116 protein-coding genes and 1 tRNA gene (1 of these 117 only partly in view) are annotated in these 108,795 nt (G+C 66.7%); 66 read left to right on the forward strand and 51 right to left on the reverse strand.

Annotated features, from left to right (window positions below):
* Positions 1-198: 198 nt before the first annotated feature.
* Both Q4G14_RS00005 and Q4G14_RS00010 read right to left on the reverse strand, forming a co-directional pair.
* Positions 199-834, reverse strand: a complete 636-nt coding sequence (locus tag Q4G14_RS00005; protein ID WP_303359895.1) for an MOSC domain-containing protein — start codon at positions 832-834, stop codon at positions 199-201.
* Between the two features lie 65 nt (positions 835-899).
* Entirely contained in the window at positions 900-2,372 is a 1,473-nt protein-coding gene (locus Q4G14_RS00010; protein WP_303359663.1) for an NAD-dependent succinate-semialdehyde dehydrogenase, read from the reverse strand.
* 174 nt (positions 2,373-2,546) lie between these two features.
* Between Q4G14_RS00010 and Q4G14_RS00015 the strand changes: the two genes are divergently transcribed.
* Positions 2,547-3,209 (forward strand): DUF1236 domain-containing protein, encoded by a 663-nt coding sequence (locus tag Q4G14_RS00015; RefSeq protein ID WP_303359664.1) that lies wholly within the window; start codon positions 2,547-2,549, stop codon positions 3,207-3,209.
* A 108-nt stretch (positions 3,210-3,317) separates the two neighbouring features.
* Here Q4G14_RS00015 and Q4G14_RS00020 read toward each other — a convergent pair whose 3' ends face one another.
* Both Q4G14_RS00020 and Q4G14_RS00025 read right to left on the reverse strand, forming a co-directional pair.
* Positions 3,318-4,301, reverse strand: coding sequence for a P1 family peptidase (locus Q4G14_RS00020; RefSeq protein ID WP_303359665.1), 984 nt, complete (start codon positions 4,299-4,301; stop codon positions 3,318-3,320).
* A gap of 67 nt (positions 4,302-4,368) precedes the next feature.
* Entirely contained in the window at positions 4,369-6,024 is a 1,656-nt protein-coding gene (locus tag Q4G14_RS00025; RefSeq protein ID WP_303359666.1) for a thiamine pyrophosphate-binding protein, read from the reverse strand.
* A gap of 46 nt (positions 6,025-6,070) precedes the next feature.
* Between Q4G14_RS00025 and Q4G14_RS00030 the strand changes: the two genes are divergently transcribed.
* From Q4G14_RS00030 to Q4G14_RS00045, 4 genes are all read left to right on the forward strand, one after another.
* Positions 6,071-6,847, forward strand: a complete 777-nt coding sequence (locus Q4G14_RS00030) for a MaoC family dehydratase N-terminal domain-containing protein (protein WP_303359667.1) — start codon at positions 6,071-6,073, stop codon at positions 6,845-6,847.
* Between the two features lie 60 nt (positions 6,848-6,907).
* Entirely contained in the window at positions 6,908-7,384 is a 477-nt protein-coding gene (smpB, locus tag Q4G14_RS00035) for an SsrA-binding protein SmpB (protein WP_303359668.1), read from the forward strand.
* Between the two features lie 154 nt (positions 7,385-7,538).
* On the forward strand, positions 7,539-9,227 hold the full coding sequence (locus Q4G14_RS00040) for a DUF3616 domain-containing protein (protein ID WP_303359669.1): 1,689 nt from the start codon (positions 7,539-7,541) through the stop codon (positions 9,225-9,227).
* Positions 9,228-9,280: 53 nt separating this feature from the next.
* Positions 9,281-9,517: a DUF1289 domain-containing protein gene (locus Q4G14_RS00045; protein ID WP_303359670.1), complete on the forward strand. Its 237-nt coding sequence runs from the start codon at positions 9,281-9,283 to the stop codon at positions 9,515-9,517.
* An 84-nt stretch (positions 9,518-9,601) separates the two neighbouring features.
* Here Q4G14_RS00045 and Q4G14_RS00050 read toward each other — a convergent pair whose 3' ends face one another.
* From Q4G14_RS00050 to ccmI, 5 genes are all read right to left on the reverse strand, one after another.
* Positions 9,602-9,937 (reverse strand): MerR family transcriptional regulator, encoded by a 336-nt coding sequence (locus Q4G14_RS00050; protein ID WP_303359671.1) that lies wholly within the window; start codon positions 9,935-9,937, stop codon positions 9,602-9,604.
* Position 9,938: 1 nt separating this feature from the next.
* The gene (locus Q4G14_RS00055; protein ID WP_303359896.1) at positions 9,939-10,874 is read right to left on the reverse strand and encodes a DnaJ C-terminal domain-containing protein; all 936 of its coding nucleotides are present in this window, start codon (positions 10,872-10,874) and stop codon (positions 9,939-9,941) included.
* A 62-nt stretch (positions 10,875-10,936) separates the two neighbouring features.
* Complete coding sequence (locus Q4G14_RS00060) at positions 10,937-11,995, reverse strand: aldo/keto reductase (RefSeq protein ID WP_303359672.1); 1,059 nt, start codon at positions 11,993-11,995, stop codon at positions 10,937-10,939.
* A gap of 116 nt (positions 11,996-12,111) precedes the next feature.
* The gene (ruvX, locus tag Q4G14_RS00065; RefSeq protein WP_303359673.1) at positions 12,112-12,579 is read right to left on the reverse strand and encodes a Holliday junction resolvase RuvX; all 468 of its coding nucleotides are present in this window, start codon (positions 12,577-12,579) and stop codon (positions 12,112-12,114) included.
* Positions 12,576-14,120: a c-type cytochrome biogenesis protein CcmI gene (ccmI, locus tag Q4G14_RS00070; protein WP_303359674.1), complete on the reverse strand. Its 1,545-nt coding sequence runs from the start codon at positions 14,118-14,120 to the stop codon at positions 12,576-12,578. The genes ruvX and ccmI overlap by 4 nt, the downstream gene beginning before the upstream one ends.
* A 176-nt stretch (positions 14,121-14,296) precedes the next feature.
* On the opposite strand from ccmI, the gene Q4G14_RS00075 reads away from it, so the two are divergent.
* From Q4G14_RS00075 to Q4G14_RS00130, 12 genes are all read left to right on the forward strand, one after another.
* On the forward strand, positions 14,297-15,553 hold the full coding sequence (locus tag Q4G14_RS00075; protein ID WP_303359675.1) for a sarcosine oxidase subunit beta family protein: 1,257 nt from the start codon (positions 14,297-14,299) through the stop codon (positions 15,551-15,553).
* Between the two features lie 93 nt (positions 15,554-15,646).
* Complete coding sequence (locus Q4G14_RS00080; protein WP_303359676.1) at positions 15,647-15,877, forward strand: hypothetical protein; 231 nt, start codon at positions 15,647-15,649, stop codon at positions 15,875-15,877.
* A 71-nt stretch (positions 15,878-15,948) separates the two neighbouring features.
* Positions 15,949-16,281 (forward strand): hypothetical protein, encoded by a 333-nt coding sequence (locus Q4G14_RS00085; protein WP_303359677.1) that lies wholly within the window; start codon positions 15,949-15,951, stop codon positions 16,279-16,281.
* The gene (locus tag Q4G14_RS00090; protein ID WP_303359678.1) at positions 16,275-16,598 is read left to right on the forward strand and encodes a sarcosine oxidase subunit delta; all 324 of its coding nucleotides are present in this window, start codon (positions 16,275-16,277) and stop codon (positions 16,596-16,598) included. Before Q4G14_RS00085 ends, Q4G14_RS00090 begins: the two co-directional genes overlap by 7 nt.
* Positions 16,595-19,534 (forward strand): sarcosine oxidase subunit alpha family protein, encoded by a 2,940-nt coding sequence (locus tag Q4G14_RS00095; RefSeq protein ID WP_303359679.1) that lies wholly within the window; start codon positions 16,595-16,597, stop codon positions 19,532-19,534. The genes Q4G14_RS00090 and Q4G14_RS00095 overlap by 4 nt, the downstream gene beginning before the upstream one ends.
* Entirely contained in the window at positions 19,527-20,048 is a 522-nt protein-coding gene (locus Q4G14_RS00100; protein ID WP_303359680.1) for a sarcosine oxidase subunit gamma, read from the forward strand. Before Q4G14_RS00095 ends, Q4G14_RS00100 begins: the two co-directional genes overlap by 8 nt.
* A gap of 159 nt (positions 20,049-20,207) precedes the next feature.
* Positions 20,208-21,221 carry an ABC transporter permease gene (locus Q4G14_RS00105; RefSeq protein WP_303359897.1) on the forward strand — a complete coding sequence of 338 codons (1,014 nt, stop codon included), beginning with the start codon at positions 20,208-20,210 and terminating at the stop codon, positions 21,219-21,221.
* Entirely contained in the window at positions 21,218-21,988 is a 771-nt protein-coding gene (locus Q4G14_RS00110) for an ABC transporter ATP-binding protein (RefSeq protein ID WP_303359681.1), read from the forward strand. Before Q4G14_RS00105 ends, Q4G14_RS00110 begins: the two co-directional genes overlap by 4 nt.
* Positions 21,989-21,998: 10 nt before the next feature.
* A complete protein-coding gene (locus tag Q4G14_RS00115; RefSeq protein ID WP_303359682.1) occupies positions 21,999-23,243 on the forward strand; it encodes an MlaD family protein in 1,245 nt (414 codons plus the stop codon).
* A 13-nt stretch (positions 23,244-23,256) separates the two neighbouring features.
* On the forward strand, positions 23,257-23,880 hold the full coding sequence (locus Q4G14_RS00120; protein ID WP_303359683.1) for an ABC-type transport auxiliary lipoprotein family protein: 624 nt from the start codon (positions 23,257-23,259) through the stop codon (positions 23,878-23,880).
* A gap of 179 nt (positions 23,881-24,059) precedes the next feature.
* Positions 24,060-24,515, forward strand: a complete 456-nt coding sequence (locus Q4G14_RS00125; protein ID WP_303359684.1) for a RidA family protein — start codon at positions 24,060-24,062, stop codon at positions 24,513-24,515.
* Positions 24,515-25,267 carry a glycerophosphodiester phosphodiesterase family protein gene (locus Q4G14_RS00130; protein ID WP_303359685.1) on the forward strand — a complete coding sequence of 251 codons (753 nt, stop codon included), beginning with the start codon at positions 24,515-24,517 and terminating at the stop codon, positions 25,265-25,267. Before Q4G14_RS00125 ends, Q4G14_RS00130 begins: the two co-directional genes overlap by 1 nt.
* On the opposite strand, the gene mnmD is transcribed toward Q4G14_RS00130, so the two are convergent.
* Positions 25,255-25,944: a tRNA (5-methylaminomethyl-2-thiouridine)(34)-methyltransferase MnmD gene (gene mnmD, locus Q4G14_RS00135; protein ID WP_303359686.1), complete on the reverse strand. Its 690-nt coding sequence runs from the start codon at positions 25,942-25,944 to the stop codon at positions 25,255-25,257. The two genes, Q4G14_RS00130 and mnmD, sit on opposite strands and share 13 nt — an antisense overlap.
* Before the next feature lie 28 nt (positions 25,945-25,972).
* Here mnmD and Q4G14_RS00140 point away from each other — a divergent pair, with 28 nt between their 5' ends.
* The gene (locus Q4G14_RS00140) at positions 25,973-27,004 is read left to right on the forward strand and encodes an FAD-binding oxidoreductase (RefSeq protein WP_303359687.1); all 1,032 of its coding nucleotides are present in this window, start codon (positions 25,973-25,975) and stop codon (positions 27,002-27,004) included.
* Here the strand turns inward: Q4G14_RS00140 and Q4G14_RS00145 are convergent.
* The gene (locus Q4G14_RS00145) at positions 26,974-27,489 is read right to left on the reverse strand and encodes an NnrU family protein (protein ID WP_303359688.1); all 516 of its coding nucleotides are present in this window, start codon (positions 27,487-27,489) and stop codon (positions 26,974-26,976) included. The two genes, Q4G14_RS00140 and Q4G14_RS00145, sit on opposite strands and share 31 nt — an antisense overlap.
* Before the next feature lie 68 nt (positions 27,490-27,557).
* Here Q4G14_RS00145 and Q4G14_RS00150 point away from each other — a divergent pair, with 68 nt between their 5' ends.
* Both Q4G14_RS00150 and Q4G14_RS00155 read left to right on the forward strand, forming a co-directional pair.
* Complete coding sequence (locus tag Q4G14_RS00150) at positions 27,558-28,121, forward strand: DUF4202 domain-containing protein (RefSeq protein WP_303359689.1); 564 nt, start codon at positions 27,558-27,560, stop codon at positions 28,119-28,121.
* Positions 28,121-28,807, forward strand: coding sequence for a sirohydrochlorin chelatase (locus Q4G14_RS00155; protein ID WP_303359690.1), 687 nt, complete (start codon positions 28,121-28,123; stop codon positions 28,805-28,807). Before Q4G14_RS00150 ends, Q4G14_RS00155 begins: the two co-directional genes overlap by 1 nt.
* Here Q4G14_RS00155 and Q4G14_RS00160 read toward each other — a convergent pair.
* Together Q4G14_RS00160 and Q4G14_RS00165 are read right to left on the reverse strand one after the other, a co-directional pair.
* Positions 28,789-29,499: a GNAT family N-acetyltransferase gene (locus tag Q4G14_RS00160; RefSeq protein WP_303359691.1), complete on the reverse strand. Its 711-nt coding sequence runs from the start codon at positions 29,497-29,499 to the stop codon at positions 28,789-28,791. The genes Q4G14_RS00155 and Q4G14_RS00160 overlap by 19 nt on opposite strands.
* Complete coding sequence (locus tag Q4G14_RS00165; RefSeq protein ID WP_303359692.1) at positions 29,499-30,242, reverse strand: molybdopterin-binding protein; 744 nt, start codon at positions 30,240-30,242, stop codon at positions 29,499-29,501. Before Q4G14_RS00165 ends, Q4G14_RS00160 begins: the two co-directional genes overlap by 1 nt.
* A 99-nt stretch (positions 30,243-30,341) precedes the next feature.
* On the opposite strand from Q4G14_RS00165, the gene map reads away from it, so the two are divergent.
* Entirely contained in the window at positions 30,342-31,136 is a 795-nt protein-coding gene (gene map, locus Q4G14_RS00170; RefSeq protein WP_303359693.1) for a type I methionyl aminopeptidase, read from the forward strand.
* Here the strand turns inward: map and Q4G14_RS00175 are convergent.
* Complete coding sequence (locus Q4G14_RS00175) at positions 31,133-32,263, reverse strand: GNAT family N-acetyltransferase (RefSeq protein WP_303359694.1); 1,131 nt, start codon at positions 32,261-32,263, stop codon at positions 31,133-31,135. The two genes, map and Q4G14_RS00175, sit on opposite strands and share 4 nt — an antisense overlap.
* 423 nt (positions 32,264-32,686) lie before the next feature.
* On the opposite strand from Q4G14_RS00175, the gene Q4G14_RS00180 reads away from it, so the two are divergent.
* The 4 genes from Q4G14_RS00180 (at position 32,687) to der (ending at position 37,048) form a co-directional block, all read left to right on the forward strand.
* Positions 32,687-33,283, forward strand: coding sequence for a superoxide dismutase (locus Q4G14_RS00180; protein ID WP_303359695.1), 597 nt, complete (start codon positions 32,687-32,689; stop codon positions 33,281-33,283).
* A gap of 231 nt (positions 33,284-33,514) precedes the next feature.
* Positions 33,515-34,195: a tetratricopeptide repeat protein gene (locus Q4G14_RS00185; protein ID WP_303359696.1), complete on the forward strand. Its 681-nt coding sequence runs from the start codon at positions 33,515-33,517 to the stop codon at positions 34,193-34,195.
* A 34-nt stretch (positions 34,196-34,229) separates the two neighbouring features.
* Complete coding sequence (locus tag Q4G14_RS00190; protein WP_303359697.1) at positions 34,230-35,567, forward strand: PQQ-like beta-propeller repeat protein; 1,338 nt, start codon at positions 34,230-34,232, stop codon at positions 35,565-35,567.
* Positions 35,564-37,048, forward strand: a complete 1,485-nt coding sequence (der, locus tag Q4G14_RS00195) for a ribosome biogenesis GTPase Der (protein WP_303359698.1) — start codon at positions 35,564-35,566, stop codon at positions 37,046-37,048. Before Q4G14_RS00190 ends, der begins: the two co-directional genes overlap by 4 nt.
* Before the next feature lie 96 nt (positions 37,049-37,144).
* On the opposite strand, the gene Q4G14_RS00200 is transcribed toward der, so the two are convergent.
* The 4 genes from Q4G14_RS00200 to Q4G14_RS00215 all read right to left on the reverse strand — a co-directional run bounded on the left by Q4G14_RS00200 (position 37,145) and on the right by Q4G14_RS00215 (position 40,270).
* A complete protein-coding gene (locus tag Q4G14_RS00200; protein WP_303359699.1) occupies positions 37,145-38,023 on the reverse strand; it encodes a hypothetical protein in 879 nt (292 codons plus the stop codon).
* A gap of 130 nt (positions 38,024-38,153) precedes the next feature.
* A complete protein-coding gene (gene serS, locus Q4G14_RS00205; protein ID WP_303359700.1) occupies positions 38,154-39,446 on the reverse strand; it encodes a serine--tRNA ligase in 1,293 nt (430 codons plus the stop codon).
* A gap of 102 nt (positions 39,447-39,548) precedes the next feature.
* Positions 39,549-39,869, reverse strand: coding sequence for a helix-turn-helix transcriptional regulator (locus Q4G14_RS00210; protein WP_303359701.1), 321 nt, complete (start codon positions 39,867-39,869; stop codon positions 39,549-39,551).
* On the reverse strand, positions 39,866-40,270 hold the full coding sequence (locus Q4G14_RS00215; protein WP_303359702.1) for a SoxS protein: 405 nt from the start codon (positions 40,268-40,270) through the stop codon (positions 39,866-39,868). The genes Q4G14_RS00210 and Q4G14_RS00215 overlap by 4 nt, the downstream gene beginning before the upstream one ends.
* Positions 40,271-40,376: 106 nt before the next feature.
* Here Q4G14_RS00215 and meaB point away from each other — a divergent pair, with 106 nt between their 5' ends.
* The 4 genes from meaB (at position 40,377) to Q4G14_RS00235 (ending at position 42,528) form a co-directional block, all read left to right on the forward strand.
* Positions 40,377-41,354, forward strand: coding sequence for a methylmalonyl Co-A mutase-associated GTPase MeaB (gene meaB, locus Q4G14_RS00220; protein ID WP_303359703.1), 978 nt, complete (start codon positions 40,377-40,379; stop codon positions 41,352-41,354).
* Positions 41,354-41,812 (forward strand): nucleoside deaminase, encoded by a 459-nt coding sequence (locus Q4G14_RS00225; RefSeq protein WP_303359898.1) that lies wholly within the window; start codon positions 41,354-41,356, stop codon positions 41,810-41,812. The genes meaB and Q4G14_RS00225 overlap by 1 nt, the downstream gene beginning before the upstream one ends.
* Positions 41,813-41,814: 2 nt before the next feature.
* Positions 41,815-42,444, forward strand: a complete 630-nt coding sequence (locus Q4G14_RS00230) for an HAD-IA family hydrolase (RefSeq protein ID WP_303359704.1) — start codon at positions 41,815-41,817, stop codon at positions 42,442-42,444.
* Between the two features lie 10 nt (positions 42,445-42,454).
* Positions 42,455-42,528, forward strand: a tRNA-Gly gene (locus tag Q4G14_RS00235).
* 132 nt (positions 42,529-42,660) lie between these two features.
* On the opposite strand, the gene Q4G14_RS00240 is transcribed toward Q4G14_RS00235, so the two are convergent.
* A complete protein-coding gene (locus tag Q4G14_RS00240) occupies positions 42,661-44,049 on the reverse strand; it encodes a VPLPA-CTERM sorting domain-containing protein (RefSeq protein ID WP_303359705.1) in 1,389 nt (462 codons plus the stop codon).
* 251 nt (positions 44,050-44,300) lie between these two features.
* On the opposite strand from Q4G14_RS00240, the gene Q4G14_RS00245 reads away from it, so the two are divergent.
* Together Q4G14_RS00245 and truA are read left to right on the forward strand one after the other, a co-directional pair.
* Complete coding sequence (locus Q4G14_RS00245; protein ID WP_303359706.1) at positions 44,301-45,272, forward strand: 5-bromo-4-chloroindolyl phosphate hydrolysis family protein; 972 nt, start codon at positions 44,301-44,303, stop codon at positions 45,270-45,272.
* 1 nt (position 45,273) lies between these two features.
* Positions 45,274-46,050: a tRNA pseudouridine(38-40) synthase TruA gene (gene truA, locus Q4G14_RS00250; RefSeq protein ID WP_303359707.1), complete on the forward strand. Its 777-nt coding sequence runs from the start codon at positions 45,274-45,276 to the stop codon at positions 46,048-46,050.
* 43 nt (positions 46,051-46,093) lie between these two features.
* On the opposite strand, the gene Q4G14_RS00255 is transcribed toward truA, so the two are convergent.
* Positions 46,094-46,726, reverse strand: coding sequence for a sugar transferase (locus Q4G14_RS00255; RefSeq protein WP_303359708.1), 633 nt, complete (start codon positions 46,724-46,726; stop codon positions 46,094-46,096).
* Positions 46,727-46,995: 269 nt separating this feature from the next.
* Between Q4G14_RS00255 and Q4G14_RS00260 the strand changes: the two genes are divergently transcribed.
* The 9 genes from Q4G14_RS00260 to Q4G14_RS00300 all read left to right on the forward strand — a co-directional run bounded on the left by Q4G14_RS00260 (position 46,996) and on the right by Q4G14_RS00300 (position 54,917).
* The gene (locus Q4G14_RS00260; protein ID WP_303359709.1) at positions 46,996-47,451 is read left to right on the forward strand and encodes a universal stress protein; all 456 of its coding nucleotides are present in this window, start codon (positions 46,996-46,998) and stop codon (positions 47,449-47,451) included.
* Between the two features lie 56 nt (positions 47,452-47,507).
* Complete coding sequence (locus Q4G14_RS00265) at positions 47,508-48,077, forward strand: NifU family protein (RefSeq protein WP_303359710.1); 570 nt, start codon at positions 47,508-47,510, stop codon at positions 48,075-48,077.
* Positions 48,070-48,720 carry a tRNA (adenosine(37)-N6)-threonylcarbamoyltransferase complex dimerization subunit type 1 TsaB gene (gene tsaB, locus Q4G14_RS00270; RefSeq protein WP_303359711.1) on the forward strand — a complete coding sequence of 217 codons (651 nt, stop codon included), beginning with the start codon at positions 48,070-48,072 and terminating at the stop codon, positions 48,718-48,720. The genes Q4G14_RS00265 and tsaB overlap by 8 nt, the downstream gene beginning before the upstream one ends.
* Entirely contained in the window at positions 48,717-49,133 is a 417-nt protein-coding gene (locus Q4G14_RS00275; RefSeq protein ID WP_303359712.1) for a GNAT family N-acetyltransferase, read from the forward strand. Before tsaB ends, Q4G14_RS00275 begins: the two co-directional genes overlap by 4 nt.
* A gap of 131 nt (positions 49,134-49,264) precedes the next feature.
* The gene (locus tag Q4G14_RS00280; RefSeq protein ID WP_303359713.1) at positions 49,265-50,260 is read left to right on the forward strand and encodes a BMP family protein; all 996 of its coding nucleotides are present in this window, start codon (positions 49,265-49,267) and stop codon (positions 50,258-50,260) included.
* 3 nt (positions 50,261-50,263) lie between these two features.
* Positions 50,264-51,865 carry an ABC transporter ATP-binding protein gene (locus Q4G14_RS00285; protein WP_303359714.1) on the forward strand — a complete coding sequence of 534 codons (1,602 nt, stop codon included), beginning with the start codon at positions 50,264-50,266 and terminating at the stop codon, positions 51,863-51,865.
* A 115-nt stretch (positions 51,866-51,980) separates the two neighbouring features.
* Complete coding sequence (locus Q4G14_RS00290; protein WP_303359715.1) at positions 51,981-53,078, forward strand: ABC transporter permease; 1,098 nt, start codon at positions 51,981-51,983, stop codon at positions 53,076-53,078.
* Complete coding sequence (locus Q4G14_RS00295) at positions 53,078-54,130, forward strand: ABC transporter permease (RefSeq protein ID WP_303359716.1); 1,053 nt, start codon at positions 53,078-53,080, stop codon at positions 54,128-54,130. Before Q4G14_RS00290 ends, Q4G14_RS00295 begins: the two co-directional genes overlap by 1 nt.
* Positions 54,114-54,917, forward strand: coding sequence for a purine-nucleoside phosphorylase (locus Q4G14_RS00300; RefSeq protein ID WP_303359717.1), 804 nt, complete (start codon positions 54,114-54,116; stop codon positions 54,915-54,917). The genes Q4G14_RS00295 and Q4G14_RS00300 overlap by 17 nt, the downstream gene beginning before the upstream one ends.
* Before the next feature lie 181 nt (positions 54,918-55,098).
* Here Q4G14_RS00300 and mnmH read toward each other — a convergent pair whose 3' ends face one another.
* On the reverse strand, positions 55,099-56,136 hold the full coding sequence (mnmH, locus tag Q4G14_RS00305) for a tRNA 2-selenouridine(34) synthase MnmH (protein ID WP_303359899.1): 1,038 nt from the start codon (positions 56,134-56,136) through the stop codon (positions 55,099-55,101).
* A gap of 16 nt (positions 56,137-56,152) precedes the next feature.
* Complete coding sequence (locus tag Q4G14_RS00310; protein WP_303359718.1) at positions 56,153-56,716, reverse strand: L,D-transpeptidase; 564 nt, start codon at positions 56,714-56,716, stop codon at positions 56,153-56,155.
* A 432-nt stretch (positions 56,717-57,148) separates the two neighbouring features.
* Between Q4G14_RS00310 and Q4G14_RS00315 the strand changes: the two genes are divergently transcribed.
* The gene (locus Q4G14_RS00315) at positions 57,149-59,401 is read left to right on the forward strand and encodes a cation-translocating P-type ATPase (protein WP_303359719.1); all 2,253 of its coding nucleotides are present in this window, start codon (positions 57,149-57,151) and stop codon (positions 59,399-59,401) included.
* Positions 59,398-60,066 (forward strand): GDSL-type esterase/lipase family protein, encoded by a 669-nt coding sequence (locus Q4G14_RS00320; protein ID WP_303359720.1) that lies wholly within the window; start codon positions 59,398-59,400, stop codon positions 60,064-60,066. The genes Q4G14_RS00315 and Q4G14_RS00320 overlap by 4 nt, the downstream gene beginning before the upstream one ends.
* A 72-nt stretch (positions 60,067-60,138) precedes the next feature.
* Here the strand turns inward: Q4G14_RS00320 and Q4G14_RS00325 are convergent, their stop codons facing one another.
* The 6 genes from Q4G14_RS00325 to Q4G14_RS00350 all read right to left on the reverse strand — a co-directional run bounded on the left by Q4G14_RS00325 (position 60,139) and on the right by Q4G14_RS00350 (position 64,350).
* Positions 60,139-60,561: a copper chaperone PCu(A)C gene (locus tag Q4G14_RS00325; protein WP_303359721.1), complete on the reverse strand. Its 423-nt coding sequence runs from the start codon at positions 60,559-60,561 to the stop codon at positions 60,139-60,141.
* Positions 60,562-60,598: 37 nt separating this feature from the next.
* A complete protein-coding gene (locus Q4G14_RS00330) occupies positions 60,599-60,940 on the reverse strand; it encodes a hypothetical protein (protein ID WP_303359722.1) in 342 nt (113 codons plus the stop codon).
* Positions 60,941-61,047: 107 nt separating this feature from the next.
* A complete protein-coding gene (rpmB, locus tag Q4G14_RS00335; protein WP_303359723.1) occupies positions 61,048-61,332 on the reverse strand; it encodes a 50S ribosomal protein L28 in 285 nt (94 codons plus the stop codon).
* Between the two features lie 157 nt (positions 61,333-61,489).
* On the reverse strand, positions 61,490-62,536 hold the full coding sequence (locus tag Q4G14_RS00340) for a bifunctional transcriptional activator/DNA repair enzyme AdaA (RefSeq protein WP_303359724.1): 1,047 nt from the start codon (positions 62,534-62,536) through the stop codon (positions 61,490-61,492).
* Between the two features lie 81 nt (positions 62,537-62,617).
* On the reverse strand, positions 62,618-63,169 hold the full coding sequence (locus Q4G14_RS00345) for a murein L,D-transpeptidase family protein (RefSeq protein ID WP_303359725.1): 552 nt from the start codon (positions 63,167-63,169) through the stop codon (positions 62,618-62,620).
* Complete coding sequence (locus Q4G14_RS00350; protein ID WP_303359726.1) at positions 63,166-64,350, reverse strand: MalY/PatB family protein; 1,185 nt, start codon at positions 64,348-64,350, stop codon at positions 63,166-63,168. Before Q4G14_RS00350 ends, Q4G14_RS00345 begins: the two co-directional genes overlap by 4 nt.
* Positions 64,351-64,426: 76 nt before the next feature.
* Here Q4G14_RS00350 and def (Q4G14_RS00355) point away from each other — a divergent pair, with 76 nt between their 5' ends.
* The 7 genes from def (Q4G14_RS00355) (at position 64,427) to Q4G14_RS00385 (ending at position 70,642) form a co-directional block, all read left to right on the forward strand.
* On the forward strand, positions 64,427-64,948 hold the full coding sequence (gene def, locus Q4G14_RS00355; protein WP_303359727.1) for a peptide deformylase: 522 nt from the start codon (positions 64,427-64,429) through the stop codon (positions 64,946-64,948).
* On the forward strand, positions 64,929-65,420 hold the full coding sequence (gene def / locus Q4G14_RS00360; RefSeq protein ID WP_303359728.1) for a peptide deformylase: 492 nt from the start codon (positions 64,929-64,931) through the stop codon (positions 65,418-65,420). The genes def (Q4G14_RS00355) and def (Q4G14_RS00360) overlap by 20 nt, the downstream gene beginning before the upstream one ends.
* The gene (gene def / locus Q4G14_RS00365) at positions 65,417-65,917 is read left to right on the forward strand and encodes a peptide deformylase (RefSeq protein WP_303359729.1); all 501 of its coding nucleotides are present in this window, start codon (positions 65,417-65,419) and stop codon (positions 65,915-65,917) included. The genes def (Q4G14_RS00360) and def (Q4G14_RS00365) overlap by 4 nt, the downstream gene beginning before the upstream one ends.
* A gap of 133 nt (positions 65,918-66,050) precedes the next feature.
* Complete coding sequence (locus Q4G14_RS00370) at positions 66,051-67,712, forward strand: alpha/beta-hydrolase family protein (protein ID WP_303359730.1); 1,662 nt, start codon at positions 66,051-66,053, stop codon at positions 67,710-67,712.
* Positions 67,694-68,551 carry a dienelactone hydrolase family protein gene (locus tag Q4G14_RS00375; RefSeq protein ID WP_303359731.1) on the forward strand — a complete coding sequence of 286 codons (858 nt, stop codon included), beginning with the start codon at positions 67,694-67,696 and terminating at the stop codon, positions 68,549-68,551. Before Q4G14_RS00370 ends, Q4G14_RS00375 begins: the two co-directional genes overlap by 19 nt.
* 30 nt (positions 68,552-68,581) lie before the next feature.
* The gene (fmt, locus tag Q4G14_RS00380) at positions 68,582-69,478 is read left to right on the forward strand and encodes a methionyl-tRNA formyltransferase (protein ID WP_303359732.1); all 897 of its coding nucleotides are present in this window, start codon (positions 68,582-68,584) and stop codon (positions 69,476-69,478) included.
* A 255-nt stretch (positions 69,479-69,733) separates the two neighbouring features.
* Positions 69,734-70,642 (forward strand): arginase family protein, encoded by a 909-nt coding sequence (locus Q4G14_RS00385; protein WP_303359733.1) that lies wholly within the window; start codon positions 69,734-69,736, stop codon positions 70,640-70,642.
* A gap of 47 nt (positions 70,643-70,689) precedes the next feature.
* Here Q4G14_RS00385 and secA read toward each other — a convergent pair whose 3' ends face one another.
* Positions 70,690-73,386, reverse strand: coding sequence for a preprotein translocase subunit SecA (gene secA / locus Q4G14_RS00390; RefSeq protein WP_303359734.1), 2,697 nt, complete (start codon positions 73,384-73,386; stop codon positions 70,690-70,692).
* Positions 73,387-73,585: 199 nt separating this feature from the next.
* Between secA and Q4G14_RS00395 the strand changes: the two genes are divergently transcribed.
* The 4 genes from Q4G14_RS00395 (at position 73,586) to Q4G14_RS00410 (ending at position 76,500) form a co-directional block, all read left to right on the forward strand.
* On the forward strand, positions 73,586-74,440 hold the full coding sequence (locus Q4G14_RS00395) for a peptidylprolyl isomerase (RefSeq protein ID WP_303359735.1): 855 nt from the start codon (positions 73,586-73,588) through the stop codon (positions 74,438-74,440).
* A gap of 15 nt (positions 74,441-74,455) precedes the next feature.
* Positions 74,456-75,856: a bifunctional glutamate N-acetyltransferase/amino-acid acetyltransferase ArgJ gene (gene argJ / locus Q4G14_RS00400; protein ID WP_303359736.1), complete on the forward strand. Its 1,401-nt coding sequence runs from the start codon at positions 74,456-74,458 to the stop codon at positions 75,854-75,856.
* A complete protein-coding gene (gene mutT, locus Q4G14_RS00405; protein ID WP_303359737.1) occupies positions 75,853-76,251 on the forward strand; it encodes an 8-oxo-dGTP diphosphatase MutT in 399 nt (132 codons plus the stop codon). Before argJ ends, mutT begins: the two co-directional genes overlap by 4 nt.
* 123 nt (positions 76,252-76,374) lie before the next feature.
* Entirely contained in the window at positions 76,375-76,500 is a 126-nt protein-coding gene (locus Q4G14_RS00410) for a hypothetical protein (protein WP_303359738.1), read from the forward strand.
* Positions 76,501-76,622: 122 nt separating this feature from the next.
* Here Q4G14_RS00410 and infB read toward each other — a convergent pair whose 3' ends face one another.
* The 6 genes from infB to pip all read right to left on the reverse strand — a co-directional run bounded on the left by infB (position 76,623) and on the right by pip (position 83,715).
* A complete protein-coding gene (gene infB / locus Q4G14_RS00415; RefSeq protein ID WP_303359739.1) occupies positions 76,623-79,259 on the reverse strand; it encodes a translation initiation factor IF-2 in 2,637 nt (878 codons plus the stop codon).
* Between the two features lie 6 nt (positions 79,260-79,265).
* Positions 79,266-79,883 (reverse strand): RNA-binding protein, encoded by a 618-nt coding sequence (locus tag Q4G14_RS00420; RefSeq protein ID WP_303359740.1) that lies wholly within the window; start codon positions 79,881-79,883, stop codon positions 79,266-79,268.
* 15 nt (positions 79,884-79,898) lie between these two features.
* Complete coding sequence (gene nusA / locus Q4G14_RS00425; protein WP_303359741.1) at positions 79,899-81,527, reverse strand: transcription termination factor NusA; 1,629 nt, start codon at positions 81,525-81,527, stop codon at positions 79,899-79,901.
* A gap of 6 nt (positions 81,528-81,533) precedes the next feature.
* A complete protein-coding gene (gene rimP / locus Q4G14_RS00430; RefSeq protein WP_303359742.1) occupies positions 81,534-82,139 on the reverse strand; it encodes a ribosome maturation factor RimP in 606 nt (201 codons plus the stop codon).
* Between the two features lie 133 nt (positions 82,140-82,272).
* Positions 82,273-82,725 carry a TspO/MBR family protein gene (locus tag Q4G14_RS00435; RefSeq protein WP_303359743.1) on the reverse strand — a complete coding sequence of 151 codons (453 nt, stop codon included), beginning with the start codon at positions 82,723-82,725 and terminating at the stop codon, positions 82,273-82,275.
* 24 nt (positions 82,726-82,749) lie between these two features.
* Entirely contained in the window at positions 82,750-83,715 is a 966-nt protein-coding gene (pip, locus tag Q4G14_RS00440; protein WP_303359744.1) for a prolyl aminopeptidase, read from the reverse strand.
* Between the two features lie 47 nt (positions 83,716-83,762).
* On the opposite strand from pip, the gene ubiG reads away from it, so the two are divergent.
* Positions 83,763-84,512, forward strand: a complete 750-nt coding sequence (ubiG, locus tag Q4G14_RS00445; protein ID WP_303359745.1) for a bifunctional 2-polyprenyl-6-hydroxyphenol methylase/3-demethylubiquinol 3-O-methyltransferase UbiG — start codon at positions 83,763-83,765, stop codon at positions 84,510-84,512.
* 12 nt (positions 84,513-84,524) lie between these two features.
* A complete protein-coding gene (locus Q4G14_RS00450; protein WP_303359746.1) occupies positions 84,525-85,217 on the forward strand; it encodes a TenA family protein in 693 nt (230 codons plus the stop codon).
* 14 nt (positions 85,218-85,231) lie between these two features.
* Here the strand turns inward: Q4G14_RS00450 and Q4G14_RS00455 are convergent, their stop codons facing one another.
* The 4 genes from Q4G14_RS00455 to Q4G14_RS00470 all read right to left on the reverse strand — a co-directional run bounded on the left by Q4G14_RS00455 (position 85,232) and on the right by Q4G14_RS00470 (position 87,832).
* Complete coding sequence (locus Q4G14_RS00455; protein WP_303359747.1) at positions 85,232-85,705, reverse strand: MarR family winged helix-turn-helix transcriptional regulator; 474 nt, start codon at positions 85,703-85,705, stop codon at positions 85,232-85,234.
* A gap of 17 nt (positions 85,706-85,722) precedes the next feature.
* Complete coding sequence (locus Q4G14_RS00460; RefSeq protein ID WP_303359748.1) at positions 85,723-86,586, reverse strand: carbon-nitrogen hydrolase family protein; 864 nt, start codon at positions 86,584-86,586, stop codon at positions 85,723-85,725.
* A gap of 94 nt (positions 86,587-86,680) precedes the next feature.
* Entirely contained in the window at positions 86,681-86,938 is a 258-nt protein-coding gene (grxC, locus tag Q4G14_RS00465; protein ID WP_303359749.1) for a glutaredoxin 3, read from the reverse strand.
* 138 nt (positions 86,939-87,076) lie between these two features.
* Positions 87,077-87,832 carry a ComF family protein gene (locus Q4G14_RS00470; protein WP_303359750.1) on the reverse strand — a complete coding sequence of 252 codons (756 nt, stop codon included), beginning with the start codon at positions 87,830-87,832 and terminating at the stop codon, positions 87,077-87,079.
* On the opposite strand from Q4G14_RS00470, the gene Q4G14_RS00475 reads away from it, so the two are divergent.
* The 4 genes from Q4G14_RS00475 to Q4G14_RS00490 all read left to right on the forward strand — a co-directional run bounded on the left by Q4G14_RS00475 (position 87,831) and on the right by Q4G14_RS00490 (position 91,313).
* Complete coding sequence (locus Q4G14_RS00475) at positions 87,831-88,670, forward strand: methyltransferase domain-containing protein (protein WP_303359751.1); 840 nt, start codon at positions 87,831-87,833, stop codon at positions 88,668-88,670. The two genes, Q4G14_RS00470 and Q4G14_RS00475, sit on opposite strands and share 2 nt — an antisense overlap.
* Entirely contained in the window at positions 88,667-89,695 is a 1,029-nt protein-coding gene (hemH, locus tag Q4G14_RS00480) for a ferrochelatase (RefSeq protein ID WP_303359752.1), read from the forward strand. Before Q4G14_RS00475 ends, hemH begins: the two co-directional genes overlap by 4 nt.
* A gap of 122 nt (positions 89,696-89,817) precedes the next feature.
* Positions 89,818-90,393 (forward strand): TetR/AcrR family transcriptional regulator, encoded by a 576-nt coding sequence (locus Q4G14_RS00485; RefSeq protein ID WP_303359753.1) that lies wholly within the window; start codon positions 89,818-89,820, stop codon positions 90,391-90,393.
* Positions 90,390-91,313, forward strand: coding sequence for a DMT family transporter (locus tag Q4G14_RS00490; RefSeq protein WP_303359754.1), 924 nt, complete (start codon positions 90,390-90,392; stop codon positions 91,311-91,313). Before Q4G14_RS00485 ends, Q4G14_RS00490 begins: the two co-directional genes overlap by 4 nt.
* A 51-nt stretch (positions 91,314-91,364) precedes the next feature.
* Here Q4G14_RS00490 and Q4G14_RS00495 read toward each other — a convergent pair whose 3' ends face one another.
* Positions 91,365-92,015 (reverse strand): L,D-transpeptidase, encoded by a 651-nt coding sequence (locus Q4G14_RS00495; protein ID WP_303359755.1) that lies wholly within the window; start codon positions 92,013-92,015, stop codon positions 91,365-91,367.
* A gap of 234 nt (positions 92,016-92,249) precedes the next feature.
* Between Q4G14_RS00495 and Q4G14_RS00500 the strand changes: the two genes are divergently transcribed.
* Complete coding sequence (locus Q4G14_RS00500; RefSeq protein WP_303359756.1) at positions 92,250-92,810, forward strand: CAP domain-containing protein; 561 nt, start codon at positions 92,250-92,252, stop codon at positions 92,808-92,810.
* Between the two features lie 93 nt (positions 92,811-92,903).
* Here the strand turns inward: Q4G14_RS00500 and Q4G14_RS00505 are convergent, their stop codons facing one another.
* The 6 genes from Q4G14_RS00505 to Q4G14_RS00530 all read right to left on the reverse strand — a co-directional run bounded on the left by Q4G14_RS00505 (position 92,904) and on the right by Q4G14_RS00530 (position 99,397).
* On the reverse strand, positions 92,904-93,443 hold the full coding sequence (locus tag Q4G14_RS00505) for a murein L,D-transpeptidase family protein (protein WP_303359757.1): 540 nt from the start codon (positions 93,441-93,443) through the stop codon (positions 92,904-92,906).
* Positions 93,444-93,507: 64 nt separating this feature from the next.
* Entirely contained in the window at positions 93,508-94,734 is a 1,227-nt protein-coding gene (locus tag Q4G14_RS00510) for a class I SAM-dependent RNA methyltransferase (protein WP_303359758.1), read from the reverse strand.
* Positions 94,731-96,575, reverse strand: coding sequence for an ABC transporter ATP-binding protein (locus Q4G14_RS00515; RefSeq protein WP_303359759.1), 1,845 nt, complete (start codon positions 96,573-96,575; stop codon positions 94,731-94,733). Before Q4G14_RS00515 ends, Q4G14_RS00510 begins: the two co-directional genes overlap by 4 nt.
* 79 nt (positions 96,576-96,654) lie before the next feature.
* On the reverse strand, positions 96,655-97,794 hold the full coding sequence (locus Q4G14_RS00520) for a CCA tRNA nucleotidyltransferase (RefSeq protein WP_303359760.1): 1,140 nt from the start codon (positions 97,792-97,794) through the stop codon (positions 96,655-96,657).
* Positions 97,791-98,384 (reverse strand): CoA pyrophosphatase, encoded by a 594-nt coding sequence (locus Q4G14_RS00525; RefSeq protein ID WP_303359761.1) that lies wholly within the window; start codon positions 98,382-98,384, stop codon positions 97,791-97,793. The genes Q4G14_RS00520 and Q4G14_RS00525 overlap by 4 nt, the downstream gene beginning before the upstream one ends.
* A complete protein-coding gene (locus Q4G14_RS00530; protein ID WP_303359762.1) occupies positions 98,381-99,397 on the reverse strand; it encodes an Hsp33 family molecular chaperone HslO in 1,017 nt (338 codons plus the stop codon). The genes Q4G14_RS00525 and Q4G14_RS00530 overlap by 4 nt, the downstream gene beginning before the upstream one ends.
* Before the next feature lie 222 nt (positions 99,398-99,619).
* On the opposite strand from Q4G14_RS00530, the gene Q4G14_RS00535 reads away from it, so the two are divergent.
* Positions 99,620-100,057 (forward strand): NUDIX hydrolase, encoded by a 438-nt coding sequence (locus tag Q4G14_RS00535; RefSeq protein ID WP_303359763.1) that lies wholly within the window; start codon positions 99,620-99,622, stop codon positions 100,055-100,057.
* 23 nt (positions 100,058-100,080) lie between these two features.
* Here the strand turns inward: Q4G14_RS00535 and Q4G14_RS00540 are convergent, their stop codons facing one another.
* Both Q4G14_RS00540 and acnA read right to left on the reverse strand, forming a co-directional pair.
* On the reverse strand, positions 100,081-100,794 hold the full coding sequence (locus tag Q4G14_RS00540; protein ID WP_303359764.1) for a copper homeostasis protein CutC: 714 nt from the start codon (positions 100,792-100,794) through the stop codon (positions 100,081-100,083).
* Between the two features lie 112 nt (positions 100,795-100,906).
* Entirely contained in the window at positions 100,907-103,678 is a 2,772-nt protein-coding gene (gene acnA / locus Q4G14_RS00545) for an aconitate hydratase AcnA (RefSeq protein ID WP_303359765.1), read from the reverse strand.
* 218 nt (positions 103,679-103,896) lie between these two features.
* Here acnA and Q4G14_RS00550 point away from each other — a divergent pair, with 218 nt between their 5' ends.
* Positions 103,897-104,889 (forward strand): thioredoxin family protein, encoded by a 993-nt coding sequence (locus tag Q4G14_RS00550; RefSeq protein WP_303359766.1) that lies wholly within the window; start codon positions 103,897-103,899, stop codon positions 104,887-104,889.
* 49 nt (positions 104,890-104,938) lie between these two features.
* Positions 104,939-105,517 carry a TIGR02281 family clan AA aspartic protease gene (locus Q4G14_RS00555; RefSeq protein WP_303359767.1) on the forward strand — a complete coding sequence of 193 codons (579 nt, stop codon included), beginning with the start codon at positions 104,939-104,941 and terminating at the stop codon, positions 105,515-105,517.
* On the opposite strand, the gene Q4G14_RS00560 is transcribed toward Q4G14_RS00555, so the two are convergent.
* The 3 genes from Q4G14_RS00560 to Q4G14_RS00570 are packed head-to-tail and all read right to left on the reverse strand — an operon-like array spanning position 105,514 to position 107,671.
* Positions 105,514-106,122: an inner membrane-spanning protein YciB gene (locus Q4G14_RS00560; RefSeq protein ID WP_303359768.1), complete on the reverse strand. Its 609-nt coding sequence runs from the start codon at positions 106,120-106,122 to the stop codon at positions 105,514-105,516. The genes Q4G14_RS00555 and Q4G14_RS00560 overlap by 4 nt on opposite strands.
* Before the next feature lie 15 nt (positions 106,123-106,137).
* Positions 106,138-107,037 carry an EamA family transporter gene (locus Q4G14_RS00565; RefSeq protein ID WP_303359769.1) on the reverse strand — a complete coding sequence of 300 codons (900 nt, stop codon included), beginning with the start codon at positions 107,035-107,037 and terminating at the stop codon, positions 106,138-106,140.
* Between the two features lie 10 nt (positions 107,038-107,047).
* Positions 107,048-107,671, reverse strand: a complete 624-nt coding sequence (locus Q4G14_RS00570; protein WP_303359770.1) for a MarC family protein — start codon at positions 107,669-107,671, stop codon at positions 107,048-107,050.
* Positions 107,672-107,920: 249 nt separating this feature from the next.
* Here Q4G14_RS00570 and Q4G14_RS00575 point away from each other — a divergent pair, with 249 nt between their 5' ends.
* The 3 genes in view from Q4G14_RS00575 to tatC are tightly spaced (at most 16 nt apart) and all read left to right on the forward strand, a layout consistent with a single transcriptional unit that may run on beyond the window.
* Complete coding sequence (locus Q4G14_RS00575) at positions 107,921-108,154, forward strand: twin-arginine translocase TatA/TatE family subunit (RefSeq protein ID WP_303359771.1); 234 nt, start codon at positions 107,921-107,923, stop codon at positions 108,152-108,154.
* A 16-nt stretch (positions 108,155-108,170) separates the two neighbouring features.
* Complete coding sequence (tatB, locus tag Q4G14_RS00580; protein WP_303359772.1) at positions 108,171-108,668, forward strand: Sec-independent protein translocase protein TatB; 498 nt, start codon at positions 108,171-108,173, stop codon at positions 108,666-108,668.
* A 1-nt stretch (position 108,669) separates the two neighbouring features.
* On the forward strand, positions 108,670-108,795 hold the start of the coding sequence (tatC, locus tag Q4G14_RS00585) for a twin-arginine translocase subunit TatC (protein ID WP_303359773.1). It continues 732 nt past the right edge of the window; the window shows 126 of its 858 coding nt (coding positions 1-126); the start codon lies at positions 108,670-108,672; its stop codon lies beyond the right edge, outside the window.

Consider the following 108,795-nt stretch of genomic DNA (forward strand, 5'->3'; position numbering starts at 1 on the left):
GAATCACGGACAGATGCCGCCCGTCTACCACTTAAGTTAGCGCGTATGGGGCAGACGCCCCTCCCGCATCTTTGGCGACGGCTCTCGGTCCCAACCCAAAGCCGCGCGCCAATCCACGCAGCACGGGCATCTTTGGTCCTTAAATATCCCCGCCGGAGGCACCCGCGCGTGCCGCAAACACCGTCCTCTCTGCCCCTCTCACCCGTCCAGTCGGGGGCGGTCATCCTCGATCTCATCCGGGCGCTCGGCCTTGCGTTGAAAGGCGGCGCGCCAGCCGGGGGCAAGGTGGTCCAGCGCGGCCAGCCGTGCAGCCTCGGCGCGGTCGGTGGCATGGCCAAGCCGCGCGCCGGTGACACGGCGGAGGGTGAACCCGTCATGCGGGCGGTCGATCAGGCGCAAAATATCGCCGGGGGCAACCTCGCCCGGCTCTAACACGCGGTAATACCAGCCGGTGCGCAGACTGGCCTGCACCCGCCGCGCCATGTCTGCGATGCCGGTATGGGCGGTCAGCTTCCAGCAGGGCTGGCGGCCCTGACTAATCTGCACCCGCGCGCGGCCCATGGCCAGAACGTCGCCGATGCACAGGTCATCTTCGGTCAGCCCGATGGTCGAGATATTCTCGCCAAAACCGCCCGCGACAAAGCGCGGGTTCGGCCCCAGTTCGGCCTGCCACAGCGGATAGTGATCGGCGGCATAGTGATGCACCGCCTTTTCCGGCCCGCCATGCATCCGCAGATCGGCCTGCTCATCCCCGGCAAACCCCGTCGGCCCCAGATGCAGCGGCCCCGCCACAGCCGCCTTGGCAATCCCCGAGGCAGGACGCCCCGCCCACATCACCCGCGCGCGGCCCGTAAAGATCGCGTCGATCCGGGCCGCACGCATGGCCAGACCGACAGACATCAGATCGACAGGCAGACGTATTTCAGTTCCAGATAATCGTCGATGCCGTGATGCGATCCTTCGCGGCCCAGACCGGATTGCTTGATACCGCCAAACGGAGCCACCTCGGTCGAGATGATGCCGGTGTTCACCCCGACGATGCCGTATTCCAGCGCCTCCTGCACGCGGGTGATGCGGCCCACGTCGCGGGCATAGAAATACGAGGCCAGACCAAAGATGGTGGCATTGGCCTTTTCGATGGCTTCTTCCTCGGTCTCGAACCGGAACAGCGGGGCCAGCGGACCAAAGGTTTCCTCGGTCGCGACCTTCATGGCGTCGGTGACGCCGGTGACGACCGTGGGATCAAAGAACAGCCCCTCGCGCCGCGATCCGCCGGTCAGCACCGCGCCGCCGCCGTCCAGCACATCCTGAATATGTTCCTCGACCTTGGCGACGGCATCCTGATTAATCAGAGGGCCGGTGGTGGTGCCCTCGGCCAGCCCGTCGCCGACCTTCAGCTTGTCCACCGCTTTGGCCAGCCGCTGCGCGAAATCGTCGTAAACCCCGGCCTGCACATAGATCCGGTTGGCGCAGACGCAGGTCTGCCCGTTGTTGCGGAACTTCGAGGCCATCGCCCCTTCGACGGCGGCATCCAGATCGGCATCGTCAAAGACGATGAAGGGCGCATTGCCGCCCAGTTCCATGCTGCATTTCAACACCTGATCGGCGGCCTGACGCAGCAGGATGCGCCCCACCTCGGTCGAGCCGGTAAAGGTCAGCTTGCGCACCAGCGGGTTTTCGCAGAACTCCTTGCCGATGTCGCTGCTGCGCGACGAGGTGACGACCGACAGGATGCCCGCAGGCAGACCGGCGCGCTCGCCCAGAACCGCCAGTGCCAAGGCCGACAGCGGCGTTTCCGCCGCAGGCCGCGCGACAAAGCCGCAGCCCACCGCCAGTGCCGGGCCGCATTTGCGGGTAATCATCGCATTGGGAAAGTTCCACGGCGTGATCGACCCGACCACCCCGATGGGCTGACGCAGCACGCTCAGCCGCTTGTCGGGCTGATGGCCGGGGATGGTTTCGCCGTAAACCCGCTTGGCTTCTTCGCCGAACCATTCGATGAAGGATGCGCCATAGGCGATCTCGCCCTTGGCCTCGGCCAGCGGCTTGCCCTGTTCGGCGGTCAGGATGGTGGCCAGATCGTCCTGATTGTCCATCATCAGATCGAACCATTTGCGCAATACCTGCGCGCGCTCCTTGGCTGTTTTCGCCTGCCAGCCCTTCATCGCCCGATGCGCGGCCTCGATGGCGCGGGCGGCATCCGCGCGCGACAGATCGGCGACCTCGGCGATCACATCGCCGCGCGCCGGGTTTCTGACGGGAAAGGTTGCGCCATCCGCCGCCGAAACCCACTCCCCCGCGACAAAAGCGCGCGTTTCCAGCAGCGACGGATCTTTCAAAAGCGATTTCAGGTCGGTGGTGTCTTGGGTCATGGCGGCTCCTTCCCGGATGTTGGCTCACATCATCACGCGGCCCGGCGGATGTCAAAGCCACAGGTTCCCGCCCATGCCGCAAATTTATTGTGATGGCAGGGGCGGAACGATCGACCGAGTTGCCGGGTTTGCTGCCCGATGGCCCGGACAGGGCCGAACAGAAAGGACAGCGTTATGCGTAAACTGTTTGTTGCTACCGCTTTCGCCGCCGCCATCGTTTCGGGCGCGGCCTTTGCCCAGACCACCGCCACGGCGGCCACCGACCTGAACCTGCGGTCCGGCCCCGGCAACTGGCACGAGGTGATCGGCGTCATCACCAGCGGAGATGAGGTCAGCGTGGCAGGCTGTATCGAATCCGCCAACTGGTGCCAGCTGACCTATAACGGCACCGAGGGTTGGGCCTATGGCGACTATCTGGCCGTGGGCGAAGGCGATACGATCCAGCCGCTGTATCCGAACCGCACGCAGATCGGCGTGACGGTGATCGAACCGCCCGCCGACACACAGCCGCAGAATACCGCTGTCGCGGGCGCGCTTGGGGCCTCGATGGGGGCGATCATCGCCGGTCCGTTCGGCGCTGTGGCCGGTGCCGCCCTGGGCGGCGCAACCGGCGCGACGGTGCCGCAGGAACCTGCGCCCGAAATCCACACCTATATCACCGAACACCCGGTCGATCCGGTGATGCTCGACGGCGAACTGGTCGTGGGCGCGGGTCTTCCCGAAACTGTGACCTTGTATGAGGTTCCGGGTTACGAAGATTACCGTTATGTGACGGTTAACGGTCAGACCGTGCTGGTCGGTCCTCAGGATCGCCGCATCGTCTATATCTATCGCTAAGCTGTTCCCTCTTGGCGATCTCTGGGGGCGGGGTCTTCGGACCTCGCCCTTTTTTACACAACGCCCCCGGCTTCCTGTTTGCCTAAATACGCACCTTGGGGCGCGGCGCTACAAATCCGCCCAGCAAGGTTGCAGATCGCCCGCCACCGCCCGTGCCGCATGAATCCCGCGCGCAATGGCCCGCGCCAGACAACAGGCGGCGGCATGGCCGATCTGGAACGGATCGCGCAGCGGGTCGGCCACGGGGCGCGCGCCGGTGGACAGCGCGAACACCAGATCCCCGTCCAGCGGCGTGTGTGAAGGCACCAGCGCCCGTGCCATCCCGTCATGCGCCGCCGTGGCCATGCGCTGCAACGCGGCCTTGTCCAGCGCGGCATCGGTGGCGACGATGGCGATGGTGGTGGCCTCGCCCTGCCGTTTCATCGGTTGCGGTTCGGCGGCGGCGGGGAAGCTGCCGGGCAGGCCAAGCCCGCCGAACTCGGCCCCTATTTCCCACGGGGCGGCCCAGAAATGGCGGCTGTCGCCCACGGTCGGCGATCCAAGCGCGTTGACCACCACCAGCGCCCCCACGGTCACGCCGCTGTCCAGCACGGCCGAGGCCGACCCCAGCCCGCCCTTCAGCCAGCCGGTCATCGCGCCGCTGCCTGCCCCGGCGGTGCCAATGGCGAAATCCGGCGCTGCTGCATCCAAAGCCGCGCGGCCAAGCGCCGGATAGGGGTTGTCGCGCCAGCCCTTGTCGCCGCCGTTCAGCAGGTCAAAGACGATGGCCCCCGGCACGATCGGCACCCGCGCCGCGCCAATGGCAAAGCCGCGCCCGGCGGCCAGCAGCCCGGCCATCACCCCGTCACAAGCCGCCAGCCCGAATGCTGATCCGCCCGCCAGCACCAGCGCATCGACCGCCGGAACCAGCTTGTCCGGGGCCAGCAGCTCGGTTTCCCGCGTGCCCGGCGCGCCGCCCATGATATGCACGGCGGCGGCAAAGGGCGCATCGGCGGTCAGCACCGTCACGCCGGATTTCAGCGCGGGGTCATGCGCATTGCCCACCCGCAGCCCGGCGACATCGGTTATCAGGTTGCGCGCGCCGGGTCTCATCGCGGCACCTGCGCCACGCCGCGCACCCCGGCTGTCGCGCACCTGCGCCGGTGACGGGCGTTGGCCATCACGATTGATCCTGCTGCGCGGCTGCCCTGATCTGGGTCAGGGTGGCGGCGGTGGTCAGGGCCTCGGGGTCCAGCCGCAACTCGATCACCGCCAGCGCGCCCGCCTGCCGCGCGCGATCAAAGGCGGCGGGGAAATCGCCGCCATCCGTCACCACCTCGCCATGGCCGCCATAGGCGCGGGCCAGCGCGGCATAATCGGGGTTGAACAGATCGGTGCCCGACACCCGCGCGGGATAGTGTTTTTCCTGATGCATCCTGATCGTGCCATAGCGCCCGTTATTCGCCACGATGACAATCGGCGTGGCGCCATACTGCCGGGCGGTGGACATCTCGTTCAGGGTCATCTGGAAACAGCCGTCGCCTGCCATGCATACGACAACCCGCCCCGGATGCTGCAAGCTGGCCGCCACCGCCGCCGGAAAGCCGTAACCCATCGACCCCGAAGTGGGCGCGATCTGCGTCCGCGCGCGCTTGAACCGGAAATAGCGATGCACAAAGGACGCATAGTTGCCCGCGCCATTGGTGATGATCGCGTCCTCGGGCAGATTGGCCGACAGCCAGCAGATCACCTGCTCCATCTTGACGGCACCGGGGGTTTCGCGCGGGGTCTGCCAATCTTCGTAATGCGCGCGCAGAGCGGCGGTCCAGTCGTCCCAGCGGCGCGGCGCGGCGGTGTCGGCCAGTGCGGCCAGTGCCGCGCGCGGGCAGGCGGCGATGCCGGGGTCGGCGCGCCACAGATGCCCGATCTCGTCCGGGTCGGGATAGACATGCACGATCCGCCGCCCCTGCGCGGCAGGGTGCATCAGCTCATACCCGGCGGTCAGCGTGTCGCCCAGACGTGACCCAAGCGCCAGAATGCAATCCACCTCGCGCAGCGCGGCACCAAGGCGGCCATTCATCCCCACGCCCAGATCACCGGCATAGTTGGGCAGGCGGTTGTCCATGTAATCCTGCCGCCGGAACGGCACCGCCACCGGCAGCCCCCAGTGTTCGGCAAAGCGCGCCAGATTGTCGGCATCGGTCTGCGTCCAGATCGTGCCGCCGGGCACCACCAGCGGACGTTCCGCCGCCGCCAGCGCATCGGTGATCGCCGTCACCTGCGCCGCCGACAGGCCCGCCACCGGACGCGGGGCCGGGGTAAGGTCGGGCGCATCGGTGCTGGCCGACAACATGTCTTCGGGCAGGGCCAGCACCACCGGGCCGGGGCGGCCCGACATGGCCAGATCAAAGGCGCGGGCGACATATTCGGGGATGCGGTCGGTCTGGTCGATCTGGGCCACCCATTTCGCCAGCCCGCCGAACATCTGCCGGTAATCGACCTCCTGGAACGCCTCGCGGTCGCGGTCAGAGCGGGCGATCTGGCCGATGAACAGGATCATCGGCGTGCTGTCCTGTTTCGCCACATGCACGCCTGCACTGGCATTCGTGGCCCCCGGCCCGCGGGTGACAAAGCAGACGCCGGGCCGCCCGGTCAGCTTGCCCGCCGCCTCGGCCATCATGGCGGCCCCGCCTTCGTGACGGCAGACCACGTTCTGGATGCCGCTGTCATGCAGCCCGTCCAGCACCGCCAGAAACGATTCGCCCGGCACGCTGAACACGCGGCCCACCCCCTGCGCCCTAAGCGCCTCGACCAGAACCTGCCCGCCGTGTCGCATGGATTCGCCCTTCCCTGTGTCTGTCTGCTGCACTAGCCTAGCGGCTATGAACCGGCCCGTCACCCTAAGCGATCAGATCGACCCCGCGCGCATGAGCGCACTGGCGACCACGCTGGGGCTGCGGTGGACAGCCGACAGCCCGCTGCCGCCCTTTGCGCATCAGATCTATTTCTGGGATGCCCGCCCGGCGGATCAACTGGGCCGCGACGGGCACCCGGCGGTGGGGCAGGGCGGGCTGATCCCCGACATGGGCCTGCCGCGCCGGATGTGGGCCGGGGGACGGCTGCATTTCGCCGCGCCGCTGTTTGCCGGGCAACCGGCGCAAAAGACCTCGACCGTCGAATCCACCGCCCGTAAAGAGGGCAGATCGGGGCCGCTGGCCTTTGTCACCCTGCGCCATGACATCAGCCAGAACGGGCGGCTCTGCGTCACCGAATGGCAGGATCTGGTTTACCGCCCCGAGGCACGGGCCAGCGCCGCAACCCGCTACCCCGATGCGCCCACCGATGCCGATGAACAGCAGGACCGCAGCTTTACCAGCACCGATCTGTTCCGCTATTCCGCGCTGACCATGAACGGCCACCGCATCCATTACGACGCCGATTACACCCGCGACACCGAAGGCTATGCCGGGCTGGTCGTCCACGGCCCGCTGCTGGCGCAGCATCTGATGCTGATGGCCGGGCCGGGGCTGGAGAGGTTTTCCTTTCGCGGTGTTTCGCCGCTGACCGCGGGCGAAGCAGCGCGCCTGTGCCGCCGGGGCGATGACCTGTGGGTGGCTGGCGGCGATGGCCGCCTGTGTATGCAGGCCACGCGCGGTTAGTTCGGCCAGCGGGCGCGCAGCCCTTTACACCCGGCCCGCGCGCACCTATCTGCAAGCGTCATGGCCAAGGAACCCGAAAACAAGAACTACAAGGTGATCGCCGAAAACCGGCGGGCACGATTCGATTACTTTATCGAATCCGATCTCGAGGTCGGCATCGTCCTGACTGGCTCCGAGGTGAAGTCCCTGCGCACCGGCCGGTCGAACATCGCCGAATCCTATGCCAGCGTGGAAAATGGCGAATTGTGGCTGATTAACGGCTATATCGCTGCGCTGCCCCATGCGGGCGTGTTCGGGCACGAAGAACGTCGCCGCCGCAAGCTGCTGGTCAGTCGCCGTGAACTGGCGCGGTTGTGGCAGGCCATCGGGCGCGAAGGCATGACGCTGGTGCCGCTGGTGATGTATTTCAACCATCGCGGACGGGTAAAGCTGAAAATCGGCATCGCCAAGGGTAAGAAGGTCGCAGACAAGCGCGAAACCAGCGCGAAACGCGACTGGGGCCGCCAGAAACAGCGGCTGCTGAAGCAAAACACCTGATCCGTCGCCGCTTTTTCATCGGTTTGTCATCAGAGGGGGAACCCGCCGCCCTCTGACGGGCGTTTGTCATCATAAAATGACATGTGGCGGAATAAGCACGGTCGCCACGCGTAAGTCTGACAACTTACGATGGTAACTGCTGAGGGCGGGGGTGATGGCAAAGAACAGGAAAAAGAAACTGTCCGATCTTGCAGACGAATTCGACACGCTGTCGGCGGCTGCGGGTTTCGAGACCGATGACGGTTTTGACGACAAGAACGACAAAGATGACAAGGCCGACAAGCAAAAGCCCCTTGGCACCGCCAAGGCCGTCGAGACCATGTTCCGCAACGCTGTGCGTTCGGAAATGGATATGATCGCCCTGGCGGCGACCAAGGCGAACATCATGATCTCGCTGAACGGGCTGATTATCTCGGCGCTGATGATCTCGGGTGCGTTCATCTTTGCCAATTCCGCCGCCTTTCTGCTGCCGGCAGGGGTCTTTATGGCGACGGCGGCCTGTTCGATCATCTTTGCCCTGCTGGCGGCATCGCCCGAACGGGTGCATTATCTGCGCGGGCTGGCTGATTGGGTCCGCGCCCTGCGCCGGGGCGAGGCAGGTTTGCGCGATCTGCGCACCTATATGGACCGGGCCAATCAGATGCACGAGGATCACGATCTGAACCTGCTGATCTACGAAGACCGCGTGCGCATGACGCCCGATGATTACTGGGACCGGATGCAGGCCCTGCTGCGTGACCGCGACGACATCTATCGCAAGATGAGCGATCAGCTGTATTGGCTGGGCCTGATGGCGGATCGCAAGTTCAAGATGCTGAACGTGTCCTATACCGTGTTCCGCTGGGGCCTGCTGATTTCCGTCATCGCCTTTGTCGGCATCAAATCCGCGTTCGGCCTGTTTCCCGGCCTGACCGGGCAGCCACAACTGCCGCAACTGCGCAACCTGGGGATTTCGGAATTCCGCGACATCTATGAACCCTCGGCGGTGCAACAGCTTCCCGATGGCCGCATCCTTGTCGTCGAGGACGAGGCATCCCGCGCGCTCAGCCTGATGAGCATCGGCACCGACGGCACGCTGGTCGAAGACCCGGCCGCCGATGTGCGCCTGACCCGCGCCTTTGGCCGCCGCCTGAACGATCTCGAAGGGCTGTCGGTCGATGACCACGGCTTCATCTATGCGATCACCTCGCATTCGGCGAATGCCGATGGGCAACGCCGCGCCGACCGCGAACAGATGCTGCGCTTTCGGATCGAGGGCAACCACGTCGGCCAGATCACCAGCTATACCCATATGCGCGACGCGCTGGACGGGGCGACCGAGCTGAAGGCCAGGGTGCAAGAGATGACCGGCGAGGAAATCGACTTCGCCGGTCTGAACATCGAGGGTCTGGCCTTCCACCGCCAGACCCAGAACCTGATGCTGGGCCTGCGCGAACCGCTGGTCGCGGGACGGTCGCTGATCGTCACCATCCGTAACCCGAACGAGGTGTTCGCCGGTATCGCCCCGCCGGCTTTCGGCGATCCCATCGTGCTGGACATGCAAGGCGGCGGCATCCGCGCGCTCAGCTTTGACCCGGTGATCGGGGCGTTTCTGATTGTGAATGAAATCCGCGACGAGGATGGCAAGAACCATTCGCAACTATGGTCATGGAGCGGCGATCCGGCGGATGAACCGGCGATGGTCGATCTGCCCGACATCATCAACCTGAACAACGTCGAATCCATTGACTCGATTACCATCAACGGCGAATCCCGCCTGCTGCTGATGAGCGATGAGGGCAATCAAAAGAAAGGCCGCCCGGCGAAATACATGATGCTGGATTACGCCCAGATCGGCCACTGACAACGGCGCGGCGCGGGCCTTGCAACCCGCGCCGCCGGCGCTATGGTCCGGCCATGGATGACCGCGCCCCCATTTGGACCCGTGACGAAGTGCAAAGCCCCTGCGTCAATATCTGCGTGATCCACCCGCAGGAAGGCATCTGCGTCGGCTGCTATCGCACCCTCGATGAAATCGCGGCATGGGGCGGCATGTCCGCCGATGCCCGCCGCGCCATCCTGACCGAACTGCCCGCCCGCAAACCGCTGTTGAAAAAACGCCGTGGCGGCCGCAACGGACGCCGCGATCCCTGACCCGGCGGTTCCCAGGCATCTTTGGTCAAAAAATATCCTCTGGGGGTCCGGGGGGCGAAGCGCCCCCGGCCTTTGGGCGCACCCTTAGCGCAGCCGCCGCAGCGTGCCGTGAATGCGCGTGCGCACCTCGTCCGGTTCCGCCGCCACCGCCTGCATCAGCGCGCGCATGTCGCCGCGCATGGTGTTCAGCTGGTCGATCAGCGACATCACCATATCCAGCGCATCTTCGGGCAGGTCATAGGTTTCGGCCAGATCGCTGACCAGTTGCAGCCGCGCCAGATCGGCTTCGCGATACATCCGCGCGCCGCTGTCGCTTTGCACCGGCTGCACCAGCCGCGCGCGGCAAAAGGCCACCAGCCGGGTTTCGGTCAGGTCGGTGACAGCGGCAATGACTTCGGATTCGGAATAGATGCGGGCCATCTTATGCCTCCTTCCTTGGGTCATAGGCGTGGGTCTTGCGCCAGTTTTCCATAAAGGCACGCAGATCGTCATCGACCTGCGGCGGCATCACCACCTTCAGTTCGACATGCTGATCGCCGCCATTCACGCCGCGCCCGCGCAGGCGCAGACGGCGCCCGGTGGATGCGCCGGGCGGGATCGTCAGGTTCACCGGCCCGTCGATGGTCGGCGCAGGCACCTTGCCGCCCAGAACCGCCTCGTCGATAGAGATGGGCAGGGTGATGAAGATGTCGTCACCCTCGCGGCGGAAGGTCGGATCGGGCAGCACGGTCAGCGTCAGATAGGCATCGCCCGCCCCACCCTGACCCATCCCGGCCCCGCCCTTGCCGCGCAGGCGGATGGTCTGGCCATCCTCGGCCCCCTTGGGGATCGTCACCTCAAGGTCAGAGCCATCGGGCAGGGTGATCCGGGTCTTGCCGCCCCGCGCGGCGGTCAGCAAGTCGATCTGCAACTGAAACCGCAGATCCTGCCCGCGCATATGGAACGCTTGCTGATCGAAACCACCGCCCGCACCCGCACCACCAAAACCGCCCGCACCCCGTGCCCGCGCCCCACGCCCGAACAGATCGTCGAACACGCCCGACAGGTCGGGGTCGCCGCTGAAACCATAGTCGCGGGCATAGGGATTGCCCGCCGCTTCGGCATGTTCGCGATAGGAACGGCGCTGCGGCCGTTCCTGCCCCTGTCCGTCGATCTCGCCCGCGTCAAAGCGGCGGCGCTGTTCGGGGTCTTTCAGCAGGTCATAGGCGGCGGCGGCTGCCTTGAACCGCTCGACCGCCTTGGGATCGGGGTTCAGGTCCGGGTGATCGGTCTTGGCGATCTTGCGATACGCCTTTTTGATCTCGGCATCGGTGGCCGATTTTGTCAGGCCAAGGGCCGCATAAGGATCGCCAGCCATCATTCCCCCATGTTCCCCGGTTTGTCGCGCACCTCAGACAGATAGGCCCCGCGCCGCCCCGGTCAATAGGGCATCGCGGTTGCCTTGTGAAACTGCGCGATGGCGTCCAGCGTGTCGGCATCGGGCACCCGGCCCAGCCCGGCGATCAGATGCGCAAGCTGCGCATCGGTGGTGGCCCCGATGATCGGCACCACCTTGAAGGGGCGCGTCAATTGCCAGTTGATCGCCAGATGCATCGGGTCCCAGCCGCGAGTGGCACAAAGCGCCAGCCAGTTGTCCACCGCCTGCGCCGCGCGATCCGTGCGCCGCCCGCCCAGATTGCCCTGCCCGCCGCTGGCCTTGTCCACGGCGGCGCGGCTGCCGGGCGGCAGGGTGCCGCCCTGATATTTCCCGGTCAGCAGCCCGGCGGCCAGCGGGGAATAGGACAGCAGCGTGACATCTTCGTTCACCGCCACTTCGGCCAGATCGGTGTCATAGGGGCGATACAGCACCGAATATTCGTTCTGGATCGCCGCCATGCGCGGTGCCTTGATCCCACCGGCCACGTCGATCCAGCGGGTCAGCCCCCATGCGCTTTCGTTCGACAGCCCCGCCGCGCGGATCTTGCCCGCCGCCTGCGCGGCCTTCAGCGCGCTCAGCACGTCCTGCATATGGGCGATGGTCGCCGCGCGGTCCTGTGTCGAGGGATCATAGCTCCAGTTCTGCCGAAAGGCATAGGAACCGCGCACCGGCCAGTGAAGCTGGTAAAGGTCGATCCGGTCCACCTGCAACCGTCGCAACGAGGCGTCGATGCAGGCCGTCACCGTGGCCCCGTCAAAGGGGGCGCCGTCGCGCACATTGGGGCTGGGGCCGCTGATCTTGGTGGCGATCTGCATCCGGTCGCCGGGCCGCCGCGCGGCGACCCATTCGCCGATGATTTCCTCGGACCGGCCCACGGTTTCAGGGCGGACGGGGTTCACCGGATACATCTCGGCGCAGTCGAAAAAGGTTATGCCCGCATCCATCGCCCGGTCCATCTGGGCAAAGGCATCCTCGGGCGGGGTCTGGTTGCCGAATGTCATCGTCCCCAGACAGATTTCGCTGACCCCGACATCGCTGCCGCCCAGATTGACCCGTTTCATGTATGACCTCTTGTTCATTTGCCGCGCAAGCTAAAGGCGAAGGCGGCGGGATGAAAGGGGGCAAGGGCGGGTGCGGGTTCTGCCGCCCTGCCGCGCCCGCCCGGCCCCGGCTTGCGTCAGGACAGATAGCGCAGCCGGTCCAGCGCGCCTTGCAGGATATATCCGGCGGCGACCTGATCTATCACCTCGGCCCGGCGCTTGCGCGATGTGTCGGCCTCTAGCAGCGCGCGTTCGGCGGCGACGGTGGACAGGCGTTCATCCCAGAAGGTGATCGGCAGATCGGTCAGCCGCGCCAGATTGCGGGCAAAGGCGCGGGTGGATTGCGCGCGCGGGCCTTCGCTGCCGTCCATATTGCGCGGCAGGCCCAGCACGATCCCGGCCAGCCCACGATCCGCCACGATTTTCAGCAGTTCCGCTGCATCTGCGGTGAATTTCGTGCGCCGGATCACCGACAGGGGCGAGGCCACCTGTCGCAGCCCGTCGCTGACCGCGACGCCGATGGTCTTGGTGCCAAGGTCCAGCCCGGCGATGGCGCCGGTGCGGGGCAGGGCTGCGGCGAAATCCTCGACCGTTTCGCAGATCATTCGGTGATCCCGGCGCTTTGGGCGGCGGCGTCGATCACGGCCAGTGATTCAGGATGGTCGGCAAAACGCTGCCGCGCCTCGGCCAGAATGTCGCGGGCGTGAGCTTCGTTGCCAACCACCATCAGAGCCGAGATCAGCCGCGCCCATTCATCCGCCGTGCCGCCCTGCGTGGCCAGCCGCGATTCCAGCCGCCGCACCATATCCAGCACCATCTGCTGGCGCTGTTCCGGCGTCATGTCGCCAGCGGCCTGAATATCTTCGGCGGTGGGGCCGGGGGCATCGCCTGCCATCGGCATCCCCATCATCACGCCGCCCGCCGGGGGCTGCGCGCTGGCGGCGGCCTCGATCTGCGTCAGGGCGTCGGGCTGGTCGGCATAGGCCGTGCGGGCGAGGTCGGCCATTTCCGCCGCCTTGTCATCCTGCCCGATCACCTTCAGCGACGAAATCAGCCGCGCCCATTCCTGCGCCGAGCCGCCCTGAGTGGTCAGCCGGGCCTCTAGCCCTTCGACCATGCCGGCGATCATCTGTTCGCGTTCCTCGGGCGTCATCAGCTGCGCATCGGCCATTTGCCCGGCGGTCGGGCCGGTCAGCCCCATGGCGGGGGGCTGATAGTTCGGCTCGCCCGCGACCCAGGCCAGATCCTCGATCGAGTCGCGGATCGGGGCGATCCATGGCGCGTCGGGCGGTCCCTGTTCCAGCAGCCCGGCCCAGATGCGGAAGGTCAGGTCGGGGCGGGCGTTCTGCGCATACAGGATGCCCTGCACATAGCGCGCCTGCGGATAATGCGGATCGGCGGCCAGCGCACGGTCGATCAGCGCCTCGGCCTCGGGCGAGACGATGCCGCCGGTCGCCTGCACCATCAGCGCGGCCAGTTGCGTCAGTTCACTGGCGCTGGCCTGATCGCCGCGCAGGGCGACCAGCCTTTCCTGTGCGTCGCGGGCGGCGGTGGTATTGCCCAGCCGGGCCTCGTTCTGGGCCAGCAGGATCAGCCCCTGCGGATCGTCCGGGTTGCGGGCCACGGCCTGACGAAGCTGTTCGATCAACCGGGCGAATTGCGGATCGGCCGGATCGACGGTTTCCGGCGGGGTGGGGGCGTTTGTCTCTAGCTCGGCCTGCGACGGGCGGTTGGCGCGCATCTGTTCGGCATCGGCCAGACGCGCCGACAGCGGCAGATCGCGCAGGCCCGGCACACCCTCGCGCCAGTAAAGCCCAAAGGCCCCGCCCGCCAGCACCAGCGCCACCAGCGCCGCCCCGGCCAGCGCGCCGCCCCGGCGCGGCCCCTTGGCGGCCTCAAGCGTCAGCCTGCGGTCGGCCTCCAGCACCTTGCGGCCGATTTCGGCGCGCAGCCGGTCGGCGTCGTCGGCGGCGATGATGCCGCGCGCCAGATCGCGATCCACCTCGCGCAATTGGTCGCGATACACCTGAAGATCATAGGCGGCGGGGGAATCGGGGATGGCCGCGTCGTCCCGCCGCCGGAACGGCAGCAGGATCGCCCCCACGACCAGAGCCGTCAGCGCCGCGCAGATGATCCAGAACAGCATCGTCTTCCCCTTGGTTTGCCGCCAACGGGTTAGCCCGTTTCCCCCCGGATCGAAAGCCGAAAGCGTCGCACAAGGTCGCGATGCACTGTCGCATCCTGCACGGCGATGCCGCATTCAGGCTTGTCGCTGCGGCGGGGCGCGGGCATGTTTGACGGCGATTCACCCAAGGGGATGCCATGACCAAATCGGGCCGTTATTCCGTCTTTGCCATCGCACGCGAGGCGATGCGCCTGCACACCGGCTGGAAACGCGCATGGGCCAGCCCTGAACCGAAATCCTCCTACAAGGTGATCGTCGTCGGTGCGGGGGGGCACGGTCTGGCCACAGCCTATTATCTGGGCAAGAACTTTGGCATCACCGATGTGGCGGTGCTGGAAAAGGGCTGGCTGGGTGGCGGCAATACCGGGCGGAACACCACGATCATCCGGTCGAATTACCTGCAAGACCCCTCGGCGGCGATCTTTGACAAGGCGCTGCAACTGTATGAGGGGCTGTCGCAGGATCTGAACTATAACGTCATGTTCAGCCCGCGCGGCCTGATTATGCTGGCGCAGTCGGAACATGAGGTGCGCGGATACAAGCGCACCGTCTATGCCAACAACCTGCAAGGCGTATCCACCGAGTGGATCGAGCCTGCGCGCCTGAAAAAACTGGTGCCGATCATCAATATCGACGGGCCGCGCTATCCTGTGCTGGGCGGCTTGTATCAGGAACGCGGCGGCACGGCGCGGCATGATGCCGTGGCCTGGGGCTATGCCCGCGCGTGCAGCGATATGGGGATGCACATCATCCAGAACTGCGAAGTGCAGGGGATCGAGACGGCGAACGGTCAGGTGACGGGGGTCAACACCTCGAAAGGGCGCATCGGCTGTGACAAGCTGGCGCTGGTGGTGGCCGGGCATTCGTCGCATCTGGCCGAAATGGCGGGTTTCCGCCTGCCGATCGAGAGCGTGGCGCTGCAAGCCCTGGTATCCGAACCGATCAAGCCCTGTATCGACGTGGTGGTGATGGCCAATCTTGTGCATGGCTATCTGTCGCAATCCGACAAGGGTGAACTGGTCATCGGCGGTGGCACCGACGGGTTCAACAACTTTACCCAACGCGGCAGCTGGCAGCATGTCGAGGAAACCGTGCGCGCCCTGATCGAGACCTTCCCCATCATTTCGCGCCTGAAAATGCTGCGGCAATGGGGGGGGATCGTGGATATGACCGGCGACCGCTCGCCCATCCTGTCCACCACGCCGGTGGGCGGCATCTTTGTGAACTGCGGCTGGGGCACCGGCGGGTTCAAGGCGATCCCCGGTTCCGGCTGGGCGATGGCGGAACTGGTGGCCAACGGCCAGCCCGGCCCGCTGGCGGCGGAATTCGGCCTGAACCGTTTCCGCGAGGGCCGGTTTGTCGATGAATCCGTGGCTGCGGGTGTGGCGCACTGACCGGGGCCGATTGATGAAGATCAGTTTTCAGGGAACCAATGCGGCAGCCTGCGGATTGTGCAACCACATTCCGAACGCGAGAAAGGTTTTCGCATGGCAGACCAACAGAACAACTCGGGCCTTTACTTCATCGTGGGCGCTGTCGTCGTCGCGGTTATCGCGATCATCTGGTTCATGTCCTCGGGCGGGGCACCCGCACCTACGGCCTCGACCGGCGACACCACGACTGTCACCGTCGAAACCCCTGCCGTCGAGGCGCCCGCGGCCGATGCTCCTGCCGTTACCATCGAGGAAGCCCCGGCCGAGCCGGCCCCGGCCAACTGATCTGACCCATGCTGCCGGCGGGGGATACCCTGCCGGCACCGCCCTGACCTTGCGATCCGTGCAGGTGCGCCATGCTGCGTGATGCTGTGCGCAAGATCGCCCTGTGCGACGAACCGGGCCATTCCGCCGGGCTGACCGGCGCGGCTGTTGTGGTCGGCGCAGATAGCCTGCCTTTGCAACACGATGCGCACCGTCGTCGCCGCGCCATGCCGCGCCTGCGCCGTGCTGCGATGCCTGATGCCGCCCCCCGGAATTGTGGCCGCGCCATGCCGGGCCATCTGCGGCTGTCCGGCCCATCCTTGTCTGATCCGTCTGATCCCGCCATCCGCCGCCCTTGGGCTGGCGTGACGCGGGATCATGCCGCCACCCTGCCGCCACAATCCAAGGAGCCTGAGGGATGCTGACCCTGACCTGTCCCTATTGCGGCGTCGCCGCCGAGGAAACCGAACTCGCCCCCGGTGGCGAGGCGCATCTGAAACGGATTGGCCCCGACGGCAGCGAGGACGATTTCGAAGCCTATCTGTTCGCCCGCAAGAACCCCAAGGGCGTGCATCTGGAACGCTGGCGTCACGCCTTTGGCTGCGGCAAGTGGTTTCTGGCCGCGCGCGACACCATGACCTTGCAGGTCTTTGGCACCTATGCGGCCCAGACCCCCGCGCCCACCGACGAGATCATCGCAGAAATCCGCAAACACCGCCCCGACTGGAGCTATCAGCCATGAGCGACGCCCCCAAAGAACACGGCCCGTTCCGTCTGGCCCAAGGCGGTCGCCTGATCGACCGCGCCTATTCCACGCCCTTCCGCTTTGACGGGCGGCATCTGCGCGGGCTGGCGGGCGATACGCTGGCGTCGGCGCTGCTGGCGTCAGGGATTTCGCTGCTGGGGCGGTCGTTCAAATATCACCGCCCGCGCGGGGTGATTTCCTCGGGGGCCGAGGAACCGAACGCGCTGTTCGGGCTGGGGCAGGGCGGGCGGTTCGAACCGAACCAGCGCGCCACCACCACGCCCCTGATGCCGGGGATGGTGCTGCGCAGCCAGAACGCCTGGCCCTCGCTGAATGTGGACATCGGCGCGGTGAACAACTGGCTGTATCGGTTCTTTCCCGCCGGGTTTTACTATAAGACCTTCATCCACCCCCGCGCGGCGTGGAAGCATCTGTTCGAACCCGTCATTCGCCAAAGCGCGGGTCTGGGCGCGGTGCCCGATCAGCCCGACCCGGACCGTTACGAACAGGCGTATGACTTTGCCGATGTGGTGGTGGTCGGCGGCGGTATCGCCGGGCTGAGCGCCGCGCGCGAGGCGGCGGATACCGGCGCGCGCGTCATCGTGCTGGAACAGACGCCGCATTGGGGCGGGCGCACGCCGACCGACCATGCGGGCGGGCAGGCGGCGGTCGATGCGCTGCTGGCCGATCTGCGCGGGCGCGACAATGTGGTGCTGCGGCGCAATAGCATGGCGACCGGGCTTTACGACCACGGCTATCTGATCGCGCGCGAGGCTTTGGCCGATCACGATCCGAACGCGGGCATCCCGCGTCAGCGGCTGTGGCGCATCCGCGCGGGCCGCATCGTGACCGCAACCGGCGCGCTGGAACGCCCGCTGTCCTTTGCCTGCAACGATGTGCCCGGCGTGATGCTGGCCAGTGCCGTGCGCGACTATATCGACCTTTATGCGGTTGCGCCGGGGCGGCGGATCGTGGTGGTCACGAATAACGACGACGCCTATCGCACCGCGCTGGCCGCGCTCGATGCCGGGATCGAGGTTCCGGCCATCATCGACGCCCGCGCCAAACCGGCGGGCGCGCTGATCGACGCCGCGCGCGAACGCGGCATCCGCATCCTGCCCGGCAGCGGTATCGCCAAGGTCAAGGGCGGCCGCGCCGTTTCCGGCGTCGAGGTCTGCGATTTCGTCGGGCAGGGCGAGGTGCGCGAAACCATCGCCTGCGATTGCGTCGCCATGTCGGGCGGCTGGTCCCCTGTGGTGCATCTGTGGTCGCATTGCGGCGGCAAGCTGACATGGGACGAACGGCGCGGCATGTTCCACCCCGACCCGAACCGCCCGCCGCTGGGTGCCGATGGTCAGGGCAATGTCACCGTGACCGGGGCGGCCAATGGCGATTTGACCTGCGCCGGCGATCTGGAACAGGCCGAAGGCGCGATGCAGCCGGTCTGGGTCATGCCCGCCGCCGCGTCTCGCAAGGCGCGGTTCAAGATGTGGCTGGATTTCCAGAACGATGTAAAGGTCAGCGACGTGGAACTGGCCGCGCAGGAAGGCTATGAAAGCGTCGAACATACCAAGCGTTACACCACGCTGGGCATGGCGACCGATCAGGGTAAGGTCAGCAATATCAACGGCTTGGCGATCCTGTCCAAGGCGCTGAACCAGCCGATCCCGCAGACCGGCACCACGACCTTTCGCCCGCCCTATACGCCGCTGACGCTGGCCACCATCGCCGCCGAGGCGCGGGGCGAGGCGTTTCAGCCGCTGCGCCGCACCGCGATGCACGACTGGCACCAGAGGCATGGGGTGCAATGGGAACCCGTCGGCCACTGGCGCCGCCCCTATTGCTATCCCCGCGCGGGCGAAGATGCCCATGCCGCCGTCTCGCGCGAGATTTTGGCGGTGCGCAATGGGGTTGGCACGCTGGATGCCTCGACCCTGGGCAAGATTCTGGTCAAGGGGCCGGATGCCGGGCGGCTGCTGGACATGCTTTATACCAACCTGATGTCCAGCCTGCCGGTGGGCAAATGCCGCTATGGCCTGATGTGCAGCGAAAACGGCTTTCTGATGGATGACGGTGTGGTGGCGCGGCTGTCGGATGACAGCTTCCTTGTGCATACCACCTCTGGCGGGGCCGACCGTATCCATGCGCATATGGAGGACTGGCTGCAATGCGAGTGGTGGGATTGGCAGGTCTATACCGCCAACCTGACCGAACAATTCGCGCAGATCGCCGTCGTCGGTCCCAAGGCGCGTATCCTGCTGGAACGGCTGGGCGGGATGGACCTGTCGCCGGAAACCTTGCCCTTCATGGGCTGGGCCGAGGGCGAACTGGGCGGCATCCCCGTGCGCATCTATCGCATCAGTTTCTCGGGCGAGCTGTCGTTTGAAATCGCCACCCCCGCGAACCGCGGGCTGGAGCTGTGGCAGGCGCTGCATCAGGCCGGGGCCGATCTGGGCGTGGTGCCCTATGGCACCGAGGCGATGCATGTCATGCGCGCCGAAAAGGGCTTTATCATGATCGGCGATGAAACCGACGGCACGGTGATCCCGCAGGATCTGGGCCTGAACTGGGCGATCAGCAAGAAAAAGGCCGACTATATCGGCAAGCGCGCGCAGATGCGCAGCCATATGACCGACCCGGACCGCTGGCAGCTTGTCGGGCTGGAAAGTGTGGACGGGCGGATGATCCCCGATGGCGCCTATGCCGTGGCCGAGGGCGTGAACGGCAATGGCCAGCGCAATACGCAGGGGCGCGTCACCTCGACCTATCAATCGCCGACGCTGGGGCGGCCGATTGCGATGGGGCTGGTGCTGCACGGGCCGCAGCGCATGGGCGAGGTGCTGGAATTCCCGGTGCCCGGCGGCGAGGCGATCAAGGCGCGGATCGTCGATCCGGTGTTCTATGACAAGGAAGGGACCAAGGCGAATGGCTGAGGCACTGGCACATATCGCCCGCGTGGACGGGCTGGGCATGGTGATGATCCGCGCCGATCTGGCCCGCGCCGGCGATGCAATCGCCGATGCGGCAGGGCTGGCGATCCCGGCGCAGGCGCGCTTCACCACCGATGGCAGCCGCTGGCTGGGCTGGATGTCGCCTGACGAGTTGCTGCTGATCGTGCCGGGTGCCGACCGGGCCGGGGCGGTGGCGGCGCTGGAACAGGCGCTGATGGGCGAACACGGGCTGGTGGCCGATGTGTCGGATATGCGCGTGGTCTTTGACCTGACCGGGCGCAAACCCGAACAGGTGCTGGCCAAGCTGGCCCCGGTCGATTTTGCCGCGCTGCCCGCCGATGGTCTGCGCCGCACCCGTGCCGCGCAGGTGGCGGCGGCGATGTGGCGGCAGGGCGAGGGCGGCTGGCGGCTGATCGGGATGCGCTCGGTCGCGGGCTATCTGGCCGAAATCCTGACCAATGCCGCCATGCCGGGCAGCGATCTGGACCCGCGCTGATCGACCCGCCCCGGCGGTGGCGGTAAGGCGGCGAAAGTGCTGGCAATCGGGGGCTTTGTCCGCCACAACAAGGCGATGACAGCGCCCGAACCACAACCGCAGACCGATGCGCTGGCCATGCAGGCCAGCGATGACGGGCTGCATCTGTCGGGCGCGCTGATGCTGCGCGATCTGCCGCGCCTGCCCGACCCGCCGCCCAAGGCGCTGCACCTGTCGGGCCTGACCCGGATCGACAGCGCGGGCGCATGGTATCTGGCCCGCGCCCGCCAGTCGGGTGCGCAGTTGCAGGGGCTGGGCGGCCAGCCCGCCGTCTTTCTGGACCGCATCGCCAAGGCCATCCCCGAACCCGACCCGCCCGCACCCGCCGCCCCCGGCTGGCGGCGGCTGCTGGAAAGCACCGGGCGGGCTGCGGTCGGGGCAGGGGCCTATCTGACGGAACTGGCCGAATATCTTGGCCGCTTTGCCGCCGCCCTGCTGCGCGGGCTGCGCCATCCCTCGCAATTCCGGCTGACCGCGCTGGTGTATCACTGTCAGGAAACCGGGATGCGGGCGATCCCCATCGTGGTGCTGATGGCCTTTCTGATCGGCGTCGTGCTGGGCTTTCAGGGGGCCAGCCAGTTGCGCCAGTTCGGGGCCGAGGTCTTTGTCGTCGATCTGATCGCCATTTCGATCCTGCGCGAACTGGGCATCCTGCTGACGGCGATCATCGTGGCGGGGCGCACGGCCTCGGCGCTGACGGCCTCTATCGGCTCGATGAAAATGCGCGAGGAAATCGACGCCATGCGCACGCTGGGTATGGACCCCGATCAGGTGCTGATCGTGCCGCGCGTGCTGGCGCTGATCCTGACGCTGCCGATCCTTGGGCTGATCGCCGATGTCGCCGGTCTGCTGGGCGGTGCGGTCATGTCATGGGTGGAACTGGGCGTGTCGCCGTCGATGTTCCGGGCGCGGCTGCTGGAAAACATCAGCGTGACCCATGTCATCGTCGGTCTGGTCAAGGCGCCGGTCTTTGCGCTGATTATCGGCATCATCGGCTGTCACGCCGGGATGGGCGTCGGCAAGGATACCGAATCGCTGGGGCGGATGACCTCATCCTCGGTGGTGGCGGCGATCTTTGCGGTGATCGTGGCCGATGCGCTGTTTTCGATCTTTTTCGCGCAGGTGGGCATATGACCGATAACGTCATTCAGGTCCGCGACCTGCGCACCCAGTTTGGCCGCAATGTCATCCATCAGGGCCTGAACCTCGACCTGCGCCGGGGCGAGATTCTGGGCGTGGTCGGCGGTTCGGGCACCGGCAAATCGGTGCTGCTGCGCACCATCGTCGGGCTGAAGCGGCCCGAGGGCGGCACCGTGCGCGTGCTGGGCATCGACCCGCACAACGCCCCTGCGGCGCAGCGCCGCGCCCTGGGCCAGCGGTGGGGGGTGATGTTTCAGGATGGCGCGCTGTTTTCCGCCCTGACCGTGCGCGAAAACGTGCAGGTGCCGATGGATGCGGTGCCGGGCCTGTCTGCGGCGGATCGCGATGCGCTGGCCGAACTCAAGGTCAGCATGGCGGGGCTGCCGTGGAATGCGAATGAGAAATACCCCTCGGATCTGTCAGGCGGGATGCGCAAGCGCGCCGGTCTGGCCCGCGCGCTGGCGCTGGACCCCGAGGTGGTGTTTCTGGATGAACCCACTGCCGGGCTGGACCCGATCGGGGCCGATGCTTTTGACCGGCTGATCGTATCGCTGCGCGACGCGCTGAACCTGTCGGTGTTTCTGGTCACGCATGATCTGGACACGCTGCATGTCTGTTGCGACCGGATCGCGGTTCTGGCGGAAAAGCAGGTGCTGGTCACGGGCACCATGGCGGATATGTTGCAGGTCGATCATCCTTGGGTGAAAGAATATTTCCACGGTCCCCGCGCCCGCGCGGCCATGGTGCGCGAAGACGGGTAGGAGAGGCGGGATGGAAACACGGGCGAATTACGCGCTGATCGGGGCCTTTATCCTTGCGGGTTTTCTGGGGCTGTTGGGGTTCCTGATGTGGTTCGCCAAGTTCGAGGTGGACCGCCAGTTCGATTATTACGACGTCTATTTCGCCGAGGTCACGGGCCTTGGCGTTGCCTCTCAGGTGCGGTTCGCCGGCCTGCCGGTGGGGCAGGTGGTCGATATGCGCCTGTCGCCGCAGGGCGATGGCCGCGTGCGCGTGCGGTTAGAGGTGCGGCAGGGCACGCCGGTGCGCAGCAATTCCACCGCCGCGCTGGAAATGCAGGGCGTGACCGGCGTGGCCAATATCGGCATCAGCGCGGGCAGCCCGGCGGCGGCCCTGCTGCGCGACGGGCCGGATGCGATCCCGGTCATCCCCGCCGCCCGGTCGGCCTTGCAGACTCTGGGCGAAGAAGCCCCCGAAATGGTCGCCCGCCTGAACGAGGTGACGCTGCAACTGACCCAGCTTTTGTCCGAGGAAAACCGCGGCAAGGTCGATGCGATCCTGTCCAATGTCGAACGCTCGACCGGGCATCTGGATCAGGCCATCGCCGACATCAGCTCTGCAACGCAGGTCGTGGCCGAGGTGGCCGACAGCCTGTCGGTGCTGGCCCCGCGTCTGGATACCCTGGGCGAGACGGCTGACGGCACCTTGCAGCGCGCGGACGAGGCTTTGGCCAAGTTCACCGAAACCGCCGGCAATCTGGATCAGACGCTGGCATCGGGCACCCGCGCGCTGGATACGGTTCAGGCTTATGTCGCCGGCGATCTGGGCGTGCTGACCACGCGGCTGACGCAATCGCTGGACAATCTGGACCCGGCGCTGGCCAGTGCCGCCCCCGCGCTGGACGCCGCCCGCAGCACGTTTCAGGGGGCCGACCGCATCGTGAACACCGACCTTGGCCCGGTCATCGGCGACCTGCGCGACACGCTGGCCAATCTGAACACCGCCATCGCGCAGGTGAATGCCGACCTGCCCGAATTTACCCGCCGCCTGTCCTCGGCGGCCGCATCGGCCGACAGCGCCTTCGCCAGCCTGCGCGGCACCATTGACGGCATCCGCGGCCCGGTGCAGAGCTTTGCACAGGACGGATTGCCGCAATTCGGACTGGCCGGGCGCGACATCCGTGCGCTGGCGCAAAGCATCGACCAGCTTGTGCGCTCGCTCAGCCGTAACCCGTCGCAGATCCTGTCGGGGCCGCGACAACCCGAATTCCGCCGCTGAGAAAGGTGCCCTGATGAAAGCCGTATTTGCCGCCCTGATCGCCGTTCTGACCATCCCCGGCTGCGGTGCGCTGTCCGCGCTGCAAGGCGAACCCGACCGCGACGTGTTCGACCTGCGCCCGCCGGTGGACGGAATGCGCCAGTGCAGCGCGCGCGGCCGCGCCGAACTGACGGTCGAGCCGCCGAAATCGGGCGGCGATCTGGACACCGAACGCATCATGATCCGGCCCAACCCGTTGCAGGTGCAATACCTGCCCGATGCGCGCTGGTCGGATACGGTGCCCACCATGGTGCAGACCCTGCTGGTGCGCACGCTGGGGTCTTATGACGTGTTCAGCCATGTGGGCCGCGCGCCCCTGGGCATGTCGGGCGATGTGGCGCTGCTGACCGAGATCAGCGATTTCAACGCCGTCACCGGCGAGGGCGGCACCCGCATCCTGATGCGCATCGACGCCCAGCTGGTCGAGGAAATGGGCGCGACCGTCATCGCCCGCCGCCAGTTCCGCGCCGATGTGCCCGCCACCAGCACCGCGACGGCACAACTGATCCCGGCCTTCGATGCCGCCAGCCAGCAGGTGCTGTCCGAGATCAGCACATGGGCGGTCGGCGCGGTCGGCAGGGGCGCGACCTGCCGCTGATGGCCATGGCCGCGCGCCAACACAACGCGCGGCCCTGACCGGGGCACCAGCCGCTTCCTGTTTGCCCAAATACGCACAGGACCGCGCCGACCCGCCCCCCCCCCCTCGCTGCCATGGCACACGTTGCGTTCCGGCGGGCCGCGCCCTAACCTGAGCGCGACCCAACGCACGAGGAACCCATGTCCATCACCGCCCGCCTGTCGGAACTGAACATCACCCTGCCTGCCGCGCCCGCGCCTGCGGCGAATTATGTGCCCTATGTGCAGTCGGGAAACCTGCTGTTCGTGTCGGGGCAGATCAGCGCCGGGGCCGACGGGCTGATCCTTGGCCGTCTGGGCGATACGATGGATGTGGCCGCCGGGGCGCAGGCCGCGCGAGCCTGCGGGCTGGCGCTGATCGCGCAGGCGCAGGCGGCGCTTGGTGATCTGGACCGCATCGTTCGGGTGGTGAAGCTGACCGGCTTTGTCAACTCGACCCCCGATTTCACCGACCAGCCCGAGGTGGTGAACGGCTGTTCCGATCTGATGGTCGAGGTGTTCGGCGACAAGGGCCGCCATGCCCGCGCGGCGGTCAGCGCCCCGGCCCTGCCGCGTGGTGTGGCGGTGGAAATCGAAGCGATCTTTCAGGTCGCCTGATGCCCGCCCCGCTGCCCACAGCCTTTCTGGATCGCCCCATCGCGCATCGCGGCCTGCACGGGCCGGGTGTGCCGGAAAACAGCCTTGCCGCCGCCCGTGCCGCCATCGCGGCGGGTTACGGGATTGAACTGGACATCCAGCCTTCGGCCAGCGGGCAGCCCCTGGTGTTTCACGATTACGATCTGGACCGGCTGACCGGGCAGCCGGGCTTTATCCGCGACCGCGATGGCGACGATCTGGCCGCGCTGCGCCTGACGGGCAGCGACGAACCCGTGCCGACGCTGCCCGCCTTTCTGGAACTGGTGGCGGGCCGCGTGCCCCTGCTGATCGAGATCAAGGATCAGGACATGCGCCTTGGCCCTGACATCGGGGCGCTGCATCAGGCCGTGGCGGCGGCTTTGGCGGGCTATGCCGGGCCGGTGGCGGTGATGTCGTTCAACCCGCATGTCGTCACGGGTTTTCACGCGCTGGCCCCGCAGATCGCCTGTGGCCTGACCACCTGCGGCTATACCGCCGGGGATTGGCCGATGATCGACGCCGCCCGCCGCGCGCATCTGGCCGCGATCGCCGATTTCGACGCCTCGGGCAGCGGCTTTGTGTCGCACGATCACAGCGATCTGGATAACCCCGCCGTCGCCGCGCTAAAGGCGCGCGGCGTGCCGGTGCTGTGCTGGACCATCCGCAGCAAGGCGCAGGAAACTGCTGCCCGCCGCATCGCCGATAATATCACCTTCGAAGGCTACGCCGCCTGATCCGGCCGCCCCAGCCGCCCCACGCTCATATGCCGCTTGCCCGCAAAGCCGGGGCGGCGTTCAACCGCAAAGCCGCCCGCGCTCAGCGCGCGGCGGACGTGGCCGGCGGCGGTATAGGTGGCGAATGTGCCGTCCGGCGCGGTGTGGCGGGCGACCTCGGCCATCAGGGCGTCGCCCCACATCTCGGGGTTTTTGGCGGGGGAAAAGCCGTCCAGAAACCACGCATCCGCCCGGCCATCCCATCCGGGCAGTCTGTCGCGGGCATCGCCGATGATGATCTGCGCCTGAACGCTGCCGACCTGAAACTGCCGCGCGGGCCAGCCCTGCCGCAGTTGCGCCGCCAGCGGGGCCAGTTGCGGAAAGGCCGCATGGGCGGTTTCCAGTTGCGCGGCATCCATCGGAAAGCCCTCAAAGCTGGTAAAGCGCACCGGCTGATCCGTCACCGCGGCCAGAGCCAGCAGGTTCAGCCCGGTGCCAAAGCCCAGTTCCGCCACATGAAAGCCGGGCCGCAGCCGCGCGGGCAGATCGTTGCCATCCAGAAACACATGCCGGGTTTCGGCCAGCCCGCCGGCAAGGCTGAAATACGGGTCATCAAAGCGGCGCGACACCGGCACGCCGCCCTCGCGCCAGTCCAGCGCCGGGTGGTTTGTGCCCATCGGATCGGTTACATCAGCCATCGGCGCAGCTAGGCGAAAGGGGGCCGCGATGGCAAGTGTCACCGTCATGGGCGCGGGCATTTTCGGGCTGGCCTGTGCGTGGGAACTGGTGCAGCGCGGCGCGCGGGTGCGGGTGCTGGATGCGCGCGGCGTCGGGGCAGGGGCATCGGGCGGGCAGGTGGGGGCGCTGTCGCCTCATGCGCCGGAAAACTGGAACGACAAGAAGCAGTTTCAGCTGGACAGCCTGCTGGCGGCGGATGCCTTTTGGTCGGGCGCGGCCGATGCGGGCGGGCGCGATCCGGGCTTTGCGCGGGTCGGGCGGGTGCAGCCTCTGACCGGCGATCCGGCGGCGTTGGCCCCGCGTCTTGCGGCGTCAGCAGACCGCTGGCCGCAGGCGATGCGGGTGCTGGATGCCGTGCCGCCGGGGGCCTTGGTGCCGCGCAGCGACAGCGGGCTGTGGCTGTGGGACGGCCTTTCCGGGCGCATCGCCCCGCGCGCGGCTGTGGCCTGTCTGGCGGCGGCAATCACTGCGCGCGGTGGCGTGATCGAGACCGGCGACACCCCCGGCAATATCGGCAACAACGGCCCGGTGATCTGGGCCACGGGCTGGGAATGGCTGCGTGACACCGGCACCGGCGTGGGGCAAAAGGGCCAGTCGGCGCTGTTGGCCCATGCCGCCCCCGACGCGCCGCAGGTCTATGCCGAGGGGCTGCATATCGTGCCCCACGCCGATGGCACCCTGGCCATCGGTTCCACCAGCGAGCGGGATTTCACCGACACCGCCCCCGACGAACAGGCGCTGGAGCTGGTAGCGCGGGCGCGGGTGATCTGCCCGGTGCTGGCCGATGCGCCGCTGATCGGCACCTGGGCGGGCATCCGGCCCCGCGCTGCCTCGCGCGCGCCCTTGCTGGGGGCGTGGCCGGGCCGGGCGGGGCATTTCGTCGCCAATGGCGGCTTCAAGATCGGCTTTGGCATGGCCCCCGGCGTGGCCCGCGTGATGGCCGATCTGCTGCTGGAGGGGCGCGATGCGATCCCCGAGGCATTCCGCTTTTACGGCGCGGGCGACACGCCGATCACATAGGGGTGCAGCACGAACAGCCCGGCCCAGATCGAGACCGCGATGGCGGCGCGCGCCGGGGTGAACCGCCATTGCGGCCGCCCCTGCCGCGCCATTCCGGCCAGCGCATAGGCCAGCAGCAGGCCAAAGAACAGCACATGCGCAAGGTCTCCGTTCGCGATCAGATGCGCGCCCGCCCAGATGGCAAAGCCGCGCATCAGCCCCGACAGGCCGGGCGCCAGTGCCGCCGCCAGCACCGCCAGCGGCATCGCCAGATTGACCAGCCAGCGGTGCCAGATCGCATGATCCCACAGCGGCACCACCGGCGCGCGCCCCGCCGCGACGATCAGCCAATACAGCAGCCCCAGCGACAGCAGGCTGTAGGCGATCACATAGCCGCGCCGCGACAGCGCCGCGATCAGCGCCCCGCGCAGGCCGGGCCGCGCCGGGATCACATGCGACCCCAGAAACGCTGCAAAGGCCAGAATGTATTCGCTCCATCCGCTCATCCGGGTTGAATACGGGTTGCGGGCGGCTTTGTCATTGCGGATCATTGCCGCAGCCAATGAGGATAAGCATGAGCCGACTAGAGACAGCCTTTGACGCCATCGACGCCGCCAACGCGGCCGATCCGAATCTGGATGACGGCCAGCCGGTGGAACTGCTGTATGGCCAGCGGATGACCGAACAGCAGCGCCACCTGTTCCCCGACGCGTCCGAGCCGTTGCAGATCGCCTGCCGGGGCCAGCATATCGAACGCTGGCTGCTGCCGCGCCGCGATTTTCCGATGGACCGGGCGGGCTATCTGCAATGGCGGCAGGAACAGGGTCGCCGTCATGCCGCGCGGGTGGCGGGGATCATGGCCGATGCGGGCTATGGCGCCGAGGATTGCGCGGCGGCGACCCGGATGCTGACCAAGCAGGGGATCAAGCGCGATCCGCAGGTGCAGGCGTTGGAAGACGTGGCCTGCTTTACCTTTATCCGCTGGTATCTGGGTGATTTCGCGCAAACTCAGCCCGACGACCGGATGCTGCGCATCGTGGAAAAGACCGCCCGCAAGATGTCGCCGCAGGCGCGGGCGCGGGCTTTGGACGAATTTCCCATGCCCGAGGCTTTCGCCGCCGCCTTTCGGGATGAGTGATGCGCGCGGTCATCGTGACCCATGGCCAGCCCGGCGACCCCGGCCCGCAGCAGCAGGCGGTCGAGGAACTGGCCGCAGCCATTCAGGCCCATGCGCCGGGGCTGGTCGTCGTGGGGGCGACGCTGGCGATGCCCGGCGCTTTGGCGGCGGCGGCGCGGCCGGGCTGTGTCGTCTATCCGATGTTCATGGCCGAGGGCTGGTTCACCACCCGCGAACTGCCGCGCCGTCTGGCCGGGATCGGGGCCGATGCGCGGGTGGTGCGCCCCTTTGGCCTGGAACCGGCGCTGCCCGCGCTGTGCATTGCCAAGGCCCGGCAGGCGGCGGCGGCGCAGGGATGGGCCGCGCAGGACAGCACCGTTCTGCTGTCGGCGCATGGGTCGCAGCGGGCGCGGGCGTCGGCCAATGGCGCGCGGGCCTTGGCCGCCACGATGGCACCGCATTTTGCCCGTATCGTGAATGGTTTTGTCGAGGAAGAACCCTATCTGGCCGATGCCGCGCGCGGGCTGAGCCGTGCCGTCAGCCTGCCGTTCTTTGCCACCCGTGCGGATCATGTGACCGATGATCTGCCGCAGGCGCTGGATCAGGCGGGCTTTGACGGCCCGCGCCTTGACCCCATCGGCCTTGCCCCCGAGGTGCCCGCCCTGATCGCCGCCAGCCTGCTGGCCGGTCAGTCCGCCTGCCAATAGGCATAGCCGCCCGCCGGCGCGAACCCAAGCCCGCGATACAGCGCCAGTGCCGCGCCGTTACCGGAACCCACGGCCAATGCGATGCGGCTTGCCCCCTGCTGCGTGCCCCAGATCGCCGCCTGCCGCATCATCCAGCCCGCCAGCCCCTTGCGGCGCAGGCCGGGCAGCACCTCGACCGCGTGGACCATGGCCACGCCGTCGCTGACTGCGGCAAAGGCGGCACCGGCGGCGCGATCCTCGGTCCGGCCAAGGATGGCGGTTTTCGGTTGCGGCGCGCGCTGCATGATCGCCCGCCGGGCCGGACCGATGCCGCCCGCCGACCAGATCTCGCGCTGGATGGCCATTGGCGGCCAGACCGTGAAGGTGGTGACAGAGGGGATCGCCAGCCCGGTCAGGGCGGCGACGGGGGCGGCAAGGATCAGGGTCGGCGTGTGGCGGCGCAGCCCCCGCGCCGCCAATGCCTGCGCCAAAGCCTGATCGTCGTCACCGACGCGGAATTGCGGCGGCTGATCCCAGCCTTGCTGCACCTGAATGGCGGCGGTGATGTCGTCGCCGGTCCAAGGCCCGGTTGCGCGGGCCGATCCCACGCGCCCGCCGCCGCCCATGCCCCGCCCGACGCTGAACCCGCCCGCGCGGGCATATTCCGCAGCGGGCCATGTGGCATCAAAGGCGGCGGCCAGCGCGGTGTCCATCAAAGCGCCAGCCGCTGCCGCAGCGCCGCCATTGCCTGATCGACGCGCGCGCCGTCCAGCCCGCGCACCACCAGATTGGTGCCCCAGCCGCGTTCGGCATCGTGATAGGGATAAGACCCCAGCGACAGATCGGGAAATTCAGCGGCAATCTGGCGCAGATCCTCGGCCACGTCCGATTCGCCGCGCCGCACCTCGACCGTGGCAGATTGCACCGGGCGACCGCCGGGCAGGCGCGGGATCAGCCAATCGACCATCGCGCGAAAGACCTGCGGCACCCCGGCCATCGAATGCGTGCCGCCGATGGAAAAGCCGGGCGCGGCGCTGACAGCATTGTCGATCAGCGTGGCACCCACCGGGATGCGGGCCATGCGCAGGCGGTTTTCGGTCAGGTCAAGCCCCATGCGGGCGCACCGCTCGGCCAGCAGGGCGCGGGCCTGCGGGTTGATTTCCAGCGTGGTGCCATGCGCGTCGGCCACGGCATCGGCGGTGATGTCGTCATGCGTCGGCCCGATGCCGCCGCTGGTGAACAGCAGATCCCATGCGCCGCCAAGGCTGCGGTCCAGCGCGCGGATGGCGGCGACGATGGCATCGTGATCGTCGGACACCACGCGGATTTCCCGCAGGTCAAAGCCGGTCGCGCACAGCACCTGCGCCAGATGATGGGCGTTCCCTTCGCGCGTGCGGCCCGACAGGATCTCGTCGCCGATGACCAGAATGGCGGCGGTTGGGTTATCGGACTGCATGGCGATCCTTTCGCTTGGATGCCTCATCTAGACCCGGCGGCGGGGCTGGAACAAGTGGCCTGTCGTCGCTATCTAGGCGGAATGAAAAAAGGCAGCGACATGGACGAGACCCGTATCACCCGCGAGGGTATCCGCATCCACACCCCCGATGATTTTGCCGGAATGCGCAAGGCAGGTGCCGTCGCCGCGCAGATTCTGGACGAGGTTGGCCCGATGGTTCAGCCCGGCGTCACCACCGGCGCGCTGGATGATTTCATCCGCGGGCGGGTGACGGAACTGGGCGCGACCAGCGCCACCATCGGCTATCGCGGCTATCAGCACGCCAGTTGCATCAGCGTGAACCATGTGGTCTGCCACGGCATCCCCGGCGACAAGGTGCTGTCGGACGGCGATATTCTGAACATCGACGTGACGGTGATCGTGGATGGCTGGTTTGGCGATACCAGCCGGATGTATGTGGCGGGCAAGCCCTCGGTCAAGGCGATGCGGCTGATTCAGGTCACATATGACTGCCTGATGAAAGGGATCGAGACCGTGCGCCCCGGCGCCACCTTTGGCGACATCGGCGCGGCGATCCAGAAACACGCCGAAAGTCACCGCATGTCGGTGGTGCGCGATTTCTGCGGCCACGGTCTGGGCCGGGTGTTCCACGCCCCGCCGAACGTGCTGCACTTTGGCCGCGCCGGCAAAGGCCCGGTGCTGGAGGAAGGCATGTTCTTCACCATCGAGCCGATGATTAACCTTGGCCGCCCGGAAACCAAGATTCTGGCCGATGACTGGACAGCGGTGACGCGCGACAAATCGCTGTCGGCGCAGTTCGAACATTCAATCGGGGTGACGGCGGACGGGGTGGAAATCTTTACCCCATCCGACAGGTTCTTTGACTTCGGCTAGGCCGGGTTGCCGCGCCGGAACGGGGTGAATTCCGCCATCAGGGTGATTTCCTGATCCATCGCGGCGCGTTCGCGGATCAGGTAATCGTCCAGCGCGCGGTAAAATCCGGGATCGGCGACCCAGTGCAGGCTGTGCGTCTGCGTCGGCACATAGCCGCGCGCCAGCTTGTGTTCGCCCTGCGCCCCGGCCTCGACGCGGGCCAGGCCATGTTCGATGGCCCAGTCGATCGCGCGGTGATAGCACAGTTCGAAATGCAGAAAGGGGTGGTCCTCGATGCAACCCCAATAGCGGCCAAAGATCGCATCCGGCCCGACAAAGTTCAGCGCCCCGGCAACAGGGATGCCGTCGCGTTCGGCCAGCACCAGCACGATGTCGTCGCGCATGGTGTCGTGGATCAGGTCAAAAAAGCGGCGCGTCAGATAGGGCCGGCCCCATTTGCGCCCGCCGGTGTCCTGATAAAAGGTCCAGAAGGCGTCCCAATGTTCGGGGCAGATCTCATCGCCCGTCAGGCTGCGGATGCTGCCGCCAAACGCCTGCGCGCGCTCGCGTTCCTTGCGGATCGCCTTGCGCTTGCGGCTGGACAGGTCGGCAAGGAAATCGCTGTAGGTTGCATAGCCCCGGTTCAGCCAGTGGAATTGCTGCGTGGCGCGGGGCAGGTATGCGCCGGGTTCGTCCGCCTCGGGTTTCGTGCAAAAGGTGACATGGACGCCAGATGCGCCGACATGTTCCGCCACCTGCGTCATGCCCTGCAACAATGCGGCACGGATCACCGGATCAGGAGCCAGCAGACGCGGGCCGGTGACGGGGGTAAAGGGCACCGCGCATTGCAGTTTCGGGTAATAATCGCCCCCGGCGCGTTCAAACGCCTCGGCCCAGCCATGGTCAAAGATATATTCGCCCTGACTGTGCGACTTGGCATAAAGCGGCGCCGCCCCGACGATCTGCCCGTCGCGCTCAATGGTGATATGCAGCGGCTGCCACCCCGTCCCCGCCCCGACCGAGCCGGATTGTTCCAGAGCCGCCAGAAAACGGTGCGAGGTGAACGGATTATCCCCCGCCAGCCGGTCCCAGACCTGTGCGGGGATGGCTGTAATGTCGGGATATGTGGTCAGGCTGAGTGCGCTCATGCCCGGCAAGATAGGGGCATCAGCGCAGATTGTAAGGGGGGTGGATGATCGCCGCCGCCGGTTTCGTTTGCACGGGAATCAGCCTCCGGCGGGGATATTTATCGGACCAAAGATGGCCCGGCACACACCCAGCCCCGGCGCATGTCCGGGGAGGGTGTGGCATCTTCGGTCACGGCCATCGGCGTCCCCGCCTGTTCCGTGATTCTTTTATAGCGGGCCGGGGGTTAAGATCAGGTAAAGCCGCGCCTCATCTTTGGTCCGATAAATATCCTCTGGGGGTCCGGGGGGCGAAGCGCCCCCGGCCTTTGGGCGGCACGCCAGTTTGTCCGCACCGGCGCGGAACCTGTCGCGCGCACTTGCGTTCGGTTGCAGCTTGGCCAATCATCCGGGCCGAAACGCAATCCTTTCAGAAAGGACAGGACCATGGCTTTTACCCTTCCCGATCTTCCCTACGCCCATGACGCGCTGGAAGCTGTCGGCATGTCGAAAGAAACGTTGGAATTTCACCACGACATCCACCACAAAGCCTATGTCGACAAGCTGAACGAACTGATCGCTGGCACCGAATGGGAAGGCAAGTCGCTGGAAGACATCGTGACCGGCACCTATAAAAAGGGCGAGGTCGCGCAAAGCGGGATCTTTAACAACGCCAGCCAGCACTGGAACCACACTCAGTTCTGGGAAATGATGGCCCCGGAATCCAGGATGCCGTCCGAGGTTGAAGCCGCACTGAAAGAATCGTTCGGTTCGGTCGAGGATTTCAAAAAGAAATTCACCGAAGCAGGTGTTGGACAATTCGGTTCCGGTTGGGCCTGGCTGGTCAAAAAGGCCGATGGCGGGCTGGAGATCACCAAGACCGAAAACGGCGTCAACCCGCTGTGCTTTGGCCAGACTGCGCTGCTGGGCTGCGATGTGTGGGAACATTCCTACTATATCGACTTCCGCAACAAACGCCCGGTCTATCTGCAAAATTTCCTTGAAAAGCTGGTGAACTGGGAAAACGTCGCTTCGCGCATGTAAATGATTTCGCGACGCGGTGTTCTGCGGGGCCTGTCGGGGGTGACTCTGGCGGGCCTTTTTCATTATCGTCCATGCGCTGCCACTGAATTGCGCCTGCCCCGTCCACCCCGCCGCGACGGCGCGGCCCTGCACAAATTTCCGTGCCGCGCCTGCCCGGCCCTGTGCGGCATTGGCAAACCGGGCGCCAAGCGTATAAAGACGGGCGACAGGACAAGACAGCGGAAAGACCCGATGGCCAACCAGAACGACAGTTTCATCGACGAGGTGACAGAGGAACTGCGCCGCGACCGGATGTATACGACCTTTCGTCGCTATGGCTGGATCGGGATTGCGGCGATTTTGCTGATCGTGGGCGGGGCGGCGTGGTTCGAATATCAGAAATCGCGCGAACAGGCGAATGCGCAGGCATTCGGCGATGCGGTGCTGACGGCCGAACAGGCGGCGGATCAGCCGGCGGCGCTGGCGCAGGTCGATACCGCCGGTTCTCCGCGCCGGGCGGCGCTGACCGGGCTGCTGGCGGCGGGCGTGCAGGCCGATGCCGGGCAGGATACCGCCGCCGCGGCGCAACTGGAACAGGTGGCGACCGGCTTGGGTCAGAACGACGTGGCGCTGCGCGATCTGGCACGGCTGAAACTGGTGCTGGTGCAGGGCGAGGCCATGGACCCGGCGACCCGTGACGCGCTGCTGGCCGATCTGGCCCGCCCCGGCGCTCCGTTCGAATTGCTGGCGCTGGAACAGCAGGCGGTGGCGCTGATCGGTGCAGGCCGCACCGATGATGCCGCTGTGCTGATCGGCCAGATCCAGCAGCGCGACGGGCTAAGCGAAACCTTGCGCCGCCGCCTGTCCGAGACGATGATTGCCCTGGGCGTCGAACCCGACCCGGCACAGTCCGACGCGCCGACGATGAACTGAGAACACCGGACAACCGGCCAAGAGGGACGAGGACATGACCACCTTTTCGCGCATTCGTGCCACCGGCCTTGCCGCCTTGCTGCCGGTTGCCCTGCTGGCCGCCTGCGGCGAGCGCGAGACCATCCTGCCCGGCGAACGTCTGGACCCGCTGTCGGTGACATCGCCCGATGGCCCGGCGGTGATCGCTGCGCCTGCGCCCGCCAGCACGGCTCTGTCTCTGCCGGCCATGCGCGCAAATGCCGACTGGACCCACCGCGCCGGGAACGCGGCCCATGATCCGGGCCATGCGGCGCTTGGCGGCGGCATGACGCTGCAATGGGCGGCGAATATCGGCTCGGGCGATGCGCGGCGGTTCCGCATCACCGCCGATCCGGTGATCTGGGGCGGTATGGTGTTTACGCTGGACAGCCGCGCCGATGTGGTTGCGACCAGCACCGGCGGCGGCACCGTGTGGCAAACCAGCCTGCGCCCCGTGACCGAACGTGGCGACAGCGTGTCGGGCGGCGGCATCGCCGCCGAGGGCGGGCGCATCTTCGTCACCACCGGCTATGGCGAGCTGGTGGCGCTGGACGCCCGCAGCGGCGGCATCCTGTGGCGGCAGCGCGTCGAGACGGCGATCTCCGGCGCGCCCGCCGTGCAGAACGGCGTGGTCTATGTCGCGGCGCGCAACGGCGTCGGCTGGGCGGTGCAGGCTGAAAATGGCCGGGTGCTGTGGCAGACCAATGGCACCGGTGCGCCGATGGGAGTGATGGGTGTGTCGGCCCCGGCGGTGTCGGGCAATACGGTGGTGTTCCCCTTTGCTTCGGGGCAGTTGCTGGCGGCGGAAACGGCCGATGGCATGACGCAGTTTTCGGCGCAGGTTGCCGGGACGCGCGTGGGCCGGGCCATTACCGCCATCCGCGACATGACCGGCGATCCGGTGATCGCGGGCGGTCGGCTGTATGGCGGCACCTCGTCGGGGCGGATCGCCGCCTTTGATCTGGGCACCGGCGCGCAGCTTTGGTCGGCGCGCGACGGGGCCAATTCGCCGGTGGTCGTTGCGGGCGGCTCGGTCTTTGCGGTGAACGATCAGGCCGAACTGATCCGGCTGGATGCCGCGACCGGAGGCGTGATCTGGCGCGTTGCGCTGCCCTATTACACGACCGAACGGCCCCGGCGGCAGGATCGCATCTTTGCCAGCTATGGCCCGGTTCTGGCGGGCGGGCGGCTGTTCGTGGCCAGCAGCGACGGGGTGTTGCGGGTATTCGACCCGGCCTCGGGTGCGCTGACCGGGCAGGCGGCCATTCCGGGCGGTGCCGCGGCGGCACCTGCGATTGCCGGGCAAACCTTGTATGTCGTCAGCCGCAACGGCCAGCTTCTGGCATTCCGATGACCTTTACCCTCGCCATCGTTGGCCGCCCGAATGTGGGCAAATCCACGCTGTTCAACCGCCTGGTCGGCAAGAAACTGGCGCTGGTCGATGACCAGCCCGGCGTCACCCGCGACCTGCGCGAAGGTGCGGGCCGTCTGGGCGACCTGCGCTTTATCGTCATCGACAGCGCTGGTCTGGAAATGGCCGAGGATGACAGCCTGCAAGGCCGGATGCGCCGCCTGACCGAACGCGCCGTGGACGAGGCCGACATCTGCCTGTTCGTCACCGACGCTCGCGCGGGCGTGACGGCGGCGGATGAATATTTCGCCGACATCCTGCGCCGCCGCGCGCGTCACGTTCTGCTGGCCGCCAACAAGGCCGAAGGCCGCGCCGGCGAATCGGGCGCGATCGAGGCTTATGCCCTTGGCCTTGGCGAACCGATCCGCATCTCGGCTGAACATGGTGAAGGGATGGAGGATCTGTATCAGGCCCTGATCCCGCTGGCCGACCAGATCGAGGCCGAACGCCCCGCCCCCATCGCCGCCGAAACCGATGTCGATCTGTCGGATGAGGATGCCGAAACCGGCGAAGGTGCCGACGACTGGCGTCCCAGTGCCGACCGCCCGCTGCAACTGGCCGTCATCGGGCGGCCCAATGCGGGCAAATCCACGCTGATTAACAAGATCATCGGCGAAGACCGCCTGCTGACCGGACCCGAGGCCGGGATCACCCGCGACAGCATCAGCGTGACGACCGAATTCATGGGCACGCCCATGCGCATCTTCGACACCGCCGGAATGCGCAAACGCGCCAAGGTGACGGACAAGGTGGAAAAGCTGTCGGTCGCGGATGGCCTGCGCGCCGTCCGCTTTGCCGAGGTGGTCGTGGTGCTGCTGGACGTGGAAATCCCCTTCGAACAACAAGACCTGCGCATCGCCGATTACGCCGAAACCGAAGGCCGCGCGGTGGTCGTGGCGGCGAACAAATGGGATCTGGAAGAAGATAAACCCCAGAAACTGAACGAATTGCGCGAAGCCTTTGAACGCCTGCTGCCTCAGCTCAGGGGGGCACCGCTGGTCACGGTTTCGGCCCGCACCGGCAAGGGGCTGGACCGGCTGCACAACGCGATCCTCAAGGCGCACGAGGTCTGGAACCGCCGCGTCAGCACCGCCCGCCTGAACCGCTGGCTAGAGGTCATGACCGAAAGCCACCCGCCCCCCGCACCCGGCGGACGGCGCATCCGGCTGCGCTATATGACGCAGATCAAGACCCGCCCCCCGGCCTTCATCGTCAAGGCAACCCATACCGACAAGCTGCCCGACAGCTATCAGCGTTACCTGATTAACGGGCTGCGCGCCGATTTCGACATGCCGGGAACGCCGATCCGCCTGACCTTCCGCGATCAGGGCGACAAGAATCCCTACAAGGCCAAGGCGCAAAAGATCAATCAGTCCGGCGCATTGTCGAAACACAAGAACCGGCAAAAGCCCAAGGGCAGCTGACCGGCCACAGGATCGCGCGGCGCAGGTCATACAGCACCAACGCCCGCCGCTTCCTGTTTGCCTAAATACGCACCTTCGGGCGGGGCCGCGCCACCATCAGGTTACGGCGCGCACCAGCACCGCCGTCATCGCCGTTATGCCCAGAATGGCACCGATGGCGATTACCGGAACCGTGCTGATGGTCACGGTGGCGATGCCGATCAGCGCCCAGATCATTCCCACGGAATAAGACGCCGATCCGCCGATCTGCCATTGCACGGTCACGCCGGTCCCCGCACACAGCAGCAGCGCGGTCATCGTGGCCGTATCCGGGCTGATGCCCAACTGACCCGCCGTAAACGCGGCCAAGGCGGCATAGCCCGCCACCGTCGCCCAGCCGGCAAACAGCCCGACCGCGATGCTCTGGCGAATACGGCGGCCATTGCGCTGCCCCCGGATCACCGCGCTCAGCGCCGCAAACAGCATCGTCACGGCCAGTGCCAGCCCGGCCAGCGGATGATGCAGCATCACCCAGGGCAAAGCCGCCCCCGCGATCAAGGCGGCGGCCAAGGGTGCCAATTCGCCCGGCGCATGATCGTCCAGATGCTGCGCCGCGATTTGCCGAGGCGTCGGCGGACCTGCCACACCGCGCGCCAGCGGCGCGGCCAGACGGTCGCGGGTATTGCGCTCATACCACCAGCGGTCATAGGCCAGTTGCAACGCGTGCAGGGCAAGCCCCGCCCAGACGATAATCAGCAACAGCCACAGCGCAGGCGGGCCGGGGTTGAACATCTTCAGCGCCAGATTCACGCCGGGGCCACTTTGCGGCATGGACCAGTAATCCGGCATCAGCCCATTCGGCGCCGTATAGGCGACAGCATGGCTGCTTCGCGCCGCGAATGCCACATCGGGCGGATAGGTCGCCGCAAAAACCAGCCCGCCGATGACGAACAGGCCAACAGCCAGAACGGTAAGTATGATGCTTGCGCGGTTCATATTGGCCAACGCGCAAAGCTGTGGATGGTTGCACGCGCAGCTTGAAACGGCCTTGGTTTTCAGGCTTTCGGCACCATGAACGGGGCATCATGTGCGCCCCGCCCAGCCCACTTGGCTGCCGTGCAACTGCCTAGATCAGCGCGCCTTCGGCGGTCAGCCGCCGTGCGCCGCCCAGATAGCGTGACAGCGCCTCGGGCAGATCGACTGACCCATCGGCCTGCTGCCCGTTTTCCAGCACCGCGATCAGCGCCCGGCCCACGGCCAGCCCCGATCCGTTCAGCGTATGGACGAATTCCGGCTTGCCGCCGCCAGCGGGGCGATAGCGGGCGTTCATCCGCCGTGCCTGATAATCGCCGCAATAGCTGACGCTGGAAATCTCGCGATAGCGGTTCTGACCGGGCAGCCAGACCTCAAGATCGTGGGTGATCCGCGCGCCCGCGCCCATATCGCCCGCGCACAAGACGACGGTGCGATAGGGCAGGTTCAGCGCCTCTAGCACGGCCTGCGCGCAATCGGTCATGCGGGCATGTTCGGCCAGCCCGGCCCCGGCATCGGTGATCGAGACCATTTCCACCTTTTCGAACTGATGCTGGCGCAGCATCCCGGTGGTGTCGCGCCCGGCGCTGCCCGCCTCGGATCGGAAGCACTGCGTCTGCGCCACCATCCGCCGGGGCAGGGCCGCCTGATCCAGCAGATCGCCATGGACGGTATTGGTCAGCGTGACCTCGGCCGTGGGCACCAGCCACCAGCCTTCGCGGGTCTGATAGCTGTCCTCGCCGAATTTCGGCAGTTGCCCGGTGCCCAGCATCATGTCGGACAGGACCAGAACCGGGGTCCAGGTTTCTTCCAGCCCGTGCCGGTCGATATGCAGATCGACCATGAACTGCCCAAGGGCGCGGTGCAGACGCGCCACCGCGCCTTTCAGCACCACAAAGCGGCTGCCCGACAGTTTCGCCGCCGTTTCAAAATCCATGCCGGTTTTCACGCCGGGGATGTCGAAATGTTCGCGCGGCGGAAAATCCAGATCGCGCGGCGTGCCCCAGCGGCGGATTTCCACGTTATCGTCTTCGTCCTTGCCGTCGGGCACATTGTCCAGCGGCAGGTTCGGGATGGTCAGCAGCAGGTCGCGCAGCTCGGCGTCCAGCGCGGCGGCCTCGGCCTGCATCCGGGTCACGTCATCCTTGCGGGCGCTGACCTCGGCGCGCAGGCGGTTGAATTCGTCCTCGTCGCCGCGGCCCTTGGCGGCACCGGCCTGTTTGCTGGCCTTGTTCACCTCGGATTGAGCGGTTTCGGCCTCGGCGATGCGGGCGCGGCGGTCGGCGTCCAGTGCCAGAATGCGGGGCGAAACCGGCGACAGGCCGCGACGGGCAAGGGCGGCGTCAAAGGCGTCGGGGTTGTCGCGGATGGCGCGAATGTCGTGCATGGCTGGCCTCGTCGGTCGGATTTCGCCCTGTCCATAACCCAAGCCCGCCACTGGCGAAAGCCCGCGCCGCGCCGAAAAATGCCGCGCGGGGGCGGGGATGGCCTATTCGGCGCAGAACAGGCGATAGACGGTGGCGATCACCTCGGCCGCCTTGGGATCGGCGACGGAATACAGCCGCGCCTTGCCATCGCGGCGGCAGGCCACCAGCCGGTCGGCGCGCAGCCGGGCCAGTTGCTGGCTGACGGTGGCCTGCCGCTGGCCCAGCAGTTGTTCCAGCTCGCCCACGGTGCGTTCGCCGCCTGACAGGTGGCACAGGATCATCAGCCGCCCTTCGTGGGACAAGGCCTTCAGCAAGGCCGCCGCCTCGGCCGCGCGGGCGATCATGTCCTGGGGGGGAATGGGCGGATGGGCGGGAACGCTCATTCGGCGGGGGCCTTGCTCAATAGCCCGGTCAGTGCCGGATAGAAATGCTGCGCGCCGGGATAGCCCTCGATCCGGCCCAGTTCCTGCCCGCGATGCAGCAGGATAAAGGTGGGCGTCAGCCATGCCCGCCGGTCCAGCGCCAGCCCGTCGGGAAAGGGGCCGTCCAGATCCACCGCCAGCAAGGGCGCGGCGCGGCCTTGCGGGCTGGCGGCATAACCCGGCCCGATTTCCGCCCGCCACGCGGCGCACCACTGGCAACCGGGACGCTCGACCAGCATCAGCCGCATGGGCGCGGCGGTCCAGTCGATGCGGTGGGCGGAATCGGCGGCCTGCGCCGGGACCGTCAGGCCCGCCGCCACGGGCATCAGCCCCAGCAGCAAAGGGATCATCAGATAACGCATCGTGCGGGTCAAAATACCGCCGCCGTGCGTCAGCGGCAAGCGGCCGCGCGGGCTTCACATCCGGGTCGCGTCCGCCTATGCCGGGAACAGCAACAGGGGGGCGACGATGGACGATCTTTTGCAACCGCTGCTGGAAGGTCAGCGCCGCGCCTTGTCCCGCGCGATCACGCTGATCGAATCGACGCGCCCTGACCACCGCCAGCGGGCCGAGGCGCTGATCGCCGCCCTGCCGCCGCAGCCGACGGCGCTGCGCATCGGGCTGTCGGGCACGCCGGGGGTGGGGAAATCGACCTTCATCGAAGCCTTTGGCGTGCGGCTGACCGGGCAGGGGATGCGCGTGGCGGTGCTGGCGGTTGACCCGTCATCGGCGCGCTCGGGCGGGTCTATTCTGGGTGACAAGACGCGGATGGAAACGCTGTCGCGCGATCCCAATGCCTTTATCCGCCCCTCGCCCAGCCGGGCGGAACTGGGCGGGGTGGCCCGGCGCACCCGCGAAACCATCCGCCTGTGCGAAGCGGCGGGCTTTGACGCGGTGCTGGTCGAAACCGTGGGCGTGGGCCAGTCGGAAACGCTGGTCGCGGAAATGACCGATCTGTTCGTGCTGCTGCTGGCCCCGGCGGGGGGGGATGAGTTGCAGGGCGTCAAGCGCGGCATCATGGAAATCGCCGACCTGATTCTGGTGAACAAGGCCGATGGCGATCTGCTGGCCACGGCGCGGCGCACGGTGGCCGATTACACCGGCGCGCTGCGGCTGATGCGCCGCCGCCCCGGCGACCCCGAGGGCTTTCCCCGCGCGATGCCGGTATCGGCCACCACTGGCGAAGGGCTGGATGCGGCATGGCAGGCGATGCAGGAACTTGGCGGTTGGCGGCGCGATCAGGGCTGGTTCGACCGCCGCCGGGCCGAACAGGCGCGCGGCTGGTTTCTGGCGGAACTGCGCGCCGGTCTGCTGGCGCAGCTGGATACGCCTGCGGCGCGGGCAGAACTGACCCGGCTGGGCGATGCCGTTGCCACCGGCGATCTGCCGCCGGTGACGGCTGCGGCGCAGATGCTGGCGCAGCTGCGTGATGGTGGCGGCGCATGATGCAGGGGCCGGGCTTTACCTCGCATATGGATCTTGCGCTGGATCAGGCGCAGCAGGCCGCGGCGCGGGGCGAAGTGCCGGTGGGCGCGGTGCTGGCCGATCCGGCGGGCCGCGTGGTGGCGGTGGCGGGCAACCGCACCCTTGCCGATCACGACCCGACCGCTCATGCTGAAATCGTGGCGATCCGCGCCGCCTGTGCCGCCGCCGGGTCGCAGCGCCTGCCCGGCCATCGGCTGTGGGTCACGCTGGAACCATGCCCCATGTGCGCCGCAGCCATTTCCGCCGCCCGCATCGCGGTGCTGTATTACGGTGCCGACGATCCCCGTTCCGGCGGGGTGCGGCACGGCGCGCGGGTGTTCGACCACCCGCAATGCCACCACCGCCCCGAGGTTTACGACGGCATCCGCGCCGATGAATCCCGCGACCTGTTGCAACGCTTTTTTCAAGAGAGGCGCTGACTATGACCCCGCATATCATCTTTGATCTGGGCAAGGTGCTGATCGACTGGGACCCGGAACTGGCCTTCCTGCATCGCTTCCCCGACCGCCCCGCCGTGCGTGACTGGATGGCGCGCGCGGGGTTCGAGGCGTGGAACCACGCGCAGGATGCCGGGCGCAGCTTTGCCGACGGGCTGGCCGCCGCCCGCGCCGCTCTGGGCGATGATGCCGCGCCGTTGCAGGGCTATCTTGACCGCTTTCCCGCCACCATCGCCCACCCGATTCCCGGCACATGGGACATTGCCAATGATCTGAAGGCGCGCGGCCACCGCATGTTTGCGATCACCAACTGGGCGCATGAAACATGGCCCGCCGCGATCCGCCTGTATCCCCGGCTGACCACGCTGTTCGAGGACATCATCGTGTCCGGGACGGAACGCATGGCCAAGCCCGACCCGGCGATCTGGGGGCTGCTGCTGGATCGTCACGGGCTGGCCGCGCCCGACTGTCTGTTCATCGACGACAACGCGGCCAATGTCGCCGCCGCCCGCGCCCTGACCATCGACGCGGTGCAATTCACCAGCGCCCCGGCGCTGATCCACGCGCTGCAACAACGCGGGATCGCTTGCACCCCGCCCGCCGCGCCCGTATAGGGGATGCAACGCGGGTGTAGCTCAATGGTAGAGCCGCAGCCTTCCAAGCTGAAGACGTGGGTTCGATTCCCATCACCCGCTCCACCATCCTGACGTGATCGCGTGACGAAATCTGCCGTGGGGTTGGTGGTCGGCATGTGCGCGGCGGGCATTTTGCCACGATATGACGGATCGCCCGCCCCGCCGCGCTGTCAAGGCGGCGGGGCGGTGCCAAGGTCAGGCCCTGCGGCGGCTGGCCCGGCGGCGCAGCGCGCCAAGGCCCGCGACGGCCATGCCCAGCAACCATGCCGAGGCGGGCAGCGGCACCGGGGCAGGGGTGGCGATCAGCACTTCGTAGCGCAGGCCATTGGCGGTGCCGTTCCGGAACCCGGCCCAATAGCTGTGCTGCGCGGTCGGGTTGCCCTGATCGTCCAGCGACCAGATGCCATCGCTGCCGATCGGGGTCAGGTCCAGAAAGGCGCGCAGGCTGTCTTGCTGTTTCAGCTCGGCCCCCAGCCATGCGGTCAGGAAATGCTGGCCGACATTGTTCATGAAAACGCTGTCCCAGACCGCATCGGTATAATGCCCCGACACCCCGGCGGCATAGCTTTCCTGCGGCGCGGGGATCGGTGCGGCGGCGTTATGGCCCGCACCGTCAAAGGTCAGCAGCGCACGATCCACGCTGGCCGCGCCTTCCCAAATCGCGCGCACACCGTTTTCATAGCCTGACACGCCATCCGCCGAACCGGCGATGAACAGCATCGGAACCTTAATCCCGGCAAGGCCTTCGGCATCCCAGAAACCGTTGTTCATCCCCCATGGCCCGATGGCCACGGCGGTCTTGATGCGCGGGTCGGGCAGGTCGGCATGTGTCTGGCTGCCCTGACGGTGGATCGCCAGCGTGTCTTGCGGCGCAAAGGGCATCACGCGGTCAGACAGCCCGCCGCCCGCCGTCACGATGGCCCCGTAACCGCCCATGGAATAGCCGATCAGCCCGGCGTTGCCGGCGTCGATCATCCCGGCAAAGCCCGACGCCGGGTCGGCATTCAGCCGCGCCATCTGATCCAGCACAAAAACCTGATCCAGCGGGCGGTTCACCAGAGCCGAGGCAAAGGCCCCCTGATCGCCATAGGTCGAATCGGTGTGGTCGATGGCGGCGACGACATAGCCCTTTGACGCCAGATTCTCGGCCAGATGCGCCATCAGAAAGCGGTTGCCCGGATAGCCATGGCTAAGCAGAACCAGCGGATAGGGATCATCGGTGGTCGCCGCCGCCGCGTCGCGCATCGCCCGGCCCGTCAGCGTGGCCTGCGTCACCCCGTCGCGGATCATGGCCTGGAACGAGGTCTCGCCGCTGGTCCCCTGCGCGGCAGGATACCACATCTCGACCGTCAGCGGCCGGTCATAGCGGGGCATCGCAGCGGGGTGCGTGGCCTGCGGGTTCAGCGCCAGAATGTCGATCTGGCCGGGGTTGATCAGATCCAGCCGCCGCATTCCCACGGGCAGGTCGCCATAGGCCGACAGGGCAGGCGCATCGGGCGACTGGCCATCGACGCGGTTCTGCGCGGCAAGAGGGGTGGCAAGGGTCATGGCAACCAGAGCAACTGAAATGGCGTAACGCGGCATGGGCGAACCTCCGTGTAAATTTCCGCGCGCAGCGTAACCGTCAAGCACGACATAACCGTGACGTGCCGCTTTCGGTGGCGACGGCCATTGCGGCGGCGGCATCTGGCCCTATGTTTGGGGTGATCCGGCCCCACGGCCATGGAAAGGAATGCGATGTCCCGGAACGCCATGCAGCGATTGTCGTTTTACCTGCTGATCGGGCTGACGCTATATGCGTCGCTGGGCGGCGCGGGCTGATAAAGGGGGCAGACATGGCACAGCGTTACGGCGGGCAGTTTTCCCCCGATGGCAACACCCGCGATCATCGCGGCGGCGATCAGCGGCCTGCGCCTGCGGCCCCCGCACGGGCGCGGCACCGGCTGGAATCGCGCACGAAATGGATCACCATTGCCGGTATCCCGCTGTTGCTGGGGGCGTTCTGGCAAGACCCGACCGGCATGGCGGCGAATCTGCTGGGCTTTGGCGGGCTGGCCGCCGGGATGTGGATGACGCGCGAAGGCTTGCAGGCCGAGGCCGCCTATGACGCCCGCCGCACCGCCCGCCGCCCGGCGATTCCGCGCAAGCTGTTCGGTGCGGTGCTGACTGGGCTGGGGCTGGGTGTGGGGGCATGGGCACCCGATGCGCTGGCCGGGGCGGGCATCATCGGCGTGGCCGGGGCGGCGCTGCATATGCTGGCCTTTGGCATGGACCCGATGCGCGACAAGGGGATGGAGGGCGTCGATACCTTTCAGCAAGACCGCGTGGCCCGCATCATCGCCGAGGGGCAGGCCTATCTGGACAGCATGAAGGACGCGATCCTGCGCACCGGTGAACGCCGGCTTGAGGCGCGGGTCAACATGTTCGAGGCAACGGCGCATACCCTGTTCGATCAGGTCGAACAGAACCCCGGCCATCTGACCGCCGTGCGCCGCTATCTGGGCGTCTATCTGCTGGGCGCGCGCGATGCGACGGTGAAATTCGCCGATCTTTACGCGCAAACCCGCGATCCGCGCGCGCTGGCCGACTGGCAGGCCCTGCTGGACGATCTGGAAACCAATTTCGCCGCCCGCACCCGGTCGCTGCTGGAAGGCGGGCGCACGGATATGGACATCGAAATCTCGGTCCTGCGCGATCGTCTGGCGCGCGAAGGGGTGCGCCCGGAAATGAAGGCGCTGGAAAGCCGCGACGATCCCGGCTTTGCCGAATGGCTGCGCGATCTGGACAAAGACAAGGTGCGCCGCTGACGTGCCTCGCTTTGCGCTGAAGATCGAATATGACGGCGGCCCCTTTGCGGGCTGGCAGGCGCAGGCCGACCGCGATTCCGTTCAGGGCGCGGTGGAAACGGCGCTGGCGGCGCTGGACGCGGGCTTTCGCGACGGCGCGCGGATCGCGGCGGCGGGGCGCACCGATGCGGGCGTTCACGCCACCGGGCAGGTGGCGACCGCCGATCTGCTGCGCGACTGGGATGGCTTTCGTCTGGCCGAGGCGCTGAACTGGCACCTGAAACCGGCCCCGGTGGCGGTGCTGGCGGCGGCGCGGGTGCCGGATGATTTCCACGCCCGGTTTTCCGCGCTGGGGCGGCGCTATCGCTTTCGCCTGCTGGCGCGGCGGGCACCGGCGACGCATGACCGGGGGCGGGTCTGGCAGATCGGGCACGCGCTGGATGCCGATGCGATGCGCGCGGGCGCGGCGCATCTGATCGGGCGGCACGATTTCACCACCTTCCGGTCAACCATGTGCCAATCGGCCAGCCCGGTCAAAACGCTGGACGGGATCACCATCACCGAACATGCCGTGCCGCATGGCACCGAATATCGCTTTGATCTGTGGGCGCGTTCGTTCCTGCACAATCAGGTGCGCTCGATCGTTGGCACGCTGGAACGGGTGGGGGCGGGCGCATGGCCGGCGGATCGCGTGGCCGAGGCATTGGCCGCCTGTGACCGCGCGGCCTGTGGCCCGGTCTGCCCGCCGCAGGGCCTGTATCTAAGCGGGGTGGATTACGCTGCCGACCCGTTCACCTGACCAGACCGGCCCGTTTGTCCAGCGGGCATCGGGCGGGCAAGGATCAGCGGTGGCGGCGCGGGCGTTCGTCGCGCAGCACCACCACCTTGACCGTGTTCCAGATGATCCACAGGTCCATGCCCAGGGTGCGCTGTTCCTGATAGATGCTGTCGATCTTCAGCTTGGCGGGCAGGCAGCGGCGGTAATAGGCGGCCTCGGTCGCCTCGGCGCTGCGGCAGTTGGCAAGGATCTTGTCCTCGTGCCGGTGATAGATCAGCGTTGCCAGCCCGGTCGCGCCGGGGCGGCAGCGCAGCACGCGGGCATAATGCAGCGGAAAGCGTTCGACATATTCCGGCAGCGGCGGGCGCGGGCCGACAAAGCTCATGTCGCCGCGCAGGATGTTGAACAGTTGCGGCAGTTCGTCGATCCGGGTGCGGCGCAGGAAATGGCCGAACGGGGTGATGCGCCAGTTCTTGTGCGCGCCGGTCGCGCCGAAATCGGCCTCGTCCCGGATCATGGTGCGGAATTTCAACTGCGTGAAGGCCTGACCCGGCGCGCGCATCCGCTGCGCGCGATACAGCAGCGGGCCACCCTCGATCAGCTTGTGCAGGATGGCGATGACCAGCATCACCACCGACAGCGGAATCAGCAGGATGACCGATGCCACGATGTCGAACAGCCGCTTGCCCAGTGGCATGACGGATTTGGCAGGCAGCAGGGATTCGGCGTCAAGCCCGGAAACCAGAGGGGGGGCAAGGGCCGCAACCTTGGCCGCGTTGCTTCTGTTCCAGTCCTGGTGAATTGTCACTGCCTGATCCGGGGTTGCTGACGTGCAGAAAAGCCGATTTTCGGGTAACATAGTAAATATCGCTTGGAAACCCCGGCGGGGACCGGCGGCAGGAAAGGCTTGCAGGAATGGCACACATCCGCCACTCTGACCGCCTGATGGCCGGGATATGAGGGACGATGCGCAAGTTTATGGTGCTTCTGGACGACTCGCGCGAATGCCTGAACGCGATCCGCTATGCCGCGATGCGCGCCTCGCGCACGGGGGGCGGTGTGGTGGTGGTGTCGGTGATCCGCCCCGACGAAATCCAGCACGGCTTTGGCGTCGCCGATGTCATGCGGGCCGAGGCGATGGAACGGATTCAGGCGCATTTCGACGTTTATGCCAAATGGATGCGCGATAAAAAAAACGTCGAACCCGAACTGGTCGTGCGTGAAGGCGACCCCGCCGATCAGTTGATCGCCTATCTGTCCGAGGATTCCGAAATCGGCGTCATCGTGCTGGGCATGGCCAGCGACAAAGGGGCGCAGAACCCGGTGGTCAGCCGGCTGTTGCGCGATGTCGGCATGTTGTCGGCACCGATCACGCTGGTGCCGGGCGATCTGGAAAAGGACCGGCTTGAAGCGATCAGCTAGGGCCGCTTGACCCCGCCCCGGCCGCCCCCCATATGAGGGCAACAAAGGAGCCGCCGATGTTCATTCAGACCGAAACCACGCCCAATCCCGCGACGCTGAAATTCCTGCCCGGCGAAACCGTGCTGGGCGCGCAGGGCACCGCCGATTTTCCGACGGTGGAATCCGCCGCCGCCTCGCCCTTGGCCAGCCGCATCTTTGCGGTTCCGGGTGTGACGGGCGTGTTTCTGGGCGCTGATTTCGTGACTGTGACCAAGGGCGACGATACGCCTTGGGATCACCTGAAACCGCCGGTTCTGGGCGCGATCATGGATCATTACCAGTCCGGCGCCCCGGTGATCGAGGGGGCGGCAGGGGCCGCCGCCACCGGCGGGCACGCCGATCACAGCGGCCCGGATGCGGAAATCGTCGGCCAGATCAAAGAGCTGCTGGATACCCGCGTGCGCCCCGCCGTGGCGCAGGATGGCGGCGACATCACCTTCCACGGCTTTGATCGCGGCATCGTCTATCTGCATATGCAGGGGGCCTGCGCCGGTTGCCCCTCGTCCACGCTGACGCTGAAAATGGGCATCGAAAACCTGCTGCGCCACTATATCCCCGAAGTGGTCGAGGTGCGCCCCGTTGCCTGAGCCGCTGGTTCTGGCCTTTGACACATCGGCCGCGCATTGCGCGGCCGCTTTGCTGTCGGGCGACCGGGTGCTGGCCGCTGCGCATCAGGATATGGCCAAGGGTCAGGCCGAACATCTGTTTCCGCTGCTGGAACAGGTGCTGGCGGATGCGGGCAAGGGCTGGGCCGATCTGGATGTGATCGGCGTCGGTATCGGGCCGGGGAACTTTACCGGCGTGCGCATTTCCGTGGCCGCCGCGCGCGGGCTGGCGCTGTCGCTGGGGGTGCCGACCGTCGGCGTCACCACGTTGCAGGCGCTGCGCCATGGGTTGCCCGGCGTGGTCGTGGCCAGTGCCGATGCGCGTCAGGACCGGCTGTATGTTCAGGTCTTTGATGCCGGCGACGCGCCGCCGGTGCTGTGTGATCTGCACAGCCTGCCCGCCATTCCCGCGCAGGCCCGGCCGCTGTGCGTCGGCCATGGTGCCGACCGCATCGCTGCCGCCTGTGGCGGGCAGGTGGCCGCGCCCGCCTTTGCGCTGCCCGTCGCCATCGCCCGGATCGCCGCGGCCCGGCGCGACAACCCCGGTCCGCCGCCCGCGCCCTTGTATCTGCGCCCCGCCGATGCCGCCCCTGCGCGCGATTCCGGCCCGGTGATCCTGACGTGACGCCCGCTGATCTGGCCGCGCTGCACGCCCGCTGCTTTACCGTTCCAAGGCCATGGAATGCCGACGAAATATCCGATGTTCTGTCCGCGCCGGGGGCCTTTTTGCTGTTGGTGCGCGGCGGTTTTCTGATTGGCCGCGCCATCGCAGGCGAGGCCGAGTTGCTGACCGTCGCCGTCCCGCCTGAAATGCGGCGGCAGGGCGTGGGCCGGGCGCTGCTGCACGGCTTTGCCCTTGCCGCTGCACAGCGCGGCGCGGATGAGGCGTTTTTAGAGGTGGCGTCGGATAATACCGCCGCGCGGGCGCTGTATGCGGCGGATGGCTGGGGCGATGCCGGGCGGCGGCGCGGCTATTACGGGCCGGGGCTGGATGCCCTGGTGCTGCGCAAGCCGCTGTTCAAAGACGCATCTTGCTGAAAAAGCCCGGCAAATACGCCCGATGATGCTGCGTCAAGACCAAGAATCCGGTTGACCGTCATGGACGCTTGCGCCCTAATCCCATGGTCACGCGGGCAGAGTCGCCCGCCAAAAACAGGTGAGGTATCGCTATGGCGATGATGAAATTCCGGCTGCTGGGCGGGGCTGCGGTCTTGGCGCTGTCTTCGGGTGCCGCGCTGGCTGAACCGGCGCTGATCTTTGATCTGGGCGGCAAGTTCGACAAATCCTTTAACGAGGCTGCCTATGTCGGTGCCAAACGCTGGGCCGATGAAACCGGCGGCACCTATAAGGAACTGGAAATGCAGTCCGAGGCGCAGCGGGAACAGGCCCTGCGCCGCCTGTCGGAAACCGGCGCCAATCCGATCGTGATGACCGGCTTTGCCTTTGGCGATGTGCTGAACAAGATCGCGCCCGATTATCCCGACACGAAATTCGTCATCGTCGATATGGTGGTGGAACAGCCCAACGTGCAATCGGTCGTCTTTACCGAAGAGCAGGGGTCGTATCTGGCGGGCGTGATGGCGGCGATGGCGTCTGAAACCGGGACCGTCGGCTTTATCGGCGGGATGGATGTGCCGCTGATCCACAAATTCGAATGCGGCTATGCGCAGGGCTTCAAGGCGACGCGGCCCGATGGCCGGGTGATCGTCAACTATACCGGCACCACGCCTGCGGCATGGAACGATCCGGTCAAGGGTGGCGAACTGGCCCGCGCGCAGAAATCGCAGGGCGCTGACGTGATCTATGCCGCGGCGGGGGGCACCGGCATCGGTATCCTTCAGGCCGCCGCCGACGAAGGCATCCTGTCCATCGGCGTGGACAGCAACCAGAATCACCTGCATCCGGGCAAGGTGCTGACCTCGATGGTCAAGCAGGTGGATAACGCCGTCTATAACATCTTTACCGGCGGCGCCGAGGCGGTCGAGCCGGGGATCAAGGTCATGGATCTGTCGGTCGATGGCGTCGGCGTGGTCGTTGACGACAATAACCGCGATCTGGTCAGCGCCGAGATGCAGGCCGCCGTGGACGAGGCCAAGGCCAAGATCATCGACGGTGAAATCAAGGTGCATGATTACATGGCCGACAACCTCTGCCCGGTGAGCTGACCTATGGCGGCAGCCGGACATTCGGCACAGGGGCGGCCAGCATCGGCCGCCCCATATGCCATTGAATTACGCGGTATTTCCAAGGCTTTCGGTCCGGTTCAGGCGAATCGCGACATCAGCCTTGCCGTGCCCAGAGGCACGATTCAGGGCATCATCGGCGAAAACGGCGCGGGCAAATCCACGCTGATGTCGATTCTGTATGGGTTCTATAAACCCGATGCCGGTGAAATTCTGGTGAACGGCCAGCCGCTGAGCATTACCGATTCCATGACCGCGATCCGCGCGGGCATCGGCATGGTGTTTCAGCATTTCAAGCTGGTGCAGAACTTTACCGTTCTGGAAAACATCATTCTGGGGGCCGAGGATGGCGCCTTGCTGCGCCCCTCGCTGTCCAAGGCGCGCGGGGCGCTGCGTGATCTGGCGGCTGAATATCAGTTGAACGTCGATCCCGATGCGCTGGTCGAGGAACTGTCGGTCGGCCATCAGCAGCGGGTGGAAATCCTCAAGGCGCTGTATCGGCAGGCCGATATTCTGATTCTGGACGAACCCACCGGCGTGCTGACCCCCGCCGAGGCGGATCACCTGTTCCGCATCCTGCGCGGGCTGCGGGACGAGGGGAAAACCATCATCCTGATTACGCATAAACTGCGCGAAATCATGGAGATCACCGATAACGTATCCGTCATGCGCCGGGGCGAGATGGTCGGCCATGTGCGCACGGCCGACACCAGCCCCGAAGAACTGGCCGAGATGATGGTCGGTCGCAAGGTTCTGCTGAATGTCGATAAACGGCCCGCCAGCCCCGGCGCGCCGATCTTGCAGGTGCAGGATCTGCGCATGACCGATGCCGATGGCGTGGAACGGTTGCGCGGCATCAGCTTTGACATCCGCGCGGGCGAGGTGCTGGGGATCGCCGGGGTTTCCGGCAACGGGCAGACGCAACTGCTGGAAATCCTGGGCGGTTTTCCCGAAAAAGGCGCGCAGATCGGTGGTGCGGTGCAGGTGAACGGCCAGCCCTTGCCGCTGAGCGGGCGCGGCGCCGATGCCCGCAGCCGTCGCCGCGCCGGGATCGGCCATGTCCCCGAGGATCGTCAGGTCGAGGGGCTGATTATGGATTTTGCCGCATGGGAAAACGTCGCTTTCGGCTATCACGACGATCCTGCCTATAGCAGCGGGCTGTTCATGGATCGCGCGGCCATCCGCGCCGATGCGGTGGGCAAGATCGAACGCTTTGACATCCGCCCGCCAAGCTGCGATCTGGCGGCGCGCAATTTTTCCGGCGGCAACCAGCAAAAGATCGTCTGCGCCCGCGAGATCGAGCGCAACCCCGATCTGCTGCTGATCGGCCAGCCCACGCGCGGCGTGGACATCGGCGCGATCGAGTTCATCCACAAGCGCATCATCGAATTGCGCGACGCGGGCAAGGCGGTGCTGCTGGTCAGCGTCGAACTGGACGAGATCATGGCCCTGTCTGACCGCATCGCGGTGATGTTCGACGGCCGGATCATGGGCGAACGCCTGCCCGGCCAGACCTCGGCGGGCGAGTTGGGCCTGTTGATGGCCGGTGTGACGGGCGACGCGCCCAATGTCGGGGGGCAGGTCTGATGGCACGGGCGGATGCCTCCGGCGGGGATATTTATAAACGAAAGACGCAGCCTGGCTGCGGCGCGGTGGTGCCCGGCGGCGCTGTGGCGTGCGGCAAGACACGAAAGGCCCCGTGATGGAAAAGATGCCGAAATGGGCCGATGTGATCCTGACGCCGCTGATTTCGCTGTTGCTGGCCTTTGCCATTTCCGCGCTGGTCATTCTGGCCATCGGTGAAAGCCCGTATGAGGCGCTGAAAACCATGGTGACGGGTGCGCTTGGGTCCAGCTATGGCTGGGGCTTTACGCTGTATTACGCCACCAATTTCATCTTTACCGGGCTGGCCGTCATGGTCGCCTATCACGCCGCGCTGTTCAACATCGGCGGCGAGGGGCAGGCCGCGATGGGGGGGCTGGGCGTGGCGCTGGTCTTGCTGGCGTTTCCCTGGCCGCATTGGGGCATCGCCCTGCCTGCCGCCATGGTCGGGGCGGCGCTGTTCGGGGCGGCTTGGGCGCTGATTCCGGCCTGGCTTCAGGCTCGGCGTGGCAGCCATATCGTTATCACCACGATCATGTTCAACTTTATCGCCGCGGCGGTGCTGAACTATCTGCTGGTGAACGTGCTGCGCCCCGTGGGCAGCATGGACCCGGCCTCGGCCCGTTTTCCGGCGGAAACCCACCTGCCCAAGATCAGCGAGATGCTGGCCCAGGTGGGTATCGCGTGGGGCCGGAATACGCCCGTCAATATCACCTTTCTGATTGCTGTCGCCGCCTGCGTTCTGGTCTGGCTGCTGATCTGGCGCACCCGTCTGGGCTTCGAGATCCGCGCCTTTGGCAAATCCGAACCCGGCGCGCTGTATGCCGGGATCAGCCCGGTGCGGATCACCGTCATCGCCATGCTGATTTCGGGGGCTTTGGCCGGGCTGATGGCGATCAACAACGTCATGGGCGAGGCCGAGCGGCTGGTCCTGAACAACGTCGAGGGCGCGGGCTTTATCGGCATCGCCGTGGCGCTGATGGGGCGCAACCATCCCTTTGGCGTGCTGCTGGCCGCCTTGCTGTTCGGATTTCTGTATCAGGGCGGGGGCGAGCTGGCGCTGTGGACCCAGATCCCGCGCGAGTTGATCGTGGTGATTCAGGCGCTGGTCATCCTGTTCACCGGCGCGCTGGACAATATGGTGCGGATGCCGCTGGAACGGGTGTTCATGGCGCTGCGCCGGAAACGGGGGGCGTGATGGATTTCGCCACGATTCTGCAAATTCTCGATTCCTCGATCCGGCTGATGACGCCCTTGCTGCTGGCCTGTCTGGCCGGGCTGTATTCCGAACGGGCGGGCGTGTTCGACATCGGGCTTGAGGGCAAGATGCTGATGGCCGCCTTTGCCTCGGCTACGGTGGCGGCGGTGACGGGCAATGTCTGGCTGGGGCTGATGGCAGGGGTGCTGGGGGCGCTGCTGCTGTCGCTGGTGCATGGGCTGGCCTCGATCACCTTTCGCGGCAACCAGTTGATTTCCGGGGTGGCGATCAATTTTCTGGCTGCCGGGCTGACCGTGTTGTTGGGGCAGCGTATCTTTGGGCTGGGCGGGCGCACGCCCTCGCTGACGCCGGGGGCGGAACTGGATGCCAATGCGGGCGCGTTCCGTGACTGGCTGGGCGGGATCGTCGGCCCCGAAACCGTCACCGCGCTGACCACCATGCCGCGTTTCAGCGAAATCACCCTGCCGCTGGTTGAAATCCTGCGCCCGGTGCCGGTTCTGGGGCCGATCTATGCCGAGCTGATTTCCGGGCATACGGTGCTGGTCTATGCCGCCGCGCTGATGGTGCCGCTGACGTGGTGGGTGCTGTATCGCACCCGCTTTGGCCTGCGGCTGCGGGCGGTGGGGGAAAACCCGGCCTCGGTCGATACGGCGGGCGTATCGGTCGCCGGGCTGCGCTTTTCGGCGGTGATGATCTGCGGTGTGCTGTGCGGGATCGCCGGGGCCTATCTGGCCACCGGGCTGAACGCCGGTTTCGTCAAGGATATGACCGCCGGGCGCGGCTTTATCGCGCTGGCGGCACTGATCTTTGCCAAATGGCGGCCATGGGCGGCGCTTGGGGCGACCTTCCTGTTCGGCCTGCTGGAAGCCCTTGCGATCCGCTATCAGGTGCTGGATCTGGGCTTTGTCACCATCCCTTCAATGGTGATGAGCGCGCTGCCCTATGTCCTGACCGTCATCATTCTGGCGGGCTTTGTCGGCCGCGCCATTCCGCCCCGCGCCGGAGGAGAACCCTATGTCAAAGAGCGTTGATCTGGCCCGCCTGATCCAATCCCGCGCAGGCGATCAGCCGCCGGAATACGGGCTGATCCTCGGGTCGGGGCTGGGGCATCTGGCGGGCACGGTCGATGGCGTCGCCATCCCCTATGACGAGCTGCCGGGCTTTCCCCATGCAGGCGTGTCGGGCCATGTGCCGCAACTGGTCATCGGCCTGCTGGAAGGGCGACGCGTGGCGGTGTTCGGCGGGCGGGCGCATTATTACGAATCCGGCCGCCCCGATGCGATGCGCCTGCCGCTGCAAGTGCTGGCGGCGCTTGGCTGCGACCGGCTGATCCTGACCAATGCCGCCGGATCGCTGCGGCACGATATGCCGCCGGGCAGCCTGATGCTGCTGTCCGACCATATCGCCTTTGCCGGCACCAACCCCCTGATCGGCGAGCCGAGCGACGCCCGCTTTGTGCCGATGACGCAGGCGCATGACCCCGGCCTGCGTGCCGCGCTGAGCGATGCCGCGCGGGCCGAAGGCGTGGCGCTGCCGCAGGGCGTCTATGGCTGGTTTTCGGGGCCGTCCTTCGAAACCCCCGCAGAAATCCGCGCGGCACAGGTGCTGGGGATGGATGCGGTGGGCATGTCCACCGTGCCGGAAATCATCCTTGCCCGCTTTCTGGGCCTGCGCTGCGCGGCCATATCGGTCATCACCAATATGGGCGCGGGCCTGTCAGACGAAAACATCAGCCACGATCACACCAAGGAAATGGCCCCCTTGGGTGCGGCCAAGCTGGAAAAGCTGCTGCGCCGGATGCTGCGCGACGGCGCATAACCGCGCCCCATCTTTGGTCTGCAAATATCCTCGGGGGGGTGAGGAGGATCAGAAAAAGGTCCGGCGGACCTTTTTCCCGACGAACGCACGGCCCCTTGGGGGCCGGGCCGTCGCGGAACGCGGCGTCGGGGGGCAGACAGCCCCCCGTGTGGCGTTGGCCCCAAAACGCACCGCTGCTGCGTTATCCCCCCGCAATCACACCTGCGATCTGATCGGCGGCGCGGTTCAGCCCGGCATCATCCAGCCGTTCCACCGACACCACGGCACGGTCGCGGTTGCCGAAACGGGCGCGGTGGCGTTCATAGCGCGGGTCATAGTGGTCGCGCATCAGCCCCTGGGCCAGCCCGGTCCAGTCGCCGGCATCAGCCTGCTCCAGCCATTCCTGAATCCGCTCGGCAGGGTGCAGAGGGCGCAAGCGGTCGATGATTGTGGGCGCATCCGTCGCCGCATCGGCATAGGTGGCGGCGGTAAAGCGGGCACGCTCGGCCAGCGGCACCGACAGGCGGATGCGCGGCGCGGTGCAGATCGCCTGCCAGACGCTGCGCGGCACGGTCAGCGCGCCGATGCGGCTGCTTTCGGCCTCGAACACGACGGGGCGCGCCGGGTCCAGCCGTTCCAGCGCCCAGGCCAGCCGCCCCTCGAACAGCTTTTGCCCCGGCTGACCGCCCGGCATCGCGCCAAACAGTGATCCGCGATGATTGGCCAGACCTTCAAGGTCGATCACCTGCACGCCAGCGGCGGCCAGCCGGGCCAGCACCTCGGTTTTGGCCGACCCGGTGTTGCCGTCCAGCACGATGACCGGCGCAGGCACGCCGAGGTTCTGCACCCGGTCCACCACCAGCCGCCGCCATGTCTTGTAACCGCCCTCGATCCGGCCCACACGCCAGCCGATCTGCGACAGGATCACACCGAACCCACCCGAGCGCTGCCCGCCGCGCCAGCAATAGACCAAGGGCCGCCACCCGCCCGGATGCCCGGCCAGCGGCCCGGCAAGATGGCGCGCCGCATTGGCGGCCAGCAGCGCCGCGCCCAGCTTGCGCGCGTCAAACGGGGAAACCTGTTTGTAAATCGTGCCGACCTGTGCGCGTTCCTGATCTGACAGCACGGGCAGGTTGATTGCGCCGGGGATGTGGTCCTGGGCATATTCCGACGGGCTGCGCACGTCGATGATGGCATCGAACCCGGCCAAGGCCGGGTCCGCCACCGAAGTCAGGGAAATTCCGCGCAAGGCCGGATCAATAGACCCAGACCGGCGTGCCGACGGGCACCTGATCGTAAAGGCTCATCACCGCTTCGTTGCGCATCCGCAGGCACCCGTTCGAGACCGCGCGCCCGATCGAGTTCGGCTCGGTCGTGCCGTGGATGCGGATGGCGGTGTCGCGGCCCTGCGCGTCATACAGATACAGCGCCCGCGCGCCCAGGGGGTTGCGCGGCCCGCCCGGCATCCCGTCCTTGTAACGCTCATAAGCGGCGGGGTTGCGTTTAATCATCTCGTTCGTGGGGCGCCAGCTGGGCCATTCGACCTTGCGGCCGACGGTGGCCTGACCCTTCCACACCAGTTCGTCGCGGCCCACGGCCACCCCGTAACGGATCGCCCGGCCCGGCGCGACGACGTGATACAGGTAAAAATCGCGGCTGACGACGACGATGGCGCCGACCGGGAAATCCTCGCGGATGGCGACCTCGGTCGGGGCATAGGGGTCGCGCGTGGCGGCAGCCGGCGTTGCGGCCTGCGCCCAGACCAGCGAGGGCGCGGCGATCAGCGGCAGGGCAAGCGACAGCATATGGCGGCGTTTCATCGTCAAATTCCCGGTATTATCACAAATTTTGCCCATGCTTATACGGTGCGGCGGGTGGCGCGCAACTCAATCCCGCGTCATCGGTGGGGCGTCGGCGGGTTTCCCTTGACGCGGCGGGGCGGCGCGCACATCTGAAAGGGATGGACCGCGCATCGCCATATCGCTGCCCGCGCCGCCACGCCACGCGTGCCCCGCATCTGTGCCGGGGCCGGGGCGGGCGTGGTTGCCGCTGCCATCAGGGCGCGCGGCGGCGGCTGGCGCGGCAAACGGCCTCCTCTGCCGCGCGTGATCCGATGCGCCCCGGTCATCCGCAGCGCCTGACCCTGCCGCCGCCGGTGGCGCGGCTTGTGCAGCATGTGCCACAGCGACCGCAGGGGCCACCCTGTCCCGACCGCAACCCCGTGATACCGGCTTTTGCGACAGGACGACCCCATGACCAACACACCATCTTTCGCCGCTGACCCCGCCCCCACGCAGGACAGCTTTCTGACCATCGAGGGGATGAGCTGCGCCGCCTGCTCTGGCCGGGTCGAGCGCGCGCTAAAGGCGCAGCCCGGCGTTCAGGCCGCCGTGGTCAACCTTGCCACCGGCAGCGCCCGCGTGACCCATGCCGCCGGGGGCGACCCGCAGGCACTGGCCGATGCCGTCACGGCGCAGGGCTATCCGGCGGCGCTGCGCCAGCCCGGCGCGCGGCGCGATACCGCCAACGCGCAGGCGCAGGAAACCGCCAGCCTGCGCCGCCGCTTTCTGATCGCGCTGGTGCTGACGCTGCCGGTGTTCATCGTGGAAATGGGCGGCCATGCCGTTCCGGCCTTTCACCACTGGCTGCATGGCGCGGTGGGCGAACACCCGCTGTGGATATTGCAAATGCTGCTGACTCTGGCCGTTCTGGCCGGGCCGGGGCGGCTGTTCTTTGCCCATGGCATCCCCGCCCTGCTGCGCGGCGGCCCCGAAATGAACAGCCTTGTCGCGCTTGGGGCCGGGGCGGCGTTTGCCTATTCCTCGCTGGTGACGCTGGCGCCGGGCCTGCTGCCCCCCGACGCGCGCCATGTCTATTTCGAGGCGGCGGCGGTCATCGTCACGCTGATCCTGATGGGCCGCTGGCTGGAAGCGCGGGCGCGCGGGCAGGCGGGTGCCGCGATCCGGCACCTGATCGGGCTGACGCCCGACACCGCCACGCTGCTGCGCGATGGCCAGCCCGTCACCGTGCCCGCCGCCGATCTGATGCCCGGCGATCTGATCCGCCTGCGCCCCGGCGAACGTGTGGCCGTGGACGGCGAGATCACCGACGGCACCGGCACCATAGACGAGGCGATGCTGACCGGCGAGCCCGTGCCGGTGACGAAAGCCCCCGGCGATCCGGTGACGGGCGGCACGGTCAACGGCTCTGCCGCGCTGGTGATGCGCGTCACCGCGACCGGCGGCGATACGGTGCTGTCGCGCATCGTGACGCTGGTCGAGGAGGCGCAGGCGACCAAGCTGCCGGTGCAGGCGCTGGTGGACCGGATCACCCGCATCTTTGTGCCTGCGGTGATGGCCCTGGCCGCGCTGACCTTTGCGCTGTGGCTGGCCTTTGGCCCCGGTCTGGCCGAGGCCTTTGTGGCCGCCGTATCGGTGCTGATTATCGCCTGCCCCTGCGCGATGGGGCTGGCGGTGCCGGTCTCGATCATGGTCGGCACCGGGCGGGGGGCGGAACTGGGCATCCTGTTCCGGCGCGGTGACGCGCTGCAACGGCTGGCCCAAGCCAGGGTGGTGGCCTTTGACAAGACCGGCACTCTGACTCAGGGCGCCCCCGCGCTGACCGATCTGCGCAGCGCGCCGGGCTGGTCGCGCGATCAGGTGCTGCGGCTGGCGGCGGCGGCGGAAGCGCAATCCGAACACCCGCTGGCCGCCGCCATCGTCGCGGCGGCGCAGGGGCTGGAGCTGCCCCCGGCGCAGGATGTGACCGCCACCGCAGGGCGCGGCCTGACCGCTTGGGTTCAGGGGCAGGCGCTGCTGATCGGCAACCTTGCCGCGCTAGAGCAGGCGGGTGTGGCCGCTGCCCCCGACCTGCTGCGCGCGGCCGATGATTGGGCCGGGCAGGGGGCGACTCCGGTGCATCTGGCCGTTGACGGCACCCATATCGCCGCCATGGCACTGGCCGATCCGGTGCGCGACGATGCGGCGGCGGCGATCCGCGGCCTGCACGATCTGGGCCTGCGCACGGCGATGATCTCTGGCGACACTCCGGCCACGGCGCAGGCGGTGGGGGCGCGGCTGGGGATCGACCAGATCACCGCTGGTGTCCTGCCCGAAGGCAAGCTGGATCAGATCCGCGCCATGGGGGTGGGCAGCGTCTTTGTGGGTGACGGCATCAACGATGCGCCCGCACTGGCCGCCGCCGATACCGGCATTGCCATCGGCACCGGCACCGATGTCGCGATCGAGTCGGCGGATGCGGTGCTGTCGGCGGGCGATCCGTCCGGCGTGGTGCGCGCGATCCGGCTGAGCCGCGCGGTGATGCGCAATATCCGGCAGAACCTGTTCTGGGCCTTCGCCTATAACACCGCGCTGATCCCGGTGGCGATGGGGGTGCTGGTGCCCTTTGGCGGGCCGCAACTGTCGCCGATGCTGGCGGCGGGGGCGATGGCGCTGTCATCTGTCTTTGTCGTCACCAATGCCCTGCGGCTGCGGCGTGCGCCATGATCGCGCGGCGGGCGGTTCTGGCGGGTATGGCGGCGCTGCCTTGGGCGGGAGGCGTCGGTGCCGGTGCCGCCCGCGCAGCCGGGGCCGGGCCGCGCATCGTGATGCTGGGCGACAGCCTGACTCAGGGCTTTGGTCTGGCCAAGGGCTATGGGCTGGTGCCGCAACTGCAAGACTGGCTGGCGCAGGCGGGCACGCCCGCGCGGATCATCAACCACGGCCTGTCGGGCGACACCACCTATGGTGGGCGTGTCCGCATGGGCCGGGCGCTGCGCGGCGGGGCCGATGGGGTGATCGTCGAGTTGGGGGCCAATGACCTGCTGATGGGCTGGTCCGCCAGCCGGGCCGAGGCCAACCTTGACGCGATCCTGACCCGCGCGGGCCGGGGCGGGCGTCCGCTGTTGCTGGTGGGGATCGACGCGCCGATCCGCGACCGGGCGCGGCGGGCCGAGTGGGCGGCGATCTGGCCCCGGCTGGCCGCGCGGCATGATGCGCTGCTGCTGCCCGATCTGTATGCGCCGATCACGGCTTTGCCCGACGGCGACCGGGCGGCCTATCTGCTGGCGGATGGGGTGCATCCTTCGGCGCAGGGGGCCGCGCTGCTGGCGGCGCATCTGGGGCCATCGGTGCAGGCGCTGATCGCGCGGATCGCGGCCCGCCATCGCTGAGCGCGGCGGGCCGCATGGGCAGGGCGGTCAGTGCCCGGTGGGACTATCCGCCGCGGCGGCGGGCGCATCCGGCTAGCGGGCGTTGTCCACCGTGGTTTCGACATCAACCGTTCCGCAATCGCCGAAATCCAGCGTGAACTTGACCGTATCGCCATCGCTCAGCGGTTCGTGCAGGCCCAGGAACATGACGTGATCGGCACCGCGCTGCATCAGATGGGTTTCACCGGCGGGGATGGTGATGCCACCCTCGATCTGCACCATCTGCATCACGCCATCCACCTCGCGGTGGGTGTGAAGCTCGGTCCGTTCGGACAGATCCGAGGTGGCGCCGCTCAGGGTGCAGGCCACGTCATGGTGATTGTCCAGCAGCATAAAGGCCGCGCCGGTCTGCGGGTTGGAACTGCGGGCATAGGCATTTTCGACCGCCACAGCGTCATGGGCCAGCGCAGCCACGGGGAAAAGCGCCATAACGGCGGCGAAAGTCAGGGTTTTCATGGTGTTATCCTGTCGTTAACGGAAAAGGTCAGAGGGGTTATGACAGGGTAAATGGCGGGTCACGGGCGTTGTGGGGCGGGATGTCGCGGGATTGGCTGTTGTGGGACCAGATGGCCCAGTCCATGCGGCGAAGCTGCGGCAGCAGGCGTTGCGGCTCATCCGCAGGCGCGACCGCCGCCAGCAGGGACAGCGCCATATCGGGGCAAAAGTGGTTCTGTTCGACCGGCTGGCCCTGATCGTCCACCGCGATGCGGATGGTCACGCTGCCGGCGCAGATCACGATCTGCCCGGCCATCTGCGCCTGGCCACGCGCCGACCCAAGCGCAACACCGGTCACGACCAGAATCAGGATCAGCGCAGAGTGGACCAGACGAATCATGCCGCCGATTAAGGCACCACCTGCCCGCCTGCGCAATCGCCTACACGCAGATGCGAAAACCCCGCCGGGCAGGCGGGGTGATTATCGCGATCCTGCCGTGGCAAGGATCAGGCGGCAGCGCCCTTGGCGATGTCGCGCTTGATCTTCAGGGCGCGGGGCGACAGTTCGTCGTCCTTGGCCTTGGCCAGAAACGCATCCAGACCGCCCCGGTGATCGACCGAGCGCAGCGCCGCAGCGGAAATCCGCAGCGAATAGGACTGGCCCGTGGTTTCCGACAGCAGGGTCACGTCGTTCAGGTTCGGCAGAAACCGGCGACGGGTCTTGTTGTTGGCGTGGCTGACGTTATTGCCGGTCATCGGCCCTTTGCCGGTCAGTTCGCAAACGCGCGACATGATCTTGTTCCTTCGTTGCAGCGGGCGGGCACCGCCTTGGACCGGCTGCCGCCAATGTGAAAGGGCGCCGCGAGGCAGCGCCCGGAAATTCCGTTCGCGGGTGGATATACGCCCCGACCCGCCACGTCAAGCCCCGCAGGCGCTTTTTGCGCCCGGATCAGGCATAGGCGGATTCGATTTCGATCAGCTTTTCCTTGCGCCACAGCCCCCCGGCATAGCCGGTCAGGCGGCCATCGGCACCGATGACGCGGTGGCAGGGGATCACGATGGCGATGCGGTTGCGGGCATTCGCCCCCGCCACCGCGCGCGTGGCGGTCGGCTGGCCCAGATCGCGGGCCAGTTGCGCGTAACTGCGCGTCTGGCCTGCCGGAATCTGGCGCAGCGCCTGCCAGACCCGTTGCTGGAACGGCGTCCCCAGCAGCGCCAGCGGCAGGTCGAACTGCGCCTGACGTCCGGCGAAAAAGGCGGCCAGCTGCGCTTCGGTCGCATCGGTGATGACGGTGCGGCCAAGGGCGATGCGCCCGCCCGCCGCCTGCGAGACCTGCCGCAATTGCGTGGGCAGCGCCTTGCGGTCGGTGAACTCCAGCAGATGCAGGGCCGAATCATCGGCGATGGCGATCATCCCGCCCAAAGGGGTGTCGATCCAGTCGGCGCGCAGGTCGGCCGTCGCGCGCCATTCATGCGGAGGATGGCCGAACAGCCGCGCGAACGCCTGCCGAAACCCCGAGGCCGAATCAAAGCCCGCGTCCAGTTGTGCGTCGATCATGCGTGATCCTTTCGTCATCGCCCGCATTCCGGCGCGCAGGCGCAGGGCGCGGGCATATTGCAGAAATGTCTGGCCAAAGTGGCGGTGAAAGGCGCGGCGCACCGTCGAAGGGTCCAGCCCCGCCGTGCTCAGGTCCGCCTCGGACCAGCGCCGCGCGGGATCGGCGTTCAGCCGTGCGACCAGCCCCGCCACCAGCGGATCGCCCGCCGCCTGCGGCTGGCCGGGGTGGCAGCGCCGGCAAGGGCGGAACCCGGCGGCAGCGGCCTGCGCGGCAGTGCCGAACCAGCGGCAGTTTTCCGGGCGCGGCTTGCGCGCCGGGCAGGTCAGGCGGCAGAACACCCCGGTCGAGGTGACGCCGACCAGCGCCCGCCCCTCGAACGCGGGGTCGCGGGCGATCAGGGCGCGATACAGGGTGGCGGGGTCGGGCAGGTCGGTCATGGCTGGTCCTTTCTGCCCCGGCTTAACCGATTCGCCCCGGCCTTGCGGCGCAGAATCGGGCGTTGATTTCCGGTGCCGCGCTCATGGCCGGATTTCGACGGTGGTGCCGATGCGGGTGGCGGCAAAGACCTCGCGCATGTCGTGGTCGGATATGGCGATGCAGCCGGCGGTCCAGTCGCCCGGCAGCACCTCGCCCGGCGGGCGCTGGTTGGGCTGGCCGTGGATAAAGATGTCGCCGCCGGGGTCCACGCCCGCCGCCCGCGCCGCCGCGCGGTGGCTGGCCTGCGGATAGTCGATGCCCAGCGACAGGTGATAGGCCGAACGGTCGTTGCGGCGGTCGATGCGGAACACGCCCTCGGGGGTTTTGCCGTCGCCCTGCCGGGCCTTGTCGCCCAAGGGCGCAAAGCCAAGCGCGACGGCATAGGTTTTCACCGGCTGCCCACCCCGCCACACGGTCATGCGGCGGTCGGATTTGTCGATGGTGATGCGGTCGATCTGCCCGGTCAGCGGCGGTGACGGTGACAATGGCGGCACGGGCAGCGGGCGCGGCCCCGGCGCCAGCCACAACAGCCAGACCGCCACCGCGATCAGCGCCAGCGTCAGGGCGGAAAACAGCCGGGCCAGCCGTCTCATTGCAGGTCGGCAAAGGCGTCTTGCAGGCGCTGCGCGGCCTGTTCGACGCGGGCGCGCTGTGTGGCCAGATTGAACCGCAAAAAGCTGTCGCCGCCCAGGCCAAAGCTGGGTCCGTGGTTCGCCGCGATCCGGGCGGCCTGTTCGACGCGGGCGGTAAACTCGGCCCGCTCCATCCCGGTGCCGCTGAAATCCACCCATGCCAGATAGGTCGCCTGCAACGGCATCGCGCGCAGGCCGGGGATGGCGTTCACCGCCGCGTCAAAGATGCGGCGGTTGCCATCGAGATAGAGCATCAGTGCATCGACCCATGCCGCGCCCTCGGGGGAATAGGCGGCGGCGACCATATCCGGGCCGAACAGACCGGGCGAGATACCCAAGGCTGCCAGCCGGTCCTGAAACCGTCGGCGCAGGGCCGGATCGGCGATGATCGCATTGCCCAGATGCGCCCCGGCGATGTTGAAGGTCTTGGTTGCGGCGCACAGCGTCACCAGCCGGTCGGCAATGTCAGGCGCGGCCAGAGCGGTGACGCTGTGACGCGGGGCGCCGGGCAGGACCAGATCGTGGTGAATTTCGTCGCTGACCAGAATCAGGTCGTGGCGGCGGCAGAAATCGGCGGTGGCGCGCAGTTCATCCGCCGACCAGACGCGGCCGCCGGGGTTGTGCGGCGAACACAGGATCAGCATCTTTTCGCGCCCGGTCATCGCCGCGTCCCATGCCTCGAAATCCATCCGATACTGCCCGTCGTGCAGGGCCAGCGGCAGCTCGGCCACCTCGCGCCCGGCGGCGTGGATGATGCGGGCAAAGGCGTGGTAAACCGGCGTCATCAGCACCACGCGGTCGCCGGGTCGGGTATATGCCTCGACCGCGATGCCGGTGGCGTTGACCAGCCCGTGCGTGGACAGAATCCAGTCGGGTTGCACCGCCCAGCCGTGGCGGGTCTGCATCCACCAGCGGATCGAATCGGTATAGGCCGCGTTCGCCCCCGGATAACCATAAATGCCATGAGCCGCGATTTTTTCGACCGCGCGCTGCACGGCGGCGGGGGGGCGGAAATCCATGTCGGCCACCCACATGGCGATGCCGTCGTCGGGTGCGACGCCATAGATTTGCTGCATATCGTCCCATTTGCTGCATCCGGTGCCGACGCGGTTGATCGGCAGGTCGAAATCGGGCTGGCTCATGTCTGGTCTCCGCTGTTGGTTGATCTTGTTTAGGGGGATTGTTGCTTATGGCCAAGGCTTGGCCTAGATCACGGCCATGACATTGCGCCCGATCCTGATCCATCCCGACCCGCGGCTGAAAAAGGTCGCAGACCCGGTGGCCCGTATCACGCCCGAGGTGGAAACCCTGGCGGCGGATATGCTGGCCACGATGTATGACGCGCCCGGCGTCGGGCTGGCCGCGCCGCAGGTCGGCGTGAACCTGCGCGTCTTTGTGATGGACGCCACCAAAGACCCCGAGGCATCGCCGCGCCCGATGGTGCTGGTGAACCCGGAAATCGACTGGCTGTCCGACGAGTTGAACAGCTATGAAGAAGGCTGCCTGTCGATCCCCGACCAATATGCCAGCGTCACCCGGCCCAGACAGGTGCGGCTGCGCTGGCTGGGTCTGGACGGCGCCACCCATTCCGAGGAATTCGACGGCCTGTGGGCCACCTGTGCGCAGCACGAGCTGGATCACCTGAACGGCATCCTGTTCATCGACCATCTGTCGGCCATCCGGCGGCAGATGATAACCCGCAAGATGGTAAAGCTGAAACGTGACCAAGCCCGCGCCTGATGGCCTGCCGCCCGGCAAGGTTCGCCCGATTGTCATGCACCCCGATCCGCTGCTGCGGTCGCGGGCCGAGCCTGTCGGCTATCTGGATGGGCAGGCGCTGATGGAACTGGCGGGCGATCTGTTCGCCACCATGTATGCCGCGCAGGGGCGCGGGCTGGCCGCGCCGCAGATCGGCGTGTCGCGCCGGGCCTTTGTCATGGATGCGGGCTGGAAAGAGGGGCGGCCCGATCCGGTGCTGATGCTGGACCCGGCGATCATCATGCGATCCACCGTCTGCGACGAGGCCGAGGAGGCATGTCTGTCGATCCCCGGTCAGCCGGTGATGGTATCGCGCCCGACGGGGATCGAGATCCTGTTCTATGATCTGAACGGCATGTGCATCAGCCGCGCCTTGCAGGGGATGCCCGCGCGGATCGCGCAGCATGAGTTCGATCATCTGGAAGGGCGTCTTGTTCTGGATTACCTGCCATGAGCGTGCGCCCCTTTCTGCCCTATGACGACCGCCGCCTGCACCGCCCCGCCGATCCGGTCGAGGCGGTGACGGAAACCGTGCGGATGATCTGGGATGACATGATCGACACGATGGAGGCCATGCCCGGCGTCGGGCTGGCCGCGCCGCAGATCGGTATCATGCTGCGGCTGGCGGTGGTCGATGCCTCGGACAAGCGGGGGCAGGCGGTGCGCATGGCCAACCCCGAGGTGCTGCACGCCTCGGTTCAGATGCGCGCCCATGACGAGGCCAGCCCGAATTTGCCCGGCGTATCCGCCAGCATCACCCGCCCCCGCGCGGTGACAGTGCGGTTTCTGAACGATCAGGGCGAGGTCGAGGACCGCGATTTCGTCGGTTTGTGGGCGGTATCGGTGCAGCATCAGATCGACCATCTGAACGGGCGCGTTTATGTCGATCACCTGTCGCCTCTGCGCCGCAAGATGCTGGTGCAGAAATCGGCCAAGCTGGCGCGTAAATAGCCGCCGCTGGTGCCTGATGCCTTGCCGGAGCCTCCGGCGGGGATATTTACCGGACCAAAGATGACATGGCGGTGAATTGAATTCCGCCGCCATGACAGGCAGAGGGGAAGGGTCGTTTCCAGAGCGAGCCGTGATGCCCCTGCAATTGTCCCGCCCCCGTGTTGCGATCCTGCCCTTGCTGGCCGGGCTGTCGTTGGCGGCCTTGTCGCTGACGCCTTCGCTGGTGCCGCGCGACTGGCTGACGCAGGGGGTGTTGGCCGGGTTGTCGATGGGGCTGGGCTATCTGGTCATGCAGGCGCTGCTGACCATGTGGCGGTCTCTGGGGATTGCGGTGCTGAGCGGGCGCGCCGCCGATGCCGGGCATCTGATGGTGGCGCTGCCGGTCATGGCGCTGGTCGTGGCTTGTCTGGCGCGGGCGGGGGCATGGCAGGACGACATCCGGTCGCGCGTGGGTTTGCCGCCTGCGGATGAGTTCAGCATCGTCTGGATGAGCGTGCTGGCACTGGCGGTTTTTGCCGCTTTGTTTCTGATCGGCTGGCTGGTGCAGGGGCTGTTTGACATTCTGCGGCGGCGGCTGGCGCGCTATATCCCGGTGCGGATGGCGAATGTCATCGGGCTGTTGCTGGCGGCGCAGATGGTGGTGATCGTGACCCGCGACGGGGTGGTGAACCGGCTGCTGGAGGTGGCGGATGCCAGCTTTGTCGCCGCTCAGCAGTTGACTGACCCTGACGCCCCCGCTCCGCAGGAAAGCTGGCGGGCGGGCGGGCCGGGATCGCTGATCGACTGGGCGATGATGGGCAAGCCGGGGCGGGATTTCGTGCTGTCGGGGGCCGATGCGGCGGCGATTTCGGCGGTGACCGGGCGTCCGGCGCGCGATCCCTTGCGCATCTATGTCGGGCTGGCGCAAGACCCCGATCCGCAGCGCCGCGCCGCCATCGCCCTGGCCGAGATGGAGCGGTTGGGGGCGTTCGGGCGCAAGGTTCTGGTGGTGGCCAGCCCGACCGGCACCGGCTGGCTGGACCCTGCCGGGCATGATCCGCTGGATTATATGCATGATGGCGATATTGCCACGGTGGCGGTGCAGTATTCCTATCTGCAAAGCCCGCTGGCACTGATCTTTGAGACTGACGCCGGGCTGGAGCAGGCCAATGCGCTGATGCGGCTGATCCATGACCGCTGGCGGGCGATGGACCCCGCCACCCGGCCCCGGCTGTATATGGCGGGGATTTCGCTGGGGGCGTGGTCATCCATGAATGCGTTCAATGTGTTTCAGATGATGAACGATCCCGTTGACGGCGCGCTGTGGGCCGGGCCGCCGTTTCCGTCGCAATTGTGGCGGCAGGCGGTGGCGGCGCGCAACCCTGGTTCGCGCCATGTGTTGCCCGAGGTGGGCGAGGGCGATCTGGTGCGCTTTGCCAGCCAATATGCCGCGCCGGACCGCTCGGGGCGGCCCTGGGGGCGGACGCGCATCCTGTTTCTGCAATATGCCAGCGATCCGATCGTGTTCTTTGATGCGACCTCGGCCTGGCGCGCGCCGCGCTGGATGCGCGAACCGCCCGCGCCGGATGTGTCGCCCTTGCTGGATTTCGTGCCCATCGTCACGCAATTGCAACTGGGGCTGGACATGATGCTGAGCAAGGTGCCGCCGCCCGGCTTTGGCCATGATTATCACGCCCATGACTATATCGCCGCATGGGCCGCCGTCAGCGCCCCCGAAGGGTGGAGCGAGGACCGCGCCGCCCGCTTGCGGGCGATTTGCGGGCAAGAGGTGATCGGATGCGCACCCGGCGGTTGATCCTGCGGCTGGCGGCGGTTGTGGCGCTGATCCTTGCGGCGCTGGTGCTGAACACCGGGCGCAATGTGGCGGGCTGGGTGCCGCTGGAGGAAGCGCCGGACGAGCGGCTGGCCGAGTTGGCCCCCGCCTGGCGGCTGCTGCGCCCCGAGGGGCCGGGGCCGTGGCCCGCGGCGGTGCTGTTGTCGGGCTGTGACGGGGTGCAGGACAATATGGACCGATGGGCGCGGTTCTTTGCCGCGCAGGGCCGGGCGGCGCTGATCGTCAACAGCCACCGCCCGCGTGGGCTGGACCGGCGGCAGGCGTGGCGCGCGGTCTGCGCCGGGCAGGTGCTGACCGGGGGCGAGCGGGCGGGCGATCTGGCCGTGGCGCTGGCGGCGCTGGACGGCATGGGGCTGCGTGGCGATGACGTGATTGTGTTGGGCGCCTCGCACGGGGGGTGGACCGCGATGGAGCTGATGGCGCAACTGGCTGGTGACGACCCGCCGCCGGGGCTGAGCGCCTGGCCCGAACCGCCCGCGCAACTGGCGGCGCGGATCAGCCGTCTGGTGCTGCTGTATCCCTATTGCGGCTTTGCCAGCCGTGCGGGCGGTGACTGGCCGCCGGGCCTGCGTGGGCTGATGATTCTGGCCGGGGATGACCGCATCGTTGACCCCGACGCCTGCCGCGAGATGGCCGGGCAGGGCTTGCCGCTGGAGGTGCATGTGCTGGCGGGGGCGGATCACGGGTTTGACCAGCGCAGCCGCTCGGTTCTGTCGCCCTTGCGGTTCAATGCCGCCGCCACCGCGCAGGCCGAGGCGCTGGTCGGGGCATTTGCATCGCCGCCGCAGGCCGGGCTATGACAGGCCCCGCACAATCAGCAGGAGGGTGCGATGCGTGTGATCTTTATGGGAACCCCGGATTTTTCGGTTCCGGCGTTGAAGTCGATTGTGGATGCCGGGCATCAGGTGGTCGCGGTCTATTCACAGCCGCCGCGTGCCGCCGGACGCGGGCAAAAGCCGCGGCCATCCCCGGTTCACGCCGCAGCCGAGGCTTTGGGCCTGCCGGTGCGCACTCCGCAGCGGTTGCGCGATCCTGTGCAGCAGGCTGAATTTGCTGCACTCAATGCGGATGTGGCGGTGGTTGTGGCCTATGGGCTGATCCTGCCGCAGCCGGTGCTGGATGCGCCGGGGCTGGGTTGCGTGAACATTCACGCCAGCCTTTTGCCGCGTTGGCGCGGGGCGGCGCCGATTCATCGGGCGGTGATGGCGGGGGATGCGGAAACCGGCGTCGCCATCATGCAGATGGAGGCCGGGCTGGATACCGGCCCGGTGCTGGCCGAGGCGCGTTGTCCCATCGGTCCCGAGGAAACCACTGCCGATCTGCATGACCGGCTGGCCGCGATGGGGGCGGTGCTGGTGGTGGATACTCTGAGCCGTTTGCCGCTGCCGGCGCGGGTGCAGGCGGATGTGGGCGTGACCTATGCCGCCAAGATCGACAAATCCGAGGCGCGGGTGGACTGGAGCCGGTCTGCGGTTGAAATTGATCGCCAGATCAGGGGCTTGTCGGCTTTTCCGGGGGCGTGGTGTGACATCGCGGGCGAGCGGGTCAAGCTGTTGCGGTCGCGTCTGGCCGATGCGGCGGGGGCGCCGGGGCAGGTTCTGGGCGGCTTTACCGTGGCTTGCGGCGATGGCGCGGTCGAGGTGCTGGAGGCGCAGCGGGCCGGGAAAAAGCCGATGGCGGCGGGCGATTTGCTGCGCGGATGGGAACTGCCCGAGCGGTTGGGCTAGGCCGCGCCCCAAGGTGCGTATTTGGGCAAACAGGAAGCGGTGGGGTGGCGCAACGGGGGCGGGCGTTGCGTGCAGTCCGGCGCAACGGGGGATTTGCGGTGTGGCCAGCATTTGCCGGGTTTTGTGCGGCACAGCCTGTGCACCGGGTGTGCACAGCTTGTACACAGGCTGTACACAGGTTGCGGGCGTTGCGTGGGGCTGTGGGGTGGCCGGGCCTGTCTTGGGTTTGTTCTGTTTTCTGAAGGGGGATCTCTGATGAGTTCGACGGTGTTGAGGCTGAACATGCCGCAATGGCAGGGCGGCGATGAGCCGGCCTATCGTTTCGGGGCCGAGTTGTTGCGCTGGCTGGCGCCGCCGCATCATGGGCCAGAGGAAACCATTGCGGTTGCCGGGGCGGATGGGGGTGCGGCGCCGATTGACCGGGGGATCAAGTGGCGCGATGCCTTGCTGGCACAGGCGCGGGCCGCGGGGGGTGCGATCGGGCGGCATCAGCCGGACCGGATCGTGACGCTGGGGGGCGATTGTCTGGTCGATCTGGCCCCGATGGCGTGGTTGCGGCGTCGCTATGGCGATGGGCTGGGCGTGCTGTGGCTGGATGCGCATCCCGATGTCATGAGCGCGGCCGAGTTTTCCCACGCTCATGCGCATGTGCTGGCCATGCTGCTGGGCCGGGGGGATGCGGATTTTGTGGCGGAGGTGCCGGAAAAGCTGGACCCTCGCCGGGTGATGATCGCCGGAATGCAGGGTTGGAACGATGCCGAAGGCCCGATTCTGGCGCAATTGGGGCTGCGGCATATTCCGCCTGCGGCCCTTGCCGGGACCAGCGGGCCGGTGCTGGACTGGATCAGGGCCGAGGGGATCACGCATCTTGCGGTGCATCTGGATCTGGATGTGCTGGACCCGGCGCATTTTTCGCCGCTTTTGTTCAACCGGCCCGATGCCTCTGCCGATGCGTTCCAAGGGGTCGAGCAGGGCAGGATGCGGTTGGAACAGGTCATGCGCCTGCTGCAAGATGTGGGTGAGGCGGCGGATATGGTCGGGCTGGCGATAACCGAACATCTGCCATGGGACATGCTGCGGCTGAAAAACGGCCTTGCCGGGTTGCCGATCATGCGATCACAGGCCGGGGCGCGGGCGCGGGCGCGGGGGATGAACGGGGCATGAAAAAGCCCCCGGCAGGCGGGGGCTGATTTCGGTTCCTGGGGGCGGGCTTACAAGGCCCCGTGGCAATGTTTGAACTTGTTGCCCGAGCCGCAGGGGCAGGGGTCGTTGCGTGACGGGTTGCCCCATGTGGCCGGGTCGTTTTCGTCAAAGCCGGGGGCGTGGGCGGATGCGGCGCCGCCTTCGGCCTCGGCGTGGTCGGCGTGCTGGCCGGCCTGCTGCGCGGTCTGTTGTTCCGCGAACTGGCGCATCATCGCCTGACGTTCCTCCTCGGTCAGGGGGCGGATCAGGGACAGTTGTTTCGTCACATCGCCGCGCAGGCCATCCAGCAGCGATTCGAACAGCTGGAACGCCTCGGTCTTGTATTCCGACAGCGGGTCGCGCTGCGCATAGCCGCGAAAGCCCACGACCGAGCGCAGATGTTCCAGCGTCACCAGATGTTCGCGCCATTTCTGGTCGATCATCTGCAACAGGATCTGCTTTTCGACCTGCCGCATGGTTTCTTCGCCGAATTGCGCGGTTTTGTCGGCCATATAGGCGTCGGTCGCCTCTTTCACGCGCTCGGTGATGATTTCCTGATCGGTGCCCTCTTCGGCGGCCCATTCGGCCACCGGCAGGTTCATGTTCACATTGTCGCGCAGGGCGGCGGTCAGCCCGTCGTTATCCCATTGTTCGGGATAGCTTTTGGGCGGCATATACCGGGCGATCAGATCGTCGATGACCTGATGGCGCATGTCGGTGGCGATTTCGCCCAGCTCGTCGGTTTCCATGATTTCCAGACGCTGGCTGAAGATCGCCTTGCGCTGGTCGTTCATCACGTCGTCGAATTTCAGCAACTGTTTGCGGATGTCAAAGTTGCGTGCCTCGACCTTGGCCTGCGCGCGTTCCAGCGATTTGTTGACCCAGGGGTGAACGATGGCCTCGCCCTCTTTCATGCCCAGGGTGGACAGCACCTTTTCCAGCCGTTCCGATCCGAAGATGCGCATCAGATCGTCTTCCAGCGACAGGAAGAACAGCGAGCGGCCGGGGTCGCCCTGACGGCCCGAGCGGCCGCGCAACTGGTTGTCGATGCGGCGCGATTCGTGGCGTTCGGTGGCCAGAACGAACAAGCCGCCGGCGTCCAGCACGCGCTGTTTGTCGGTGGCGTGTTCCGCCTCGATCCGGGCGCGCAGGTCGTCGGGGTTGGCGTCGGGATCGGCGGCAAGCGCCTGCATCACCTTCATATCGACATTGCCGCCAAGCTGAATATCGGTGCCGCGACCGGCCATGTTGGTGGCGATCGTCACCGCGCCGGGCTTGCCCGCGTCGGCGACGATCTGGGCCTCGGCCTCGTGCTGGCGGGCGTTCAGGACGTTATGGGCGATGCCTTCGCGGGTCAGGATGCCGGACAGCATTTCCGATTTTTCGATGCTGGTGGTGCCGACAAGGATCGGCTGGCCCTTGGCGTTCGCCTCTTTGATGGCCTCGACCACGGCGGCGTATTTTTCATCGGCGGTGCGATACACGCGGTCATGTTCGTCAAGGCGCTGGATCGGGCGGTTCGTCGGCACCTCGACCACGCCGAGTTTATAAATCTCGGCGAATTCCTCGGCCTCGGTCGCGGCTGTCCCGGTCATGCCGGACAAGGTGTTGTAAAGGCGGAAATAGTTCTGGAACGTCACGCTGGCCAGCGTCACGTTTTCGGGCTGGATGGCGACGTTTTCCTTGGCCTCGATCGCCTGATGCAGACCGTCGGACAGGCGGCGGCCCTTCATCATCCGGCCGGTGAATTCGTCGATCAGCACGATTTCGCCGTCGCGGACGATATAGTTCTGGTCGCGGTGGAACAGCTTGTGCGCGCGCAGGGCCTGGCTGATGTGGTGGACGATGGTGGTCGATTCCGGGTCATAGAGCGTCTGCCCCTGCGGCAGGATACCCGCGGCGGCCAGCATCTGTTCGACGGCCTCGTTGCCTTCTTCGGTGAAGGTGGCGTTGCGGGTCTTTTCGTCGATGGTGAAATGCGCGTCGTCCAGTTGCGGGATAAAGCCGTCAACGGCGCGATACAGTTCGCTGCGGTCCTGCGAGGGGCCGGAAATAATCAGCGGCGTGCGCGCCTCGTCGATGAGGATGCTGTCCACCTCGTCCACGATGGCGAAGTTATGGCCGCGCTGGACCATTTCCTCGATGCTGGCCTTCATGTTATCGCGCAGATAATCAAAGCCCAGTTCGTTGTTGGTGGCATAGGTCACATCGGCGGCATAGGCCTGACGCTTTTCCGGTTCGGGCTGAAAGGGCACCACGACGCCGGTGGTCATGCCAAGCTGGGCAAAGACCTTGCCCATCCATTCGGCGTCGCGTTTCGCCAGATAGTCGTTGACGGTGACGACATGCACGCCCTTGCCGGTCAGCGCGTTCAGATAGGCGGGGAAGGTGGCGACAAGGGTTTTGCCCTCGCCGGTTTTCATTTCGGCGATATTGCCCTGATGCAGAAAGATGCCGCCCATCAGCTGCGTATCGAAGGCGCGCAGGCCAAGGGCGCGGCGGGCACCCTCGCGGCAGTTGGCGAATGCCTCGGGCAGCAGGGCGTCCAGCGATTCACCCGATTGCGCGCGCTGCTGCAATTCGCGGGTCTTTTCGATCAGCCCCTCGTCCGAACGGGCCTTGGCCTCGTCCTCAAGCGCGTTGATCTTGGCGACCAGAGGGCGGGCCGATTTTACCTTGCGATCATTGGGCGTGCCAAAGATCTTTCTTGCCAATGCACCTAGCATTTCACCTTCGCGTTCATCAATGGCGCGCGGGGCCGGGGGGCCACTTGCCCGCACCCTTGATCCTGCCGTATTCAGGGCGTGAACGAAAAGCGGCGGGCGCGCCTTTTCGGGTTGCGCCGGATGTAGGCTTGCCCCGCCCGACTGTCAACGTCAGGCCCCCGCCGGGATGCGGGTTCGTCTGGGAAACAAAGGAATTCCGATGCGTCTTTTCCGCCTGTCCGCCGCCCTTGCCGTGACCACAGCCGTGACCACGATGCTGGCCGCGCCCGCAATTGCGCAGGACGCCGATACCGTGGTCGCCACCGTCAATGACACGCCGATCACGCTGGGGCAGATGATCGCGATGAAACAGGGGCTGCACGATCAGGCCGCCGCCAACCTGCCCGATCAGGCGCTGTGGGATCTGATGCTGGACCAGCTGATCCGCACCACCGCCGTGGCGCAGCTGGGCGAAAGCGGCATGACCGCCCGCGACAAGGCGCGGCTGGAACTGGAACGCCGCGCCTATCTGGCATCTGCCGCGCTGGAAAAGGTCGCCGGGGTCGAGATCGGCGACGCCGACATCACCGCCGCCTATCAGAGCATGTTCGGCGAGGCCGCGCCGATGACGCAATATTCCGCCGCGCATATTCTGGTGGAAACCGAGGCCGAGGCGCAGGACATCCGCCGCCAACTGGCCGATGGCGCCGATTTCGGTCAACTCGCGCGCGAACGGTCGCAAGACCCGGCCAGCGGTGCCAATGACGGCGAACTGGGCTGGTTCAGCGCCGATCAGATGGTCGCGCCCTTTGCCGAGGCGGTGAAGTCGCTGCAAAAAGACCAGATTTCCGACCCGGTGCAATCGGATTTCGGCTGGCATGTGATCCGGCTGGATGACACCCGTCTGGCCGAAGCCCCCAAGCTGGACCAGATCCGCCCGCAACTGGTCGCACAACTGCGGCGCGAAAAGGTCGATGCCGAGGTGCAGCGCATCGTTTCAGAAGCCGCCGTTGACAGGACCGAAGGGCTGACCCCTTCGCTGATTAACAACACCGAATTTCTCGACGTGAAATAAACCGGGATCACAGCCATGGCCAAAGACGACGACAAGAAGAAAAAGAAAGCCGCCAAAGCCGAAAGCAAGGCAAAGGCGGACAAGCTGAAATCGGGCAAGGGCAAAGCCGCCAAAGCCAAGGATAAGGGTAAGGGTAAAGCCAAGGCCAAGGATGCCGCCCCGGCGGCCAAGGCCGCCAAGGCCGTGTCGCCGCTGGCCCCCGCCGCCTTTCCCGACCTGCCGGTTATCGCCGGCGTCGAATTCGCCAGTGCGGCGGCGGGCGTGAAATACAAGGGCCGCACCGATGTGACGCTGATCCGCATCGCGCCGGGGGCCTCGGTCGCGGGGGTGTTCACGCGGTCGTCCACGCGGGCGGCCTGCGTGCTGGACAATCAGGCCAAGCTGCGCGGCAAGCAGGACAGCACGGCAGGCGCGGCGATCATCGTTAATTCCGGCAATGCCAACGCCTTTACCGGCGCGCGCGGGCAGGAATCGGTCGATGCGGTCACGGGCGCGGTGGCCAAGGCGCTGAAGATTCCGGCGCAGCGGGTGTTTTCGTCATCCACCGGCGTGATCGGCGAGCCGCTGCCGCATGAGCAGATCGTGGCGGTGATCGGCGATCTGGCCAAGGGGCTGAAGGCGCAGGGCGCGGCAGATGCGGCCAAGGCGATCATGACCACCGACACCTTCCCCAAAGGTGCCGCGACCCGGATCGAGGCTGACGGCGGCCCGATCCAGATTGCGGGCATCGCCAAGGGTTCGGGCATGGTGGCACCGGATATGGCGACGATGCTGGTCTATATCTTCACCGATGCCGCGATTGCGCCCGATCTGCTGCAAAAAATCCTGTCGCGTCAGGTGGATGACACCTTCAACGCGATCACGGTGGACAGCGACACATCCACCTCGGATGCGCTGATTCTGGCGGCGACGGGGCAATCCAGGGCCGCGCCGATCACCGATCTGCGCAGCAAGGCCGCGCGCGAATTTGCCGCCGCGCTGAACGGGGTGATGCTGGATCTGGCAAAGCAGGTCGTCCGCGATGGCGAGGGGGCGACGAAATTCGTGCAGGTCGATGTGACCGGCGCGGCCTCGGCCGATGATGCCAACCGCGTCGCCATGGCCATCGCCAATTCGCCGCTGGTGAAAACCGCCATCGCCGGGCAGGACGCCAACTGGGGCCGCATCGTGATGGCCGTCGGCAAATCGGGGGCCAAGGCCGACCGCGACAAGCTGACGATCCGCTTTGGCGATATGGTGCTGGCCGAAAACGGCTGGCGCGCCCCGACCTATGACGAGGCCGCGGCCAGCGACTATATGAAGCGGCAGGAACTGGTGATCGCCGTCGATCTGGGCATGGGGCAGGCCCGCCGCACGGTGTGGACCTGCGATCTGACCCACGGCTATATCGACATCAACGCCGATTACCGATCATGAAGACGGTTCTGGTCGCCGCCGTCCTGCTGATCGACCCCGAGGGGCGCGTGCTGCTGGCACGCCGCCCCGAGGGCAAGTCGATGGCGGGCCTGTGGGAATTTCCGGGCGGCAAGGTCGAACCCGGCGAGACCCCGGAAACCGCCCTGATTCGCGAGCTGAACGAAGAACTGGGGATCGAGACCTGGGATTCCTGTCTGGCCCCGCTGACCTTTGCCAGCCACAGCTATGACGATTTCCACCTGCTGATGCCGCTGTTCGCCTGCCGCCGCTGGCAGGGAATCGCTCATCCGCGCGAGGGGCAGGAACTTGCCTGGGTTCGTGCTGAAAAATTAGGCGATTATCCCATGCCGCCTGCCGATATTCCGCTGATTCCAGCAATTAGACTGTGGCTTTAAGGCAACAGATTTTTTGACCGCCCGGCCTTCCGTCATAATCTTGTCAAAAACGTTAACTTTTTAACCAAAAGTTAGTTTGTGTCGTGTTAAGGTTGAATTCTCTTGAGGAGGAGAGACTGGACCATGATCCGCACGATCATCATCGGAAGCTGCGTGTTTGTTCAAGGCATGTATGAGCGTAACACCTCGAACGGGAACATCGTCGTGCGTGTTGGCGCCAGAACATTCGAAGGGCGGCCCGTCAACTGACCCACCATCAGGGCAGGGCGCACCCCAAGTCTTGTCGATCGCACACACACACGACAGTTCGCATATAAACTGAAACGGGGCGCCCAAGGCGCCCCGTTTCATGTTTGGGTAAAGCGCGCCGGTTACAGCTTGCGCTCGACTTCCTCGCGCTCAAAGATTTCGATGACGTCGCCCTTGCGAATATCGTCATAGTTTTCAAAGGCCATGCCGCATTCCTGACCGGACTGCACCTCTTTGACCTCGTCCTTGAAGCGTTTCAGCGTTTTCAGCGTGCCTTCGTGGATCACCACGTTGTCGCGCAGCAGGCGGACACCGGCGGAACGGCGCGCCACGCCTTCGGTGACAAGACAGCCCGCCACGGTGCCGACGCCCGACACGCGGAAGGTTTCCTTGATCTCGGCATAGCCGATAAAGTTTTCACGCACTTCGGCGGACAGCAGGCCCGAGGCGGCGGCTTTGATGTCATCCACCAGATCATAGATGATCGAGTAATAGCGGATCTCGACCCCTTTCTGGTTGGCGGCATTGCGCGCCGGGGCGTTCGCCCGCACGTTGAACCCGATCACCGGCGCGCGGCTGGCCTCGGCCAGACCGATGTCGGATTCGGTGATCGCGCCGACGCCGTAATGCAGCACGCGGACGCGCACTTCGTCGTTGCCGACCTTTTCCAGCGCCTGAACGATGGCTTCGGCAGAACCCTGCACATCGGCTTTGACCACCACGGGCAGTTCGGCGACGTTTTCATCCGCCTTGGCCTTGGCCAGCATCTGATCCAGCGTGATCGCGGCACCGGCGGCGGCGCGTTTGTCCTTGGCGGCCTGCATCCGGTAATCGGCGATTTCGCGGGCATGGGCCTCGGTATCGACGACGTTCAGCACGTCGCCGGCCTCGGGCGTGCCGTTCAGGCCCAGAACCTCGACCGGGACGGATGGCGCGGCTTCGTCCACGCGTTCGCCCTTGTCGTTAATCAGGGCGCGGACCTTGCCCCACTGTTCGCCGACGACAAAGATGTCGCCGCGTTTCAGCGTGCCGTTCTGCACCAGAACCGTGGCCACCGGACCGCGGCCCACGTCAAGCTGCGCCTCGATCACGGCACCTTGCGCGGCGCGTTTCGGGTTGGCCTTAAGCTCAAGGATTTCCGCTTGCAGGGCGATGGCTTCCAGCAGGTTGTCCAGGCCGAGGCCGGTCTTGGCCGATACCTCGACATCCTGCACCTCGCCCGACATGGCCTCGACCACGACTTCATGCTGCAACAGATCGGTGCGCACTTTTTGCGGGTCGGCCTGCGGCTTGTCCACCTTGTTGATGGCGACGATCATCGGCACCTTGGCGGCTTTGGCGTGGTTGATCGCCTCGACCGTCTGCGGCATCACCGCGTCATCGGCGGCGACGACCAGCACCACGATATCCGTGACCTGCGCCCCGCGCGCCCGCATCGAGGTGAACGCGGCGTGGCCCGGCGTGTCGAGGAAGGTCAGCACCGCACCCGATTCCGTCGTCACCTGATAGGCGCCGATGTGCTGGGTGATGCCGCCCGCCTCGCCCGAGACGACGTTCGCCTTGCGGATCGCGTCCAGAAGGCTGGTCTTGCCGTGGTCGACGTGGCCCATGATCGTGATGATCGGCGGGCGCGATTGCAGGTCTTCGGTCTTGTCTTCCACCGTGTCGATGACCTGTTCGACATCGGCATCCGACACGCGCACGGCGTTATGGCCGAATTCGTCGATCACCAGTTCGGCGGTGTCGGCGTCGATGGTCTGGTTGGCGGTGACCATCATGCCCATTTTCATCAGTGCCTTGACCACATCGGCGGCGCGTTCGGCCATCCGGTTGGCCAGTTCGCTGACGACGATGGTTTCCGGCAGCTGCACGTCGCGGGCCTGTTTTTCCGCGCGCATCGCGCCGCCCATGGCCTTTTGCCGGGCTTTTTCCTGCTTGCGCTTCATCGCGGCCAGCGAACGCTGGCGCCCGCCCTCGCCGCCTTCCAGAGCCTGATTCAGCGACAGTTTCCCGGCGCGGCGGTTTTCGTCGCGGCCGGCGGTCTTGCCGCGCGCATCGCGGTCGTTGCGGTCGCGGTCGGAACCGGGGCTGGAGCGGCGCGGGCCGGTGGCGCTGACGCCCTTGGTTTCGGCGCGGGCGGCTGCGGCCTCGGCGGCGGCGCGGTCCTGCGGCGTCTGCCCGGCGGGCGAAGCCGGTTTGCGCGGCGTGCGCGCAGCAGCACCGGCACCGGCCCCAGCCGCTGCGCCTGCACGCGCGGTCGTTTCGTCGCGGCGGGCGGCGGCGCGGGCGGCTTTTTCCGCCTCGGCGGCTTCGGCGGCCTCGCGGGTGCGGCGGGCGTCTTCTTCTTCTTTGGCGCGCAGGGCTTCTTCGCGTTCGCGGTCTTCGCGTTCCTTGGCCTCGATTTCGGCCCGGCGGCGTTCGCGTTCTTCTTCGCGGGCCTTTTCCTCGGCGGCGCGTTGCGCGGTTTCTTCTTCCTCGCGCGCCTTGGCGGCGGCAAGGGCGCGCAGGCGGCGCTCCATTTCGGCCTCGGACAGACCGGCGGGGCGGCGCGAGGATGCGGCCACAGCGGCGGCGGCGGATTCGGGTGTTACGCGCGGTTTGTCACCCGTGGCGCCCGCACCCGCCTTGGGCACCACAACGCGCTTGCGCTTGGTCTCGACGACGACGCTTTTCGTGCGGCCGTGGGAAAAGCTTTGCTTGACCTGGCCGGGACGCCCGCCGCCCAGACCCAGAGGTTTCTTGCCGTCTTTATCGCTCATTCGTCATCATTCCTTCTCGGCGGACGAACCGCCGTCATGCCCGCGCAGACCCGTCAGTCTGCCCGCATCCCGTATCACTTTGTCGGTCAACCCACCCGGCGCAAGCGCGCCGTGTATGACATGATCGCGCCCAAAGGACAAACCCAATTCTGAGGCCGTCAGGCAGCCGAACCAGCGTCCGCCCGTTGGCGTCCACAGCTTGCCCTTGCCCCTGTCCGACCCGTCGCTGGCTTGCAGCAGAACCTTTGCCCGGCCCTCGGCCAGCCAGCCTTTTACCTTTTCGAACCCGGCCACCGCATTGCCCGCCTTGCGCGCCAGCGAGACCAGATCCACGACCCGCCGCGCCAGCCCGGATTCGACCTGATCGGCCAGATCGTCGGGCGCCCGCAGCGGCGTGCGCGCGGCACGGGAAAACAGCCCCTTTGCCGCCGCCTTTTCAATCGCCGCGCGGTCGGCGGCAACCCACATGCCACGGCCCGGCAGCTTTTCGGCCAGATCCGCCACCACCGTTCCGTCGGGTGCTGCGACAAAGCGGACCAGCCCGTGTTTGGGCTGGCTTTCGCCCGTCGCGATGCAGCGCCGTTCCGGCTGATCGCGGTCCTTGTCGCGCCCCCCGCGGGTCATCGGCGGGTCCGGGACTTACGCCCCGGCCTCCGCTTCGCTGGCCTCGGGTTCGGCGTCGTCCCCGGCCCCGGCGGCGGCCTCAAGCTCGGCCGGATCGACCCAGCCCAGCATGACGCGCGCGGTCATCACCAGATTCTGCGCATCTTCCAGCGACACGTTGAAGGGTTCCAGCAGGCCGTCATCCTTGACGCGCGCGCCGTCCACCGTAGTCCAGCCGCCCGCCAGTTCCCAATCGGCGCAGGTGGCGAAATCTTCCAGCGTTTTCACGCCATCCTTGGCCAGTGCCTCGACCATTTGGGGTGTCAGCCCCTCAAATTCAACCAGGCTGTCCTCGGCACCCAGGGCGCGGGCATTTTCCAGCGCGGCGCGGTTGGCGGCCTCGAGCACGTCGCGGGCGCGGGCCTGCAATTCGCCGGCGGTGTCTTCGTCAACGCCTTCGATCGACAGCAGCTCGTCGATTTCGACATAGGCGACCTCTTCCAGATTGGTAAAGCCTTCGGCCACCAGAAGCTGGGCAAAGAATTCGTCCAGATCAAGCTGATCCATGAACAGCTTGGTGCGGGCGTTGAATTCGGCCTGACGCCGCTTGGATTCTTCTTCCTCGGTCAGGATGTCGATGTCCAGCCCGGTCAACTGGCTGGCCAGACGCACGTTCTGCCCGCGGCGGCCGATGGCCAGCGAAAGCTGTTCGTCGGGCACGACGACCTCGATCCGGGTCGCGTCCTCGTCGAACACGACCTTGCTGACCTCGGCCGGTTGCAGCGCGTTCACAAGGAAGGTGGCCTGATCTTCCGACCACGGGATGATGTCGATCTTTTCGCCCTGCAATTCGCCGACAACCGCCTGCACGCGCGAGCCGCGCATACCGACGCAGGCCCCCACCGGGTCGATGCTGTTGTCATAGGAAATGACGGCGATCTTGGCGCGCGAACCGGGGTCGCGGGCCACGGCCTTGATTTCGATCACGCCGTCATAGATTTCCGGCACTTCCATCTTGAACAGTTCGGCCATGAACTGCGGATCGGTGCGCGACAGGAAGATCTGCGGGCCACGGGTTTCGCGGCGCACATCCTTGACATAGGCGCGGATGCGGTCGTTCGGGCGATAGCTTTCGCGGCCGATCTTTTCGTTGCGGCGCAGGATCGCCTCGCCCCGGCCCACGTCAACGATGATGTTGCCGTATTCCTCGCGCTTGACGATGCCGTTGATGATCGAGCCGGCGCGGTCCCTGAACTCTTCATACTGGCGGTCGCGCTCGGCCTCGCGGACGCGTTGCAGGATGACCTGTTTCGCGGATTGCGCGGCGATGCGGCCCAGTTCGACCGGCGGCACCTCGTCCGAGATGATGTCGCCGACCTGCGGATCGGCCAGATAGGGGCGGGCCTGTTCGACGGTCAGTTCGGCCTGATAATTTTCCACCGCGTCATCTTCGACCACGGTGCGCACGCGGGTAAAGGTGGCGTTTCCGGTCTTGCGGTCGATCTTGACCCGGATGTCCATTTCCGCGCCGTAACGCGACTTGGCGGCACGGGCCAGACTGTCCTCCATCGCTTCGATGACCAGTTCCGGTTCGATCATCTTTTCGCGGGCAACCGCTTCGGCGGTCTGCAACAGTTCAAGCTGGTTGGCAGAGGTGATCGCCATGCCTGTTCACTCCTTGGTGTCGGTGCTGTCGGCACCTTCGTTGTCGTCGGTTTCGATCTCGTCAAAGGCGGATTCGTCGAGATTGCCGATCTCGACCCCGGCTTCTTTCTTCTGGCGCAACATTTCGCGGATCAGGTCGTCGGTCAGCACCAGTTTCGCATCCGACAGCCAGTCGAAATGCAGCCCGATGGTGCCTTCTTCGATGTTCAGCAACACTTCCTCGCCCTCGGTCCCGGCCAGCACGCCCTTGAAGCGTTTGCGCCCGTCGATGGGCTGGCTGGTTTCGATCTTGACCTCATAGCCTTCGAAGGTTTCGAAATCCTTCATCCGGGTCAGAGGGCGGTCGATGCCGGGGCTGGAGACCTCAAGGTGGTAGGCATCCTCAAGCGGGTCTTCCACGTCCAGCGTGGCGCTGACGGCGACGGAAATATCGGCGCAGTCATCGACATTGATGCCGCCGTCGGGGCGGTCGGCCATGATCTGCAAGGTCGCGGTCTTGCCGCCTTGCAGGCGGATGCGCACCAGTTCGAACCCCATATCCTCGATCACCGGGCTGATGATTTCGGCCAGCCTGCGGTCGATGGCGGTCTTGGCGATCAGATCGTTGGACATGTGATCCTTTCGGAAATGAAAAACGGGCCTTCAAGCGGCCCGCATCCTGCATCCGGTGGGGCAGGGTGTGGACCCCCGCGCCGCTGTTAACCGCCATATAGCGGCGATGGCCCCGAAACGCAAGGGGGCGCGCTTATGCCCCTGCGCCGGGGTTGTTCTGCCAGATGCTGAAATTCAGCGCCGCTGCGACCGACAGCCACAGCAGATAGGGCAGCAGCATTGCCCCGGCCAGCCGGTCCAGCCGCAGCGCCAGCAGGCTCAGCGTCGCCACCACCAGCCACAGCAGCGCAATCACCGCCATGCCCATCCCCATCCGATGCGCGCCGAAAAAGACCGGAGTCCACAGCGTATTCAGCGCGATCTGCGCCGCCCACAGCGCCATGACCAGCCCCGCGCCGGGCAAATGCGCCAGCCGCGCGCCGGCGGCGGCCATCAGCACATATAGCGTGGCCCAGACCACCGGAAACGCCCAGCCGGGCGGGGTGAACCACGGCTTTTGCAGCGCGTCATACCAGGCACCGGGCGGAAACAGCGCCCCGGTTGCCGCAGCGGCACCACAGGCGATCAGCAAGATCAGAAATGTCATTTCGGGTTTCCATGCCTAAAGGGATCAGCCGCGCAGCCCGTCCATTGCCCGCACAAGGGCGGCGGCGATTCGCGGCTCGGACAGGGCGTGGCCGCTGGCGGGGATCATCCGCAGGTCGCAGCGCGCCCAGCCCTGGGCCAGTTCCCATGCCGTTTGCGGCGGGCAGACCATATCATAGCGGCCCTGCACGATGACGCAGGGCAGATGCTCGATCCGGTGGCGGTCGCGCAGCAACTGGCCTTCGTCCAGAAAACAGTCGTTGGCGAAATAGTGGTTTTCCAGCCGGGCAAAGGCGCGGGCGTAATCGCCGGGCACCTGTGCGCTGCTGCTGGCCTCCAGCCCGGCCAGCGCGTTTTCCCAGACCAGCCATGGCACGGCGTGGCGGGTTTCGATCACCGGATCGCCGCAGAACAGGCGGCGGTGATAGGCGGCGATCAGGTCGCCGTGTTCCTTAGGCGGGATCGGCGCGCAGAACTGTGCCCACAGATCGGGGAAAAACCGCCCCGCGCCGCCGCCATAGAACCAGTCCAGCTCGTGCCGCCGGGCCATGAACACGCCGCGCAGCACCAGCGCCGTCACCGCATCCGGGTCGGCCTGCGCCACGGCCAGCGCCAGCGTGGCGCCCCAACTGCCGCCGAACAGGATCGCCGGGCCGATGCCCAGTTCGGCCCGGATCGCCGCCACGTCGCCGATCAGATGCGCGGTGGTGTTCGCCTGAACCGAGGCATGGGGCTGCGACCGCCCGCAGCCACGCTGGTCGAACAGCACGACGCGGTAATGCGCCGGGTCGAAAAACCGCCGCATGAACGGGCTGCACCCGCCCCCCGGCCCGCCATGCAGCACGATCACCGGCTGGCCATCGGGGCGGCCGCATTGTTCGACATAGATAAAGTGGCCGTCGCCCCGCTCGATCATGCGGCGATCGAACGGCTCGGCTGCGGGATAAAGCTGTGCCGGTGCTGCGGCGATTTGTTCTGCCAATCTGTCCATCCGCCAAGTATAAGGCCAAGGCATGATCCCGCCAAGCAGGAGCCGACATGACCGCCCCCCGCCCGACCAGCATCGACAGCAGCGAAGTTTCCAAGTTCGAGGCGATGGCCGCCGAATGGTGGGATGAAAAGGGCAAGTTCCGTCCGCTGCACCTGATGAACCCGGTGCGGCTGGATTACGTCGTGCGCCAGATTGCCACCGAATTCGCCCGCGACCGCAGCGGCGCGCAGCCCTTTGCCGGGCTGCGGGTGCTGGACATCGGCTGCGGCGGCGGGCTGATGGCCGAACCGCTGGCGCGTCTGGGGGCCGATGTCACCGGGGCCGACGCGGCCGAGGGGAACATCGCCGTCGCGCAGGCTCATGCCCGGCAACAGGGGCTGGCGATCGACTATCGCGCCACGACGGCGGAATCGCTGGCGGCGGACGGGGAACGCTTTGACGTGGTGATGGCGCTGGAAATCGTCGAGCATGTCGATGGTCCGGCGGATTTCGTCGCCACCTGCCTGTCGCTGCTGAAACCGGGCGGGCTGCTGGTCATGTCCACGCTGAACCGCACCCCGCAAAGTTTCGCCGCCGCCATCATCGGCGCGGAATGGGTGATGCGCTGGCTGCCGCGCGGCACGCATGAATGGCACCGCTTCATCACCCCCGATGAACTGGCGGCGATGATCGGGCAGGGCGGCGGGCAGGTGGTGGACCGGCACGGCGTCGTCTTTAACCCGCTGCGCTGGTCGTTCCACCTGTCGCCGCGCGATCTGTCGGTGAACTATCTGATGGCGGCGCGCGCCCTGACATGAAAGGGAAACGGGATGGCTGATTATGGCAAGGTTTTCGCCCTGTGGCGCGCGGATGCCGGGGCGTTGTGGGATGATTACACCCGGCACCGCTTTGTCCGCGAACTGGCCGAGGGGGCGCTGCCGCGCGCGGCTTTTCTGCATTATCTGGCGCAGGATTACCTGTTTCTGATCCATTTTTCCCGCGCATGGGCCTTGGCCGTGACCAAGGCCGACACCATCGACGAGATGCGACACTGTGCCGCCACGGTTCATGCGCTGCTGCATCTGGAACTGCCGCTGCATATCGGCATCTGCGCCGAGGCGGGTATCTCCGAAACCGATCTGGCCGCTGTGGACGAAAGGATCGAGAATCTGGCCTATACCCGCTATGTGCTGGATGCGGGCCATTCCGGCGATTTTCTGGACCTGCTGGCGGCGCTGGCCCCTTGCGTGCTGGGCTATGGCGATATTGGCGCGCGGCTGCTGGCCGGGCCGCATGATGATCGCTATGCCGACTGGATCAGGACCTATGGCGGCGGCGATTATCAGGGCCTGTGCCAGTCGGTGGGGGCGCTGATCGACGCGGCCGCCGAACGGCGGCTGGGGCCTGACCCGCAATCCAGCCCGCGCTGGCCGATGCTGTGCGACAGGTTCCGCACCGCGACCCGGCTGGAGGCCGGTTTCTGGGACATGGGCCTGCGCCCCGACGCGGGTTCGGTGGGTTAGGTGGGTTCGGCGGGTTAGCCCTGACTCTCCAGCCGCTTGCGCAATTCGCGCAGGACGGGCAGGGCAAGGCGGACCCGCTCGGCGCCGATGTCGCGGACCAGATCGCTAATCAGCGGCATGAAGGCCGCGACCGCCGCATCGCGCGCGGCCCGGCCCGCCGGGCTGATCGAGACGAATTTGCGGCGCGCATCCTCCCAATCGGGGCGGATGTGGACGTGGCCGGCCCATTCCAGCCGCGCCAAGGTGTTCGTCATCGCGCCGCGGGTGACGTGGAACGATTCGGCCAGTTCGGCGGGGGTGCGCTCTTCGTTGACATGCGCCAGCAGGTTCAGCACCGAGAAATGCGACAATTGCATCCCGCGCGGCAACATGCGCGAAATCAGCGCCCGCGACAGTTGGTCGGCGATGAGCAGTTCCGAAAACAGGCTGGCGGCCAGCCGCTCGGGTTGCTGTTCGGGGGGGGGCCGTGTGGGCGGCATGTGGTCCATGGGTGAAACTTGCAGGCTCAGACCGGGCCAAAGGCGCGGTCGTGGCGGATCGAGGGCACGCGTGTGCGCGCCATGGTGATGGTTTCCAGGTTCAGATCGGCCATGACGACGCCCGGCGCGGTGCCGCCATCGGCCAGCACCTTGCCCCACGGGTCCACCACAAGGCTGTGGCCATAGCTGTGCCGGGGCCTCCGGTCGGGTGAGTGCGGGGCGGGGTGGTTGCCGCATTGCGCCGGGGCCAGCACGAAACAGCCGGTTTCGATGGCGCGGGCACGCAGCAGCGTTTCCCAATGCGCCGCGCCGGTGGTGGGGTTGAAGGCGGATGGCACCGTCAGGATGTCGGCCCCGGCCTGCGCCAATTGCCGGAACAGCTGCGGAAAGCGCAGATCATAGCAGATGCTCATGCCGATTTTCAGCGGCCCATCGGCCAGAACGGCGTGATCGCCGGGGCGAAAGGCGGCGCTTTCGCGGAACTGTTCGGTGTCGGAAATATCCACGTCGAACATATGGATCTTGTCATAGCGCGCCGCGATGGCGCCATCGGGGGCGATCAGCAGGCTGCGGTTCACCAGACGATCATCGCCGGGGGCGGGCGGATCGGGGCGCAGCGCCAGCGATCCGATCAACAGCCAGACCCCGTACCGCGCCGCCGCCTGCCGCAGCGCGGCCAGCGTGAGGTCATCTGATTCGGTTTGCGCCAGCGCGGTTTGCCGGGCGCGGTCGGGGGTGATGAAATTCGTCACCTCGGGCGTCAGAATCAGCGCCGCCCCTTGCTTTGCGGCCTGTTCGATCATCGCCAGCGTCTGACCCAGATGCGCCTGCGGATCGTCGCTGGCGGTCATCTGGATCAGGCCGATGCGCACGGGGGCCAAGGGTGTCATGCGGTCTCATCTGTCTGGAACAAAAGCGATTTGCCCAGACTGGCCCGAGCCGCGCGCCGGGGCAAGCCGCACATCTGCTGACGCTGCGTCAGGTTCAGGCGTTCAGCAGCGGGTCCAGTTTTCCGTCACGGTCCAGCGCGTGCAGATCGTCGCTGCCGCCGATGTGTTTGCCGTCGATGAAGATCTGCGGCACGGTGCGGCGACCGCCCGCGCGCTGCGTCATTTTGGCCCGCAATTCGGGCTGTGCGCCCACGTCGATATTTTCAAAGCTGGCGCCCTTTTTCGTCAGCAGCGCCTTGGCTGCGTTGCAATAGGGGCAGGTGGCGGTGGCATAGATTTCGATGCGGGGCATAGGCGTTCCTTATGATTATCCGCTTGCTATCTAGGGCGTCGGGGCGGGCTTTCCCATACCCCGACGCCGTTCTGCGTCGCGGGCGCGCCCCAAGCTGCGTATTTGGGCAAACAGGAAGCCAGGCCGTCGGTCTGCGGATCAGTCCTGTTTGACCGCGCGGGCCAGCGTTACCACCGAAACCGGGCCAGAGCCTGCGGCGATCAGCGCATTTGCCGCCTCGGTCAGGGTTGCGCCCGAGGTCATCACGTCATCGACCAGCAGCACGGCCCGGCCCTGCACGGCGCGGGCGCGGCGATTCGGCACGGTCAGGCTGCCGGCGATATTGGCGAAGCGGTCGGACACGCCTTTGTGATCCTGCCCTTCGGTATAATGGGGGCGGGTCAGCAGGTCGGGCATGTGGTCCAGCCCGCGCAGGCGTGCCAGCCCCGCCGACAGCAGTTCGGCCTGATTGTATTTGCGTTTCAGCAGCCGCCGCCAGTGGATCGGCACCGGGGCGACGATCATGCCCGGCCGGATCAGCGGTGCCGCCGCGCGCGACAGCCAGCCCGCCAGCGCCGGGGCCAGATCGGCCCGGTCGCCGTGTTTCAGGGCCAGCACGATGCCTCGCCCGGTTCCGGTATAGACCATCGCCGCCCGGCCCGCGCGCCACGGGCGCGGCGTGCGCAGGCATTCGTCGCAGATGGCCAGATCGGCGATGCCGGTGCCGTCATCGGGCAGGGGGGCGCCGCAGCGGGTGCAGCAGGTGCCGGTGATGAACCGCGTTTCGCGCCAGCAGTCGGGGCACAGGCCGCCGTCTTCGCTGACGCCATCGCCGCAGCCAAGGCATTGCGGCGGATACAGCAGCCGCAATGCGCCTTTCATCACGCTGCGAAGCCCATTATGTTGCAGCCCCATGCGGACCCCTTCCCCGAATGACCGACCGGCACTGACCGACCGTGATGCGCTGACGACGCGCCGAGGCCGTGCCCTGCGCCGTGGCCCGGACGATTTCCTGCACCGAATCGCCGCCGCCGAGGTCGAGGATAGGCTGGCCGAGGTTAACAGGCGGTTTACGTCGCAGGTTGTCGTGGCCGGGCTGCCGGAACTTTGGCAGGCGTATCGCCCGCAGGCCCGTGTGATCGCCGATGATCCGGTGCTGGATCTGCAACCCGGCGCGTATGATCTGGTGATCCACGCCATGGCGCTGCACTGGGCCGATGATCCGGTCGGGCAGATCATCCAATGCGCCCGCGCGCTGCGCCCGGACGGGCTGTTCATGGCCGTGCTGCCGGGCGGCGAGACCCTGGCCGAGCTGCGCGCCGCGCTGGCCGAGGCCGAGGCGGCGGAGACCGGCGGGCTGTCGCCGCGCGTGCTGCCGATGGCTGAAATCCGCGATCTTGGCGGGTTGTTGCAGCGATCCGGGCTGGCGCTGCCGGTGGCCGATCAGCTGCACCTGCCTGCCAGCTATCGCAGCGTGACCGACCTTGCCCGCGATCTGCGCGGCATGGGCGAAACCAACGTCATGGCCGCCCGGTTGCGCCGCCCGACGCGGCGCGGCGTCTTTGCCCGCGCCGAAGCGTTGCTGCATGACCGCTTTGCCGATCCTGACGATCCGGCGCGGTTCCGCACCGGCTTTGACCTGATTTTCCTGACCGGCTGGTCGCCTGATGACAGCCAGCAGAAACCGCTCCGCCCCGGTTCGGCCCAGATGCGGCTGGCCGATGCCCTGAACCCTGACAGGAACCAGCCATGACGCCAGTCCACGCCCCCGCCGACCACCCGGCAATGCCGCCCGCCAAGGTGGGCATCCTGATCGCCAATCTGGGCACGCCCGATGGCTATGACTATTGGTCGATGCGGCGTTATCTGAACGAGTTTCTGTCGGACAAGCGGGTGATCGACTATCCGGCGTGGAAATGGCAGCCGCTGTTGCAGGGCATCATCCTGACCAAGCGGCCCTTTACCTCGGGGGCGAATTACAAGCTGATCTGGAACCACGAAGCGGATGAAAGCCCGCTGATGACCATTACCAAACAACAGGTTACGGCGCTGCGGGCCGCTGCGCAGGCGGAATGGGGCGACCGGGTGATGGTCGATTTCTGCATGCGCTATGGCAACCCCTCGACGCAGGATGTGCTGGATCGGATGGTCAAGGCGGGCTGCACGCGGATCGTGTTCCTGCCGCTGTATCCGCAATATGCCGGGGCGACCTCGGCCACGGCGAATGACCAGTTGTTCCGTGCGCTGATGGCGCAGAAATGGCAACCCGCCGTGCGCACGGTCGAGCCTTACTTCGACCGTGCCGACTATATCGACGCGCTGGCGCAATCGGTCGAACGCGCGCTGGATGGCAAGGTGCCGGGCAAGCTGGTCGCCAGCTATCACGGGATGCCCCGGCGTTACCTGATGGAAGGCGACCCCTATCACTGCCAGTGCCAAAAGACCTCGCGGCTGTTGCAGGAACGGCTGGGCTGGCCCGATGGGGTGATCGACACCACCTTCCAGTCGGTGTTCGGCACCGAGGAATGGCTGCGCCCCTATACGGTCGAACATGTCGCCGAACTGGCGCGAGCGGGGCATACCGACATCGCCGTGATCTCGCCCGCTTTTGCCGCCGATTGCATTGAAACGCTTGAGGAAATTCAGGGCGAAATCCGTGAGGCGTTCGAACATGCGGGCGGTCAGCAGTTCACCTATATCCCCTGCCTGAACGACGATGCGGCGCATATTCAGGTGCTGCTGAACGTGGTGCGCGAAAATATCGGCGGCTGGGTCTGAGGCCGGTTGCCGGTTGCGGTGTTTTTCGTCTGTGCCTGCCCTGCGGTTTCAGGGCTGTTTTTGCAGGGGGCGGGTTGTTATGGGGCTTGCAATAGATAGACTGGTCTATCTATTTAGGGGCCATGACACAGGAAACCCCCACTGCTGATTCTCCGCGCGACCGGCTGCTGACGGCCGCAGCGGCGCTGTTTTATAATGACGGCATTAACGCCACCGGCACCGATGCGATCATCCGGCGGGCCGATGTGGCGCGGCAGAGCCTGTATAACAATTTCGGCTCCAAGGCCGGGTTGGTGGCGGCCTATCTGACTGCGCGGCATGATGAATGGCTGGCGCTGCATGCGGCGCGGGCGGCGGTGGCGCAGACCCCGGCGGATCGGGTGCTGGCGGTGTTCGACGCCTATCAGGACCATGCCGAAGATGCTTATGAGCGTGGCTTTCGCGGTTGTGGCCTGCTGAATGCTGCTGCCGAGCTGCCCGCCGATGATCCGGGCCGCGATGCCGTGCGCGCGCATAAGGAACAGGTCGAGGGGTTCTTGCGCGATGCGCTGGCCGAGTTGACCGCCGATCCTGAACCCGTGGCCCGGCATCTGGCCTTTCTGCTGGAAGGGGCCATCACCCGCGCCGGGCTGGAACGCCGCAGCGATTGCGTGGCGCAGGCCCGCGCGATGGCGGCCAAGATACTGGCGGCGCTATGAGCGGGCGGGATCAGATAACCGGGGTTCTGGCGGTGCTGTTCGCCTCGGTCGTCTGGGGCACGACCGGCACGGCGGCGACCTTTGCCCCCGAGGTCGGCGCGGCGGCCATCGGTGCGGCGGCCATGGGAATCGGCGGGCTGATGCAGGCCGTGTTGGCCGGGCAGGGGATCACCCGCGCGCTGCCTGCCTTGCGGCGCGACTGGCGGCTGCTGGTTCTGGGCGGGGTGTCGGTGGCGGTCTATCCGCTGGCGTTCTATGGCTCGATGCGGCTGGCCGGGGTGACGATCGGCACGGTTATCACCATCGGGTCCGCCCCGCTGCTGGCGGCGCTGCTGGAACGGGTGCTGGACGGCACGCGCCTGTCGCCGCGCTGGATGGCGGGGGCGGGGCTGGGGCTGGCCGGGATGGTGCTGCTGTGCATCGCGGAGAGCAGCGGCCATGCCAGCGGCGGGCAGGGGCAGGTTCTGCCCGGCGTTCTGCTGGGGCTGATCGGTGGGCTGACCTATGCGGTTTATTCCTGGGCCGCGCGCGGGCTGATGCTGCGCGGGATACGCGGGCGCGTGGCCATGGGTGCTGTGTTCGGTCTGGGTGGGCTGATGCTGATGCCGGTGCTGATCGCGACCGGCGCGCCGTTTCTGGCCTCGTGGAGCAATGCCGCCGTGGGGGCCTATATGGCGGTGGTGCCGATGTTTCTGGGCTATGTCGCCTTTGGGGCCGGTCTGGCGCGGATACCGGCCAGCACCGCCACCACCATTTCGCTGTCTGAACCCGTGGTGGCCGCCTTGCTGGCCATTGCGGTGGTGGGCGAGCGGCTGGTGCCGATGGGCTGGGTCGGGGTCGGGCTGATCGTGGTCTGTCTGGCGGTCATCACGCTGCCCTTGCCACGGTGGCGGCAGGGGCGCGAGGTTGGTCCGGCGTGACGGGACCGCCCGAAGGTGCGTATTTAGGCAAACAGGAAGCCGCAGGCCGGGTCAGATCAGCAGCACCTGCGTGCCGACCTTGGTGTTGTCATACAGCCATTTGATGTGTTCGTTATACAGGCCGACGCAGCCGTTCGAGGATTTGCGCCCGATCTTGCGCGTGTCATGTGTGCCGTGGATGCGGTAATATTGCCAGCTGAGCCACAGCGCATGGGTGCCCAGGGGGTTGTCGGGGCCGGGGCCGACGAAATCGGGCCATTCGGGGTTGCGCTTCTTCATTTCCGGTGTGGGTGCCCAGCTGGGGCCTTCGACCTTGCGGATGATCTCGGTCCGGCCGCGGCGGGTCAGGTCTTCGCTGACCGGGATCGAGGTTGGATACATGCGGTAGGTCTGCCCGTCCTCGGACCAGTAGGACAGCGCGCGCGAGGTCAGATCGACCAGCACCGCGCCATTGGTCAGGTCGGTGAAATAGGGCCGCCAGTCCAGCACGCGAAAGCTGGAGGTGTTGCGGCGGTTATCCTGTGCGGCGTCATATTGCACTGCGCCGAAATCGGGGGTGGCGCCTGGCGTGGCCCCGGTGATGGGCTGGCCGGTGTAGGGGTCGATGCCTTGGGCGAATGCCTGCGGTGCCAGCAGACCGGCGGCGCCCACAGCGGCGGCCGAGGTCAGGAAAGCGCGGCGGTTCAGCGCGGGTGTTTTCATCGGTCATGTCCTTCGTTCTGCGCCCGCCCGGTCTTGTGCCGGGTCTGGCTGCTCGATTCTGCCGGGCGCGATATTGCCGGAATTTAGGCGTCGAGTCTTTGGCCCCGCAAATCAAACAGCCGTCATTGATCCGGGGTGTGACATTCCTGCGGCATCACGTATTCTTGGGTTTGATTGCGCCCTGTGACCCGGATAATGGGCGGAAAAACAAAATCGAGTGGACGAGGGAATTTCATGCGCAATGTTCAGGCCATTGCCGTTCTGGCCGCGCTGGCACTGTCGGGGTGCAATACGCAGTTGCAGGTGCCGCCATGGGCGGGCGGCGGCGGAGGTGCTGTTGCGCCCGAGCCGGGGATTGTCGCGCCCGATACCGGGGCCGCGCCGGTCGCCTATACCATCACGCAATCCGAGGGGCAGCAGATTCCGGGCCGTGTTCTGGCGCAGGTGAACAGTTTGCGCGCGGGCAGCGGGCTGGCTCCGCTGATGTTGTCGCCGCAATTGTCGGCGGCGGCGGCGGTGCATTCGCGCGACATGGCCGGGCAGAACCGGGCGTGGCATTGGGGGTCTGACGGGTCGTCGCCCGCCGAACGGGCGCAGCGGCAGGGGTTTTACGGGCATGTGCTGGGTGAAAACATCTCGGAATCCTATGAAAACGACATGCAGACGCTGAACGCATGGATGCAGGTGCGTGACACGCGCGACATCATCATGGACCCGACCGCGACCCAGCTTGGCTTTGCCTGGTATCAGGAAGACACCCGCAAGATCTGGTGGACGCTGCTGACCGGGCGCTGATCGGCGGATCGGGGCAAGCAGCCAGCCGATATGACAAGGCCCCGGAGATGATCCGGGGCCAGTTTCATTGCGACGGTTCAGGCGTTGCGCCGATCAGGGGTTGATGACGATCGGCACGCCGGGGCGCAGCATGGCATAGATTTCTTCGATTTCGCTGTCCTCGACGGCGATGCAGCCGGCGGTCCAGTCTTTCTTGCGGGCGTTTTTGGCGACTGCGCCTTCGTCGCCGCGGCCGTGGATGAAGATGTCATTGCCGGCGCGGAAGCCCATGGATTGCGCAAAAGCGGTGTCCTGCGGGCTGGGATAGCTGACGCCGACCGACAGGTGATAGCGGCTGCGCGGGTTAAAGCGGTCGATGTGATACACACCCTCGGGCGTTTTGCCGTCGCCTTCAAAGCGTTTGGCACCGACGGGCTGGTTGCCCAGTTCGACGTCGTAGGATTTTACCACCGTCTGACCGCTGAGCATATGCATCCGGCGCGCGCCCTTGTTAACCACGATCTGCGTGATCGGCGGGCCGTCATAGCTGCGGAATTTGGATGGGGTTGGGGACAAACTGTCGCCGCCACCGCCGCAGGCCGCCAGAGCGGTCAGCAGGGCAAGCGCAAGGAAATTGCGAATAGCTCGGATCATCACTGCCTCGGGAATCGCGCTGATGCGCTGTTATATCGCAGCAATACCTAACACATGGTTAGCGTCAGTTCCAGTTTCGGCGGAAATGCGCGGCGACTTCGACATGCGGCGACCAGCGGAACTGGTCGATCACGCTGAGCCGGGTGATGGCGAAACCGGCATCGGCCAGAATCCGCGCATCGCGGGCGAAATTCACCGGATCGCAGGACACAAAGGCGACGGTTGCGATTTGCGAGGCGGCGATCTGGCGCGTCTGTGCCTCGGCCCCGGCGCGGGGCGGGTCGATCACGATTGCGTCAAAGCGGGCCAGTTCGTCAGGCAAAAGCGGGCGTTTCGCCAGATCGCGCGTCTCGGTCGTGATTCGATGCAGGCCCTGCGCGGCGCGCCACCCGGCATCCAGCGCGGTCAGCGGGGCGGGCAGCCCTTCGACCGCGTGAACATCAGCGTTTTCGGCCAGCGGCAGGGCAAAAGTGCCGATGCCCGCGTAAAGATCGGCGATGCGGGCGGCATCGGCCACAGCGGTGCGGACCTCGGTCCGCAGGGCGGCCTCGCCATCCTGGGTGGCCTGCAAGAACGCGGCGGGCGGCGGCACCACCTGCGCGCGGCCCATGGGCAGGGCAGGGGCGCGGCGGGTCAGCGGCACCTCGCCCCATGTCAGCCGCGCCAGATCGCCCGCCGCCGCCAGCCCGGCCAGCGTTTGCGTCAGCGCCGCATCCGCAGGCTTGCCGCCGGTCGCGGTCACGTCCAGCCCGGCGGGGGTGTGGATCACCGTCAGCGACACCTCGCCACTGCGCGAGGCCCCCGCCGCCACGATCTGCCGCAGCAGCGGCAGCGCGGCCATGATCGCCGGGTGCAGCACATGGCAATCGGCCAGATCGACGATCACATCCGAGGCCCGCGCGTGAAACCCGACCAGCGCGCCCTTTTTCGTGCGCCGCCCCGACAGCACCGCCCGCCGCCGCGACCGTGGGGGCGAGGTGTGGATGGCATCCACCGCCCGGCCGATCCCCTGCGCGGCCAGTGCGGTTTCGACCACCTGCCGTTTCCAGCCGGCCACAAAGCCGTCGCTGGCGTGCATCAGGCCACACCCGCCGCAGGCGCGGTAATGCGGGCAGGGTGCGCGCACCCGATCAGGCGAGGGCGTCAGGATGCGCAGGGCATTGATGCGGCCTTCAACCGGCTCGCCCTCGATCACCTCGCCGGGCAGGGTCAGGGCGGCAAGGGCGCGGTCATCCCCGCGCAGCGCCACGCCGTCGCCGCGTCGGCCCAGCCGTTCGACCACCCAGTTCATTCTGCTGCCTCGTCCACCGCCAGAAAGCCGCCTGATTGCCGGTTCCAATAGCGCGCGTAAAGCCCCCCGCGCGCCAGCAGATCGTCATGGGTGCCGTCCTCGACGATGCGGCCCTGATCCAGCACGATGATCCGGTCCAGTTCGGCGATGGTGGACAGGCGATGTGCGATGGCCAGCACGGTCTTGCCCTGCATGGCGCGGGTCAGGGCGGTCTGGATCTGCGCCTCGACCTCGCTGTCCAATGCGCTGGTTGCCTCGTCCAGCACAAGGATCGGGGCGTCCTTCAGAAAGGCGCGGGCCAGCGCGATGCGCTGACGCTGGCCGCCCGACAGCTTGACCCCGCGTTCGCCCAGATGCGCGTCATAGCCGCTGCGGCCCGCGTGATCGCGCAGGGTCAGGATAAAGTCATGCGCCTCGGCGGCGCGGGCGGCGGTCTCGATCTGATCCTGCGTCGCGCCGGGGCGGCCATAGGCGATGTTGTCGCGGGCCGAGCGGTTGAACATCGCGGTTTCCTGCGTGACCATGGCGATCTGCTGGCGCAGGCTTTCCTGCGTGACGGTGCGGATGTCCTGCCCGTCGATGCGGATGGCCCCGCGCTCTACGTCGTAAAGCCGCAGCAGCAGCGCCACCAGCGTCGATTTCCCCGCCCCCGAGGCCCCGACGATGCCGATCTTTTCGCCCGGCGCGATGTGCAGCGTGACGCCATCCAGCCCGCCCTGACCCTTGCCATAGGCGAAATCGACGGCCTGAAAATCGACCTGGCCCGTCACGCGGTCCAGCGCGATGGCATCGGGGGCGTCGGTCAGCGCGTGCGGCGGGGTCAGGGTCAGCATCCCGTCCTCGACCTCGCCGATATTGCCCCACATCGCCATCAGCGACATGCTGACCCAGCCGGTCATCTGCGCCAGCCGCATGGCGATGGCCCCCGCAGCGGCCACATCGCCGGGCGTGGCCAGCCCGTCCTGCCACAGCATGATGGTGCCGCCGATCAGGATCACCGGCAGGATACCGGCGATGACCATCAGCGACAGCCGGAACCAGCTGGACACGACGCCGAAATCCAGCGCCCGTTCGCGGAAACCGGCCATCGCGCCAAGGGCGGCGCGGTCTTCGTGCGCGTGATGGGCGAACAGTTTCACCGTCTTGATATTGGTGATCGTATCGACGACCTGCCCCGTCACCATCGCCCGCGCGCTGGCCCGCTCGCCCGAGCGGGCGCGGATGCGCGGCAGAAAGAACCGGATCAGCCCCAGATAGACCCCCAGCCACAGGATCAGCGCCACCCCGGCCCAGCCATCGACGCCCAGCATGAAGGCCGCCGATCCGATGACGCTGGCCAGCGCAAAGGCCACCACGTTGACGGTATCGGTCGCCACATCGGTGACGGCGCGGGCGGTCTGCATCTGCTTTTGCGCCAGCCGCCCGGCGAAATCGTTGTCAAAGAAGGTGACGGAATGGCCCATGGTCCAGCGGTGCAGCCGCGACATCACCAGCGGCAGGATATTCGGCCCGATAATCATCGAGGACGTGGCGGTGGAAAACCCGAACACGACGGGCCGGATCAGCAGGAAAAACACCGCGAAGGCCGCGATCAACAGGCCGCTGTCGGCCCAGAACGTGCCGGGCGAGGACAGCGCCACCGCATCGACCACCCGGCCCAGCAGCCAAGCCGACATCACATCGGTGATCCCGCCAAGCGCCGAGGCAAAAGCAGCCAGTGCCAGCCCGCCCCATGACCCCGACAGGCACCAGCGGAAAAAAGCGATCAGGCTGCGCGGTGGCGGGCCTTCGGCGGGGCGAAAGGCATCGACCATGCGGCCAAAGCGGGCGTGCAGATTCATGAGGTGACCTTTGGCTGTGCGGCGCGGTCGGCGCGTGGGTCGCTGGGCGAGAGGGAGGCGGCATGTTGGCGGGGATCGGTCATGGCGCGGCCTTGGCTGCGGCGATCAGATCGGCGCGCGGCAGAGTAAAGCCACTGGCGATCCACGCGGTTTCCGCCGCCGACAGGGCGCGGCCAAGGGCGGGGCCGGTCAGATCGGGCAGCAGATCGGCGGCGCTGATCGGCAGCGGGGCGGCGCTGTCGATGATGGTGCGCCAGTCATGGGGCAGGGGGGTGCCGCGCGCCGCCGCGATCAGGGCGGCATCCGTCGCCATGGCGGGGCCAAGGCGATAGGCGGTTTCCTCCAGCGGCCAGTTCCGGGCTTTGGTCAGGCTGTCCTGCGCCTTGGCCTCGGGGCGCGACAGGCGCAGATGGGCGGTATCCGCTGTCAGCAGGGCAAGGCGGCGGGGCCAGTCGGGGGCGGTGCGGCTGGCCTGCTCCAGCGCGATCAGGGCGGGCAGCGCCTGCGGATCGGCGCCGGGCAAAACATGCGGCAGCACGCCGGTTTGGGCCATCAGCGCCACGGCGGGGCAGGGATCGGGGGCGGCCAGCAGCTTGCGCAGCTCGGCCCCGATGCGTTCGGCGGAAATCTTTTCCAGACCGGCGGATAATTCGGTGCAGGCAACAATGGCATCGCGGTCCACATCCCGCCCATACCACGCCAGAAAGCGGAACAGCCGCAGGATGCGCAGGTAATCTTCGGCAATGCGGGCGCGGGCGTCGCCGACAAAGCGCAGGCGCCGCGCCGCCAGATCGGGCAGGCCGCCCACCGGGTCGATCACCCGGCCATCGCGGGCGGCATACAGCGCGTTCATGGTGAAATCGCGGCGGGCGGCGTCATCCTCGATCCGGTCGGAAAAGGCCACTACGGCGCGGCGGCCATCGGTTTCCACGTCGCGGCGAAAGGTGGTGACTTCGAACCCGGTGCCACCTGATACGACCGTGACGGTGCCATGGTCGATGCCGGTTGGCACCGGGCGCAGCCCTGCCGCCTTGGCCAGTTCCATGACGCGGGCGGGCGGGGCTGGGGTGGCGATGTCCACATCCGAAACGGCCGCGCCGATCAGCGCGTTGCGCACACAGCCGCCGACCAGCAAGGCGCGGTGGCCGCCGCCCTCGATCGCGTCCAGCACGGCGATCAGCGCCGGGTCATGCAGAAAGGCGGCGTTGACGCGGGTCACGCTGCGATCCGCCGGGCCAGAGCATACAGGATGCGCGCCGTCGCCCCCCACAGGTAATAGGGGCCAAAGGGTGCTGCGTGATAGGCCCGCCATTGCCCGCGCCAATATCGCCCCTCGACGCGATAGCGCGCCGGGTCGGTGACATGGGCAAAGGGCAGCCAGAACGCCTCGGCCACCTCGCCGGGTTCGGGCCGGGGGGTGAAGTCGCCGTCGATCAGCGCCAGCACCGGCGTTACGGCAAAGCCGGTCACGGTGCGATGCGGCGGCAGGGTGCCCAGGATGCGCAGTTGCGCGGCGCTCAGCCCGATTTCCTCGTCCGCTTCGCGCAATGCGGCGGCGACGGCATCGGCATCGCCGGGATCGACCTTGCCGCCGGGCAGCGCGATCTGGCCGGGGTGGTGGCGCATGGTCGCGGCGCGTTGTGTCAGGATCAGCCGGCCGTTACGGGCATCAAACGCCGCCAGCACCCCCGCCGGACGCAAGCTGCCCTGCGGGGGCGGTGCGTCCGGGTTCAGGTCAAAATCCGAGGTCGGCCCTGCCGTCACCGACAGGGCCTTGTCCAGCAGATCGGGCGACCATGGCCGGATCACGGTTGCGCCGTGATCGGGTTGCCTTGGGCGTCGATGGTCGCCTCGAACCCGAGACTGCGCGGGTCAAAGCTGTAATGCGCGCCGCAGAACTGGCAATCGGCGGTGACGGTGCCTTGCGGCGTGGTCATATGGCCGATGTCCTTTTGGCTGTAGATCGACAGCGTGCCGCGCACCCGGTCTTCGTCGCAGGAACAGCCGAACTCGATCCGCTGCGGGTCAAAGACGCGCGGCGATTCTTCGTGGAACAGGCGCAGCAGCAGATTGGTGGGCGCGACCGAGGGGCCGATCAGCTCTATCGTTTCCACCGTGTCCAGCAGGATGTTGGCGCGGTTCCAATCCTCGGATTCGGCGCCTTGCAGGATGTCGGCGGCCTCGATCAGCCCGCCTTCGCCGCTGCCGCCGCCGTCCTCGGTTGTGGTCATCGGCTGGCCCGGCAGGGTTTGCAGCATGATACCCCCGGCGCGGAACGTCGGATCGTCGCCGGGCTGGCGCGATTCGCCAAAGGCAAGCTGGAACCGGGTCGGCAATTGTTCGGATTGCGCGAAATAGGTCGATGCGCAGGCCGACAGCGATCCGCCCGCCAGCGGGGTGATGCCCTGATAGGGCGTGGTGCCCGTGCCCTGGTCGATCAGGATGGCGAAATAGCCTTCGCCGATCTGGTCAAAGAAGGGGCGGTCATCCAGCCGGGTTTCGTCAAAGCTGGCCCATGCGCGGATGCGGGCCGGCGCGCCATCGGATTGCGGGGCATAGTAATCGGCGGCGATGGTGCGGATTGCGCCCTTGCCGCGCACCTGCACCGACAGTTTCCAGCGCAGCTTGATCGTGGGGCCGATCAGCGCGGTCAGCAGCGCCACCTCGGCCACGGCGGCGGCGACCGGGGCGGGGTAGGCGTGGCGGGACAGGATGTGATCCAGCACCCCGTCCAGCCGCAGCACGCGCCCGCGGATGTCGGGGCGGTCAAGCTGGAACGGCAGAACGGTGTCGTCCCATGCGATCTGGTTGATCGTATTCATCTTTGGTCCTTTGAAATGCGTCTGGCCTGATGCGGCGGCCGCTGTTGGCGCTAATATAGGGCGGTGGTGCGTCGATCCCAAGGGCGGCCTTGACGTCACCGCCGCAGCGGGGGATTTCACATCCCCCGCACCCCCTGTGGGATATTTGTCAAACGAAAGACGGGGCGGGTTTTGCGTGATGCGGGTTGGCGTTAAGCTGCGTCGAGATTTCGGAGTGTGCGCATGATCCCGCGTTACGACCGCCCGCCTGTGGCCGGGCAGAGATACCGGCGGCGGCCCGGTGCTTATGCCTTGCTGCTGCGAGGGGGGCAGGTTTTGCTGACCCATCAGGCCGCGCCGGTGCCAGAGTTTCAACTGCCCGGCGGGGGGATTGATCCGGGCGAGCATCCGTTGGCTGCGTTGCACCGCGAGGTGTTCGAGGAAACCGGCTGGACGATGGGTGCGGCGCGGCGGATCGGGCAGTATCGGCGTTTCGTGTTCATGCCGGAATACGACATGTTCGCGGAAAAGGTCTGTTCCGTCTGGCTGGCGCGGCCGGGGGTGCGGCGCGCGGCTCCGACCGAGGCGGGGCATTCGGCGCATTGGCTGCCTTTGCCGCAGGCTGTGGCGGCGTTGGGTGATCCGGGCGCGCGGGCGGTTTTGCGGCGGTTTTTGCGATAGGCCGGTGTGATCCGTTGTGCGGGTCAGCTCTGCGCCATGGCGCGGGCCAGTGCGGCCACGGCGCTGCCATCGGTCATGGCGCGTTGTGGCGGCAGGTTCAGCGGTGCCAGGTGGTGCGGTTCGGGCTGCATCCTTGCGCAAGAGGCGTGCAGCGCGTCCACCCCCAGCGGCAGTAACAGCGGCACCGCAGCCGTATCCACCGCGCCGCCGGGCATGATTTCGATGCGCCCGCCCGCCGCCTGCACCAGTGCCGCGATACGATCGGCCCCCGCCACCGCCGTTGCCGCCCCGCCCGAGGTCAGGATGCGGTCAAAGCCCAGATCGACCAGCATATTCAGCGCCGCGAATGGGTCGGGGGCCAGGTCGAAGGCGCGATGCACCGTTGCCTGACCGTTGCTGGCGTCGCGCAGCCGGGCCATGGCGTCGCGATCCAATTGCCCGTCGGGCAGGCTGACCCCGGTGACGATGCCGGGCAGACCGGCGGCCTGCACTGCCGCGATGTCGGCCTGCATCGCGCGCAGTTCATCCGGGGTGTAGACAAAGCCGCCGGGGCGGGGGCGGATCATCGCGTGGCATGGCACGCCGCAGTCGCGCGCCAGTGCGATCAGTCCGGGCGCGGGCGTCAGCCCGCCTACGGCCAGCGCGGCGCAAAGCTCGATCCGCTCTGCGCCATTGGCGCAGGCCACCGCCAGCCCCTGAGGGTCGTCAACGCAGATTTCAAGGATGGGGCGGGGCATGATGGGCGGCCTTGCTGGTCAGGGGCATGGGCTGGTGGTTTGGCGACCCCGTGCGGGGCGCAAAGAAAAGCCCCGGCGGACCGGGGCTTTTCCTTGGCTTGTCAGCGCGCGATCAGGACGCGGCCAGATTGCGCAGCACATAGTGCAGCACGCCGCCGTTTTCGAGGTATTCGATTTCCACCTCGGTATCGACGCGGGCCTTGAGCTGGATTTCCTTCACCGTGCCATCTGCATAGGTGATGGTGGCGGGAACCAGCGACAGCGGTTTGAACTCACCTGCCAGACCGCTGATCGAGATCACCTCGTCGCCGGTCAGGTTCAGCGATTTGCGGTTGTCGCCGCCCGTGAACTCGAACGGGACGACGCCCATGCCGACCAGGTTCGAGCGGTGGATGCGTTCAAACGATTCCGCGATCACCGCCTTGACGCCCAGCAGGTTGGTGCCCTTGGCCGCCCAGTCACGCGACGAACCGGCACCGTATTCCTTGCCGCCGATCACGACCAGAGGCGTTCCCTGCTCGACATAGGACATTGCTGCATCATAGATCGCCGCCTGTTTGCCCGAGGCATCCTTCGAGAAGCCGCCCTCGACCCCGTCCAGCATCTCGTTCTTGATGCGGATATTGGCGAAGGTGCCGCGCATCATGATTTCGTGGTTGCCACGGCGCGAGCCGTAGCTGTTGAAATCACGCGGGGCGACCTGACGTTCGGTCAGATAGCGTCCGGCAGGCGTTTCCGCCTTGAACGAACCGGCGGGCGAGATGTGGTCGGTGGTAATCATGTCGCCCAGCAGGGCCAGAACCCGCGCGCCCTCGATATTGTGGATCGCGCCCTTGTCCTTGCTCATGCCCTGGAAATAGGGCGGGTTCTGGATATAGGTCGAGCTTGCCGGCCAGTCATAGGTTTCGCTGTCGGTGGTTTCCACCGCCTGCCAGCGTTCGTCGCCCTTGAACACATCGGCGTATTTCGCCTGGAACATTTCGCGGGTGACGATGGTATCGACCAGATCGGCGACCTCTTTGCTGGTCGGCCAGATGTCTTTCAGGAACACCGGCTTGCCCTCGGGCGTGTAGGCCAGCGGTTCAGAGGTCAGGTCGATGTTCATGTCGCCCGCGATGGCATAGGCGACGACCAGCGGCGGGCTGGCCAGATAGTTGGCGCGCACGTCCGGGCTGATCCGGCCTTCAAAGTTGCGGTTGCCCGACAGGACCGACACGGCGACCAGATCGTTGTCGTTGATCGACTTGGAAATTTCCGGCGCCAGCGGGCCAGAGTTGCCGATGCAGGTGGTGCAGCCGAAACCGACAAGGTTAAAGCCAAGCGCGTCCAGATCGTCTTGCAGGTTCGCGGCCTTCAGATATTCCTCGACCACCTGGCTTCCGGGGGCCAGCGAGGTTTTCACCCACGGCTTGCGGGTCAGGCCAAGGGCGCGCGCCTTGCGGGCGACCAGGCCGGCGGCCATCAGCACATAGGGGTTCGAGGTATTGGTGCAAGAGGTGATCGACGCGATCACCACCGAACCGTCATGCAGCTTGTAATCCGCGCCTTCGACCGCACCGGCGTTATAGCCGTCCAGATGGCCGGGCAGGTGATCGGGGGCCGGTGCGCCGCCTTCGTCGTTCCATTCCTTGATCTCGGCGCGGGCGGGTTCGGGCAGCTTGCGGGTGCCGCTGATGAACTTGCTGAACTCATAGGCCGAATCGGTCAGGGCGACGTGATCCTGCGGGCGTTTCGGGCCGGAAATCGCGGGCACGACATCGCCCTGATCCAGTTCCAGCGTGCTGGTGTAGACCGGCGCATAATCGGCATCGCGCCAGAAGCCGTTTTCCTTGGCGTAAGCCTCGACCAGCGCGATACGGTCTTCGTCCCGGCCGGTCTGGCGCAGGTAACGCAGGGTTTCGTTGTCGATCGGGAAAAAGCCGCAGGTCGCGCCATATTCCGGGGCCATGTTGGCGATGGTGGCGCGGTCGGCCAGCGGCATGTGATCCAGACCTTCGCCATAGAATTCGACGAATTTGTTCACAACACCATGGGCGCGCAGCATCTGCACGACCTTCAGCACCAGATCGGTGGCGGTCACGCCCTCGCGCAGCGCGCCGGTGATCTTGAAGCCCACAACCTCGGGGATCAGCATGGAAATCGGCTGGCCCAGCATCGCGGCCTCGGCCTCGATCCCGCCGACGCCCCAGCCCAGAACGGCAAGGCCATTGACCATCGTCGTATGCGAGTCGGTGCCGACAAGCGTGTCAGGATAGGCCACGGTCGCGCCGTTCTGGTCGGTATCGGTCCAGACGGTCTGCGCCAGATATTCAAGGTTGACCTGATGGCAGATGCCGGTGCCGGGCGGCACCACGCGGAAGTTGTTGAACGCCTTTTGGCCCCATTTCAGGAAGGTATAGCGTTCAAGGTTGCGTTCATATTCCAGTTCCACGTTGCGCTGAAACGCGCGGGGCGTGCCGAATTCGTCGATCATGACCGAGTGGTCGATGACCAGATCGACCGGGTTCAGCGGGTTGATTTTCTGCGGGTCGCCGCCAAGGTTCCTGATCCCGTCGCGCATCGCGGCAAGGTCAACGACCGCCGGAACGCCGGTGAAATCCTGCATCAGCACGCGGGCCGGGCGATAGGCGATCTCGCGCGGGTTCTTGCCGCCCTTTTCCGCCCATTCGGCGAATGCCTTGATGTCGTCCACGGAAACCGTGCGCCCGCCGTCTTCAAAGCGGAGCATGTTTTCCAGCACAACCTTGAGGCTGGCGGGCAGTTTCGAAAAATCGCCCAGGCCCGCTTGGGTCGCGGCGGGGATCGAGTAATAGGAAATATCCTTGCCGCCTGCGCTCAGCTTGCGGCGGGTTTTCGCGGTGTCGGTTCCGGTGACGATGGGCATCGGGGCCTCCCTGTCTGCATCATGATGGGTTCGGCTGCACCCGCCCTGATTGCCCCAGGTGAGCGGGGTAAGCAAGGCTCGGCTGTTTTGGTATGCAATCGCATACACTGTTATCTTCTGTTGCTCAAGGGGCACGGTGACATGTGTTTAACAAACGGTTGATTTGGCCCCGGCCCCGAAAAAACCCTATCACTGTTGGAATGACGCAGGTGGGAATCATGACAGGGCGCGGAATGGCGCGGGGGCGGCGGTTGCGTGCGACGCTGGCCGCCGGGCTGCTGGCGCTGGTGGGCGGTGTTGCGCTGTTGCCCGGCGGAATGGCGCGGGCGGAAACCGTATCGGCGCTCGATTCCGTGCGCATCGACGCATCCGACGCGCTTGGCCGCGCCATCGAAGGCGTGCTGAGCGGCGCGATCAGCCTGCCCGAACCCGTGCATCGTCATCCGCAGGTGCCGGTGATCGGCGCGCGGGGGCTGTCGGGGCAAAACGCGCTGCTTGCCGGGGACGTTGCGGTGCCCGATGCCGGGTCGCTGCCGCTGTCGCGCCTGCCCGTGGTGGTCGAGCTGTTCACCTCGCAGGGGTGTTCCAGCTGCCCGCCCGCCGATGCGATGATGGCCGAGCTGGCGCGTCAGCCCGATGTGCTGCCGCTGACCTTCAACGTCGATTACTGGAATTATCTGGGCTGGGCCGACAGCTTTGCCCGCCCGCAGTTCACCCAGCGGCAGAAAAACTATGCTGCGGCGGCGGGCGAACGCTCGGTCTATACGCCGCAGGTGATCGTGGACGGGCAGGATACGCTGCTGACGCCGCGCCCGGCGGATCTGATGGCGCTGGTCGATATGCACCGCGCCAGCCCGGCCATGCTGACCGTGGTGCCACAGCGCGACGGTGCCCGGCTGCTGCTGGAGTTTCAGCCCCTGTCCGACCTGCCCGGTCCCTTTACCGTGCAACTGGTCGGCTATGTCCCCGAACGCAAGGTCGCGATCACGGCGGGCGAAAACCATGGCCGCACCATCACCTATCGCAACGTCGTGGTCAGCCTGCACAAGCTGGCCGACTGGGATGGCCGCCAGCCGCTGCGGCTGAGCGTTTCGCCGGGGCAGGATGTGCAGCCCGACCTGCCGCGCGACACCCGCAATGCCGTGCTGGTTCAACAGGTTCTGCCGCAGGGCCTGCCCGGCCCGATCATGGCGGCGATGCGGCTGGAATGATCCGGCCTTGCCTCTTGCACATGACGCCCGCGCAGGCCATCTGCGTGGGATGAGCGATTTGCTGGCACAGGATTGGGCGCGGCTGGTCTATCTGGGCCTGCTGCTGGTGTTCATCGGCGGCGCGCTGGTGTTCGAGGGCGCGGGCCGCCGCCGGCAGGCGCTGCGGCAGGCCGCGACATGGGCGATGCTGTTCGCGCTGGTCGCCGCCGGGGCAAGCTGGTGGCAGGACCGGCAATACAGCCCGCAGGTTTCAGGCGATGGCGCGCGGATCGAACTGCCGATGGGCCGCGACGGCCATTTCCACATCCAGGCCGAGGTGAACGGCACCCCCATCCACTTTATGATCGACACCGGCGCCAGCCAGCTTGTGCTGTCGCCACGCGATGCCCGCCGCGCCGGGTTCGACACCGGCACGCTGGCCTATACCCAGCGGGCGATGACCGCCAACGGCCCCGTGGACAGCGCCCCGGTGCGGATCGAGCGGCTGACCATCGGCCCCATCACCGACCGCAGCGTGGCCGCGCAGGTCAACGGGGCCGATATGGGCGTGTCGCTGATGGGCATGTCCTATCTGTCCGGCTTTGCCCGCGTCAGTATCGAGGGCGGGCGGATGATCCTTGAACGCTAGGCACCGCCGCCGCTCTGGTCGTCCTTGATGGCATAGCGGCTGAACAGGCCCGCATTGGCCATGATGAACACGAACAGGATCGCGGTCAGGCCAAAGGTCTTGAACCAGACCCATGTCGTTTCCGACATCGTGCGCCAGACGATTTCGTTCAGCACCGCCATGCCGACAAAGGCCACCGCCATGCGCTGCGTCAGGATGCGCCAGCCTTCGGGCTGCATCTTCAGCCCCGCCGACATCACCGCGCCCAGCCAGTTCTTGCCCGCCATCAGGCTGTAACCCAGCAGGCCCGCGAACAGCAGATAGACGATCGTCGGCTTCATCTTGAAAAAGCGCGGATCGTTCAGCCAGACCGACAGCCCGCCGAACACCAGCACCAGCACTAGCGTGACGATCTGCATCGCCGACAGATGCCCGGTCAGCCGCCACAGCGCCAGCGTGGACGCCACCAGCACCGGGATAAAGATCAGCGTGGCGACGATAAAGCCGGAATACTCGTTCCCCCACAGAACCACCGTCCTGTTGCGCAGCAGCATGAACACGACCAGAAACAGGATCAGCGGCCCCCACTCCAGCGCGCCTTTCAGCCATGGAAAGCGTTCGTTCATCGGTTCGTCCTTTCGTCAGCCCGCGAATTCCACGATCACCGCACCTGCCGCGATGCCCGCCATCAGCGCCATGCGCACCGGCCCGACCTTTTCGCGCAGGAACAGCCAGCCGACAAGAGCCGCAAACAGGGTCGAGGTTTCACGCAGCACCGCAGCGCGGCCCACATCGTCGATCCGTGTGGCCAGCATGATCGAGCCAAAGCTGGCAAAGGCGACAAACGCGCCGGTGATCCCGCGCAGCGCCAGCGGTCGCCACTCGGCCCGCGGCAGCGCCCGCAGACGGCGGTGCATCACCAGCGGCATGAACAGCGAATCCAGCAGGAAAAACCACGCCAGAAAGGTGAACGGGTCCGCCGCCTGCCGGATGCCCCAGGCGTCATAGGTGGTATAGACGGCAATCATCCCGCCCGTCACCACCGCCCAGCCAAGCGCGGGCATCAGCGTTTCCCGCCCCACATCCAGCCGCCGCAGGTTCCAGATCCCAAGGCCAAAGATCGCCGCCACCAGCAACAGCACGCCGCCCCATTGCGCGGGGCTGTAACGCTCGTTGAACAGGGCGGTGGCGGCAAGGATGGCAAACAGCGGCGCGGTGCCGCGCGCGACGGGATAGACGACGGTATAGGCCCCGCGCTGATACGACTGCGCCTGCGCCAGCTTATAGGCGATGTGGATCACCATCACCCCGGCCAGAATCGGCCACATATGCGGCTGCGGCCACGGCACCACGAACAGCGCAAAGGGCAGGGCGATCAGCCCGTAAAAGATGTCGATCACCGCGCGGCTGATCCACGGATCATGCCGCCCTTTTTGCAACGCCCCAAAGACAGCATGCAGAAATGCCGCCGAAATCGCCAGGATCGAGGCGACCCGCGCCCCCTCGGGCGTGCCGGTGATGGCGTCAATCCATGCAGTCATGCCCACAGCCCTAACCGAACAGCCCCGAGCCTTTCAGCCCGTCGATAATGAACTGAATCGCCAGCGCGGTCAGCAACATGCCCATCAGCCGCGTAATCACCATGACTCCGGTCCGGCCAAGCGCATTGGCCAGCGGCGTCGCTATCGCGAACAGAACGCCCATGATCGTCAGAACCGCCAGCATCACCAGCACGGTCATCGCCGTGTGCAGCAACCCCTGACCCTGCCCGACCAGCAGAATCATCGTGGCCAGCGCACCCGGCCCGGCAATCAGCGGCGTGGCCAGCGGAAAGACCGAAGGATCGGGCAGATCGTCGCCGCTGCCCTGCGCCTGTTCCTCACGCCGCTCGGTGCGGCGCTGGAACAGCATGTCCACGGCGGTCAGAAACAACAGCACTCCGCCCGCAATGCGAAACGCCGGAATGGAAATGCCGATCCCGGTCAAGATCACCTCGCCCGCCAGCCCGAACAGCGTCAGCAACCCCGCCGCCACGGCCAAGGCCCGCCAGGCAACGCGCCGCCGCTGCGCCACATCCATCCCGCCGGTCAACGCAATGAACAGCGGCGACAGGCCAATAGGGTCGATCACCACGAACAGCGTGACGAATGCGGTGATATAGGTGGCCATCTCCATGCCGCCTTATTACCCGCCACACAGCGCCTGCCAAGCCGCGCCAGCCCATCTTTGGTCCCAAAAATATCCCGGGGGAATCGCCGGAACGGCGATGGGGGCTGGCCCCCTGCGGCGGTGACATCCCCAGACCAACACCCATCACCACCCCCCTTCGCAGCGCCGATCACGCAAACGGGCTTTGCAATCACGGCCCTGACACCCTAAAAACGATGCGTCGGGCGGATTGTCTGCCTGCAAAGGGGTAAAGTCATGCTGAATAACATCGGCCTTCCCGGCCTTCTGCTGATCGCGGTGATCGTGCTGGTCCTGTTCGGACGCGGCAAGGTCAGTTCCCTCATGGGCGAGGTGGGCAAGGGAATCACCGCGTTCAAAAAAGGCGTCAAGGACGGCAATGACGAAATCGAAAAGGCCGCCGCCGAACCAAAGGACGTGCCGGGCGAAAAGGCCCGCGACGTGACGCCGCACACCACCGATCGCGTCTGACCGGGACCGCGCCGCCATGCTGGACATCGGCTGGAGCGAGCTTCTGGTGATCGGCGTCGTCGCGCTGATCGTCATCGGCCCCGAGGATCTGCCGCGCCTGTTTCGGTCCCTTGGCCGGTTCACCGCCAAGGCGCGCGGCATGGCGCGCGAATTTTCGCAGGCGATGGACGATGCCGCGAAAACATCGGGTCTGGACGATGCGGCCTCGACGCTGCGCGACGTCAAGAATATCACCTCGAAAAAGAACCTCGGGCTGGATGCGCTGGACCGTGCGGCCGACCGTTTCGAAAAATGGGACCCCAAGGTATCCGCGACGCGCGCCGCGCGGCCCGATCCTGCGGCCCCCAGCCCGACCGGCACAGTTGTCCCGACCGCCGATCTGCCCGATCCCGCACCGGCCTCCGATCCCGCACCGGCCCCCGCCCCCACACCTGCCCCCGCGCCCGCCCCTCAGGCAGCGCCGGGCACCCGCCGCCTGCGCGCCATCCGCCGCAGTGACCTGAACGAGGGCTGACGTGGCCGGACAGACCAAACGACCCGACGACATCGACGATTCCTCGGCCCCCCTGATCGAGCATCTGAAAGAACTGCGCACCCGGATCATCTGGTCGCTGGTGGCTTTCGTTTCGGCCATGCTGATC

Source organism: Paracoccus sp. (in: a-proteobacteria), from assembly GCF_030538755.1.
Lineage (GTDB): Bacteria > Pseudomonadota > Alphaproteobacteria > Rhodobacterales > Rhodobacteraceae > Paracoccus.

Excerpts from the sequence above, each read along its gene's own strand:
- Q4G14_RS00325 (WP_303359721.1), bottom strand. The coding sequence starts at position 60,561 with ATGAAAACCCTGACTTTCGCCGCCGTTATGGCGCTTTTCCCCGTGGCT.
- Q4G14_RS00575 (WP_303359771.1), top strand. The coding sequence starts at position 107,921 with ATGCTGAATAACATCGGCCTTCCCGGCCTTCTGCTGATCGCGGTGATC.
- Q4G14_RS00540 (WP_303359764.1), bottom strand. The coding sequence starts at position 100,794 with ATGCCCCGCCCCATCCTTGAAATCTGCGTTGACGACCCTCAGGGGCTG.
- Q4G14_RS00155 (WP_303359690.1), top strand. The coding sequence starts at position 28,121 with ATGCGCGCGGTCATCGTGACCCATGGCCAGCCCGGCGACCCCGGCCCG.
- Q4G14_RS00040 (WP_303359669.1), top strand. The coding sequence starts at position 7,539 with ATGGCAAAGAACAGGAAAAAGAAACTGTCCGATCTTGCAGACGAATTC.
- Q4G14_RS00300 (WP_303359717.1), top strand. The coding sequence starts at position 54,114 with ATGTCAAAGAGCGTTGATCTGGCCCGCCTGATCCAATCCCGCGCAGGC.
- Q4G14_RS00050 (WP_303359671.1), bottom strand. The coding sequence starts at position 9,937 with ATGGCCCGCATCTATTCCGAATCCGAAGTCATTGCCGCTGTCACCGAC.
- smpB (WP_303359668.1), top strand. The coding sequence starts at position 6,908 with ATGGCCAAGGAACCCGAAAACAAGAACTACAAGGTGATCGCCGAAAAC.
- Q4G14_RS00225 (WP_303359898.1), top strand. The coding sequence starts at position 41,354 with ATGCAGGGGCCGGGCTTTACCTCGCATATGGATCTTGCGCTGGATCAG.
- Q4G14_RS00420 (WP_303359740.1), bottom strand. The coding sequence starts at position 79,883 with ATGACCCGCGGGGGGCGCGACAAGGACCGCGATCAGCCGGAACGGCGC.
- hemH (WP_303359752.1), top strand. The coding sequence starts at position 88,667 with ATGACGCCAGTCCACGCCCCCGCCGACCACCCGGCAATGCCGCCCGCC.
- Q4G14_RS00560 (WP_303359768.1), bottom strand. The coding sequence starts at position 106,122 with ATGAACGAACGCTTTCCATGGCTGAAAGGCGCGCTGGAGTGGGGGCCG.
- Q4G14_RS00030 (WP_303359667.1), top strand. The coding sequence starts at position 6,071 with ATGAACCGGCCCGTCACCCTAAGCGATCAGATCGACCCCGCGCGCATG.
- ccmI (WP_303359674.1), bottom strand. The coding sequence starts at position 14,120 with ATGCTGTTCTGGATCATCTGCGCGGCGCTGACGGCTCTGGTCGTGGGG.
- Q4G14_RS00495 (WP_303359755.1), bottom strand. The coding sequence starts at position 92,015 with ATGAAAACACCCGCGCTGAACCGCCGCGCTTTCCTGACCTCGGCCGCC.
- Q4G14_RS00285 (WP_303359714.1), top strand. The coding sequence starts at position 50,264 with ATGGCGGCAGCCGGACATTCGGCACAGGGGCGGCCAGCATCGGCCGCC.
- infB (WP_303359739.1), bottom strand. The coding sequence starts at position 79,259 with ATGAGCGATAAAGACGGCAAGAAACCTCTGGGTCTGGGCGGCGGGCGT.
- Q4G14_RS00210 (WP_303359701.1), bottom strand. The coding sequence starts at position 39,869 with ATGAGCGTTCCCGCCCATCCGCCCATTCCCCCCCAGGACATGATCGCC.
- Q4G14_RS00115 (WP_303359682.1), top strand. The coding sequence starts at position 21,999 with ATGGAAACACGGGCGAATTACGCGCTGATCGGGGCCTTTATCCTTGCG.
- der (WP_303359698.1), top strand. The coding sequence starts at position 35,564 with ATGACCTTTACCCTCGCCATCGTTGGCCGCCCGAATGTGGGCAAATCC.
- Q4G14_RS00385 (WP_303359733.1), top strand. The coding sequence starts at position 69,734 with ATGAGTTCGACGGTGTTGAGGCTGAACATGCCGCAATGGCAGGGCGGC.
- Q4G14_RS00505 (WP_303359757.1), bottom strand. The coding sequence starts at position 93,443 with ATGATCCGAGCTATTCGCAATTTCCTTGCGCTTGCCCTGCTGACCGCT.
- Q4G14_RS00230 (WP_303359704.1), top strand. The coding sequence starts at position 41,815 with ATGACCCCGCATATCATCTTTGATCTGGGCAAGGTGCTGATCGACTGG.
- Q4G14_RS00345 (WP_303359725.1), bottom strand. The coding sequence starts at position 63,169 with ATGAGACGGCTGGCCCGGCTGTTTTCCGCCCTGACGCTGGCGCTGATC.
- Q4G14_RS00290 (WP_303359715.1), top strand. The coding sequence starts at position 51,981 with ATGGAAAAGATGCCGAAATGGGCCGATGTGATCCTGACGCCGCTGATT.
- Q4G14_RS00125 (WP_303359684.1), top strand. The coding sequence starts at position 24,060 with ATGTCCATCACCGCCCGCCTGTCGGAACTGAACATCACCCTGCCTGCC.
- Q4G14_RS00105 (WP_303359897.1), top strand. The coding sequence starts at position 20,208 with ATGCTGCGCGATCTGCCGCGCCTGCCCGACCCGCCGCCCAAGGCGCTG.
- Q4G14_RS00515 (WP_303359759.1), bottom strand. The coding sequence starts at position 96,575 with ATGAATCTGCACGCCCGCTTTGGCCGCATGGTCGATGCCTTTCGCCCC.
- tatB (WP_303359772.1), top strand. The coding sequence starts at position 108,171 with ATGCTGGACATCGGCTGGAGCGAGCTTCTGGTGATCGGCGTCGTCGCG.
- Q4G14_RS00490 (WP_303359754.1), top strand. The coding sequence starts at position 90,390 with ATGAGCGGGCGGGATCAGATAACCGGGGTTCTGGCGGTGCTGTTCGCC.
- Q4G14_RS00310 (WP_303359718.1), bottom strand. The coding sequence starts at position 56,716 with ATGAAACGCCGCCATATGCTGTCGCTTGCCCTGCCGCTGATCGCCGCG.
- Q4G14_RS00555 (WP_303359767.1), top strand. The coding sequence starts at position 104,939 with ATGAGCGATTTGCTGGCACAGGATTGGGCGCGGCTGGTCTATCTGGGC.
- Q4G14_RS00470 (WP_303359750.1), bottom strand. The coding sequence starts at position 87,832 with ATGGGGCTGCAACATAATGGGCTTCGCAGCGTGATGAAAGGCGCATTG.
- Q4G14_RS00375 (WP_303359731.1), top strand. The coding sequence starts at position 67,694 with ATGCGCACCCGGCGGTTGATCCTGCGGCTGGCGGCGGTTGTGGCGCTG.
- Q4G14_RS00160 (WP_303359691.1), bottom strand. The coding sequence starts at position 29,499 with ATGGACACCGCGCTGGCCGCCGCCTTTGATGCCACATGGCCCGCTGCG.
- Q4G14_RS00025 (WP_303359666.1), bottom strand. The coding sequence starts at position 6,024 with ATGCGACACGGCGGGCAGGTTCTGGTCGAGGCGCTTAGGGCGCAGGGG.
- Q4G14_RS00010 (WP_303359663.1), bottom strand. The coding sequence starts at position 2,372 with ATGACCCAAGACACCACCGACCTGAAATCGCTTTTGAAAGATCCGTCG.
- secA (WP_303359734.1), bottom strand. The coding sequence starts at position 73,386 with ATGCTAGGTGCATTGGCAAGAAAGATCTTTGGCACGCCCAATGATCGC.
- Q4G14_RS00005 (WP_303359895.1), bottom strand. The coding sequence starts at position 834 with ATGTGGGCGGGGCGTCCTGCCTCGGGGATTGCCAAGGCGGCTGTGGCG.
- Q4G14_RS00145 (WP_303359688.1), bottom strand. The coding sequence starts at position 27,489 with ATGAGCGGATGGAGCGAATACATTCTGGCCTTTGCAGCGTTTCTGGGG.
- rimP (WP_303359742.1), bottom strand. The coding sequence starts at position 82,139 with ATGTCCAACGATCTGATCGCCAAGACCGCCATCGACCGCAGGCTGGCC.
- Q4G14_RS00130 (WP_303359685.1), top strand. The coding sequence starts at position 24,515 with ATGCCCGCCCCGCTGCCCACAGCCTTTCTGGATCGCCCCATCGCGCAT.
- Q4G14_RS00315 (WP_303359719.1), top strand. The coding sequence starts at position 57,149 with ATGACCAACACACCATCTTTCGCCGCTGACCCCGCCCCCACGCAGGAC.
- Q4G14_RS00085 (WP_303359677.1), top strand. The coding sequence starts at position 15,949 with ATGCTGCGTGATGCTGTGCGCAAGATCGCCCTGTGCGACGAACCGGGC.
- Q4G14_RS00450 (WP_303359746.1), top strand. The coding sequence starts at position 84,525 with ATGGCTGATTATGGCAAGGTTTTCGCCCTGTGGCGCGCGGATGCCGGG.
- Q4G14_RS00435 (WP_303359743.1), bottom strand. The coding sequence starts at position 82,725 with ATGACATTTCTGATCTTGCTGATCGCCTGTGGTGCCGCTGCGGCAACC.
- Q4G14_RS00510 (WP_303359758.1), bottom strand. The coding sequence starts at position 94,734 with ATGAACTGGGTGGTCGAACGGCTGGGCCGACGCGGCGACGGCGTGGCG.
- Q4G14_RS00340 (WP_303359724.1), bottom strand. The coding sequence starts at position 62,536 with ATGACCGACCTGCCCGACCCCGCCACCCTGTATCGCGCCCTGATCGCC.
- Q4G14_RS00320 (WP_303359720.1), top strand. The coding sequence starts at position 59,398 with ATGATCGCGCGGCGGGCGGTTCTGGCGGGTATGGCGGCGCTGCCTTGG.
- Q4G14_RS00185 (WP_303359696.1), top strand. The coding sequence starts at position 33,515 with ATGGCCAACCAGAACGACAGTTTCATCGACGAGGTGACAGAGGAACTG.
- Q4G14_RS00395 (WP_303359735.1), top strand. The coding sequence starts at position 73,586 with ATGCGTCTTTTCCGCCTGTCCGCCGCCCTTGCCGTGACCACAGCCGTG.
- Q4G14_RS00095 (WP_303359679.1), top strand. The coding sequence starts at position 16,595 with ATGAGCGACGCCCCCAAAGAACACGGCCCGTTCCGTCTGGCCCAAGGC.
- rpmB (WP_303359723.1), bottom strand. The coding sequence starts at position 61,332 with ATGTCGCGCGTTTGCGAACTGACCGGCAAAGGGCCGATGACCGGCAAT.
- Q4G14_RS00410 (WP_303359738.1), top strand. The coding sequence starts at position 76,375 with ATGATCCGCACGATCATCATCGGAAGCTGCGTGTTTGTTCAAGGCATG.
- Q4G14_RS00150 (WP_303359689.1), top strand. The coding sequence starts at position 27,558 with ATGAGCCGACTAGAGACAGCCTTTGACGCCATCGACGCCGCCAACGCG.
- pip (WP_303359744.1), bottom strand. The coding sequence starts at position 83,715 with ATGGACAGATTGGCAGAACAAATCGCCGCAGCACCGGCACAGCTTTAT.
- Q4G14_RS00120 (WP_303359683.1), top strand. The coding sequence starts at position 23,257 with ATGAAAGCCGTATTTGCCGCCCTGATCGCCGTTCTGACCATCCCCGGC.
- Q4G14_RS00245 (WP_303359706.1), top strand. The coding sequence starts at position 44,301 with ATGGCACAGCGTTACGGCGGGCAGTTTTCCCCCGATGGCAACACCCGC.
- Q4G14_RS00020 (WP_303359665.1), bottom strand. The coding sequence starts at position 4,301 with ATGAGACCCGGCGCGCGCAACCTGATAACCGATGTCGCCGGGCTGCGG.
- mutT (WP_303359737.1), top strand. The coding sequence starts at position 75,853 with ATGAAGACGGTTCTGGTCGCCGCCGTCCTGCTGATCGACCCCGAGGGG.
- Q4G14_RS00350 (WP_303359726.1), bottom strand. The coding sequence starts at position 64,350 with ATGAGCCAGCCCGATTTCGACCTGCCGATCAACCGCGTCGGCACCGGA.
- Q4G14_RS00015 (WP_303359664.1), top strand. The coding sequence starts at position 2,547 with ATGCGTAAACTGTTTGTTGCTACCGCTTTCGCCGCCGCCATCGTTTCG.
- Q4G14_RS00370 (WP_303359730.1), top strand. The coding sequence starts at position 66,051 with ATGCCCCTGCAATTGTCCCGCCCCCGTGTTGCGATCCTGCCCTTGCTG.
- meaB (WP_303359703.1), top strand. The coding sequence starts at position 40,377 with ATGGACGATCTTTTGCAACCGCTGCTGGAAGGTCAGCGCCGCGCCTTG.
- acnA (WP_303359765.1), bottom strand. The coding sequence starts at position 103,678 with ATGCCCATCGTCACCGGAACCGACACCGCGAAAACCCGCCGCAAGCTG.
- Q4G14_RS00535 (WP_303359763.1), top strand. The coding sequence starts at position 99,620 with ATGATCCCGCGTTACGACCGCCCGCCTGTGGCCGGGCAGAGATACCGG.
- grxC (WP_303359749.1), bottom strand. The coding sequence starts at position 86,938 with ATGCCCCGCATCGAAATCTATGCCACCGCCACCTGCCCCTATTGCAAC.
- def (WP_303359729.1), top strand. The coding sequence starts at position 65,417 with ATGAGCGTGCGCCCCTTTCTGCCCTATGACGACCGCCGCCTGCACCGC.
- Q4G14_RS00240 (WP_303359705.1), bottom strand. The coding sequence starts at position 44,049 with ATGCCGCGTTACGCCATTTCAGTTGCTCTGGTTGCCATGACCCTTGCC.
- Q4G14_RS00165 (WP_303359692.1), bottom strand. The coding sequence starts at position 30,242 with ATGCAGTCCGATAACCCAACCGCCGCCATTCTGGTCATCGGCGACGAG.
- Q4G14_RS00175 (WP_303359694.1), bottom strand. The coding sequence starts at position 32,263 with ATGAGCGCACTCAGCCTGACCACATATCCCGACATTACAGCCATCCCC.
- Q4G14_RS00180 (WP_303359695.1), top strand. The coding sequence starts at position 32,687 with ATGGCTTTTACCCTTCCCGATCTTCCCTACGCCCATGACGCGCTGGAA.
- map (WP_303359693.1), top strand. The coding sequence starts at position 30,342 with ATGGACGAGACCCGTATCACCCGCGAGGGTATCCGCATCCACACCCCC.
- Q4G14_RS00140 (WP_303359687.1), top strand. The coding sequence starts at position 25,973 with ATGGCAAGTGTCACCGTCATGGGCGCGGGCATTTTCGGGCTGGCCTGT.
- Q4G14_RS00100 (WP_303359680.1), top strand. The coding sequence starts at position 19,527 with ATGGCTGAGGCACTGGCACATATCGCCCGCGTGGACGGGCTGGGCATG.
- argJ (WP_303359736.1), top strand. The coding sequence starts at position 74,456 with ATGGCCAAAGACGACGACAAGAAGAAAAAGAAAGCCGCCAAAGCCGAA.
- Q4G14_RS00570 (WP_303359770.1), bottom strand. The coding sequence starts at position 107,671 with ATGGAGATGGCCACCTATATCACCGCATTCGTCACGCTGTTCGTGGTG.
- Q4G14_RS00200 (WP_303359699.1), bottom strand. The coding sequence starts at position 38,023 with ATGAACCGCGCAAGCATCATACTTACCGTTCTGGCTGTTGGCCTGTTC.
- Q4G14_RS00530 (WP_303359762.1), bottom strand. The coding sequence starts at position 99,397 with ATGAATACGATCAACCAGATCGCATGGGACGACACCGTTCTGCCGTTC.
- Q4G14_RS00215 (WP_303359702.1), bottom strand. The coding sequence starts at position 40,270 with ATGCGTTATCTGATGATCCCTTTGCTGCTGGGGCTGATGCCCGTGGCG.
- Q4G14_RS00080 (WP_303359676.1), top strand. The coding sequence starts at position 15,647 with ATGGCAGACCAACAGAACAACTCGGGCCTTTACTTCATCGTGGGCGCT.
- Q4G14_RS00460 (WP_303359748.1), bottom strand. The coding sequence starts at position 86,586 with ATGACACCCTTGGCCCCCGTGCGCATCGGCCTGATCCAGATGACCGCC.
- Q4G14_RS00295 (WP_303359716.1), top strand. The coding sequence starts at position 53,078 with ATGGATTTCGCCACGATTCTGCAAATTCTCGATTCCTCGATCCGGCTG.
- serS (WP_303359700.1), bottom strand. The coding sequence starts at position 39,446 with ATGCACGACATTCGCGCCATCCGCGACAACCCCGACGCCTTTGACGCC.
- Q4G14_RS00060 (WP_303359672.1), bottom strand. The coding sequence starts at position 11,995 with ATGAAACGGGTCAATCTGGGCGGCAGCGATGTCGGGGTCAGCGAAATC.
- Q4G14_RS00090 (WP_303359678.1), top strand. The coding sequence starts at position 16,275 with ATGCTGACCCTGACCTGTCCCTATTGCGGCGTCGCCGCCGAGGAAACC.
- Q4G14_RS00565 (WP_303359769.1), bottom strand. The coding sequence starts at position 107,037 with ATGACTGCATGGATTGACGCCATCACCGGCACGCCCGAGGGGGCGCGG.
- Q4G14_RS00550 (WP_303359766.1), top strand. The coding sequence starts at position 103,897 with ATGACAGGGCGCGGAATGGCGCGGGGGCGGCGGTTGCGTGCGACGCTG.
- ubiG (WP_303359745.1), top strand. The coding sequence starts at position 83,763 with ATGACCGCCCCCCGCCCGACCAGCATCGACAGCAGCGAAGTTTCCAAG.
- Q4G14_RS00455 (WP_303359747.1), bottom strand. The coding sequence starts at position 85,705 with ATGGACCACATGCCGCCCACACGGCCCCCCCCCGAACAGCAACCCGAG.
- Q4G14_RS00045 (WP_303359670.1), top strand. The coding sequence starts at position 9,281 with ATGGATGACCGCGCCCCCATTTGGACCCGTGACGAAGTGCAAAGCCCC.
- mnmD (WP_303359686.1), bottom strand. The coding sequence starts at position 25,944 with ATGGCTGATGTAACCGATCCGATGGGCACAAACCACCCGGCGCTGGAC.
- Q4G14_RS00110 (WP_303359681.1), top strand. The coding sequence starts at position 21,218 with ATGACCGATAACGTCATTCAGGTCCGCGACCTGCGCACCCAGTTTGGC.
- Q4G14_RS00255 (WP_303359708.1), bottom strand. The coding sequence starts at position 46,726 with ATGCCACTGGGCAAGCGGCTGTTCGACATCGTGGCATCGGTCATCCTG.
- Q4G14_RS00475 (WP_303359751.1), top strand. The coding sequence starts at position 87,831 with ATGCGGACCCCTTCCCCGAATGACCGACCGGCACTGACCGACCGTGAT.
- Q4G14_RS00280 (WP_303359713.1), top strand. The coding sequence starts at position 49,265 with ATGGCGATGATGAAATTCCGGCTGCTGGGCGGGGCTGCGGTCTTGGCG.
- Q4G14_RS00500 (WP_303359756.1), top strand. The coding sequence starts at position 92,250 with ATGCGCAATGTTCAGGCCATTGCCGTTCTGGCCGCGCTGGCACTGTCG.
- Q4G14_RS00265 (WP_303359710.1), top strand. The coding sequence starts at position 47,508 with ATGTTCATTCAGACCGAAACCACGCCCAATCCCGCGACGCTGAAATTC.
- Q4G14_RS00190 (WP_303359697.1), top strand. The coding sequence starts at position 34,230 with ATGACCACCTTTTCGCGCATTCGTGCCACCGGCCTTGCCGCCTTGCTG.
- Q4G14_RS00260 (WP_303359709.1), top strand. The coding sequence starts at position 46,996 with ATGCGCAAGTTTATGGTGCTTCTGGACGACTCGCGCGAATGCCTGAAC.
- ruvX (WP_303359673.1), bottom strand. The coding sequence starts at position 12,579 with ATGATCTGCGAAACGGTCGAGGATTTCGCCGCAGCCCTGCCCCGCACC.
- Q4G14_RS00485 (WP_303359753.1), top strand. The coding sequence starts at position 89,818 with ATGACACAGGAAACCCCCACTGCTGATTCTCCGCGCGACCGGCTGCTG.
- Q4G14_RS00055 (WP_303359896.1), bottom strand. The coding sequence starts at position 10,874 with ATGGCTGGCGATCCTTATGCGGCCCTTGGCCTGACAAAATCGGCCACC.
- Q4G14_RS00330 (WP_303359722.1), bottom strand. The coding sequence starts at position 60,940 with ATGATTCGTCTGGTCCACTCTGCGCTGATCCTGATTCTGGTCGTGACC.
- Q4G14_RS00075 (WP_303359675.1), top strand. The coding sequence starts at position 14,297 with ATGACCAAATCGGGCCGTTATTCCGTCTTTGCCATCGCACGCGAGGCG.
- nusA (WP_303359741.1), bottom strand. The coding sequence starts at position 81,527 with ATGGCGATCACCTCTGCCAACCAGCTTGAACTGTTGCAGACCGCCGAA.
- fmt (WP_303359732.1), top strand. The coding sequence starts at position 68,582 with ATGCGTGTGATCTTTATGGGAACCCCGGATTTTTCGGTTCCGGCGTTG.
- def (WP_303359727.1), top strand. The coding sequence starts at position 64,427 with ATGACATTGCGCCCGATCCTGATCCATCCCGACCCGCGGCTGAAAAAG.